99 protein-coding genes, 1 tRNA gene and 7 pseudogenes (2 of these 107 only partly in view) are annotated in these 114913 nt (G+C 59.8%); 34 read left to right on the top strand and 73 right to left on the bottom strand.

All coding sequences use genetic code 11. The features are described from left to right. On the top strand, positions 1–589 hold the 3' portion of the coding sequence (locus AACY52_RS02295; protein ID WP_339560211.1) for a PLP-dependent aminotransferase family protein. The gene continues 737 nt to the left of window position 1, outside the view; the window shows 589 of its 1326 coding nt (coding positions 738–1326); its start codon lies beyond the left edge, outside the window; the stop codon is at positions 587–589. Between the two features lie 28 nt (positions 590–617). Here the strand turns inward: AACY52_RS02295 and AACY52_RS02300 are convergent, their stop codons facing one another. Then, on the bottom strand, positions 618–1049 hold the full coding sequence (locus tag AACY52_RS02300) for a nuclear transport factor 2 family protein (RefSeq protein WP_339415967.1): 432 nt from the start codon (positions 1047–1049) through the stop codon (positions 618–620). A gap of 218 nt (positions 1050–1267) precedes the next feature. On the opposite strand from AACY52_RS02300, the gene AACY52_RS02305 reads away from it, so the two are divergent. Both AACY52_RS02305 and AACY52_RS02310 read left to right on the top strand, forming a co-directional pair. Continuing rightward, positions 1268–2365, top strand: coding sequence for an SMP-30/gluconolactonase/LRE family protein (locus tag AACY52_RS02305; RefSeq protein WP_339415969.1), 1098 nt, complete (start codon positions 1268–1270; stop codon positions 2363–2365). A 95-nt stretch (positions 2366–2460) separates the two neighbouring features. Next, complete coding sequence (locus tag AACY52_RS02310) at positions 2461–2679, top strand: DUF6434 domain-containing protein (RefSeq protein ID WP_339415970.1); 219 nt, start codon at positions 2461–2463, stop codon at positions 2677–2679. Positions 2680–2937: 258 nt separating this feature from the next. On the opposite strand, the gene AACY52_RS02315 is transcribed toward AACY52_RS02310, so the two are convergent. Together AACY52_RS02315 and AACY52_RS02320 are read right to left on the bottom strand one after the other, a co-directional pair. Further along, positions 2938–4647, bottom strand: a complete 1710-nt coding sequence (locus AACY52_RS02315) for an amidase (RefSeq protein ID WP_339415972.1) — start codon at positions 4645–4647, stop codon at positions 2938–2940. Between the two features lie 54 nt (positions 4648–4701). Beyond that, the gene (locus tag AACY52_RS02320) at positions 4702–5490 is read right to left on the bottom strand and encodes a helix-turn-helix domain-containing protein (protein ID WP_339415974.1); all 789 of its coding nucleotides are present in this window, start codon (positions 5488–5490) and stop codon (positions 4702–4704) included. An 83-nt stretch (positions 5491–5573) separates the two neighbouring features. Here AACY52_RS02320 and AACY52_RS02325 point away from each other — a divergent pair, with 83 nt between their 5' ends. Beyond that, positions 5574–5879, top strand: coding sequence for a DUF2834 domain-containing protein (locus AACY52_RS02325; protein ID WP_339415976.1), 306 nt, complete (start codon positions 5574–5576; stop codon positions 5877–5879). A gap of 168 nt (positions 5880–6047) precedes the next feature. Here AACY52_RS02325 and AACY52_RS02330 read toward each other — a convergent pair whose 3' ends face one another. Next, entirely contained in the window at positions 6048–7178 is a 1131-nt protein-coding gene (locus AACY52_RS02330) for a sensor histidine kinase (RefSeq protein WP_339560212.1), read from the bottom strand. 120 nt (positions 7179–7298) lie between these two features. Further along, positions 7299–8510 (bottom strand): MFS transporter, encoded by a 1212-nt coding sequence (locus AACY52_RS02335; protein WP_339427572.1) that lies wholly within the window; start codon positions 8508–8510, stop codon positions 7299–7301. A 97-nt stretch (positions 8511–8607) separates the two neighbouring features. On the opposite strand from AACY52_RS02335, the gene AACY52_RS02340 reads away from it, so the two are divergent. After that, the gene (locus AACY52_RS02340; protein WP_339415979.1) at positions 8608–9429 is read left to right on the top strand and encodes a helix-turn-helix transcriptional regulator; all 822 of its coding nucleotides are present in this window, start codon (positions 8608–8610) and stop codon (positions 9427–9429) included. Between the two features lie 9 nt (positions 9430–9438). Here the strand turns inward: AACY52_RS02340 and AACY52_RS02345 are convergent, their stop codons facing one another. The 3 genes and pseudogenes from AACY52_RS02345 to proP all read right to left on the bottom strand — a co-directional run bounded on the left by AACY52_RS02345 (position 9439) and on the right by proP (position 13978). Next, positions 9439–12045 (bottom strand): EAL domain-containing protein, encoded by a 2607-nt coding sequence (locus AACY52_RS02345; protein ID WP_339560213.1) that lies wholly within the window; start codon positions 12043–12045, stop codon positions 9439–9441. Between the two features lie 33 nt (positions 12046–12078). Beyond that, positions 12079–12327, bottom strand: a pseudogene (locus AACY52_RS02350) (MFS transporter); the annotation flags it as partial. A gap of 148 nt (positions 12328–12475) precedes the next feature. Continuing rightward, positions 12476–13978, bottom strand: a complete 1503-nt coding sequence (proP, locus tag AACY52_RS02355; RefSeq protein WP_339415981.1) for a glycine betaine/L-proline transporter ProP — start codon at positions 13976–13978, stop codon at positions 12476–12478. Positions 13979–14131: 153 nt separating this feature from the next. On the opposite strand from proP, the gene AACY52_RS02360 reads away from it, so the two are divergent. Together AACY52_RS02360 and AACY52_RS02365 are read left to right on the top strand one after the other, a co-directional pair. Then, entirely contained in the window at positions 14132–14662 is a 531-nt protein-coding gene (locus AACY52_RS02360) for a GNAT family N-acetyltransferase (RefSeq protein WP_339415982.1), read from the top strand. Between the two features lie 143 nt (positions 14663–14805). Next, positions 14806–16209, top strand: coding sequence for an MFS transporter (locus AACY52_RS02365; protein WP_339560214.1), 1404 nt, complete (start codon positions 14806–14808; stop codon positions 16207–16209). Here AACY52_RS02365 and AACY52_RS02370 read toward each other — a convergent pair. Further along, entirely contained in the window at positions 16196–17173 is a 978-nt protein-coding gene (locus tag AACY52_RS02370; RefSeq protein ID WP_339560215.1) for a DMT family transporter, read from the bottom strand. The two genes, AACY52_RS02365 and AACY52_RS02370, sit on opposite strands and share 14 nt — an antisense overlap. A gap of 94 nt (positions 17174–17267) precedes the next feature. Here AACY52_RS02370 and AACY52_RS02375 point away from each other — a divergent pair, with 94 nt between their 5' ends. Then, positions 17268–18176 carry a LysR substrate-binding domain-containing protein gene (locus AACY52_RS02375; RefSeq protein WP_339560216.1) on the top strand — a complete coding sequence of 303 codons (909 nt, stop codon included), beginning with the start codon at positions 17268–17270 and terminating at the stop codon, positions 18174–18176. A 31-nt stretch (positions 18177–18207) separates the two neighbouring features. On the opposite strand, the gene AACY52_RS02380 is transcribed toward AACY52_RS02375, so the two are convergent. After that, positions 18208–19500: a sorbosone dehydrogenase family protein gene (locus AACY52_RS02380; protein ID WP_339415990.1), complete on the bottom strand. Its 1293-nt coding sequence runs from the start codon at positions 19498–19500 to the stop codon at positions 18208–18210. After that, positions 19497–19922 carry a DUF2231 domain-containing protein gene (locus AACY52_RS02385; RefSeq protein WP_339415991.1) on the bottom strand — a complete coding sequence of 142 codons (426 nt, stop codon included), beginning with the start codon at positions 19920–19922 and terminating at the stop codon, positions 19497–19499. Before AACY52_RS02385 ends, AACY52_RS02380 begins: the two co-directional genes overlap by 4 nt. 126 nt (positions 19923–20048) lie before the next feature. Here AACY52_RS02385 and AACY52_RS02390 point away from each other — a divergent pair. The 3 genes and pseudogenes from AACY52_RS02390 to AACY52_RS02400 form a co-directional block, all read left to right on the top strand. Beyond that, positions 20049–20324, top strand: a pseudogene (locus tag AACY52_RS02390) (UV damage endonuclease UvsE); the annotation flags it as partial. 18 nt (positions 20325–20342) lie between these two features. Further along, on the top strand, positions 20343–20822 hold the full coding sequence (locus AACY52_RS02395; protein WP_339427567.1) for an ATP-binding protein: 480 nt from the start codon (positions 20343–20345) through the stop codon (positions 20820–20822). Beyond that, positions 20819–21595, top strand: coding sequence for a nucleotidyltransferase domain-containing protein (locus tag AACY52_RS02400; protein WP_339415994.1), 777 nt, complete (start codon positions 20819–20821; stop codon positions 21593–21595). The genes AACY52_RS02395 and AACY52_RS02400 overlap by 4 nt, the downstream gene beginning before the upstream one ends. 213 nt (positions 21596–21808) lie before the next feature. On the opposite strand, the gene AACY52_RS32135 is transcribed toward AACY52_RS02400, so the two are convergent. The 3 genes and pseudogenes from AACY52_RS32135 to AACY52_RS02410 all read right to left on the bottom strand — a co-directional run bounded on the left by AACY52_RS32135 (position 21809) and on the right by AACY52_RS02410 (position 27871). Next, on the bottom strand, positions 21809–22576 hold the full coding sequence (locus tag AACY52_RS32135; protein WP_370468006.1) for a methyl-accepting chemotaxis protein: 768 nt from the start codon (positions 22574–22576) through the stop codon (positions 21809–21811). Positions 22577–22663: 87 nt separating this feature from the next. Then, a pseudogene (locus AACY52_RS32140) lies at positions 22664–23782 on the bottom strand (cache domain-containing protein); the annotation flags it as partial. A gap of 114 nt (positions 23783–23896) precedes the next feature. Continuing rightward, positions 23897–27871: a bifunctional nitrate reductase/sulfite reductase flavoprotein subunit alpha gene (locus AACY52_RS02410; RefSeq protein WP_339560218.1), complete on the bottom strand. Its 3975-nt coding sequence runs from the start codon at positions 27869–27871 to the stop codon at positions 23897–23899. Positions 27872–28462: 591 nt separating this feature from the next. Between AACY52_RS02410 and nirB the strand changes: the two genes are divergently transcribed. Further along, entirely contained in the window at positions 28463–31003 is a 2541-nt protein-coding gene (gene nirB / locus AACY52_RS02415) for a nitrite reductase large subunit NirB (protein ID WP_339427564.1), read from the top strand. Continuing rightward, complete coding sequence (gene nirD, locus AACY52_RS02420; RefSeq protein WP_339436571.1) at positions 31003–31344, top strand: nitrite reductase small subunit NirD; 342 nt, start codon at positions 31003–31005, stop codon at positions 31342–31344. The genes nirB and nirD overlap by 1 nt, the downstream gene beginning before the upstream one ends. Positions 31345–31471: 127 nt before the next feature. On the opposite strand, the gene AACY52_RS02425 is transcribed toward nirD, so the two are convergent. Next, positions 31472–32029, bottom strand: coding sequence for an aspartate/glutamate racemase family protein (locus tag AACY52_RS02425; RefSeq protein WP_339560219.1), 558 nt, complete (start codon positions 32027–32029; stop codon positions 31472–31474). A gap of 27 nt (positions 32030–32056) precedes the next feature. Beyond that, positions 32057–32617 (bottom strand): cysteine hydrolase family protein, encoded by a 561-nt coding sequence (locus AACY52_RS02430; protein WP_339560220.1) that lies wholly within the window; start codon positions 32615–32617, stop codon positions 32057–32059. Between the two features lie 283 nt (positions 32618–32900). Between AACY52_RS02430 and AACY52_RS32145 the strand changes: the two genes are divergently transcribed. Beyond that, the gene (locus AACY52_RS32145; protein ID WP_370468010.1) at positions 32901–33236 is read left to right on the top strand and encodes a hypothetical protein; all 336 of its coding nucleotides are present in this window, start codon (positions 32901–32903) and stop codon (positions 33234–33236) included. Here the strand turns inward: AACY52_RS32145 and AACY52_RS02440 are convergent. Further along, entirely contained in the window at positions 33218–34147 is a 930-nt protein-coding gene (locus AACY52_RS02440; RefSeq protein ID WP_339427561.1) for a LysR family transcriptional regulator, read from the bottom strand. The two genes, AACY52_RS32145 and AACY52_RS02440, sit on opposite strands and share 19 nt — an antisense overlap. 121 nt (positions 34148–34268) lie before the next feature. Between AACY52_RS02440 and AACY52_RS02445 the strand changes: the two genes are divergently transcribed. The 4 genes from AACY52_RS02445 to AACY52_RS02460 all read left to right on the top strand — a co-directional run bounded on the left by AACY52_RS02445 (position 34269) and on the right by AACY52_RS02460 (position 38171). Continuing rightward, positions 34269–35009: an SDR family oxidoreductase gene (locus tag AACY52_RS02445; protein WP_339416009.1), complete on the top strand. Its 741-nt coding sequence runs from the start codon at positions 34269–34271 to the stop codon at positions 35007–35009. Positions 35010–35153: 144 nt separating this feature from the next. Continuing rightward, entirely contained in the window at positions 35154–35498 is a 345-nt protein-coding gene (locus AACY52_RS02450; RefSeq protein WP_339436570.1) for an antibiotic biosynthesis monooxygenase, read from the top strand. A gap of 186 nt (positions 35499–35684) precedes the next feature. Further along, positions 35685–36086 carry a DoxX family protein gene (locus tag AACY52_RS02455; RefSeq protein WP_339416013.1) on the top strand — a complete coding sequence of 134 codons (402 nt, stop codon included), beginning with the start codon at positions 35685–35687 and terminating at the stop codon, positions 36084–36086. A gap of 456 nt (positions 36087–36542) precedes the next feature. Next, positions 36543–38171, top strand: coding sequence for a methyl-accepting chemotaxis protein (locus AACY52_RS02460; protein ID WP_339456089.1), 1629 nt, complete (start codon positions 36543–36545; stop codon positions 38169–38171). 5 nt (positions 38172–38176) lie between these two features. Here the strand turns inward: AACY52_RS02460 and AACY52_RS02465 are convergent, their stop codons facing one another. From AACY52_RS02465 to AACY52_RS02475, 3 genes are all read right to left on the bottom strand, one after another. Beyond that, a complete protein-coding gene (locus AACY52_RS02465) occupies positions 38177–38833 on the bottom strand; it encodes a Suppressor of fused protein (SUFU) (RefSeq protein WP_339416014.1) in 657 nt (218 codons plus the stop codon). A 126-nt stretch (positions 38834–38959) separates the two neighbouring features. Further along, a complete protein-coding gene (locus AACY52_RS02470) occupies positions 38960–39457 on the bottom strand; it encodes a hypothetical protein (protein WP_339439108.1) in 498 nt (165 codons plus the stop codon). A gap of 39 nt (positions 39458–39496) precedes the next feature. Beyond that, complete coding sequence (locus AACY52_RS02475; protein WP_370468007.1) at positions 39497–40987, bottom strand: PAS domain-containing methyl-accepting chemotaxis protein; 1491 nt, start codon at positions 40985–40987, stop codon at positions 39497–39499. Positions 40988–41224: 237 nt separating this feature from the next. Between AACY52_RS02475 and AACY52_RS02480 the strand changes: the two genes are divergently transcribed. Continuing rightward, entirely contained in the window at positions 41225–43423 is a 2199-nt protein-coding gene (locus tag AACY52_RS02480; RefSeq protein WP_339416017.1) for an OsmC domain/YcaO domain-containing protein, read from the top strand. A 117-nt stretch (positions 43424–43540) separates the two neighbouring features. Here AACY52_RS02480 and AACY52_RS02485 read toward each other — a convergent pair. The 3 genes and pseudogenes from AACY52_RS02485 to AACY52_RS02495 all read right to left on the bottom strand — a co-directional run. Next, positions 43541–43769 (bottom strand): annotated as a pseudogene (locus AACY52_RS02485) (hypothetical protein); the annotation flags it as partial. Positions 43770–43885: 116 nt separating this feature from the next. After that, a complete protein-coding gene (gene dapA, locus AACY52_RS02490; protein WP_339416018.1) occupies positions 43886–44749 on the bottom strand; it encodes a 4-hydroxy-tetrahydrodipicolinate synthase in 864 nt (287 codons plus the stop codon). 292 nt (positions 44750–45041) lie between these two features. Next, positions 45042–46433: a hypothetical protein gene (locus AACY52_RS02495; RefSeq protein ID WP_339439111.1), complete on the bottom strand. Its 1392-nt coding sequence runs from the start codon at positions 46431–46433 to the stop codon at positions 45042–45044. A gap of 206 nt (positions 46434–46639) precedes the next feature. Here AACY52_RS02495 and AACY52_RS02500 point away from each other — a divergent pair, with 206 nt between their 5' ends. After that, positions 46640–47536, top strand: coding sequence for an SGNH/GDSL hydrolase family protein (locus tag AACY52_RS02500; protein WP_339436565.1), 897 nt, complete (start codon positions 46640–46642; stop codon positions 47534–47536). A gap of 111 nt (positions 47537–47647) precedes the next feature. On the opposite strand, the gene AACY52_RS02505 is transcribed toward AACY52_RS02500, so the two are convergent. The 6 genes from AACY52_RS02505 to AACY52_RS02530 form a co-directional block, all read right to left on the bottom strand. Continuing rightward, positions 47648–48268, bottom strand: coding sequence for a LysE family translocator (locus tag AACY52_RS02505; RefSeq protein ID WP_339416022.1), 621 nt, complete (start codon positions 48266–48268; stop codon positions 47648–47650). A 199-nt stretch (positions 48269–48467) separates the two neighbouring features. Then, positions 48468–48959, bottom strand: coding sequence for a GNAT family N-acetyltransferase (locus AACY52_RS02510; protein ID WP_339439115.1), 492 nt, complete (start codon positions 48957–48959; stop codon positions 48468–48470). A gap of 109 nt (positions 48960–49068) precedes the next feature. Next, entirely contained in the window at positions 49069–49611 is a 543-nt protein-coding gene (locus AACY52_RS02515) for an AAA family ATPase (RefSeq protein ID WP_339416025.1), read from the bottom strand. Between the two features lie 84 nt (positions 49612–49695). Continuing rightward, a complete protein-coding gene (locus AACY52_RS02520) occupies positions 49696–50034 on the bottom strand; it encodes a hypothetical protein (RefSeq protein ID WP_339456074.1) in 339 nt (112 codons plus the stop codon). Positions 50035–50128: 94 nt separating this feature from the next. Next, the gene (locus AACY52_RS02525) at positions 50129–50560 is read right to left on the bottom strand and encodes a VOC family protein (RefSeq protein WP_339560221.1); all 432 of its coding nucleotides are present in this window, start codon (positions 50558–50560) and stop codon (positions 50129–50131) included. Positions 50561–50588: 28 nt separating this feature from the next. Then, positions 50589–50951, bottom strand: a complete 363-nt coding sequence (locus AACY52_RS02530; protein ID WP_339416027.1) for a VOC family protein — start codon at positions 50949–50951, stop codon at positions 50589–50591. 163 nt (positions 50952–51114) lie between these two features. Between AACY52_RS02530 and AACY52_RS02535 the strand changes: the two genes are divergently transcribed. Both AACY52_RS02535 and AACY52_RS02540 read left to right on the top strand, forming a co-directional pair. Beyond that, the gene (locus tag AACY52_RS02535) at positions 51115–51882 is read left to right on the top strand and encodes an NAD(P)-binding domain-containing protein (RefSeq protein WP_339560222.1); all 768 of its coding nucleotides are present in this window, start codon (positions 51115–51117) and stop codon (positions 51880–51882) included. Between the two features lie 72 nt (positions 51883–51954). After that, on the top strand, positions 51955–53115 hold the full coding sequence (locus tag AACY52_RS02540; RefSeq protein WP_339427555.1) for a saccharopine dehydrogenase NADP-binding domain-containing protein: 1161 nt from the start codon (positions 51955–51957) through the stop codon (positions 53113–53115). Here the strand turns inward: AACY52_RS02540 and AACY52_RS02545 are convergent. The 7 genes from AACY52_RS02545 to AACY52_RS02575 all read right to left on the bottom strand — a co-directional run bounded on the left by AACY52_RS02545 (position 53027) and on the right by AACY52_RS02575 (position 61245). Then, complete coding sequence (locus AACY52_RS02545) at positions 53027–53431, bottom strand: DoxX-like family protein (protein WP_339427554.1); 405 nt, start codon at positions 53429–53431, stop codon at positions 53027–53029. The two genes, AACY52_RS02540 and AACY52_RS02545, sit on opposite strands and share 89 nt — an antisense overlap. After that, positions 53428–53880, bottom strand: a complete 453-nt coding sequence (locus AACY52_RS02550) for a thiol-disulfide oxidoreductase DCC family protein (protein ID WP_339427553.1) — start codon at positions 53878–53880, stop codon at positions 53428–53430. Before AACY52_RS02550 ends, AACY52_RS02545 begins: the two co-directional genes overlap by 4 nt. A gap of 222 nt (positions 53881–54102) precedes the next feature. Beyond that, a complete protein-coding gene (locus AACY52_RS02555) occupies positions 54103–55440 on the bottom strand; it encodes an MFS transporter (RefSeq protein ID WP_339416035.1) in 1338 nt (445 codons plus the stop codon). A gap of 142 nt (positions 55441–55582) precedes the next feature. Further along, positions 55583–56551, bottom strand: a complete 969-nt coding sequence (locus tag AACY52_RS02560; protein ID WP_339416037.1) for a DMT family transporter — start codon at positions 56549–56551, stop codon at positions 55583–55585. A 191-nt stretch (positions 56552–56742) separates the two neighbouring features. Further along, the gene (locus AACY52_RS02565; protein ID WP_339439124.1) at positions 56743–58239 is read right to left on the bottom strand and encodes a methyl-accepting chemotaxis protein; all 1497 of its coding nucleotides are present in this window, start codon (positions 58237–58239) and stop codon (positions 56743–56745) included. Positions 58240–58405: 166 nt separating this feature from the next. Further along, positions 58406–60568 carry a TonB-dependent siderophore receptor gene (locus AACY52_RS02570; protein WP_339530237.1) on the bottom strand — a complete coding sequence of 721 codons (2163 nt, stop codon included), beginning with the start codon at positions 60566–60568 and terminating at the stop codon, positions 58406–58408. A gap of 185 nt (positions 60569–60753) precedes the next feature. After that, positions 60754–61245 carry an Lrp/AsnC family transcriptional regulator gene (locus AACY52_RS02575; protein WP_049713114.1) on the bottom strand — a complete coding sequence of 164 codons (492 nt, stop codon included), beginning with the start codon at positions 61243–61245 and terminating at the stop codon, positions 60754–60756. A gap of 120 nt (positions 61246–61365) precedes the next feature. On the opposite strand from AACY52_RS02575, the gene AACY52_RS02580 reads away from it, so the two are divergent. Both AACY52_RS02580 and AACY52_RS02585 read left to right on the top strand, forming a co-directional pair. After that, the gene (locus tag AACY52_RS02580; RefSeq protein WP_339416042.1) at positions 61366–62400 is read left to right on the top strand and encodes a histone deacetylase family protein; all 1035 of its coding nucleotides are present in this window, start codon (positions 61366–61368) and stop codon (positions 62398–62400) included. A 56-nt stretch (positions 62401–62456) separates the two neighbouring features. Then, the gene (locus tag AACY52_RS02585; RefSeq protein ID WP_339416045.1) at positions 62457–63884 is read left to right on the top strand and encodes an amino acid permease; all 1428 of its coding nucleotides are present in this window, start codon (positions 62457–62459) and stop codon (positions 63882–63884) included. 201 nt (positions 63885–64085) lie between these two features. On the opposite strand, the gene AACY52_RS02590 is transcribed toward AACY52_RS02585, so the two are convergent. The 19 genes and pseudogenes from AACY52_RS02590 to AACY52_RS02675 form a co-directional block, all read right to left on the bottom strand. Beyond that, positions 64086–64847 (bottom strand): PIG-L deacetylase family protein, encoded by a 762-nt coding sequence (locus AACY52_RS02590; RefSeq protein ID WP_339416047.1) that lies wholly within the window; start codon positions 64845–64847, stop codon positions 64086–64088. Between the two features lie 177 nt (positions 64848–65024). Continuing rightward, positions 65025–65684 carry a glycosyltransferase gene (locus tag AACY52_RS02595; protein ID WP_339416048.1) on the bottom strand — a complete coding sequence of 220 codons (660 nt, stop codon included), beginning with the start codon at positions 65682–65684 and terminating at the stop codon, positions 65025–65027. After that, positions 65681–66280 (bottom strand): SAM-dependent methyltransferase, encoded by a 600-nt coding sequence (locus tag AACY52_RS02600; RefSeq protein WP_339416049.1) that lies wholly within the window; start codon positions 66278–66280, stop codon positions 65681–65683. Before AACY52_RS02600 ends, AACY52_RS02595 begins: the two co-directional genes overlap by 4 nt. Next, the gene (locus tag AACY52_RS02605) at positions 66277–67035 is read right to left on the bottom strand and encodes a PIG-L family deacetylase (protein ID WP_339560223.1); all 759 of its coding nucleotides are present in this window, start codon (positions 67033–67035) and stop codon (positions 66277–66279) included. Before AACY52_RS02605 ends, AACY52_RS02600 begins: the two co-directional genes overlap by 4 nt. After that, entirely contained in the window at positions 67032–68030 is a 999-nt protein-coding gene (locus tag AACY52_RS02610; RefSeq protein ID WP_339416051.1) for an acyl-CoA dehydrogenase family protein, read from the bottom strand. Before AACY52_RS02610 ends, AACY52_RS02605 begins: the two co-directional genes overlap by 4 nt. 1 nt (position 68031) lies before the next feature. Next, complete coding sequence (gene glgX, locus AACY52_RS02615; protein ID WP_339560224.1) at positions 68032–70191, bottom strand: glycogen debranching protein GlgX; 2160 nt, start codon at positions 70189–70191, stop codon at positions 68032–68034. Positions 70192–70309: 118 nt separating this feature from the next. Next, positions 70310–70582, bottom strand: coding sequence for a DUF2934 domain-containing protein (locus AACY52_RS02620; protein WP_339416055.1), 273 nt, complete (start codon positions 70580–70582; stop codon positions 70310–70312). Between the two features lie 24 nt (positions 70583–70606). Continuing rightward, a complete protein-coding gene (locus AACY52_RS02625) occupies positions 70607–73357 on the bottom strand; it encodes a malto-oligosyltrehalose synthase (protein ID WP_339560225.1) in 2751 nt (916 codons plus the stop codon). Beyond that, entirely contained in the window at positions 73354–75438 is a 2085-nt protein-coding gene (gene malQ, locus AACY52_RS02630) for a 4-alpha-glucanotransferase (protein ID WP_339560226.1), read from the bottom strand. The genes AACY52_RS02625 and malQ overlap by 4 nt, the downstream gene beginning before the upstream one ends. After that, positions 75435–77186 carry a malto-oligosyltrehalose trehalohydrolase gene (gene treZ, locus AACY52_RS02635; RefSeq protein ID WP_339560227.1) on the bottom strand — a complete coding sequence of 584 codons (1752 nt, stop codon included), beginning with the start codon at positions 77184–77186 and terminating at the stop codon, positions 75435–75437. Before treZ ends, malQ begins: the two co-directional genes overlap by 4 nt. A 20-nt stretch (positions 77187–77206) precedes the next feature. Then, a complete protein-coding gene (glgA, locus tag AACY52_RS02640) occupies positions 77207–78760 on the bottom strand; it encodes a glycogen synthase GlgA (protein ID WP_339416060.1) in 1554 nt (517 codons plus the stop codon). Positions 78761–79271: 511 nt separating this feature from the next. Then, positions 79272–80225 (bottom strand): D-2-hydroxyacid dehydrogenase family protein, encoded by a 954-nt coding sequence (locus AACY52_RS02645; RefSeq protein WP_339427548.1) that lies wholly within the window; start codon positions 80223–80225, stop codon positions 79272–79274. A gap of 26 nt (positions 80226–80251) precedes the next feature. Next, positions 80252–81253, bottom strand: a complete 1002-nt coding sequence (locus AACY52_RS02650; protein WP_339416062.1) for an alpha/beta hydrolase — start codon at positions 81251–81253, stop codon at positions 80252–80254. Between the two features lie 46 nt (positions 81254–81299). Continuing rightward, positions 81300–81743, bottom strand: a complete 444-nt coding sequence (locus AACY52_RS02655; protein WP_339416063.1) for a YqaA family protein — start codon at positions 81741–81743, stop codon at positions 81300–81302. After that, positions 81740–82186: a DUF411 domain-containing protein gene (locus AACY52_RS02660; protein ID WP_339416064.1), complete on the bottom strand. Its 447-nt coding sequence runs from the start codon at positions 82184–82186 to the stop codon at positions 81740–81742. The genes AACY52_RS02655 and AACY52_RS02660 overlap by 4 nt, the downstream gene beginning before the upstream one ends. Positions 82187–82298: 112 nt before the next feature. After that, on the bottom strand, positions 82299–82757 hold the full coding sequence (locus AACY52_RS02665; RefSeq protein ID WP_339416065.1) for an SRPBCC family protein: 459 nt from the start codon (positions 82755–82757) through the stop codon (positions 82299–82301). 82 nt (positions 82758–82839) lie between these two features. Then, positions 82840–83685 (bottom strand): methyl-accepting chemotaxis protein, encoded by an 846-nt coding sequence (locus AACY52_RS32150; RefSeq protein ID WP_370468008.1) that lies wholly within the window; start codon positions 83683–83685, stop codon positions 82840–82842. Positions 83686–83700: 15 nt separating this feature from the next. After that, positions 83701–84834: pseudogene (locus AACY52_RS32155) on the bottom strand (cache and HAMP domain-containing protein); the annotation flags it as partial. Positions 84835–84968: 134 nt separating this feature from the next. Further along, on the bottom strand, positions 84969–85964 hold the full coding sequence (locus AACY52_RS02675; protein ID WP_339416068.1) for an aldo/keto reductase: 996 nt from the start codon (positions 85962–85964) through the stop codon (positions 84969–84971). 118 nt (positions 85965–86082) lie between these two features. Here AACY52_RS02675 and AACY52_RS02680 point away from each other — a divergent pair, with 118 nt between their 5' ends. After that, entirely contained in the window at positions 86083–86994 is a 912-nt protein-coding gene (locus AACY52_RS02680) for a LysR family transcriptional regulator (protein WP_339416070.1), read from the top strand. Between the two features lie 76 nt (positions 86995–87070). Here AACY52_RS02680 and AACY52_RS02685 read toward each other — a convergent pair whose 3' ends face one another. Then, complete coding sequence (locus AACY52_RS02685; RefSeq protein WP_339560228.1) at positions 87071–90109, bottom strand: membrane-targeted effector domain-containing toxin; 3039 nt, start codon at positions 90107–90109, stop codon at positions 87071–87073. Positions 90110–90519: 410 nt separating this feature from the next. Here AACY52_RS02685 and AACY52_RS02690 point away from each other — a divergent pair, with 410 nt between their 5' ends. Next, positions 90520–90708: a hypothetical protein gene (locus AACY52_RS02690; protein ID WP_049713137.1), complete on the top strand. Its 189-nt coding sequence runs from the start codon at positions 90520–90522 to the stop codon at positions 90706–90708. Between the two features lie 15 nt (positions 90709–90723). Here AACY52_RS02690 and AACY52_RS02695 read toward each other — a convergent pair whose 3' ends face one another. Further along, positions 90724–91104, bottom strand: coding sequence for a fe2+ zn2+ uptake regulation protein (locus AACY52_RS02695; protein ID WP_339416075.1), 381 nt, complete (start codon positions 91102–91104; stop codon positions 90724–90726). 238 nt (positions 91105–91342) lie between these two features. On the opposite strand from AACY52_RS02695, the gene AACY52_RS02700 reads away from it, so the two are divergent. Beyond that, positions 91343–93649: an acylase gene (locus AACY52_RS02700; RefSeq protein WP_339560229.1), complete on the top strand. Its 2307-nt coding sequence runs from the start codon at positions 91343–91345 to the stop codon at positions 93647–93649. 191 nt (positions 93650–93840) lie between these two features. Next, positions 93841–93914 (top strand) — tRNA-Cys (locus tag AACY52_RS02705). A 551-nt stretch (positions 93915–94465) separates the two neighbouring features. Here the strand turns inward: AACY52_RS02705 and AACY52_RS02710 are convergent. Beyond that, the gene (locus tag AACY52_RS02710; RefSeq protein ID WP_339416142.1) at positions 94466–96121 is read right to left on the bottom strand and encodes a methyl-accepting chemotaxis protein; all 1656 of its coding nucleotides are present in this window, start codon (positions 96119–96121) and stop codon (positions 94466–94468) included. Between the two features lie 619 nt (positions 96122–96740). On the opposite strand from AACY52_RS02710, the gene AACY52_RS02715 reads away from it, so the two are divergent. Continuing rightward, positions 96741–96953: a hypothetical protein gene (locus AACY52_RS02715; RefSeq protein ID WP_339416143.1), complete on the top strand. Its 213-nt coding sequence runs from the start codon at positions 96741–96743 to the stop codon at positions 96951–96953. 585 nt (positions 96954–97538) lie between these two features. Here the strand turns inward: AACY52_RS02715 and AACY52_RS02720 are convergent. From AACY52_RS02720 to AACY52_RS02735, 4 genes are all read right to left on the bottom strand, one after another. Beyond that, entirely contained in the window at positions 97539–98081 is a 543-nt protein-coding gene (locus AACY52_RS02720; protein WP_339416144.1) for a hypothetical protein, read from the bottom strand. A 190-nt stretch (positions 98082–98271) separates the two neighbouring features. Beyond that, on the bottom strand, positions 98272–98973 hold the full coding sequence (locus tag AACY52_RS02725; RefSeq protein WP_339416145.1) for a serine protease: 702 nt from the start codon (positions 98971–98973) through the stop codon (positions 98272–98274). Between the two features lie 327 nt (positions 98974–99300). Next, positions 99301–100293, bottom strand: coding sequence for an alpha/beta hydrolase (locus AACY52_RS02730; RefSeq protein ID WP_339416146.1), 993 nt, complete (start codon positions 100291–100293; stop codon positions 99301–99303). Between the two features lie 36 nt (positions 100294–100329). Continuing rightward, on the bottom strand, positions 100330–101544 hold the full coding sequence (locus tag AACY52_RS02735) for an MFS transporter (protein ID WP_339416147.1): 1215 nt from the start codon (positions 101542–101544) through the stop codon (positions 100330–100332). A 115-nt stretch (positions 101545–101659) separates the two neighbouring features. Between AACY52_RS02735 and AACY52_RS02740 the strand changes: the two genes are divergently transcribed. Beyond that, on the top strand, positions 101660–102277 hold the full coding sequence (locus AACY52_RS02740) for a TetR/AcrR family transcriptional regulator (RefSeq protein WP_310190979.1): 618 nt from the start codon (positions 101660–101662) through the stop codon (positions 102275–102277). 130 nt (positions 102278–102407) lie between these two features. Here AACY52_RS02740 and AACY52_RS02745 read toward each other — a convergent pair whose 3' ends face one another. From AACY52_RS02745 to AACY52_RS02770, 6 genes and pseudogenes are all read right to left on the bottom strand, one after another. After that, positions 102408–103934 carry an IS66 family transposase gene (locus AACY52_RS02745; RefSeq protein WP_339427546.1) on the bottom strand — a complete coding sequence of 509 codons (1527 nt, stop codon included), beginning with the start codon at positions 103932–103934 and terminating at the stop codon, positions 102408–102410. Between the two features lie 61 nt (positions 103935–103995). Beyond that, positions 103996–104331 carry an IS66 family insertion sequence element accessory protein TnpB gene (tnpB, locus tag AACY52_RS02750; RefSeq protein ID WP_157831304.1) on the bottom strand — a complete coding sequence of 112 codons (336 nt, stop codon included), beginning with the start codon at positions 104329–104331 and terminating at the stop codon, positions 103996–103998. Next, positions 104328–104651, bottom strand: coding sequence for a transposase (locus AACY52_RS02755; protein ID WP_339427545.1), 324 nt, complete (start codon positions 104649–104651; stop codon positions 104328–104330). The genes tnpB and AACY52_RS02755 overlap by 4 nt, the downstream gene beginning before the upstream one ends. A 59-nt stretch (positions 104652–104710) precedes the next feature. Continuing rightward, the gene (locus AACY52_RS02760) at positions 104711–104896 is read right to left on the bottom strand and encodes a hypothetical protein (protein ID WP_339416156.1); all 186 of its coding nucleotides are present in this window, start codon (positions 104894–104896) and stop codon (positions 104711–104713) included. 135 nt (positions 104897–105031) lie between these two features. Further along, on the bottom strand, positions 105032–105298 hold the full coding sequence (locus AACY52_RS02765) for a hypothetical protein (RefSeq protein ID WP_339436395.1): 267 nt from the start codon (positions 105296–105298) through the stop codon (positions 105032–105034). Positions 105299–105417: 119 nt separating this feature from the next. Further along, positions 105418–105793: pseudogene (locus AACY52_RS02770) on the bottom strand (SDR family oxidoreductase); the annotation flags it as partial. A gap of 259 nt (positions 105794–106052) precedes the next feature. Between AACY52_RS02770 and AACY52_RS02775 the strand changes: the two are divergent. The 4 genes and pseudogenes from AACY52_RS02775 to AACY52_RS02790 form a co-directional block, all read left to right on the top strand. Further along, on the top strand, positions 106053–106199 hold the full coding sequence (locus tag AACY52_RS02775) for a hypothetical protein (RefSeq protein WP_339416160.1): 147 nt from the start codon (positions 106053–106055) through the stop codon (positions 106197–106199). A gap of 265 nt (positions 106200–106464) precedes the next feature. After that, complete coding sequence (locus tag AACY52_RS02780; protein ID WP_339416162.1) at positions 106465–107073, top strand: LysE family translocator; 609 nt, start codon at positions 106465–106467, stop codon at positions 107071–107073. Between the two features lie 312 nt (positions 107074–107385). Beyond that, positions 107386–108393 carry a GlxA family transcriptional regulator gene (locus AACY52_RS02785; protein ID WP_370467870.1) on the top strand — a complete coding sequence of 336 codons (1008 nt, stop codon included), beginning with the start codon at positions 107386–107388 and terminating at the stop codon, positions 108391–108393. Between the two features lie 34 nt (positions 108394–108427). Further along, a pseudogene (locus tag AACY52_RS02790) lies at positions 108428–108541 on the top strand (ADP-ribosylglycohydrolase family protein); the annotation flags it as partial. Positions 108542–108583: 42 nt separating this feature from the next. Here the strand turns inward: AACY52_RS02790 and AACY52_RS02795 are convergent. The 5 genes from AACY52_RS02795 to AACY52_RS02815 form a co-directional block, all read right to left on the bottom strand. Beyond that, positions 108584–110512 (bottom strand): avidin/streptavidin family protein, encoded by a 1929-nt coding sequence (locus AACY52_RS02795; protein WP_339560230.1) that lies wholly within the window; start codon positions 110510–110512, stop codon positions 108584–108586. Positions 110513–110663: 151 nt separating this feature from the next. Continuing rightward, complete coding sequence (locus AACY52_RS02800) at positions 110664–112022, bottom strand: MFS transporter (RefSeq protein WP_339416165.1); 1359 nt, start codon at positions 112020–112022, stop codon at positions 110664–110666. Positions 112023–112042: 20 nt separating this feature from the next. Then, positions 112043–112864, bottom strand: coding sequence for an aspartate/glutamate racemase family protein (locus AACY52_RS02805; RefSeq protein WP_339416167.1), 822 nt, complete (start codon positions 112862–112864; stop codon positions 112043–112045). Between the two features lie 30 nt (positions 112865–112894). Continuing rightward, positions 112895–113641, bottom strand: coding sequence for a hypothetical protein (locus tag AACY52_RS02810; protein WP_339416169.1), 747 nt, complete (start codon positions 113639–113641; stop codon positions 112895–112897). Between the two features lie 191 nt (positions 113642–113832). Beyond that, positions 113833–114913, bottom strand: the 3' portion of a protein-coding gene (locus tag AACY52_RS02815; RefSeq protein WP_339416171.1) for a hydantoinase B/oxoprolinase family protein. The gene runs 578 nt beyond the window's last position; the window shows 1081 of its 1659 coding nt (coding positions 579–1659); its start codon lies off the right edge, out of view — the gene reads right to left on this strand; it ends in the stop codon at positions 113833–113835.

Genomic DNA, 114913 nt, shown 5'->3' on the forward strand with positions numbered 1-114913 from the left:
ATTGGTCTCCATTGCCCGGCAGCACAATCTGATGATCATTGAGGACGCGGCCTACGCGTTCCTGGTCGAAACCGCACCGCCACCCGTGGCCACCCTGGCGCCGGAACGCACGGTGTATGTGGGCGGGCTCTCAAAAAGTGTCGCGACCGGTTTGCGCGTGGGGTTTGTCGCGGTGCCAAGTGACTGGGTTAAGGCACTCGAGCGCACCATCATGGCCACCACCTGGAACGTGCCCGGTGTTATGAGCGCCATTGCCGTGGCGTGGATCGAAGATGGCACGGTGGCGCAACTGGAAGCGCAAAAGCGCCAGGACGCCCAGGCGCGGCAAGCCCTGGCGGCGCAGGTGTTAAAAGGGCTGGCCTACACCAGCCACCCCTCATCGTATTTCTTGTGGTTACCCCTGCCGGAGGACGCGCGCGCCGACCAGATCGCCATGGCCTTGCAGTGCGACAATATCTCGGTATCCACCGCCGAGCCGTTTGCCGTCACGGCTTATGTGCCCCACGCGCTGCGCCTGGCGCTGGGTTCGGTGGACATGTCGGCGCTGCGCGAGGCATTGCTGACAGTACGCAAGGTGGTGGAGTGGTGAGCCGGCGCACGCGGCTCACCGCTGGTCATCAGTACTTGTAAGCCTGGCGCCCTATCAGCAGCCACTTGCCTTTCTGCTTCTGCCAGACCTGGAAGTTGTCGATATCGGTCGGCACATCAACGCCACTGTTCACGGCCTGCGCGTGGAAGTGGTTGCGCACCAGGGCGGTGTCGCCTTGCAGGGTGACGGTCTGGTTCTGCATTTCCAGGGTCTTGAAGGCGCTGGTGTGGGTTTCCAGGTCGGCGATGAATTGCGCTTTGTTCTGCACCTTGCCGCTGGAGTGGCCGTAGGTGAGTTTGTCGGACGTCAGCGCGTCAAGTTGCTTGAGGTCCAGGTGCAGCATGGCTTGGGTCAGTTGGTCGACCGCTTGGGCCACCTCCTTTTCAGCAGGAGCGGGCGCTGCGGCGACGAAGCCGGTAAACAGGCACAGAAAACCGATCAGTACGTTGACTTTTTGCATGGGTGTTTCCTTATTGTTGTTGGGGTGGCGGACAACACGTTAGCGCTTGTGTCGTCGTACAACATTGCTATATCCACGCTTATTTTGGAAAGTACATTTTCGATTATTTACATATCTTCAGGTTTACCTGTGTTTTGAAATTTCATTGTTCTTGTACGATGTCCCATCACTGGTTAAGAATGGTGTCCCGTCTAACAATAAAATAACGGAGACACACGATGGATCTTCCCCCTTTGCCTGCTCGGACCGACCACAGTCGCCGCGTCTTCCTCAAGCGTTCCTTGGCGGTTTCCGCATCGGTCGCGGTGCTGGGCAACCTGCCTCACCTGGCAGAAGCCGCCGAGCCGTTGAGCCAGCGTTATCCAGACCCACTGATCAAAGTGCTCGATGACAGTTTCCTGGCGTTGCGCCTGTTCAACGCCAGTGTCGAACGGCTGGCTACCGGTTTGCGCTGGGCCGAGGGGCCGGTGTGGGTCGGCGATGGCCGCTACCTGCTGGTCAGCGATATTCCCAACAACCGTATCGTGCGCTGGGACGAAGTGACCGACACCCTGTCGGTGTACCGCGAAAACGCCAATTTCTCCAACGGCATGTGCCGCGATCGCCAGGGCCGCCTGTTGGTGTGCGAAGGTTCGACGACCACCCGCGAGGGCCGGCGAATCACCCGTACCGAACACAACGGCAGCATCACCGTGCTGGCGGACAGCTTTGACGGCAAGCCTTTCAATTCGCCCAATGACATCGTGTGCAAGCGGGATGGGTCGGTGTGGTTCAGTGACCCGCCGTTCCAGACCGGCAACAACTACGAAGGGCACAAGATCACGCCCACCCAACCCCATGGCGTCTATCGCATCGACGGGGAAAGCGGCACGGTCACGCGGGTGATTGACGACCTGAACGGGCCCAATGGCCTGTGTTTTTCACCTGATGAAAAAGTCTTGTACGTGGTGGAAGGTCGGGCCAAACCCAACCGGTTGATCTGGGCCATCGACGTCAGGGACGACGGCACGCTCGGCGCCCGTCGCAAGCACATCGAAGGTTTTGATTACGCAGCGCTGGACGGCATCAAGTGCGACGAGAGCGGCAACCTGTGGTGCGGTTGGGGCGGCAATGGTGACCCCAAGGCTGACCTGGAAAAACTCGATGGCGTGCGCGTGTTCAATCCACAAGGCAAGGCCATCGGGCATATCTCGTTACCCGAACGCTGCCCCAACCTGTGTTTTGGCGGCCGCGAAGGCAACCGCCTGTTCATGGCCGGCAGCCATTCGATCTATGCGCTGTTCGTGAATACGCGAGACGCGGGTTTCGGCGGGTAACTCAAAAAAACCACGCTGAACGCCGGTTGACCGGCGTTCAGCGTGGCCTTTTGACGCTATGCTGTAGGCTCCTGAGGCATCAGAGCGTCAAGCAAATGGACTTCAATTGGCACAGCGATCCCATCACTCGCAGCACCCCCGTGACCTCACGCTATAAAAACACTCAAAACGTACGCCGCTTCATGCTCGAGCACTGCGGTCCGGGGTTCAAGTTCGACCGTCCCTTCATGGCCTGGATTCGCAACGGCCAGCCCAAGACCCTGGGCGACGTGGTGGATGAGTGGCAACGCCGAACCGAGGGTTCACGCCCCTGACACCTGATGAAAAATACCAGGCCGCCCCGCAACGCCTTGGCTATCAGCTGGACGAATTCAAAATCGGCGGCAACTACACGCCGTTGGTTCGCGACGGCAACCACCTGTACATCAGTGGTCAGATCCCCCGCGTCGGCGATGTGATCGTGCTGCCGGGCAAGGTTGGAGCAAGCCTGACCGCGGCGCCAGACTTGTCGCCGCTTATCCTCTGGTCCAAGGGGCATTGCGCGTCAGGCCTTACGGTCGGATCGTCGTCATTTACACTCGCGTCAACGGCGGTGTGCTCGGCGGAATCTGGCGTTTGCTGCCCGTCGCTTCATACGCGTAAGCAAACCGCAGCAGCGCCGAATCATCATAGGCGCGCCCGGCGAATGTCAGCCCTATCGGCATGCCGATATCCGCCATTACGCCCATCGGCACGGTAACGGTCGGCACGCCCAAGTGGCGGATGGCGAGGTTGCCGTTGGCCACCCAGACGCCGTTGCTCCAGGCGATATCGGCCGAGGCTTCGTTCACGTCGGCATCCGCCGGGCCCACGTCGGCCACGGTGGGGAACAGCACCGCGTCGAGGCCGAGCTTGTCCATCCAGGCTTCCAGGTCGATTCTCCGGGTTTGCTCCAATCCGCGCAGGCCATCGGGGACGGTGCTGATCTGGTCCCACGGGGTGATGCCGCGCTCGGCCATGCGCACGTATTCGTCCATGCCGGCGGCCAAGTCGTCCTCACGGTTGGGCAGGGTGCCCGGGTCGTGGGGGAAGATCTTTGGCCCGTCCACATCCGCCAGGCGGTTGAGCGCCGGGTCGTTGTTGGCGCGCAGGAAGTCGTCAAACGCCCAGGCTGACAGTTCCCACAGTTCATCGTGGAGGAATTCCTTGGACACCAGCCCCCGGGTGAACACGGTAGGTGCGCCAGGGCGGTCGCCTTCGCAGTTGGACACCAGCGGGAAATCCACATCAATCACTTCCGCGCCGGCCGCTGTCAGCACCTGGCGTGCGTCTTGCCACAGGTCGATCACGCTGGCGCGGGTGTTGATTTTCTGCCCGGTCGGGCCACCGATTCCGGGTTTTTCGCTGGTGCCTGCGTCGGGGTCGGCGTTGATGTACATGCGCGGCACGCCAAAGCGTTTGCCCGCCAGGGACTCGGCAGGCGCCGCCAATTCAGCGTAGGAAGCAGGGCGCACCGAGGTGACGCTCGGGATCGGCACCCACGGCTGCAGGCGCCACAGGTCGCCACGGGTGTCCGGGTCTTCGGCGACCACCACGTCGAGCACTTCCAGCAGGTCGGCCATGGTGCGGGCGTAGGGCACCACCACGTCCATGGTCGGCGTGAGCGGCCAGTTGCCGCGCACCGAAATCACCCCGCGGGATGGGGTGTAGGCGCACAGGCCATTGTTGGACGCCGGGCCGCGCCCGCTCGACCAGGTTTCTTCTGCCAGGCCAAAGGCCGCAAAACTCGCCGCCGTCGCGGTGCCAGCGCCGTTGGACGAGCCGGAGGCGAACGGCGCGGTCAGGTAATCGGCGTTATACGGGCTTTCTGCGCGGCCATACACGCCACGTTGCATCCCGCCATTGGCCATCGGCGGCATATTGGTCTTGCCCAGGCAGATGGCACCGCCGGCGCGCAGGCGCTCGATGGTGAACGCATCACGCTGCGCGACCAGCTTGGCAAATGCCGGGCTGCCGGATGCCGCAGTCAGGCCCTTGACCAGGTAGCTGTCTTTGGCCGTGTAAGGAATGCCGTCCAAGGGCCCCAAGGTTTCGCCTTTGGCCCGGCGTGCATCGCACGCTTCGGCTTCTTTCAGCGCTTGGGGGTTGCGCACCACCACGGCGTTCAAGGCGGTGGCGGTCTGCGGACCGTCATAGGCATCGATTCGCGCCAGGTACGCCTGGACCAGTTCAACGGCCGTGGTCTGGCCGGACTCAAGCGCCGCGCGCAATTGGGCAATGGAGACTTCGGTAACTTGCATCACGTGTTTTTCGCCGCCTTCAAGTGGGGGTATGGCGGCAGTCTACGTACAGATATTTCACAAGACCAGCGCCGCATAATCCGCATAGGCGCCGCGCATCACCTGCCACGTGGCGTCGTCAGCGGGAATCAGGTGTTCGATACGCAGGGAGGTGAGGGTGATGTCCTGGGGCATGCCGAAGGTAGTGAAGGTGGACAAAAAGCTCAGCTCGCCCTGGGTTGAGCGCAGGCGGGTCAGCACCAGCGGTGGCAGGTGCGCGGGCAGTTCAGCGTTCGTCGGGGTTGGCAGGCTCGCCAGCAGCGCGGCCAGGTCCGGGTTGCCCAGCGCCTCGCGAGTGGCACGCTGCCAGGCCAGGGTGCGGATCTCATCGGCATTGAGCAGATGATCGCCGAGGCCGCCGGCTTGGAGGAGCGTGGTCAGCAGGTTCAAACCTTCAGCCGCCTCGGACGGGATACCCACCAATGCAAACAGCACGCCGGTACTGGCATTCGCCGCGAGCACTTGCCACTGGCTGTCCAACAGGATCGCAGGCGCTGGGTTGTTGGCGTGCAATACATGGCTGACCGCTTCGCGAATCGCGGCCATGGCGGGCGAGGCGAGCGGTGTGGCGGTGTAGCGCGGAGCGAATCCGGCCGCGAGGAAGACTCGGTTGCACTGGTCCAACGGTGCCTCCAGCGCCGTCAGCAGGTTATGCAAGGTGGCTGGGCTCGGCTTGGCTCGGCCTGTTTCGAGGCAACTGAGGTGGCGCTGGGAAATACCGGTGATGAGCGCCAGGTCGAGTTGGCTCAGCTTGGCCTGTCGGCGCAATTGGCGCAGTTGTTCGCCCGCAGTAGAAGGGGTGTCCATGGCGTGGTCATGACCTCCGAGGTCATTGCGAAGGGCTGAACCTTATCACTAACTTAAGCCTTCATCATTCCAAGGAAGCGACCATGAGACGACCCTATATTGCCCTGGCGGGCTTGCTGGGATTTTCGCTGTACACCCTGGCGACGATGCTGACGGCGGAGCAGTCGCTGCTGGCATTTGGGCTGCAACTGATGTCGCGGCCGGACACGGCGCAGGTGGTGATAGACCTGTACTTGATGGCGGTGCTGGCGTGCGCATGGATGTACCGGGATGCGCGCCGGCGAGGGCGGTCGGTAGCTTCGGTGGTGCCGTACTGGGTGCTGACGGCGGTGCTTGTGTCGGTGGGGCCGTTGCTCTATCTCGTGATGAATGGGTACCGAGATGAATGAGCTCTCTTAAGGCAAACCTTTACCTCCACACGAAGCGGGTTGAATGTGGGAGCTGTCGAGCTTTAGCGAGGCTGCGATGCAGGCGCCGCGGTTCATCAGGTACACCGAGGTGATCCCTTCGCAGCCTCGCTAAAGCTCGACAGCTCCCACATTTGATCTACGGTTACATCAAGGCGCAAGCAACGGCACCGTTACCCGAAACTCCGTACCCCACTGCGATGTTGACGTGACCTCGATCGAACCCTCATGGGCCGCCACGATCTCAGACGCGATGAAAAGCCCCAGTCCAAGGCCTACCGCAGGGCCATGTTCAATCACCGAGCGCTGCGAAAAACGTCCCATGGGATTGAAAATGAACGGCAGCACATCCTCCGGAATCGGCTCGCCTTGATTGTGAACGGTGAACAGCAGGCGGCCATCTGAAACCGCGAGTCGTATCGTGATCGGCAGGCAAGCATCGCCGTGCTGCACGGCGTTACTGATGATATTGGAGAACACCTGCTGCATGCGCGCGCCGTCGAACGCACCAAGTGCGGGCGCTGTTGTTTCATATTCGAGTTGCGCGTGTGGGTGAAACGAGCGCATTTCTTCGACGATGCGTTCGCAAAAGGGGGCCAGGTCAATGTCCATGCGTTTCACGGGGATGCCGGGGCCCATCTGGCAACGGGTCAAATCCAGCAGGTCGCTGACAATTTGGCTCGCCCGTTGAACACTGGTGTAAATCTGCCCGGCGACTTTGTTGCCGCGCTCCCCGACCTCTTCCGCACGCCGGAGCATGTCGGCGCCTAGCAGAATGGCGCCCAAGGGCGTGCGCAAGTCATGGCCGAGGATACCCAGGAACACATTGCGTGAGGCTTCCACCGCCCGCGAGTAACTGGCAATGGACTCCGTGAGGGCTTGATCGATGGCTTCATGAAAGCGGTTCATGTCATCGATATCCCGTGGCGTACCGTGTTTGGCCTGCCGGAGCCACTGGCTGAGCACGCTGGTGCGCAGCGCGCGGTATTCAGACACCATCTGATCAAACGAAAAACCCGCCATCAAGCGCGTCATGGCATGGGGTTCGGCCGGGCTTTCGTGTTCATCCTGCGGTGCGAGGCCCTGGGCCTTGTCGATTTGCTCCTGCGCGGTCTGTGCGCTGCGCAGATCCTGCGCAATGGCCCGCAGCATCTGTTCGGCATGATCACGCAGGTCTATACGGTTGAGATCGGCCCCGGGGGTCTGAATGGTCCGGGCAAAGTCCTCCCAGGCCTGAAGGATCGGCTCGAGGTTCTCAATAATGAAATCTGCCAGGCGCATACGGGTGTTCCTTGGTGGGGCGGCAAGCGTGAACGCACAGGAAGCCGCCAAACAAGGATTTAAACATGGATTGGTCTGCTCAGCATGCGCAGGCGTTCGTGCCTGCGCATGCCGTAGACGTCAAACGCCTTTGGTTGACGGCAACACTATCGTCAGGATGCCGACCAACGGGAGGAACGAGCAGATTTTGTAGACGTATTCGATACCGTGGCTATCGGCCAGCAACCCCAGCAACGCTGCACCAATCCCGCTGAAGCCGAACATCAGGCCGAAGAATATCCCGGCGATCATGCCCACATTGCCCGGCACCAGTTCCTGGGCAAACACCACGATGGCCGAGAACGCCGAGGCGAGCACAAAACCGATCACCACGCTCAGTACCGCCGTCCAGTACAGGTCAACGTAGGGCAGCGCCAGGGTGAATGGCGCGGCGCCGAGGATGGAGAACCAGATGACCTTCTTGCGGCCGATCTTGTCGCCAATCGGGCCGCCCGCGAAGGTGCCGACGGCAACCGCACCGAGGAACAGGAACAAGTACATCTGCGAGCTGGCGACGGACAGCTGGAATTTTTCAATCAGGTAAAAGGTGAAGTAGCTGGTCAGGCTGGTCATGTAGAAGTACTTGGAAAACACCAGCGCAGCCAGCACCACCAAGGCAAAGGTCACACGGCCTTTGGACAAGCCATGGGTGGCTTGGCCGCCTTGCTTGAGCTTGAACAGGTTGAGGTGGTTACGGTACCAGCGGCTCAAACCGTAGAGCACCAGGATCGCGAACACCGCGAACAGCCCAAACCAGGCGATATGGCCCTGGCCGTAGGGAATGATGATTGCCGCCGCGAGCAATGGACCCAGGGCGCTGCCGGTGTTGCCGCCGACCTGGAACGTCGACTGCGCCAGGCCGTAGCGCCCGCCAGAGGCCAGGCGTGCGACGCGCGAGGTTTCCGGGTGGAAGGTCGACGAGCCGACACCGACCAAGCCGGCGGCGATCAGGATGGCCGGGAAGCTGCCGACAAACGCCAGCATCAGGATGCCCATCAGGGTGCACACCATGCCCGCTGGCAGGAGCCACGGTTTAGGGTGCCGGTCGGTGTGGTAGCCGATCCACGGCTGCAGCAACGAGGCGGTCAGCTGGAAGGTCAGGGTGATCAGGCCCACCTGGGTAAACGACAGGCCGTAGTTGGCCTTGAGCATCGGGTAGATCGACGGCAGCACGGCCTGGATCAGGTCATTGATTAAATGCGCCAGGGCGCAGGCGCCAAGGACGCGCATGACCAACGGGCTGGCCTGGGGCGCAGTGGTTGCAGCGGCGGGTGACGCAGTGAGGGTCGACATGCAGGCATTCCATTCAAGGCGGCGAACACAGGTGGCAACTTCTTAAGGTCGCCATCCAATACAAAATGATTCGGGAGCTATGCTAGATTCGCCGCAAATGCCTGTCTCGCGAAATTCGGGAGGCAACTATCGCAAAAAGGGCGAAATGATCAAGTCACTGGATGTTTTTCTACAGGAGATCGACGAGGGCGATTGGGCTGTCATCAGTTCGGCCACCGATTATCCGGAGAACTGGGTGATCCCCGACCACAGCCATGAGAAGCATCAACTGCTATACGCCACCGAAGGCGTGATGGTGGTGCACTCGGCGCAGAACCAGTGGACGGTGCCGCCCAATCGCGGCTTCTGGATGCCCAGTGGGCACGTCCACTCCTTGCGTTGTGTAGGCCCGTTGAAGATGCGCAGCGTCTTTGTCCGTCCCGACAGCTTTCCCAACTTGCCCACCGATACCAAGGCCGTGAGTATTTCGCCCCTGCTGAGTGAGCTGATCAAGGCGTCGGTGAGCTTGAAACCACCGTATGCCGAGGACTCCCGGGATGCGCGCATCATGCACCTGATTCTGGACGAGCTGGCGTTGTTACCGGCGTTGCCGCTGTTGCTGCCGCTGCCTGCCGACCCGCGCGTACACCGGATCTGCCTGGCGTTGCAGGATGAACCGGGCGACGCCTCGACGGTCGCGGACTGGAGCGAGCGCTTGAACCTTGACCAGAAAACCATCCAGCGATTGTTCCGCAAGGAAACCGGCATGACGTTCGGCCAGTGGCGCCAACAAGCAAGGCTGCTGCTGGCGCTGGAGCGCATTGCGGTGGGCGAAAAGGTGATCGATATCGCCTTGGAGCTGGGGTATGAAAGCCCGAGCGCGTTCACCAGCATGTTCAAGAAGCAGTTCGGCAAGACGCCCAGCCATTTTTTCAGGTAGCGCCCGGCGTTATCCCCGCACGATGCCGGCTTGCACGCCTAACAGGCGAGTGAAGGTTTCGATATCCAGCGGGTGACTGAGGAAATAGCCTTGGCCCTCTTCACAGGCCACGGCCTTGAGCAATGCCAGGTGTTCAGCCGTTTCCACGCCTTCGGCCGTTACGGTCAGCGCCAGGGCCCGGCCCAGGCCGACGATGGCCTGGATAATCGCCTTGTCATCATCACTTTCTTCCAGCCGGGTCAGGAAGCTGCGGTCTATCTTCAAACCGTCGAACGGGAACGTGCGCAGGTAGCTCAGGGATGAGTAGCCGGTGCCGAAGTCATCCATGGCGATGCGTATGCCCAATTGCTTGAGCGTGCGCATGACCTCCAGCGCCCCGGTGGCATCTTCGAGCATGACGCTTTCGGTGATTTCCAGTTCCACGCGCGCGGGTTCGATACCTGAGGTCTTCAGGGCCTGCCGTACGCGCTTTACCAGGTTGCCACGCCTGAATTCCATGGGTGACAGGTTCACCGACACAAAAAGATGCTCGGGCCACTGGGCGGCGCATTTACAAGCGGTTTCAAGTACCCAGTCGCTCAGGGCCAGGATCAGCCCGGACTCTTCGGCGATCGGAATAAAGGTGTCCGGCGTGATCAGGCCGCGCAACGGGTGTTGCCAGCGCACCAGGGCTTCCGCGCCGACCATCTGGCCGTCGGCGATGCGATAGCGCGGTTGGAAGTGCAGGCGCAGCTCGGCATGTTTGATTGCAAAGCGCAGGTCGCTTTCCAGGCGTCGGCGTTCAATGATCCGCGCGTTCATATCGCCGGAGTAGAACCGCCAGGTATTACGGCCCGCAGCCTTTGCCTCGTACAGTGCAATATCGGCGTAACGCAGCAGCTCCGTGGCTTCGCGGGCATCGTTGGGGGCGAGGGCGATGCCAATACTGGCGCTGACGAACACCTCTTGCTCGTCGATTCTGATCGTGCGCTCGATCGATTCGATCAAGCGCTTGCACAGCGTTTCGACTTCGTCTTGAGCCCCTGCATCGGTCAGGATCAGTACAAATTCATCACCGCCGACACGGGCGACCAGATCACCATGGCGCACGCAGGCGGCCAGACGGGCGGACACTTCGTTGAGCACCCGGTCGCCGGCAGCGTGCCCGAGCAGGTCGTTGACCGGTTTGAACCGATCAAGGTCCAGGCTGAGCATTACCAACGGCTGCGTTGAGGTGGACAACTCAGCTGCCGACAGCGCCGTACTCGACAGCGCCTTGAACTTGCCCTCCAGGAACGCTTGCAGCCGCGTGCGATTGGGCAGCCCGGTGAGGGCGTCATGCTGGGACAAGAACTCGATGCGTCGACGGGACTCGACTTCTTCCGTCACGTCGGTGGCCGTCCCGCGAAAGCCGCCACACGGCATCTGCCGCGCTGACAGCCGTGTACTGCGTTCCAGCCCCAGTGCATCGACGTAGCGGCACTGCACACTGATATCCGGGCGGCGTCCGGGGGTGCTGAGCCATTGCGAGAGCAGACCGGTCTCGGTCTCGAGCAAGTCGTTCATCGTCGCACCGATCCACGCATGCCGCGCCAACCCGGTGACGCCTTCGAAGCGCTCCGACAGGTAGGTAAAGCGCCAACTGGCGTCGATTTCCCACACCCAATCGGAACTCGCCTCTACCACATCGCGAAAGCGTGCTTCGCTGGTCGCCAGGGCATTCTGGCTGTTCTGCAGCGACGAATGGCTAGCGTCCAGGGCGAGCGCGGCCGCCGTGGTGCGGCGTGAAATGACCCAGCTCATCACGCATACCAATAACGCTGCCAGGCCAAGCAGGGGCAGGCCTACGCCCATCAAGCGCAAACCGGGTCGGGCCGGCTCCCAATGCAGGCTGCCGGCAGCACCGTTGTCGCCGAGGGGGAGCAGCAACGTCTGGCCGATTTCATCAGGGGTGGCGATGTGCAGCTTGGCCACGCCGAATTCATTGCCGATCACGGCCAGCTTGGCACTGTTGAGGATGTCGACGAAGATCAGGACCGAAGCGGGCCGGCCATCCGGCTTCACCGTGGGGTCTGTGCCGGGGGTGATGGCGGCTGCGGCCACCAGCGCGGGGCTGCCCTTGACGTTGATGAAGGCTGTGACGGGTGTTTCGTTGTCAGCGCCTGCACGTGCCTGCTCCACAATCCCGGCAAAGGGCTGGTCGAGCGATTGCGTGAGTTCGACATCTTGCAGCTTGCCATCGACGACCGCATAGACCGTGCGGTTGGCATCGTTGACCACAAACAGGCCTTGAAAACCGAAATCATCGAACAGCGTGGCGCCGATATTGCCCCGGACATACGCCCAATCAGTGTCCACTTTAACGTGCAGGTGCTTGTAGGCATCGCTCCAGAACGCGTAGTCCTTGACCGTCACCCGCAGGGATTTTTCTAGGGATTGCAGGGCTTTACGGGTATAGAAGGCACTTTCCGCCTGTTCGGTGCGGTCCATCTCATAGGCGAGGTAAACCAGCGAATAAGCCGCCGCCGCAAAGACGACGGCCAGCAACGCCATGAACTTGAACAATGAGGTACGTGCCAGCGAAAGGCTGGTGCGATCGGAAAGCGAGCGGACAATAGGGGCGAGAGTATTCGGCATTGTTTCCCGCAGGGCGTCGCTGCAAGTCAGGAGTTATCCCTTGTTATCGGCGAGCCCGGCGAAATATTTAGACCGCCATAGGTGATTACCGCTGGCGCGTGCTGCCAGCCAAGCCAGTAAGGCCGCGGCGCCCAGCAGTGCCGCGCTCAACTCGAATGTCGCCTGATACCCGCTCAGGTCAAACACCAGTCCGCCCACGATAGCGCCCGAGGCGATCGCCAGTTGGATGATCGCCACCATCAAGCCGCCCCCGGCTTCGGCATCGTCGGGCAGGGTTCTCGACCGTGCAAACAGGCTCAGAGTTTCCGGCAGGGTGGGGGCTCAGACAGCATCGCGCGAATCCAACCCTGGGTGACACTCCGATGGAGGGATTGGCATCTATCTATTTTTTGAGGGCGGGGTGGCCGGAGCCACCCCGCACGTTCAGGCTTTAATTGATACGCGGATGCTGCTGCACCAGGTTCTGGCGCTTGGCTTCCAAAGCAGCAATTTCTGCATCGATGTCTTCGATTTTTTGCTCGATATTGTCGTGATGTTCCTGCAGCAACTCCTTGGCTTCTTCCATGTCCGAAGCGGCCGGCGCTGCGCCGCGCAGTGGCTTGTTGGCGGTTTCCTTCATGGTCAGGCCGGTGATCAGGCCGACCACGGCAAACACCATCAGGTAGTAGGCGGGCATGAACAGGTCGTTGGTGCTTTCTACCAGCCAGGCCACGGCGGTTGGCGTGAGGCCGGCGATCAGTACCGAAACGTTGAACGCGCCGGCCAAGGCGCTGTAGCGCAGGTGGGTGGGGAACATCGCGGGCAGGGTCGAGGCCATCACGCCGATGAAGAAGTTGAGGATCACGGCCAGGATCAGCAAGCCGGCGAAGATCAGCCCGATCTTGCCGCTGGTGATCAGCATAAACGCCGGGATGGACAGGAACAGCAAACCGATGCTGCCAGCGATGATGAAGGGCTTGCGGCCGACCTTGTCGCTGATAAAGCCAATGAACGGCTGCACGAACAGCATGCCGACCATGATCGCGATGATGATCAGCACGCCGCTGTTTTCTTTGTAGTGCAGGTTATGCGACAGGTAGCTCGGCATGTAGGTGAGCAGCATGTAGTACGTCACGTTGGTCGCCGCGACGATACCGATGCAGGTCAGCAGGCTGCCCCAGTGCTTGGTTGCGACTTCCTTGAACGAGACTTTGGGGCCGTGGGTCAGGCCTTCGCGGTCGCCTTGCTCGAGTGTGTCCATGTGCTGTTGGAATGCTGGGGTTTCTTCCAGCGCATGGCGCAGATACAGGCCGATGATGCCCAGGGGCAAGGCGAGGAAGAACGGCAGGCGCCAACCCCATGCTTCGAAGTCCGCTTCGCCCAAGACGCTGGAAATCAGTACGACCACGCCTGCGCCCAGGACGAAACCGGCGATGGAACCAAAGTCCAGCCAACTCCCCAGGAAGCCGCGCTTGCGGTCCGGGGCGTACTCGGCGACGAAGATCGACGCGCCGGTGTATTCACCGCCCACCGAGAAACCCTGGGCCATTTTGCACAGCAACAGCAGAATCGGCGCCCAGATGCCAATCGAGGCATAACCGGGGATGAGGCCAATGGCAAAGGTGCTCAGGGACATGATCACGATGGTCGCGGCGAGTACTTTTTGCCGCCCGTACTTATCGCCCAGCGCACCAAAGAACAGGCCACCCAGGGGGCGGATCAGGAACGGCACGGAGAAGGTGCCGAGTGCAGCGATCATTTGTACGCTGGGCGAGGCGTCGGGGAAGAACACCTTGCCGAGCACATAGGCGACAAATCCGTAGACGCCAAAGTCGAACCATTCCATGGCGTTACCCAGTGCGGCGGCGGTGATTGCCTTGCGCACCTTGGTGTCGTCGACAATGGTGATGTCTTTCAATCCGATCGGTTTGACGCTTTTCTTACGTAATTTCATGCGGGGCACTCTAAAGCAGAACAGGGGAGGTGCCATCGCAGCGATGGCGCCGCTCTGTCAGTTCAGATACAAGCGGACACGAAATAATTCAGCGTTATTTGCTTTTTTTTGCAGGTGCATTGAACTTCTTCGGTTCACAACGGAGCGATCTCTATGCCAACGACTTTCTCCCGCCTGATCTACCGTCAACCACAGCCTGCAGACGTGCAGCGATTGTTCGCGATCTTCGGCGACCCGCAGACCAACCTGTTTAATCCTGCCGGCCCCATGGCCACCCTCGACGAGGCGCAACGCCTGCTGGATCGCTGGCTAGGGCAGTGGGCCGCTGAGGGTTATGGCTGGTGGGCGATTGCGCGAAATGAGGCGCCGGAACACATCATCGGCTTCGGTGGGATAGCGCCACTCAACTACTTGACCGAGCAGCGCGTCAACCTGGGTTATAGGTTTGCAGTGCAAGCCTGGGGGCAGGGCTACGCGACCGAACTTGGCCGCGATGCGCTGGCGCTGGCATTTGACACCCTGGGCGTGCCCGAAGTGTTTGGCCTGGTACGACCGGACCACGCAGCGTCGATCCGCGTGCTGGAAAAGATCGGCATGCAGCCTTTCGGCGCGCTTGACGATGTGCCGGGCAAGTCGCCGAGCCTGGTGTTTCGTATTTGTCATCCTACAACTGGTTTTGCCTGACCTATCACATAGCCGCGCAATACCGCGATAAACGGCAATATTTCAGATTGACACCGTGTGGGCGTCCCGATATAAAAGCCGGAGTTGTACGATGACATATGACGTTACATATGTCCTGCCTAACAAAAATAAAAAGTGATGCCATGAACTTGAACGAGCCCATCCACGCCCACCGCGTTGGCCAAGCGGTAGGCAACTATCGCTGGACCATCTGCGCGATGCTGTTCTTCGCGACCACCGTCAATTACCTCGACCGCCAGGTGCTCAGCCTGCTGGCGCCGCAGCTGTCGACGCAATTTGGCTGGAGCAACACCGACTACGCCAACATTGCTGCAGTTTTCCAGTTTGTCTACGCGATCTCCATGCTGTTCGCCGGGCGCTTTGTCGACAAGATCGGCACCAAGGCAGCCTACGTATTGGCGATTGGTATCTGGTCCACGGGCGCCATCATGCACGCGCTCTCGGTGCCGATGGGCGAGGGCATCGCGGCGATCAGCGGCGCGATTGGATTGGCGGTGATTCCTGTGTCGATTGCAGGGTTCATGCTGTCCCGTGCAGTGTTGGCGATTGGCGAGGCGGGCAACTTCCCAATTGCGATCAAGGCGACTGCCGAATACTTCCCCAAGAAAGAACGCTCGCTCGCCACCGGCCTCTTCAACTCCGGGGCCAACGTCGGTGCCATCCTGGCGCCTATCTGCGTGCCGTTGATTGCCAGTTTATGGGGCTGGGAAGCGGCATTTATTGTGATCGGTGGGTTGGGGTTCGTGTGGGTGGCGGTGTGGGTCGCACTCTATAAGAAGCCGGACGAGCAAAAGCGTCTGTCTCCCGAAGAGCTGGCCTACATCCGCAGCGACCAGACCGTGCAGCCCTTCACGCCTGAACCCGCTGGCGCAGTGGCGAAAAAAGTCTCGTGGTTCAAGTTGCTCACTTACCGCCAGACCTGGGCCTTTGCTTTCGGCAAGTTCATGACTGACGGCGTGTGGTGGTTCTTCCTGTTCTGGCTGCCCACCTACTTGTCGGCGCAATACGGCATGAAGGGCCCCGACATCGTGCTGCCGCTGGCGGTGCTGTACAGCATGACCATGGTGGGCAGTATTGGCGGCGGCTGGTTCCCCAGCTACTTCATGGCGCGCGGCGATGCGCCGTATGACGGCCGCATGAAAGCGATGCTGGTGATTGCGCTGTTCCCGCTGGTGGTGCTGCTGGCGCAGCCGTTGGGTCACATCAGCTTCTGGATCCCGGTATTACTGATCGGCGTGGGCGCGTCGGCGCACCAGGCGTGGTCGTGCAACATCTTCACCACCGTGTCCGACATGTTCCCGCAGAAGACCGTAGCCTCGGTGGTCGGCATTGGCGGCATGGCCGGCGGCCTGGGCGGCGTGGTGATGACCAAGATCGGCGGCTGGGTGTTCGACTACTACAAGTCCATCAACGACATCCACACCGGCTACATGATCATGTTCGCCATTTGCGCACTGGCCTACCTGGTGGCCTGGAGCGTGATGAAGGCGCTGGTGCCGCGTCACAAGGAAATCACTGACCTGTAATTGGCATGGACGAGGCGGTGTCGGGCCTGGCTATCAGGATGATGCGCACCGCCATCACCACGCCGATCAGCACCGCCGCCAGGCCTGCTGCTTCCATGAACGTCGGGCCCCGGCCTGCGAAGCCCAGGCCGAGCAGGGTGGCGAACAGTGATTCAAGGGCAATCAACTGGGCGCTCAGGACCATGGGTAAGCGACGCGTTGCGGCGTTCCAGGCCCACGCGCCGACCACGGTGGACATCACGGCGATGACCACGCCCCAGGCATACAACGGCGCGGCCTGTTCAAACCCAGCGCCGAGGACTGGCAGCCTCAGCAACCCCAGTGCCTGCATGATCGGCCACAGGCACAGCGCGGCGATGCCGGCGCCCGCCAGCATCAGCGCGGTCCATAGCCCGGTCGCCTGAGCCGGCAATTGCACTAGGTGCTGTTGGTTGAGCACGCTGAACAGTAGCCATAACGCCACGGCACCCAGTGAACAAAACAACCCCGCCAGCCACGAATCTGCACTCAACGACGGTTGATGAAGGCTGCCGACGTTCGCCAATGCCAGCCCTGTCATCAGGCACGACAAGGGCGTGATCAGTCGGTGCCATTCGACCGTCTTGTGCCGCGCATTGCCCAGCAACGCGAGCAGCACCGGCACCGTCCCGATCACCGCCGGCGTGAGCACCGGTCCGGCAAAGTGCACGCCGGCGGCGATACACACGCCATAACCCAGGCACCCCAACGCGCCCAACCCTGCGGCGAGTAACCGCTGGCCAGGCGTGATCAGGTGCAAATGGGCGCGACTCAGGAGTATCCAACCGCCGCCCAGCCCGCCGACGAACAGGAATCGCACGAGCATCAGGTCGTAGAGGCTGTAGTCGCCGGTCACGTAGGGGGTGATGAAGTTCAGCGCCCAGCCGAGGGTTGCCATCACCGCTAGGAACAGTCCGAGCAGTAGTGAAGCGGGTGCAGAATTCATCCGGGTCATCCATCAGGTAATGGATACGCATGGTGCCCAGCCGCGCGGCCGTGCTACAAACGAGTTCTCGGCCCTGGATACATAACCCAAGATTATGAACGCGCTCGGCAAAACCTTACCGCCCCTTGCCAGCTTGCTGCCCTTCGAAGCGGCGGCACGCCTGGAGAGTTTCTCCAAGGCGGCCGATGAGCTGCACATCACTCAGGCCGCGATCAGCCGGCAGATTCGTGGGCTCGAGGATAACCTCGGGATCAAACTGTTTCAGCGGCGCAATCGTGCCGTGTTCCTCACGCCAGAGGGGTGCGAGCTGGGGCGGGTGATCAGCGAGGCGTTGCGCAGCATTGGTGACAGCGCCGCCCGCCTGCGCGCGGTGCACCGCAGTAACCGTGTGGTGCTGCTCTGCCAGTTGTGTGAAGCGTTTTATTGGCTGATGCCGCGCTTATCGACGTTTCACCAGCAATACCCGCAGATTGAAATCCAGGTGGTGACCACCACTCGACCCTTGACTGAATTCAACGACCCCTTTGACGTTGCGCTGCAAAGCACACGGCGCGCCAGCGGGGCTCATCCGCTGATATTCACAGCCTCGGACGAAGTCTTTCCGGTGTGCAGTCCGCACTATCTAGCCGTAGAGCAAGCGCTGTCACTGAATGCATTGCAGCGTCATACGTTCTTGCACCACAGCGCGCCGCCGCCGCATCTGATGGAGTGGAATGAGTGGCTGCAGGTGTTTGGCCAGAGGTTGGCCGTGGACGCGCGCAGTGCCACGTTCGACAGCTACCCACTGATGTTGCAGGCCGCTGTCGAGGGGTACGGGATTGCCATGGGCTGGCGTCGCACCGCGAGCCGCTTGATTGAAAGTGGCGCGCTGGTGAGGCCGTGCGCCGAGAGCGTGCACTTGCCCGAGGCTATTTCGGTTTATCGGCATCAAGCAGCAGGGAAGCGGGATGAGGTGGCGGCGCTGCTCGCCTGGCTTGAGGCGCAATTGCAGGAGGAAGGATGACAGGGGCGTTGTCCGCCCCTGTCGTGCAGGGTTATGGGTTACGTGTCACTCGCCACACGGTATTGGCCAAATCATCCGCGATGATCAGCGCGCCTTTCGGGTCCACCGTCACACCCACCGGCCGGCCGCGGGTTTTGCCGTCGTCACCGCGAAAACCGGTGGCAAAGTCGATGGGTTCACCAGAGGGCTTGCCGTTGCTGAAGGGCACGAAGATCACCTTGTAGCCCACCGGGTTGTCACGGTTCCAACTGCCGTGCTCGCCAACAAATACGCCGTCGGCAAACTTCTCACCCATTTGCGCGATGGAAAAGTCCACGCCCAGTGCCGCCACATGGGAGCCGAGGCTGTAATCCGGCTTGATCGCGGCGGCCACTTTGGCCGGGTTCTGTGGCTGTGCGCGTGGGTCGACGTTCTGGCCCCAATAGCTGTAGGGCCAGCCGTAGAACGCGCCTTCACGCACCGAGGTGAGGTAGTCCGGCACCAGGTCCGGGCCGAGTTCGTCGCGTTCGTTGACCACCGTCCACAGTTGCCCGGTGTCCGGCTGAATAGTCAGCGCCGTCGGGTTGCGCAGGCCTGTTGCGTAAGGTTTGTGCGCGCCGGTGGCAGCATCGATCTGCCAGACCATCGCGCGGTCGATCTCCACTTCCATGCCGCGTTCGGTCACGTTGCTGTTGGAGCCGATACCCACGTAGAGCTGGCGACCGTCAGCGCTCACGGCCAGGGATTTGGTCCAGTGGTGGTTGATCTGCGCCGGCAGGTCGGTGACTTTGGTGGGCGCGCCGCTGGCCTTGGTCTGGCCGTCGGTGTAGTCGAAGCGCACCAGCGCATCCTGGTTGGCCACATACAGCTTGCCGTCGGCGAAGGCCAGGCCGTACGGCGCGTTCAGGTTATCGGCGAACACGGTCTTGAGTTCGTAGGTGCCGTCACCGTCGGCGTCGCGCAGCAGGGTCAGGCGGTTGCCGCCCTTGACCTTGGTGTTGCCTTCGGCCTTGATCAGGCTGGCGATCACATCCTTGGGCTTGAGCTTGGCCGCGCTGCCGCCACGGCCTTCGGCGACCAGGATGTCGCCGTTGGGCAGCACCAGGGTCTGGCGTGGGATGGCCAGGTCAGTGGCGATAGCGGAGATGCTGTAGCCGTCCGGTACCTTGGGTTTCTGCTCGCCCCAAGGCACGGGCTCGGCAATCTTCATGCTGGGTAACAGGCTGCTTTGCTGTTCCGGCAACTTGGGGTCTGGGCCGCGGGCCTGGGTCTTGTCGCCTTCGCCACCGCATGCGGTCAGCAACAGCGCAGCGCTTAATAGGGTCAGCGTGCTGGACGTTTTCATTGGGCAGCTCCCGAGCGCAGGTTAGTCAGGCCGATCCACGTTGCGACGAATGCCAGCAGCGTGACAATCGCCGACAGCACCAAGCCCGTGGGCATCATGGCGTACGCATCCTTGGCATGCTGAAAGGCATTGACCAGGCCCACTACCCAGGCGGCTAACAACAGCAGGAAATACGCGGCTGGTCGCCCGGATTTACGCTCGGCGCGCAATAAATTGATCAGCGCGAACAACAGCGCAAATCCACTGAACACCAGCGCGCCGGCAATCAGCCAGGACGCGAAGTTGGCCCACTGAATCTGGTAGGTCTGGCCGTAGGCAATGTCGCTGAGCAGTGCACCCAGAAACAGCGGCACGCTGCCGGCGAGCAGTATCGAATGCAGCGGGCCAGGTCTTGTCGCGTAGTAGGCGGGGAGGGTAGTCATGGGGGTAGCGGCTCCTTATTGTTCAGCGCTCCTGGCGTCAGGGCGCGGTGACTTCGCATAGCAGAGGAGCTTTTCGTTTATCAGAAAGTTCACTAGGGATTGGTGTCGAGATGTTTTTCGCACCATTCGGCACAGAGCGTGCGGCCTACCCTGCATTACTCCCAGCCCCAAGAAGTCTTGCAGGCGCCCGGTTTCGACGCCGAGCACACGCTGGAAGTGGACGCACTGTTGAAGGTGGCTTACAAGCGCGACCTGTATGCCCACAGCGCACACAAGTGGAACCGCTGGACCAACGACTACGCGCTGCAGTTTTTCGATCGCTTCGACATCATGCTGGAGTCCAAGGACAAGAATGTGGCAGCTTGGGCGTTTTATGAGCCTTTCAAGCGACGTTCAGTTTAAAAAAGGGAACCTTTACTCATGCCAACCCTGCATCTGCTATGCGGCAAGATAGCGTCGGGCAAATCAACGCTCGCCAGCACCCTCAGCGCTGAACACGCGGCGATGCGGTTAAGCGAGGACCCGTGGCTTGCACAGTTGTATCCCGGCGAAATTTTGTCGGTGGCGGATTACCTGCGCTGCGCCCAACGCATCCGCGGGGTGTTGGGGCCGCTGGTGGTAGGTTTGCTGGAGTCGGGCGTCAACGTGGTGCTGGATTTTCCGGCTAACACGTTGGCTAACCGCCAGTGGCTGCTGGGACTGGCGCAGGCCGCCGGGGTGCCACACTGCTTGCACTACCTGGAACTGGACGACGACACCTGCCGCGCTCGACTGCATGCGCGTAATGCGCACGGTGAGCACGATTTTGCGGCGACGGATGCCGAGTTTGACCTGATCACACGCCACTTCTGTGTGCCGAGTGAGGAGGAGGGGTTGGTGATTGAGGTGCATCGCTCGTGAGTGCAGCGCATTTTAAAGGGGTCGACGCCGAAGGTTTCATCCTCACCGTCCTCGAAACGTCCGTGCAGAGCGAGTTTCAGCCATTGCTTGAGGAGGCCTGCACCGCTCTGTCGCAGGAAGCGCTGGGAGTGCAGGGTATCTACCTCTACGGCAGTGTGGCGCGCGGAGATGCCATCCCGGGTGTTTCCGATCTTGATCTCACGCTGGTGCTGCGCGAGTCGCCGACTTCACGGGTACTGGAACGGCTGGAAGTGATCCGGCGCGACCTGGAGCGGCGGCATTCGCAAGTCACCAAGGTGGATTTCGATATTGGCAGCCGTGGGGACGTCATGGCGGCGGAAAACCGCAACAGCTGGGGCTTCTGGCTCAAGCACCATTGCCGATGCGTGTGGGGTGAGGACCTTGCGCTGCACATTGAGCGGTTTCGGCCTTCGGTGGACATTGCCTTGGCCATGAACGGTGACTTTGAACCGGTATTGACCGCCTACCTCACACGCATCGCAGACGCCGACTCCGAGCGGGAGCGACTTCGCTGGCAGCGCGAAGCGTCACGCAAGCTGATCAGGGCGACCCATGTATTGCGTTCGCAGGATGCGGCGACGTGGCCGCAGACACTCGAAGAGCACGTTGCGCTGTTCGTCCAGTGGCATCCGACAATGATGGTTAACGTGGCGTTCTTCCTGTTTGAAGCCCGAAACCCGAGTGCCGACGGCGAAAAATTCTCAGCCCGACTTCAGGCCTTTCTGAGCTGGATGGTTTTACAGCGAGCGTAGTTCTGCTGGTGTTCGCCGGTATAGGCGAAATCCAAAGCAGATCTCCTGTGAGAGCTGTCGAGCTTTAGCGAGGCTGCGAAAGCGGTGTGTCAGGCGATCAATAGGTTGGCAATACCGCCGCCTTCGCAGCCTCGCCGGGGCTCGACAGCTCCCACATTTGATCGGCGCCGCTGCTGAAATTGCGTTCGCAGGTACAACCGAAGCACACGGGTCCTAAGACTTGAACCGTCCCACCAACCCATTCAACTCATCCGAAAGGTTGGACAACCGCCCCGAATCGTCCTGCGCCGAGTTGGCCAGGCTTTCCACCAGTCGTGCCTCGTCGTAGATCTGCTGGATATGCCGATTGATCTCTTCGGCCACGCTGTGTTGTTCCTCGGCGGCGGCGGAGATCTGCAGGTTCTGGTCGCGGATTTCGTTCACTGACAGTTGAATGCCTTCGAAGCTGTCCCGCGCGCTTTCGATGGACGACACGCTGTCCCGCGACAGGTCCAGGCAACTGCCCATCTTCTGCGTGACCTCCTGGGTCTTGTTTTCCAGGGTGCCAAGCAGTTGCTCGATTTCGCCGGTGGAGTCTGACGTGCGCTTGGCCAGTGCGCGCACTTCATCGGCCACCACGGCAAAGCCACGGCCTTGATCACCGGCGCGGGCGGCTTCGATGGCAGCGTTGAGCGCCAAGAGGTTGGTCTGTTCGGCAATCGCGCGAATGGTGCCGAGGATCTGGTTGATGCTGCGACTGCCGGCCTCCAGTTCAACCATGGCCTGGGACGATTCGGTGAGACGGCGGCCCAAGCGGTTGACGTTATCGGTAGTGACCTCGATCTGCTGCTTGCCCTCGGCCACGCGACGGTGCCCGTTTTCGGCGGACTCCGCTGCGCCGCTGCATGAGCGCGCGACTTCGTTGGCGGTGGCAACCATTTCGTTGAACGCGGTGGACACCAATTCAACCGCCTCACGTTGCCGGCCCGCCGCCTCGTTCATGTTGTGCGCGACCTCGCTGTTGACCTTGGAGGCGTTCTGCAGATTGGCCGACGCCGCGCCGATATGCTGGATCAGTTGGCGAATCGCTGCGAGAAACTTGTTGAACCAACCGGCCAGTTCGGCGGTTTCATCCTTGCCCTGCACCTGCAGTTCGTGGCGCAAGTCACCTTCACCCTCGGCGATGGACTGCAAGCCCGTGCTGACCTGGCCAATGGGCTTGACGATGACCTTGGAGAACGCGGCTGCAATCAATCCGAAGATCAGTACCAGCACGCCGACGATGATCGCGGTGAGGTAGGTCATGCGGGTGGCTTCAGCCATGACTTCACGCTGCTCGATCAGCCCGATGTAGCGCCAGCCAAGACTGGGGGAGGTCCACACGTTGGCCATGTAGCGCACGCCGTCGATTTCCACTTCGGTGGAGCCTTGCGGTGTGTCGGCGAGTTGCGCATAGGCGGCGCCCAGGTCTTTGAGCGGTTTGAAACTGTGGGCGGCGTCGCGCGGGTCCACCAGCACCACGCCGTCTTCGATCAGCATCACGTAGCCGCTTTCACCCAGCTTGATGCTCTTGACCAGCTCGGTGAGGTTTTTCAATGAGACGCTGACCACAAACACGCCCTTGGCTTTGCCGTTATCCAACAGCGCCCGTGCGGTGCCGACCAACGCCACGTCGTCTTTGTCGTAATAGTAGGCGGGCGTACGGACGGTCTTGCCGGGGCTGGCCATGGCCGCTTTGTACCAGGGGCGCGTGCGAGGGTCGTACTTGGACAGTTGCGGGTCATCCGGCCATTTGGCATAGGTGCCATCTTCCAGGCCGATGGACAGAATCGCCGCCGCTGGGTGCGTGGCGCCAAAGCGTGCGAATCGGTCGATGACGGCTTGTGCCTCGGCCGGCATGGGCTGGCTGGCCGCGTCGGCGGGCTGGTAGTTTTTCAGCGTGTTAACTGATGTGTATACAGGATCGGCGGCCATTTGATCGACGTTCTGCAGGGTGCCGTCGAAGAACTGGCGGATATTGCCATCGATCTGACGGATTTCCCGGGTGCTGCCGTCGATAAACTGATCCACCGCCTGGGTCCGCGTGTTCATGACCGAGATCACAGCCACCAGGCTTACCGGTATAAACGCGACAGAGACGAATGCCAGCACCAACTTATTTTTTATTTTCATCGAGACGACCATCAGCGTAGAGGGTTGCCAAATCATCGTTCTCCATCACGCAAGCACGGCGATTTGCTATCACTGATGTTTCGGCCCTTCTGCGATAAAACTTTAGGGTTTTTTGTACACAATACAAACTGCTTATTGTTCTGTATCCAATCAATACACATCACGCAGATAACGCTTCTGTTCACTCAACTGCCGCCAGTAATCCACGGCGGCTTCCACGCCAAGCCCGCCGTGGGTTTGCGCGACCTGACGCAGCGCCTGGTCGACGTCTTTGGCCATATGGCTGGCGTCGCCGCAGATGTACAGCTTGGCGCCGTCCTGCAGCCATCGCCAGAGCTCGGCGCCCTGTTCGCGGATGCGGTCCTGCACGTAGACCTTCTGCGGCTGGTCGCGGGAGAACGCCAGGCTCAAGTGAGTGAGCATGCCGTCGCGTTGCATGCCCTGCAGTTCGTCCTGATAGTAGAAATCGCTGGCCGCGTGCTGTTCGCCAAAAAACAGCCAATTGCGGCCCTGATGCCCCAAGGCGCGGCGTTCCTGTAAAAACGCGCGGAACGGCGCGACGCCGGTGCCAGGCCCGATCATGATCATCGGCACGTCGCCATCGCTGGGTGTACGGAAGTGTTTGGACGGCTGCACGAACAACGGCACCTCAGCGTCGCCCGCGCGGTCGGCGAGGAAGGTCGAGGACACGCCTTTGCGCTTGCCATAGCGCACGGCGGCCACTGTGAGGTGCACTTCCTGCGGGTAGGCCTTGGCACTCGAGGCAATCGAATACAAGCGTGGCTGCAGGCGCTTGAGGGTGCCCAGCAGTTCGTCCGCGGCGCAATCGATAGGGTATGCCTGCAGCACGTCCGCCAGTTGCCGGCCCCACAGCCAGTCATTCAGTTCGGCCTTGTGCTCGGGGTTGAGCAAGTGTTTGAGGCCTGGGTTGGCGCTGCGCTCGGCGATGAAGGCCAAGGTGTCGCTGCTCGGCCGGGCGATTTCGAAGTGCTGGGTGAGCGCCTGTTGCAGCGGCACATCACCGAAGGTGTCGATGTTCACGCACGTGCTCGCACTCAGGCGGATGAGGTCGAGCAGTTCGCTGACCAGTTCAGGGCAATTGCGCGGCCGTACTCCGAGGGCATCACCGGCTTCATAGGTGAGCCCGGAGTCAGCCAGGTCCAGGGCAAACTGGCGGGTTTCCTTGTGGGCGCTGTGGGGGTTCAGGTGCCGGTTGAGCAGCAGCCGTGACCCGTACAGCTTGGTTTTACCGGCTGGCGTGGCCGGCGCTATGGGCTTTGCCGGGTTTAGGGTGTGTTGGAACCGCACCAGCCAGGCATCGGCGCGTTCCTCGAATTCGGTGTCGCAGTCGACACGCTCCAGCAGGCGGGTGGCGCCCAATTCCAGCAAGCGCTGGTCGAGTTGCTTGCCGTGGTTGCAGAACTGGTCGTAATTGGGATCGCCCAGGGCCAGCACCGCAAAGCGCAGGGATTCCAGGCGTATCTCGGCGGTGCTTAAGCTGTGCCAGAAACTTTCGCCGTTGTCCGGTGGGTCGCCGTCGCCAAAGGTGCTGCTGATCAGCGCGAGGGTGTGAGTGCTCGCCAGTTTGCTCGCGGGGAAGTCCGCCATCGCGCTCAGTTCCACCGTGATCCCAGCGTCGCGCAGGCGTTTGGCAAAACGCTCGGCCAAGGCTTCGGCGTTGCCGGTTTGCGACGCCCACAGCAGGGTGACTGCCGGGGAGGGCGCTGCGATGGCGTCTGTACGGCTGAACAAACCGCCAAGCAGGCCGTCCAGCCACAGCCTGGATTCCCTTGCCAATGGCGCATTCGCCGGCATCGTCGGTACACCGCCAGTCTGGCCCGCGGCGCTGGATTGCAGGCCACTGAGGAAGCCGGCGAGGTAAGTGCGCTCACTGTCGCTCAGTGGCGGCGGCGATAGATGACGGATGCCGACGATGTCAGCGAAGGCGTTAAGGCGCGACAAGGTGCTGTCGTCTGGTCTGGGAGTGTGGAGGTCCAGAAACAGGTGGTCGATCAGTTCGACCCGGGCCAGGGCGACGGCGCAGAACTTGAACGCCGGCTGAAGGGAAATCGGGTCCACGGCGTCATGGGTCACGGCGTTGATCGCGAGGTTTTCGCCAAACACATCGTTCCAATGAAACGGCGCAAAACAGTTGCCCGCCCGCACACGGTCGGTGACTACCGCAGGCAGTACGGCGCGGCCACGCTGTGAGCGTATTTCAACCCGGTCCTTGTCCTTGATACCCAGGCGGGCGGCGTCTTCGGGGTGTAGTTCCACGAAGGGGCCAGGGTTGAGTTTGTTCAGCGTGGCGACCTTGCCGGTCTTGGTCAGCGTGTGCCATTGGTGCTGCACGCGGCCGGTGTTCAGCACGAAGGGAAACGCCTCATCCGGCATTTCCGCCGGCGGCATATGGGGGCGTGCGAGGAACTGGGCTTTGCCGTTTTCAGTGGCGAAAATGAGCGTGCCGTCCTTCACGTAGCGGATCGGGTTACGGTCTGCCGCATCGTCTGATGCGCAGGGCCATTGCAGCGGCTTGTCACGCAGTCGCGGGTAGCTCGCGCCACGAATGTCATAGCCGGTCTTGGGGTTCCAGGCGCGTTTGATCTCTTCAAAGACGTCGGCGGCGCACGCGTAGGTGAAGGCCTCGGCGAAGCCCATCTCACAGGCGACCCTGGCGATGATCTGCCAGTCGGGCAGGGCCTCGCCGGGGGCCTCGACGGCCTTTTGCATCAGGGTCAGGTTGCGCTCGGAGTTGATCATCACCCCTTCGGCCTCGGCCCACAGCGCGCCAGGCAAAAGGATGTCGGCGTAGCGGTTGGTCTCGGTGTCGAGGAAAGCGTCCTGGGTGATCACCAGCTCGGCGGTTTGCAGGCCTTTGATGACCGTTTGCCGGTTGGGCACGCTGGCCACCGGGTTGGTGCAGATAATCCAGCAGGCTTTGATCTGCCCAGCCGCCATCTGCTCGAACATCGCCACGGTGCCGCCGCCAGCCTGGCGCGGCAGGCTGTCGTGGGGGATCTGCCACAGGTCCTCGATAAAGGCGCGGTCGGCCTCGACCAGCACCGAGCGCTGCCCTGGCAGGCCGGGGCCCATGTAGCCCATTTCGCGCCCGCCCATGGCGTTGGGTTGCCCGGTCAGGGAAAACGGTCCGCTGCCGGGGCGGCAGATGGCACCGGTGGCCAGGTGCAGGTTACACAGGGCGTTGGTGTTCCAGGTGCCGTGGGTGCTCTGGTTGAGGCCCATGGTCCAGCAACTCATCCACTCGGCAGCCTGGCCGATCCAGCCGGCGGCTTGTCGGATATCGGCTTCGGCAAGGCCGGTTATGGCGGCGACCCGGTCTGGCGAGTAGTCCTCCAGAAACGCGGGCATGGCTTCCCAGCCCTCGGTGAAGGCCGCGATAAAGGCAGGGTCGGTGTGGCCGTTCTTGACCAGCAGGTGCAACAGGCCATTGAGCAAGGCGAGGTCGGTGCCGGGCTCTATCGGCAGGAACAGGTGGGCCTTGTCCGCCGTGGCAGTGCGTCGGGGGTCGACCACGATCAGCTTCGCGCCGGCCTTGACCCGGTCCATCATGCGCAGGAACAGGATCGGGTGACAGTCGGCCATGTTCGCGCCGATCACGAAGAACAAGTCGGCGCGGTCGAAGTCCTCGTAGGAACCCGGCGGCCCGTCGGAGCCAAGCGACAGTTTGTAGCCACTGCCGGCGCTGGCCATGCACAGGCGCGAGTTGGATTCGATGTTGGGGGTGCGCACGAAACCCTTGGCCAATTTGTTGATCAGGTATTGGGATTCCAGCGACATCTGGCCCGACACGTAGAAAGCCAGCGCATCCGGCCCGTGGGTATCGAGGGTGTGGCGCAAGCGGGCGGCGGTTTCGCTGATGGCCTTGTCCATGGCAATGCGCACCGGGTCGTGATCGCGCGCCTGGCGCACGTAGGCACTTTCCATGCGGCCGGACTCGGCGATGGCGTGCCCGCAGGTGGTGCCCTTGGTGCACAGCCGGCCGAAGTTGGTTGGGTGGGCCTTGTCGCCGATCACCTTGACCACTGTGTTGTGCTCGACCTGCATGACGATGCCGCAGCCCACGCCACAATAAGGGCACACGCTGCGCACGTTTTGGTTTGCCATCCGTAACCCCGTAAACAAAAAAGGCGCCTTGTAACCCTCCGTTGAAAACGGGGATTACACGGCGCCTTTGTCGTGAGAGAGCAATCAGCGTTGACTGCTTGGTTGAAGTATTCCTAGCAAGTCACGCGCCAGGTTTTTCATCTGGCTGTAGTGAGCGGGCTTGCCCCGCGCTGAGTGGCGCAGCCGCCCCAAACCAGGCGACCTGGTTCTAGCTGGATACCGGCGGCGTCTCTATTGGGGCGGCTTTGCCACCCAGCGCGGGGCAAGCCCGCTCACTACAAAAGCCGTTGGGGTGCACTTTTATGACGCGGGACGCACCAGTTGGAGGCGCTGAAAGCGCGCGAAAAAAACCGCTGATTACGTTGTGATGCCGTGAATCCGGCCCTTGTCTTCGATTGGCACAGACCCTGCAAGCTCCCTCTCAACCCACCTCGGTCAACGACGATCGACACCATTGGGCAATAGCGGTGAGTCCGGCGCAGTCGCCCGATCAGAACCCGCATAAGAACAGGCAAAGACGCCTGGAACCGCAAGGTTTCAGGCGTTTTTTTTTGCTTTTTAAACCGTGATGAGCTTTGTCGGGTGATTTATATGAACAGTCTCAAAACCCTGATCGTCGTCGGCAATGGCATGGTCGGTCACCACTGTGTGGCGCAACTGATCGAACGCGGCGCGCTGGATCACTACCGCTTGCACGTGTTCAGCGAGGAGCCGATGCGCGCCTATGACCGGGTGCACCTGTCCGAATATTTCACCGGCCGTGATGCCGAGTCGCTGGCATTGTCCGACGCTTCGTTGTACCAGACCCCAGGCGTGACCTTGCACCTGGGCGTGCCGGTGCTGGAGATCGACCGCGCCCGCTGCGAGGTGATCACCGCCGACGGCTGCGTGGCCTATGACAAGCTGGTGTTGGCCACCGGTTCCTATCCATTTGTGCCGCCCATCGAAGGCGCTGAAGGCGATTCGCGGCTGGTGTATCGCACGCTTGAGGATCTGGATGCGATTCGCAAGGCGGCCGCCAATGCGCGACGCGGCGTGGTGGTGGGGGGCGGCCTGCTCGGTCTGGAAGCCGCTAACGCGCTGAAAAGCCTGGGGCTTGAAGCGCATGTAGTGGAGTTCGCGCCGCGCTTGATGCCGGTGCAACTCGACGATTTTGGCGGCCTCGCGCTCAAGGCGCAGATCGAGCGGCTGGGCGTCGGTGTGCATTTGTCCCGTGCAACCCAGTCGATCAGCGCGGGCGCGGAGTATCGCTACCGCATGAACTTCGCCAATGACGAATTCCTGGAAACCGACGTGATCGTGTTCTCCGCTGGCATCCGTGCCCAAGACGCGCTGGCTCGCCAGGCTGGCCTGGAAATCGGCCCGCGCGGCGGCGTGGTGATCAACGATGAGTGCCTGAGCATCGACCCGAATATCTACGCGATTGGTGAGTGCGCGTCCTGGAACGGCAGCCTGTTCGGCCTCGTCGCGCCGGGCTACCAGATGGCCCGAGGCGTTGCCGCGCTGCTCTGCGAGCAAACCGGCGAGCCGTTTGTGGGCGCCGACATGTCGACCAAACTCAAGTTGCTCGGTGTGGACGTGGGCTCCATCGGCGATGCCCATGCCCACACGCCCGGCGCGCGCAGCTACCAGTTTATCGACGAAGCCAGCGCCAGTTACCGGCGCCTGGTGGTGGATGCTTCGGGCAAGCATGTGATTGGTGCTGTACTGGTGGGCGACAACAGCTACTACGACACCTTGCTGCAATACATGCAGAACAGCATCACATTGCCGTCCGAGCCGGCCAGCCTGATCCTGCCATCGTCCAGCGGCGCTCCCACCCTGGGCCCCGGCGCGTTGCCGGAGTCGGCTACCGTGTGCTCCTGCCACAACGTGACCAAAGGTTCGATCTGCTCAGCCATTGACGGCGGCTGCAGCGACCTCGGCCTGCTTAAAGCCCAGACCAAGGCCTGCACCGGTTGCGGCGGCTGCGCCGGGTTGCTCAAGCAGGTGTTCGAGCATGAGCTGATCGCCCGTGGCGTCAGCGTTGACAAAAGCCTGTGCGAACACTTCGCCTACACCCGGCAGGAACTGTACGCCTTGGTGCGTGTGGACGGCATCATCACGTTTGACGAACTGCTGGCCAAACATGGCCGTGGCCACACCGGTTGCGATGTGTGCAAGCCGGCAGTCGGCTCGATCCTGGCATCGTGCTGGAACCAGCCGATCATGGACGCATCCTTGGTGCCGTTGCAGGACACCAACGATACGTTCATGGCCAACATGCAGAAGAACGGCACCTACTCGGTGGTACCACGCATTCCGGGGGGTGAGATCACTGCAGAAAAACTCATTGTGATCGGCGAAGTGGCGAAGAAATACGACCTCTACACCAAGATCACCGGCGGCCAGCGCATCGACCTGTTTGGCGCGCAACTGCATGAACTGCCGGACATCTGGGGCGAACTGATCGCGGCGGGGTTCGAGACCGGGCATGCCTATGGCAAATCCACGCGCACGGTGAAGTCTTGCGTGGGCAGCACCTGGTGCCGCTACGGCGTGCAGGACAGCGTGAAAATGGCGCTGCTGATCGAGGATCGCTACAAAGGCCTGCGCTCGCCGCACAAGCTCAAGTTCGCGGTGTCTGGCTGCACCCGAGAATGCGCTGAAGCCCAGAGCAAGGACGTCGGCGTGATCGCCACCGAGAAGGGCTGGAACCTCTACATCGCTGGCAACGGTGGTATGCGCCCACGCCATGCGGAGCTGTTCGCCACCGACCTGGATGATGCCACGCTGATCCGCTACATCGACCGCTTCCTGATGTTCTACATCCGCACCGCCGACAAGTTGCAGCGTACTTCGGTATGGCGCGAAAGCCTGGAGGGCGGCCTGGATTTCCTCAAGGACGTGATCCTTGAGGACAGCCTGGGGCTGGGCGCCGAGCTCGAAGCGCAGATGCAACGGGTGGTCGACCGCTACGAATGCGAGTGGGCCAACGCGCTCGCGGACCCGGAGAAACTCAAGCGCTTCCGCACCTTCGTCAACGACAAACGCCCGGACCCGGACATCCACTTCGTCCAGGAGCGCGGCCAGCGCCGGCCGATCATGGCCTCTGAACTCAACTTGATTCCGGTCATCGAGGAGATTGCGTGATGAGCCAGCCCATCTGGAAAACCGTGTGCAACAGGCAAGACCTGGTGACCAACTCCGGCGTGGTGGTGTGGTTGGACGGCGCGCAAGTGGCGTTGTTCTACCTGCCGGGTGCGCAAGACCAGACGCTGTATGCCATTGATAACCACGACCCGGAATCGGGGGCGAATGTGATCGGTAGGGGGTTGATTGGCAGTATCAAAGGCGAGTTGGTGGTGGCTGCGCCGATCTACAAGCAGCATTACCGCCTGGCTGACGGGCAATGCCTGGAGGCGCCAGACCAGCGCCTGCGCGTCTGGCCGGTGCGTTTGAACGGTGGGGTAGTGGAGGTGGGGGTAGGTTGAGCGACTGTGGGAGCTGTCGAGCCCCAGCGACGCGGCCATGGGATGTCCATGTGTTCGGATCAGAGGGCGAGGTCATCGATGAACAAGGGCATTTTCGTCTACGTGTCGCAGGTGACCCTTCAGTCCATCAGGCCGGAATAAGCCCTGCGTCCTGATAGCTCTGAACGAGTTCGTCATACAGGCCGATATCGATGCGCGTACGAGCAATCAACTGCGCGCCCGCGATGGCGGTGTAGATGGCGCGCGCGCGCCGCTCGTGGTCAGTGGCATTGCCGTTGCCGATGTCCGTGAGAACTGCTGCGAGCCACGCCACGTTGATATCTGCAAACGCGAGTACCTCTTTCTTCAGCTCTTCGGGCAGGTCCTGGTACTCTCCCGCCTTGAACTGATGCCACGCACCCGGAACCAGCTGTACGTCAACCACTGCGTTTGATTGCTGAGCGGCCTTGTGAAATAGCCGTGTGGTGGGTTCTAGCGTTGTCTTGATGGCACAAAGCACAACGATCTTGCCGCCGTGACGAACCGCCGTAGCGGCCAAGGCTTCATCCGCTCTCAAAATCGGTACCTGAATATCGGGTGCGATTCTTTCAATGGATGGACCCAAGGTCGAGCAGGTGAGCACCACAACATCGGCATGCCGGGCGAGGGCACACAGCGCGGTGACATTCGCGCCTTTGCTCGCCAAATGATAAGCCAGCGACGCGCCAACTATTCATAGCCCGCCCAGGACTACGGAGGCGTCCACAACCTTGGCATAGTCCATCGCCAGGTTACTCAGCGACAGCGCATGTACATCCTCCGCAGGCCACAGCCGCCCGGATAAATCAGTCTGATCAAACGTATAACAAGCATCCGCCACCACGCTCACATCAAAACCCAGGTTGCCGGCGGAGCGCGCCGTGGCTTCAACGGAGTTGTTGGTGATCACACCGACGATCACCAACTCCCGGATCGAGCGTGCATGCAACCAGCGCTCCAGGCCGGTGGCGGTGAAGGCATCCGGAACGTTCTTGTCCACCACAGGCTCATGCGCCAGCGGTTGGAGCGCGGGCTGGAACTCACAACCCGGCTGGCCTGGCCAGAATACCGAGCCGGGTGAGCGGGAAATGTGCCGGATGTGGACGACAGGACGGTTGGATTGGCGCCATGCGCTCAACAAACGCTGTATCTGCACTTCGGCGTCGAGGTTGTTGCGACGTCCCAGCTTCGGCTGGTTCATGCCTTGCTGCATATCGATGATCAGCAGTGCCGCGTTGGTTGCTGGCGGTTCCATGACACTTCCCTTTGCTCGTGAGGCTCGAAACATAACAGCCAATGTGGGCATCCAGACAGCGATTTCCTACCTGGGCAGCTTTAACTGAGCCTCGGCGTACGGCACCACTGCGTCGGTACGCCCGCTCGATCCGTCTCATTATTGAACTGCCCCGCCCTTTAAATCGCCTTGGAAGAGGATCGCATCGGCAAACCCAAAGCGTGTCCTTAGCAAATGCGGCTAGGCGTGCTCACGACGCTATGGTCGACTCTATTGACGGCCGTACTTCCAGGAGCTTTTTCCCGTGTCTGACATGCCGACCCATTTCGCTTACACAAAACGTTTCAACGCCGTACTCGCCTACATAGATGCCAATCTCGAAGGCGACCTGTCGGTGAGGGCGTTAAGCCAGGTGGCGAACTTTTCGACGTTTCACTTCCATCGACAATTCAGTGCGTTCGTAGGCGTGCCGGTTTCACGTTATGTGCAACTTACCGTCGAGATCCTGCACGGCCATCGCCGGGTCGCCACCCACCTGTTGCTCGCGCGGCGCCTACAGCACCCAGAGCGAACACATGCCGGCATCGCACAAAGCTCATCGCGACTGGACACCCCAGCGCCTCAAGTCGATTGCAAGTAGTTGGCTGGAAGTGTGCCAAACATGTCGCTGTAGATCTCACCCAGCCAGTCAATGAAAACGCGTACCCGTGGCGACAGGTGCCGATGATGCGGGTACATGGCAGAAACTGTCAGGCCGGGGCTCTTCCAGTCGCTCAAGACTTCCACCAGGCGCCCCGCTTCCAGATACTCTTCAATGTGGTAACGAGGCACCTGAATCAGACCGCAGCCACGCAATGAACATACGACGTAGCTTTCAGCATCGTTCACTGCCATCCAGCCATTGAGTGTGAACTGGCGTATCTGGCCACCGAGGACCAATTCCAAAGGAAGATTCGAGGAGCCATTGCTCGAAAAGAACTTTACTGTTTGATGCACGGCCAAATCTTCAGGTTTTTTAGGGCTGCCGAAACGCGTCAGGTATTCAGGACTCGCGCAAATGATCTGGGGCATCACCGCAAGAGGCCTGGCTACCAGCGTCGAGTCTTGGGGGGTGCCTGCGCGCACGACGCAATCTACCCCCTCCCGAACGAGATCCACCAAGCGATCACCACCACTGGCTGTCAATTCGATTCCTGGATAGCGCGCCCGAAACTCATCAATCCTTGGCAGCACAATCTTGGTCGCATGAGTACCGTGCATATCCACGCGCAGCAATCCTTGCGGATTAGACGCTACGTGGCGCAATGATGACTCGGCATCGTCCAGTTCACTCAGCACGAAAACACATCGCTCGTAGAACGCCTGCCCGTCGACTGTCGGTCGTACATGCCGAGTGGTGCGCTCCAGTAGTCGAATCCCCAGTCGACTTTCCAGCTCTTTGATGGCGTGAGTCGCGGTGGCACGTGGAATGTCGAGCGCTGCCGCTGCGCGGCTGAAGCTGCTCAACTCAACGATACGCGCGAACAGCTGGAGTGAATCGAAGCGATCCATCTATTGTTGTTCCTGGTGGAATTTTGTTGGCCATTTAGCTGTATTTATCCAGTTCTGGCAAACAAGCAACATAGGACTCAAGGGCATCGTCGCCCACTGACTTGCAAATCAGGAGTCCTGTATGACTGACAATAGTTTGAAAACGGCCCTTGTTACCGGAGGCTCCCGTGGCATCGGCCAATGCATCGCCATGCGCCTCGCCGCCGACGGCTTTGCTGTGGTGGTCAACTTCGCTCACAACACCGCAAAGGCAGAAGAAACAGTTGCAGCGATCCAGTCTGTCGGCGGCAGGGCCATCGCAGTCAAGGGTGACGTCGGCAATCCGGAGGACGTGGCTGCCTTGTTCAAGGCCGCCAAAGAGGCTTTCGGCAGGATTGATGTCGTGGTCAACAGCGCAGGCATTATGCCGATGGCGACCATCAGAGAAAGCAGTCTGGCTGACTTCGACACAGTCATTGCCACCAACCTGCGCGGTGCGTTTCTGGTACTGGGTCAAGCGGCTGCGCATGTCGATGACGGCGGTCGCATTATCGCGCTGTCCACCAGCGTGATCGCCAAATCGTTCCCCTCCTACGGTCCCTACATCGCGTCAAAGGCAGGCGTTGAAGGACTTGTACACGTGCTTGCCAACGAGCTGCGAGGTCGTCGCATCACAGTCAACGCCGTTGCACCCGGACCCGTCGGTACTGATTTGTTCTTTGAGGGCAAGAGCCCGGAACAAATAGCGCAGATCGCCAACCTTGCGCCGCTGGAACGCTTGGGAACCCCAGAGGACATCGCCAGTGCGGTGGCCTTCCTGGCAGGACCGGACGGCGGCTGGATCAATTCGCAAGTACTTCGCAGCAATGGCGGTTTCGCCTAAGTCAACCAAGGAGTCATGTCATGAGCCAAGTTATTCTGATCACCGGAGCATCCAGTGGGTTCGGCGCGATGCGCGCCATATTGTCTACGCCAGCATGCGCACGACTGACGGTGGTGGCGCCCCGCAGGTATCCGGAGAAGCGAAATGTTGACTGAAACGGGCGAGTCATCGAGCAATACCGCTGTGACTGAAGCGATCAGCATTATTGAAGTCCACGTGCAGACCGAGGCGTCATCGTCGTGCGAGTCGCGTTTGTCATCCTTGGCGACAACCATCCTGGGCTCGCCTGGATGCATCACTTATCAAGCGCTTCAAAGTCATACGAAAAAGGACCTTTGGATTATGACCGGCCTGTGGGAGTCGCCTCAGGCCATGGAGCGCCACTTTTGCCACCCTGCGCTCAGTGAACTGATCAACTTGCTGGGCCCCAGGTCGGTTAAAAAGGTCACTGCAAACGCATTACCCAACTCAGGGACGTTAAGTGCCTAACCCTAGAACGCCTCGCAACCACCGGGATTTATATCTAGTCGGGGCGGGGCTTACGTAATGGTTTTAAGAAGTATGGATATGAAAAAATCAATACACGATGTTCAGCTGTCAACTGGGAGTGTAAGCCGCCAGGAGCGTCTGTTGTTCCCAGCGCTAGCGCCCCTGTATGCGCGGGGAGAGGCGGTCATGTATGCCGTCTTGCGCGCGGCCTTCGGCGCTATTTTGTTTACTCACGGCCTGCCGAAAGCGTTAGGAACATCGCATGGCTCCATGGCAAATCCCATGGAAGGCTCCATCAACCTTATGCAGAACGTCCTGGGGCTGCCGTTCGCCAGTGAGCTTGCGTTTCTTGTCATGCTACTGGAGACCCTGGGTGCTTTTATGCTCGCCGTTGGCTTGTGGGTACGACCAGTTGCTCTGATCGTCGCTCTGGAAATGGTAGGGATCAGTTGCGCTCTCGGCCCAACGTGGCCGTGGGTCGACCGGGGAATTGAATACCCGGTACTGATGACGTTTCTCGCCCTGTACATCGCTGTGCGTGGCAGCGGCAGCCTGGCACTGGATCGCAAATTGAAATACACGTTCTGACTGTGCTTTTTAGGCTCCGCTACGTCACCGCGTCAGCTTTTTCCAAACCTTCGGCCGTCCAACGCTCATGCTGAAAAAGTAAGGCCGGTGCCAAAGCTCACATTGGTGTCATTGATGAGTCAGGGCTGGTGCACTGCGTGGTGGGGGAAATGGCTGCTAGGAGGCACTCGCAGCAGCAAAAAAATGAAACAGTCGGCAGATTTGACCGATTTTGAACGGCTGTCGTTTTTTGAAAGCGCCGATGGCTCAGTCGCCGAAAAATAGGCGGCTACTTCAGACCATACTTAGCTTAGTTAGCCTTCGACTTGAGGCTCTGAACTAACAATCATAACATTTAGATACATGTTTTTTTTCTTTGAACGCTCGCGTTTATGGACTGTTTTCATGTGGGCGACGAGCGGCGCTTCAGGTCTGTTCAGAAGCGTCGAGAGAGATAAAACGAAGAGAGGTTTTCCTATGTTTCTGCGCAAGCTCAATCTCGCTCCACGCTCGGCCCTGTGCTTCGGGTTATTTTGCCTAGTGATTATTGCGTTGGGGCTCATCGCCCTTAAGCAGATGGCAAGTTTGAACGCTTCTGAAAAGTTCGTAGAAACCAACGTAGTGCCTAGCATCTCTTTGCTGGGAACGATTGACCGGGATTTTATAAGTATTAGAGGCAGCAACGCGCGGTTGCGTAATCCTGTCGAGCCAGAAAATCGTAAAACAGAAGCACTTGAGGACGTAAGGAAAGCCCAAGCAAGCGTCCAAGAAACACTTTCGACGCTTGAGCCGTACATAGTCACCGCTAGGGGAAAACAGGTTTTCGGTGAATTGTCTCAACGCTATGCCGCTTACCAAAAAGTACAAGATCAATACCTGTCATTTATTTCTTCTGGCAGTCTTGATGACGCTGTGAAATTGTCTAACGAAGCAATGAAGCAATCGGCAGACACTGTGGAGCGGGATATAAAGAAACTTATTGAACTGAACACCAACAAAGCTAAAAAAGCAGGCGAGGAAGCTACGCTCATCTACGACCAGGCCAAAATTATTGTTGGGTGCTTTATCTTGGTCGGCACATTGGCTGCCATTACTCTCGCTCTGATGTATACCCGCAGCGTGACTAGCCCGGTCAGCCAGTCACTGGCCATCGCTGAGCGTATTGCCAAAAACGATCTCAGCGAGGTCATTGAGGTGCAAGGAAGCGACGAAGTTGCCAGGCTCATGCAGGCTTTGAAGGCCATGCAACAGGGGCTGCGAAATACGCTTTCTTTGATATCTGATTCGTCCAGCCAGTTAGCGTCTACTTCTGAAGAAATGCATGCCGTCACTGAGGATGCTAATAAAGGCATGCTGCGCCAAAATAACGAGGTCGAGATGGCCGCTACTGCCGTCACCGAGATGAGCGCAGCCGTAGAGGAAGTGGCTAGAAATGCCTCAGCAGCCTCCGAAGCAGCCAATCGATCCAACTCCGCCGCATTGGCAGGTCGTGCACGCGTAGATGAAACCGTTCAGGCCATCAGCTTAATGGTCGCAAATGTTGAAGACGCTTCCCAAGAAGTACAAGGGCTCGCCGTGATGGCGACCGACATCAGCAAGGTTCTGGATGTGATACGGGCTATCGCCGAGCAGACCAATCTTCTTGCATTGAATGCTGCTATCGAAGCTGCTCGTGCCGGTGAGGCAGGTCGAGGCTTCGCGGTAGTGGCGGATGAAGTAAGGGCTTTGGCTCATCGTACGCAGCAGTCGACCAGTGAGATTGAACAGATGATCAGCTCGATTCAGAAAGGCACTGGAGCGGCTGTTTCGGCAATGACCCACACCAACGCCCAAGCTCAGAGAACGCTTGACACAGCTCAAGGCGCCGGTACTGCTTTGGTGGAAATCACCGACTCTATCGATAATATCACCGAGCGCAATGTTTTGATCGCAACTGCATCGGAAGAGCAGGCTCAGGTTGCCAGGGAGGTGGATCGCAGCCTGATCAGCATCCGAGATCTATCAAGTCAAGCTTCAGAGGGTTCAAGTCAGACCGCTATTGCAACGTCTGAACTGACCAAACTCGCGGTCGAATTGAATAGGCTCGTGAAGCAGTTTCATATGTAGGGGGGCTAGTGCGCCGCGCGCCCACCGGCACGCACATACTCCAACTCCGCAGCCGTGATCAGCACCACCGGCACCCGTTGTACCGGGGACAGCGGCATGTCGTCGAGGCGGGTAGGGAAGTCTGGAGCTGGGCCGCCGAGCAGTACGCCGGCGGCGTCGTCAGTGGTGACAAACAAGTGGGGCAGTTGATCGCTCATCAAGTGCGATTGGCTGAAACCGGGCAGTTCCAGGGAGAGTACGCCGTGGCTCTCCAGTTGCTGGGTGATGCCGCCAGCGTTGGCGACGTGTTCGAGCAGTTCGAATGCCCAACTGTGGCGCAGTGGGTCGACGTCGCCGAGTGTGCCTTCGGCGTTTTCAGGGATGTCGGCGGTTTCCAGGAACAGCTCCATTTCGAAGCCATTGCCCAGGCCTTCGGCGTCGTCGAAGGGGTCGGACAAACCGTCGGTTGCCAGCACGATGCTGTGGTCTCGGCGCACCACGCGATAGGCCTGACGGGTGGAGGGCCAGTAGGGGCCGCCGGTGAGGCTTGGGCTGATCAGGTAGGCGAGGACGTCTTTTTCGACGGTGCCCACGGACTGCCAGTGCTGGTCCAGGCATTCCGCGCTGGCGAGGCGTGCGTTGAGGTTGGCGGTTTGCGGGCGGCCGGAGAACCCTTTTTCCACCGAGCTGAGCGTGGTCAGGCATCAACTCACGCACGCCCATGCGGGGTGGCAGGCGGCCGGTGAGGGGGAACGTTGACGCCGGCAAAGGTGACCGGTAAACGGGCACCTTTGCCGGCTACAGAGCGGTCAATTGTCGGCCTTGACCCATTTGCAGTTTGTCAGCGTATTTCCACCATTCACGCGCAAGTAATAGGCATCCGGTGCACCATTACGCTGGTGAACTGTACCTACGGCGCCGTCGTGATAGTTGGTGTACAACTTCCCGTCAACAATCTCCCAGCCTAACGGGTAGGCCGAGGAGCGGTAAACCCACCAGCGAGGGGCCGCTCGGCAGGACAGAGAGTTGCCGTCCTGAGTCTCAAGGACTAAGAAGTTGCCATCGTTGGAGACTTTCTTGAACTTGGCTTTCGGACCGTTGGACGCGGTTGCGCTGATGTAGTCGTAGAAGCTCCACGTCGGATTGGTACCAACAAAGTAAGCATGGCCTTTCCTGACTTTACCGTCGTCGTCGACATATTCCAGCTCTAGGTTGAGCCACTCGTCATCCGGAGGGGATTGGCTGCCGCGGCGAGAGGTCAGGGGGGGACCATCGGGTACGAAGGGTTGATCGTCTGCGGCGGGCACCCGTCGTCGTTTCGATGACGGGTGCTGGATGACTGCTGATCAGCGATTGAACCGCTCAACCAACGCATATTGGGTGGATGCGGTACTCGTGAGCTCCTTGCTCAGGTCAGTGGATTGATGGGCTTGTATCGAGGTCTGGTCAGCCAGTTCGGCGATGGTGGTGATGTTGCGGCTGATCTCCTCGGCGACCGCGCTCTGTTCTTCGGTGGCGGCGGCGATCTGGGTGGTCATGTCGGTGATATGGGACACCGCTTCGCTGATGCCTACCAGAGCCTGGTCAGCTTCGAGCACCCAAGCGACGCCTTCCTGCGCTTGGCGTTGACCGTTTGCCATGCTGTTCACGGCGTTGTTGGAGGACACCTGCAACTGGGTAATCAGCCCGTGGATCTGGGTGGTGGATTGGGAGGTGCGTTGCGCCAGTTGGCGCACTTCGTCGGCGACTACGGCAAAGCCGCGGCCCATTTCACCCGCGCGGGCCGCTTCGATAGCCGCGTTGAGCGCCAGCAGGTTGGTCTGGTCGGCGATGCCTTTGATCACATCCACCACGCTGCCGATTTCGTCGCTGTCCCGGGCCAATTGCGCCACGGTGACGCCAGTCTCGGCGACGACAGTGGACAGGCGCTCGATGGCTTCACGGGTATCCCGCGCCACCTCACGACCGCGTCCGGTCAGCACGTTGGCTTGCTGGGTGGCATCCGCAGTGCGCTGTACGTGGCTGGCGACTTCTTGAGTGGTCGCGGCCATCTGGTTGACGGCGGCGGAGACTTGTTCGGTTTCGACACGCTGGCGGTCCAGGCCCTTGGAACTGGCAGTGGCCAACTGATCGGATTGCCCGGCCAGGGCACTTAGTTGTTCAGCGCTGTCCTGCAGGCGGGTGAGGCAGGTTTTCAGGCGCGCGCTCTGGCTGAGGAACGCTGTTTCCAAGCGTGCCTGTGGCCCCCGGGCGTCGCTGTACATCTGCGCGATCAACGCATCCGAAGTCGAGGGTTCGACACCTTGCAACAGGCGCAAGGTGCTGCCTTGGCGCCAGCGTGAGCAAAGCATACCGACCGGCACGGCGACGGCGACGGCCACCGCAATGGCCAGCGGTGCGCTGAGGAATAATCCAGCGAGGCTGCCAGCCAGTCCGGTTGCCACGTAAGGCACGCAGCTGACGGCGGCCGGCAGCCAGGCATCCTGGCGTGGCACGCCCGGTTTGCCCCGGCTGATACGCTGATACAGGGCCTGGGCCCGGCGGATTTCGTCGTCGCTGGGCTTGACCCGCACTGACTCGAAGCCGACAACCTTATTGTTTTCAAAAATCGCCGTGACATAAGCGTTGACCCAATAGTGGTCACCATTTTTCGAGCGATTCTTGACGATGCCCATCCACGGCTGGCCTTGTTTGAGCGCACTCCACATGTGCGCAAAAACCGCGGGGGGCACATCAGGGTGACGTACGATGTTCTGCGGAGCGCCGATCAGGTCGGCGCGTTCAAAGCCGCTGATCTCGACAAAGGCGTCGTTACAGTAAGTGATGACGCCGCGCACATCCGTGGCGGAGATGAGTTTTTGTTGCGGCGCGAGGGAAATCTCGCGTTGTGTTACAGGCTGGTTATTGCGCATTCAGACTACTCCCTGGTTGCCTTCAGGCCATCGGCGCCAACTGCAAAAAGGTTAATACACGTTGGCTAATTCGCCAGCCACTGGTCAAAAGCCTGAAACTTGCGGATGAAACCCCTCATAATGGCGGCCATTTTTGTTTAGCCGTTATTCTGGTGTGCCCCCATGGAAATCAAGGTCAACTTTCTCGACAACCTCCGGCTTGAAGCCAAGTTCGATGACTTCACGGTGATTGCCGACCAGCCCATTCGCTACAAAGGCGATGGCTCGGCACCGGGGCCGTTCGATTACTTCCTGGCGTCGTCGGCGTTATGCGCGGCGTACTTCGTCAAGTTGTACTGCGAAACACGCAATATCCCCACGGACAATATTCGCCTGTCGCAGAACAACATCGTCGACCCGGAAAACCGCTACAACCAGATCTTCAAGATCCAGGTCGAGTTGCCGGCGGATATCTCCGACAAGGACCGCCAGGGCATCCTGCGCTCCATCGACCGTTGCACGGTTAAAAAAGTGGTGCAGGCCGGGCCTGAGTTCGTCATCGAAGAAGTCGAGAACCTGGACGCTGATGCCCAGGCGTTGTTAATGCCAGGCTCTAAGGCCGAGGGCGGCACCTACATCGCCGGCAAAGACCTGCCACTGGAGCAGACCATCGCCAACATGTCCGGCATTCTCGCCGGCTTGGGCATGAAGATCGAAATCGCTTCGTGGCGCAATATCGTGCCCAACGTCTGGTCGCTGCACATTCGCGATGCGCATTCGCCGATGTGCTTCACCAACGGCAAGGGGGCGACCAAAGAGGGCGCCTTGGCGTCGGCGTTGGGCGAGTTTATCGAGCGGCTCAACTGCAACTTCTTCTACAACGACCAGTTCTGGGGTGAAGAGCTGGCGAATGCAGCGTTCGTGCATTACCCGGATGAGCGTTGGTTCCAGCCAGGTCCCAAGGACGCGCTGCCAAGCGAAATCCTCGACGCTTACTGCCTCAAGGTTTACAACCGCGATGGCGAACTGCGTGGCTCGCACCTGTTCGATACCAACTCCGGCAACGAAGCGCGCGGGATTGTTTCGCTGCCATTCGTGCGCCAGTCCGACGGTGAGGTGGTGTACTTCCCGTCCAACCTGATCGAAAACCTTTACCTCAGCAACGGTATGAGTGCCGGCAACACCTTGGCCGAAGCCCAGGTGCAATGCTTGTCGGAGATTTTCGAGCGCGCGGTGAAGCGTGAAATCATCGAAGGTGAGTTCGCCTTGCCGGACGTACCGGCCGAGGTGCTGGCCAAGTACCCTGGCATCCTCGCCGGTATCCAGGGACTCGAAGCCCAAGGTTTCCCGGTATTGGTGAAAGATGCGTCCCTGGGCGGTGAATTCCCGGTGATGTGCGTGACCCTGATGAACCCACGCACCGGCGGCGTCTTCGCCTCCTTCGGCGCGCACCCGAGCCTGGAAGTGGCACTGGAACGCAGCCTCACCGAACTGCTGCAAGGCCGCAGTTTCGAGGGTCTGAATGATCTGCCGCAGCCGACCTTCGAAGGCCAGGCGGTGACCGAGCCGAACAACTTCGTCGAGCACTTCATCGACTCCAGCGGCGTAGTGTCGTGGCGCTTCTTCAGTGCCCAGTCGGACTACGAGTTCGTTGAGTGGGATTTCTCCGGCGAGGGCGAAGACTCGAATGCCCAGGAAGCCGCGACGCTGTTCGGCATCCTTGAAGGCATGGGTAAAGAAACCTACATGGCGGTGTACGAACACCTCGGCGCCACCGCGTGCCGCATCCTGGTGCCGGACTACTCGGAAATCTACCCGGTGGATGACCTGATCTGGGACAACACCAATAAGGCGCTGTTTTTCCGCGCGGATATCCTCAACCTGCACAGCCTCAATGAGGAAGAGCTGCACGCGTTGGTCGAGCGTCTGATCGAAAGCGAGCTGGACGACTACACCGATATCACCACCCTTATCGGCATCGAGTTCGACGACAACACCGCCTGGGGTCAGTTGACCATTCTGGAGTTGAAACTGCTGATCTTCCTCGCCTTGCAGCAACACGAGGAAGCCAAAGAGTGCGTGGAGATGTTCCTGCAGTACAACGACAACACCGCTGAGCGTGGCCTGTTCTATCAAGCGATGAATGCGGTGCTGGAGATGGAACTGGACGACGACCTGGAACGGGCGGATTACGAAGCCAACTTCCGCCGCATGTTTGGCAACGAGCGGATGGACGCGGTGATTGGTTCGGTGAAGGGCGATGTGCGGTTCTATGGCCTGACGCCGACCAGTATGAAGCTGGAAGGGTTGGAGCGGCATCAGCGCCTAATCGAGAGTTACAAGAAGCTGCATTCGGCGCGGGCCAACATCACCTCAGCCTGACGCAAACGCCTGTGGGAGCCAGCTCCCACATGTGATCGGTTTCTGCTGTTAGATTTTTGCCAGGGCCTGCGCCAAACCCACGCATCTGTTTTCGTGCCAGCTCACGCTGCGGATGGGACGCCAGGCCCGGGTAAGGTCGGTGAGGCTCAGCAGGGGGTTGGGTCTCGACACAGACCCTGCGCGTGTCGTCCTGCAAGCTGGCCTCAAACGCCGAAAAATCACCCAGGTCGACAAAGCTGAAGCGGTGCCCGGCGCTGCGTTGGCGCACCTTGTCGAACCCGCTGACCCGAACCAGCGGCGTGTTGCCGATAAGCTCGAGGACAGCGGGGCGCGGTAGCGCGAGCATGTCGTCACCGGGATACGGAGGGGTTGGACAGCAAGAGGCACAGCCTGCGTTCGACGATAGGCCGGGATCGGTCCGGTCGCAACCGGACGCTCCGCTGGCTGCCTGTTTTTGGCGCATCAGCCGGCCAGGTTCTGCAGCTGCTGCAAGCGTGCTATCACGTCAGCCCCGGCCGCTTGCATCGGCGCCCGCAACTCGCTGCCGATCAAGCCCTGCAAGGCCAGCGCCGCTTTAACCGGTGCCGGGTTGGGCTCCATGAACATCGTGTTGATCAGTGGCAGCAACCCAAAGAACGTCGCCCGCGCCTCGGCCAGTTGGTTGTCCCGCACCTGCTGGCACAAAGCCACAAACTCTTCAGTCCGTCTATGTGCCGAGGCCGCAATCGCCCCGGTCGCGCCGAGGCACAGCGCGTTGAACATCTGCACATCTTCCCCACACAACACATCCACCTCACCGCTGGCCAGCAGCGCCAGGGTATTGCCCAGGTTGCCGCCGCAGTCCTTGATCGCGACGATCCGCGGGTGGGTGACGATAGTCAGCAAGGTGGCCTGCTCGAAGGTTGCGCCGGTGCGATAGGGAATGTCATAGAGAATGATCGGCACGCTGGACGCATCGGCCACTGAGTGGAAGAAGGCCACCAGGCCGGCCTGGGACGGGCGGATGTAACTCGGCGCCGGCACCAGCAAACCGGCGATCGGCCGTTGCAGGATTTCACGCTGGAATTGCAGTAACTCGATCTGGTTATTGCCTGCCAAGCCCATGACTACGCGGTGCGCCGGCACCAACTGCAACACCGCATCCAGCACTGCGAGTTGTTCCTGGCGGCTCAGCGATGCGGCTTCCCCGGTGGTGGTGCATACCATGATCCCGGCCACGTGCTTTTCCAGCAGGTGGCTGACCAGCCGGCGCAGGCCGATAAAGTCGATGGCACCGTCATGGAACGGCGTGACCACGGGGACCCAGATACCTTGAAACGATGACATGCACTTTCTCCTGATGATTGACCGCTTGAGTCACCGTCAGAAGGGCAGAGGGAATTGTGCAAGGGAGGAAGACCGTCGCGCTCAATGCCCTGTCAGCTCATCTGACGGGACAGCGCGCCCCGGTCACATGAGCGACTGTTTCTTCGATTTGAGGGCGTGCGCAACGCAACCTTGCGCCTTGGCAATGGAGCCAGTGGCGGAAAGGTTAACGAAGGACAGTGCTGACATTGGCTGACACACCCTGAATAAGGCCTCCATCTTTATGGAATATTGCAGAGTGTGTCAACGGCGTTTATTCGAATTTATCGATACGCGTGTCGGAATAGTAGAACGCGTTCTTGTCCGTGCTCGACTCGTAGAAGTAGGCGTAGTCGGTCAGGTAGTACAGGTGGTTCACCCGGTTGTATTCATCGTTATCGAAGCTGCACTTAAGGGCCTTGGCCGCCCCGAGCAGGCCAGGGTTGAGCTCGCTGGCCTGCAGTTCGCGTTCAACTACGCAGCGGGTAATCTGGACTTTGGTGCGGCTGCCAATGAGGCTATTGAGGCTGGAGCGCGTTGTTTGATAAATCACGGTGTCGCCCACCGGCAGGGATTTCCAGTTGCCGGTGAAGCTCAACTGCGTCAGCGTTTCGCTTTCTGCCATGCCCGAGGAACTGTAGGTGTGTTTCGCCACCAGCGGGATGAGGTTGCGCCAGCTCACCGTGTGGCTTTCATAGCCTTGCCCGCGGGTGGCGATGGCCAGTTGTCCGCTTGCCGCATCCTGGCTGATGAAGTCCGTACTCTGGCTGTTGGTGGTCTTGCCCTTAAAGGTCGACGTGCCGGTCATGTGCACGTATTTGAAGGCACGGGCGGGCTTGTCCAGGTTCAACGGCGTGATTGCGGCCAGCACTTGAGGTTGTACCGAGGTCAGTGCGATGGTCACCGGCGCCTTCAGGCGTGGTTTGAACGCCGGCAGCGCGGCAATCTTCTGCGGGTTGACGCACACCTTATTGAACAACTGCACATAGTCGGCATTGCTGCCGGCGATTTTCTGTGGCGTTGGGAAACTGTCGACGCGGCCATCACTGACGCGGTTGTCGGCGTCCATGTCGTAGCCGGCCAGCGCCTTATAGGTACCGTCCGTGCACGACACCGCGAAGTGCTCGCGTTTCTGCGCATAGGGGGCGTTGTAGGGCATATCGTTGAGCACCGCTGGCTCGTCGAAAGCAGCCCAGAAGCGTGTTTCGCCATTCACGGTCTTGATGCTGTTGGCGTCGATCAATACCTGGTTGCCACGCTCGTTGCTCTGCATCAGGCGCCAGTCCGGCTTAGGCGTTTCGGCACAGGCGCGCACGAATGTCTGGTTGGCGGCCAAGGTCGCGCGCAATTGCGGCGATAATTTGCGCGCCGCGCTGTAGCGGCCTGCACTGGCGGGGTAGACCCGTTGCGAGCCGTCCAGGTACAGCAAATGCAGTTGCGGCGATGAACAGGCCGCCTCGAATTGCATGGTGCGTCGCAGACCACTCAGGCCGTCCGGCATCAGCAGCTCGAAGCTGAGCAGGTCACCTTCGCGCACGATGCTGTTTTCAACCAGGGGCTGGGCGAGAGTGTCGGCGAGCATGCGGTCGACTTGGGTTTTCTGGTTGGCACAGCCGGCCAGGGTGGCGATGCCACCGATCAGCAAAAGAGGAGTGATAAAGCGCACGAGAGCCTCGTTGAGTCCATTCGGGTTTAAGGGTAACGGCGGGAAGCGCTGCATCTGTAGCCGGATGTTACAGCGCGAAAGCCTAACGAGCCAAACGGCATCTGTACAGCGCTTGCATGGCCGCAGCCGGATAGGTGCGGGTCGCAATCGTTTTACTGCATTTGCAGCGGGCCGCTAGTCTATCCAAACATTCTGGGAGAACTTCGATGATACGACGCGCGTGCCTGGCTGCTCTGCTGACCCTATCTGCCTCGATCGCCTTGGGCGCCACGAGCTACGATCATCTGTATGCCTTTGGCGACAGCTATTCCGACAATGGCGCGGGCGAAGCGCTCACCACTCGACTCGCAACGCAAAAGGTCAAGGATGCCCAAGCGCTGCCAGGCCCGCTGTATTGGAAGGGACGCTGGAGCAATGGCCCGACCGCCGTCGAAGGCTTGGCCGACGCACTGAACATACCCCTGACCGACTACGCGGTAGGGGGGGCCAAAAGTGGCCACGGCAACTACTACACGTGGATGATGCCGTCCCAGGATACGGGGGTCCTGGGCCAGGTCGCCGAGCACTTGCAGGCCGCCAAGTCGCACAAAGCCGACCCCAAGGCGCTGTATTTCATCTTCATCTCGGCCAACGATTTTTTCGAATGGGCCGATTTCTCCCATCCTGAAACCATTGAAGCGCTGAGTGAATCCAGCCTGGCCAACATTCGCAGTGCCACCGAGCAATTGGTAGCGGCGGGCGCCAGGCACGTGATGGTAGTTGGGACTACCGACCTCAGCCATGTACCCGCCGTGGTGCAGGGCAACCAGGTCGACAATGCGAAGAAATACCAGCAGTTGCTGGCGCAAAAACTCCCGGCGGCGCTGGCGCAGATCGGCGCGGCAAAGGTCAGCTATTTCGACCACTTGGCCTTCAGCGACAAACTGCGCGCCAATCCCGCCGCCAACGGCTTCAAGGACATGGACACGCCGTGCCAAGCCACCTACCCAGAAGTGAAACCGCTGTGCACCAACCCCGACGCCCACTATTACTGGGACGAATGGCACCCCACCCGCACAGTCCATGTGCTGGCGGCCAAGGCGATGCTTGAGGTGCTGCCTTAACCTGCGGCCACCGCCGCTTCAATCGCGGCGATGAAGGGCGGTGCCGTTGTACCAGAGACAAAGGGTATTTTTGCGGTTCATGGTCGGACTCCACGGAAAATTTAAGGTGATTTAAGCCCTGCGCGCCATCAACAACACCGTCGCCGCCGCTGACAGCAACCCCGCGCAGCCCCGATTAAACATCCGCTTGCCCCGAGGCTCGGCAAACCAGCGCCGCATATGCAGGCCCATATAGGCGTAGGCACTGATGGCTATCCATTCCAGCACCAGGAACATCACCCCCAGGAGGGCGAATTGCGGAGTGATCGGCTCGCCGCGCACGACGAATTGCGGCAGGAACGCGGTGAAGATCAAGATGGCTTTCGGATTGCCCGCCGCCACTAAAAACTCCTGACGCGCCAACGCCCACAATCCCACACTAGCCGTAGTCGACTCAGCCTCTGCCTCGGGATTCGCCCGCCACAACTGATACGCCAGATAAAACAGATACGCCGCCCCCAGAATCTTGATCCCATAAAACAACAACTCCGACGTTTGCAGCACCACCGCCAAACCCGCCGAGGCGAGGGCGATCATCCCAGCAAAGGCCAGCAGCCGACCGATACCCGCCAGGCACGAAGTGCGGTAGCCGTAGCGCGTGGCGTTGCTCACAGACAGCAAGTTGTTCGGGCCGGGCGCCATGTTCAAGGCGAAGCAGGCGGGGAGGAAAAAGGCGAGGGTGGCGAGGTCCATGGCGGCTCCGGGATCGCGTGGGCGGGGAGGTGTGAGGATAAGGGGGGAGGAAGCGGTTGGACAATGCGCGCGTTGAGTCTGCGATGACGCCAACGCGCGCGGATCAACTTAGCTATGGCTTGCCGGTGTCTCTTCGGTAGTTGACACCTCGGCACGCAGACGTTGACCGATGCCATCCATCAGGTCAGGTGGGTCTGGCTCAGATCTCGGCCGCCGAGTTGCCTTGGCCAGGGTGACGAACATAGTAGTTGTCGAATTCGGTACTTTCGACAAACTGGAAGCCATGACGCGTATAAAAACGATTTGACTCGCTTTCTCTGAGAGCCCCTACCCGCAATGCCATTCCTGCGGCATCCGCTTCCACACAGATTTGACTGAGGACAACGGAACCTATGCCCGCGCCTTGTGCGCTCGGCTTGATGTACAGATGATCAAGCAATAATCCGTCGATAAGCGGCTTGATGACGACGAAACCTACTCGCTCGCCGGAAACTTCAATGCAGCGAGTGGACTCGGAAGAAAAACCTTCGCGAAAACGTTCGCGGGCCCGCACAGGATCGAAGCGACCAATGCGCTCAAGGCTTTCACGCATGGCTTCAATCCGAATAGCGACAAGTGTTTCGAAATCACCGGGTTCAGTTCCAACAAGAGTAACTAAAGGGATATCCGTAGTTGCAGGCTGAAATTGCATACCGAGTGCTCCAGTTTCTATTCAATAGAATCAGCTCTCATAGAAAGCTTGCTTGAAAAGTCCCAACGGTGGATGGGGCAATGTGGGTTAACGGATTCAGAGCGTCAAGCTATCGCGATATGCGCGACACCGCCTGCACGACATCCTCCGCCATCTGTTCTGCACTGCTCATCCCGTCAACCCGTAACACCGAGACCGCCTGCCGGGATAACCACGCCTCGTGCCACGCTCGGTTGCGTCCTGAAAAGTTCGGATCATCATACTGCGAAGCCCATTCCCGAAAAGCCTCATGTATCTGATACATGTCACCACCTGGCGCTATCCGACCGCCAAAGTGCTCCTTCTCACGTGCGGCCAGCCGTTCAAGGCGAACGGGTGTAGGTGTGACAACGAAGACAATCAGCTCCGCATCAGCGATGAGCGCATCTCCCCAGCCCATGCATGAACCGCTCAACACCCAATCGTCTTTACCGAGTGCTTGCTGCATCAATGACACGCGATCAGCGGGAGGCCGCTTGGTCGTGAAGGGAGGGTCTGTGGGCAGCCAGTAATAATCATCGACATCGACCTGCCTTACATCAAGCCGCGTGGCGAGGTTCTGACCCAAAGTCGTCACGCCCGCACACGAAGCACCTGTGATGTAAATCCGCATTTTTTCCTCCATGAATACACGCTGTTTTCGAGCTCAGGGAGCTACCCGATAAGCAGGCCGACTATGCCGTCCTGCTCTGGTATTTCAGGGCAAAGGTGCTGGGCTGACGGTGTACCATCCCGACGGCATCTGGGCACACACCTGCGGTCTCAGCGGCGTTTCAACGGTGGTATCGCCCTGCGCCGAGAGTTGGCGCAGGGCAATCACGCAACCGGCCTTGAACGTGCTGATTTTCAACATTTGAAGTTCCATTTCATAGTCCTTGCCAGGCTCGGGGATGAGCGTGACGGGTGCGGGAAAGCAGGACATTTGCGAGCCGCCCATGGCGAACCCGGCAATGAAGGGTTTACCTGCCGGGATGACATGCTCGTCAAACACCTTGGGCGATTGGTTGATGGCTTTGTTCGCCTTGCTGGCGGGCATGCCGATGATGGTTGGTGGCCGCCACCCTACTATGAAGGGTGCTTATTCGCCCACCTGGCATGTGCGGCTGAGCGGACGCTCGCCTGTGCCTGCTTCAAGCTGAACCCGCCGGCCGTTCACCCAAACGTTCGACCAACCTTACAAGATAGCCATCGGGATCCTGGACGATGAATTCGCGCTGGCCGACTTCTACGTTGTTCGCCCGATACCAGGTGTCTTTGCATGCTCGAAAGAGTGGAAATCCAGCCTGACCCAGTTTCTGGATGATGGCGGCCACAGCCACAACGTCAATCTGCAGGTTGATGCCTCTTCCAAACGGCTTACTCAACGGGGCAGTCAGCCATTGGCCTGCATCCGGGGCGGCCTGCTCAAGCATGACTTGCGCACCGTTCAGGTCGAGGTAAGCGAACCCGTCTTCTGGGCGTTGATAAACCACTTCAAATCCCAGGCAGGACACCCAAAAGGCCAGGCTGCTTTCCAGGTCAGTGACCATTAACTCTGGAACCAGTTTGCTACGTTCGAACATCAGGTGACTTCCATTTCATTAGGCTTATTCAGCGGTGAGGTTGAACACTCCAGACAGCCAGTTCATAACCATCAGGATCGGTGAAATGGAACCGGCTTCCACCGGGGAACGAAAATGTCGCGCGGGTAATTACAGCGCCCAGGGCCTTGAGCCGCTGCTGCGCGGCATCGAGGTCGTCGGTGTACAAAATGATTAAAGGACCACCCGGTCGAACCGGTTCGCCGGTGGTGAAGCCACCGGTAAGGCGGCCATCGCTGAATTCAGTGTAGGTAGGGCCGTAGTCGACGAATGTCCAGCCAAACGCGCTGGCGTAGAACGCTTTGCTGCGGGCAATGTCGCCCACATTGAACTCGATGTTGTCGATTTGCCGATCTTGACCGCGAACACTCATGCTTGCCTCCATGGCTGCTGTTTAAGCCAGCGAGTGTAACGTACTCGCACACCTTCATGAGTGTCGCTTGAGCTTTTACACTGGGCGAAACCGGGTTCGCCAAATCTGCCTATGATGCTTCGAACCTGCGCCATTATCGGCTTGAAATAAGGGAGAAAGCACAGTGCTGAAGCTTGGAATCCTGGGTGTGGGTGAGCTGACGGAGAAGGTTGTGATCGGGCTGCGCCGTGGCGGGTTTAACGGGCGAGTGCTGCTTTCTCCGCGCAATCACGAACGTGCACAGCAACTCAGCCGTCAGTGCGCGTGTGAGGTGATGGCCGACAATCAACAGGTCGTTGATGAGGCGGACCTCTTATTCCTTGGTGTGCGCCCGGAGGTGGTCGAGCAGCTGTCCAATGAAATACAGCTCAAACCCCAGCAAACGCTGGTGTCGTTGGTGGCCGGTTTGAAGCGCAGCGAGTTACAACGCTGCTTCCCACAGACGTATTCCGTGCGCGCAATGCTCTCCTATGCGGCCCAGATCAATCAGTCCACGGTGGTGGTCACGCCAGGCGGTGAGCCTCATGAAACGCTGCTGGGTACGCTGGGTTCGTTGATAGTGCTCGACGACGAAGCTGCGTTCGAACTGGCCACCGTTGCGGCTTGCATGAATGGTTGGTTCTACTTCTTCCTGAGCGATCTGCAGCAATGGTTTACCGATAAGGGCTTGTTGAAAGAGCAGGCTGCGCAGCTTGTGATGGGCAACATGCAAGACTGCCTGGCCAGCGCCCGGCACACGCCGCAGGCCAGCCTGCAAGCGTTGGGTGGCGCCATTGCTACGCCAGGGACTTTTACTGCGGCTGGGTTGGAGGTACTCAGGAATAACGGCGCGACGCCGGCATGGAGAGAGGCGTTTGAAGCAGTGCTCAACCGTCTGCATAAAGGTTCGTAGTGGGGCGCTCAAGAAATCGAGTATCTTTAGCCGCCTCAGCCGCGCACGATTAATTGTTCAGGGAAGAATGGAATGGCACTCAGGGTGATGGTGATCGGTGGCTACGGTAACTTCGGCAGCATTGTATGCCGGCATTTGGCCGTAGCGCCGGGCATTGAACTGGTGCTCTCGGGGCGTGATCCCCATAAGTTGCAACGCAAACTTGATGAGTTGAACGCACAGTCGGGCAATGTGTGCGAAGGCTGGTGCGGCGATGCCATGGGGGCCGGTTTCGCTGGCGTCCTGCAGTCTCAGAACATCGGGTTGGTGGTCCATACCGGTGGCCCGTTTCAGGGGCAGTCCTATGCCGTCGCCCTGAGTTGCATCGAGGCGGGCGTGAACTACTGTGACCTGTCTGACTGCCGCACGTTCGTCAATGGCGTGGACGTGCTGGATGCACAGGCCAAGCAGGCGGGCGTCGCCATTCTCACGGGTTGCAGTTCAGTGCCGACGCTCTCGTCGGCGATCATCGATCAGTACCGGTATCGCTTCACGCGCATCGACTCGATCGAGCATGGCATTTCCTCTTCGGCCAAGATGCCGGGCTTGTCGACAGTCGAAGGTGTGCTCGCCTATGCGGGCAAGCCGATCAAGCAGCTCAGGAACGGCCAGGTGCATGAAGTGTTGGGCTGGCAAGACCTGACGCTGCGCAGGCTGCCACAGCTAGGCACACGGGTGCTGGCTAATGTGGACGTGCCCGACATGGATATTTTCGCCAGCCGCTATGGTGCCCATACCTTGAGCTTCAAGGCGGGCGCGGGACTCAAACTGGGAGGCGTCGCCAACTACTTGCTGGCCCAGGCACGGCGGCTGGGGATTGTGCGTGACCCTGCCACCTGGGCCGCACGGCTGCATCGGCTGGGTACCTGGTTCGAACGTTTGGGTGATGGCAAAAGTGCAATGTACATCGATGTGCGGGGCCTGGGTGCCGAGGGTCAACCGTTGGCACTGGCGGTGCAACTGACAGCCTTGAACGACAAAGGCCCGGAAATTCCCAGCTGCGCCGCCGTTGCGCTGGCTATCAAACTCGCCCAGGGCTATGTACCCGAACCCGGCGCGCGGCCGTGCGTCGGTGAGATAAGCGTCGACGAATACATGGCGGCCATCAACGATCCGGCGAACCTGAGCCTGGCTGTGCGTTTTTCAGACGGATATTCCAAGCCACTGCACACAGCGCCAGCCCGGCCACGTTAAGTGACATAGGGTTAAACGCCTCCCTTAGCAGCGCCGGGCTGACCACCGCCACATCCACCAGCAACCCAATCAGTGTCGTCGCCGCCACCGCGATCGGCCAGGGATTGCGTGGTGAAAGCACGATCCATAACGCCAGCGCAATCTCGCCAACCCCCGCCAGCGTTGCGAATAACTGCACCTGCTCGATCCCGTGCGCCTGAAACATCGTCCGCTCGCCGTCGCTCAGCCACAACAGCTTCGGCACCAGCCCCTGATAGGCGAACATAAACGCCAGGCCGCCTCGGGCGATCCAGTTGATGCGCACCAGGGCGTTCATAACGGTCTCTTCAAAAAACGCTGCTCATGATCGGGATCCGGTAACAGGCAGGTGTTGTACTTGCCGAAGAGCCGATAGCGATTGCGTGCGATGCGATCGTAAGCCCAATCCCGAAGCCCCCGCGGGATGCCGCGCAACAGCAGAATTGGACGCCACACGGCAGGCAGTTGCGCGATGATTTCGAACACCGCGTCCGAACGCACCCAATAGTGGTGGTCGCGAATTACCGCCAGGGTGTCGAACTGATCCAGTGGCAATCCCGCCCAGGCCAGCAACGCCTGCCCCTCGGGGGATTGCACTGCCGCCAATCGAATACGGCGCGGGTGGTCATGACGAATCAGGAACCTGGCCCAACCGTTGCACAGCTTGCACACACCGTCGAACAACACGACCGTTTCGCCAGGGTTCAGCAAAGGTGCTGGAGAAGGGCGAGTTTGGGATGCGGGCATGAGCGAGGGTCCAATCGGGCGGGCTTAGGCTGGATCATACCCGTGTTCAGCGCGAATCGTGTTGGTTGGATTTCGGTTGTAGCGGCTAGCGAAATTTTAGCTGCGACGCCGATCAAGGGTGGGAGCCGTCGAGCCCCGGCGGAGCTGCGAAGGCGGCGGTAGTGCCAACCTCTTCGTCGCCTGACACACCGCTTTCGCAGCTCCGCGCCGTTGTTCTTGAACCTAACGCGAAAGCAAAGGCGCCGCGTCCTTCTCCTCCGACCCCACGTCATGCAACGAAATCCTCGATGTCTCCGGCAGCGCCAACCCGCCCGCCAGTGCCAGCAACGCCACGGCAATCAGATAAAACGCCGGTGACAGATTGCTCCCCGTAGTGCTGATCAGCCATGTCGCCATCAGCGGCGCGGTTCCGCCGAAGATCGTATAAGCCACGTTGTAAGTGATCGCCGAGGCGGTGTACCGCGTGCGCGTCGGAAAAGTCTCCGACAGCAACGCCGCCGTGACCACGCCACACAAAACTGCGCCCACCGCCAGCAACATCACCCCGACAATAGACGCCGCAAACGAACCCGAACTGGCCATCAGGAACGACGGAAACACCACCACGATCAGCAAGGCACACGCCGTCATCACCGTGACCCGGCGCCCGACTCGATCTGAATACAACCCCGCCAGCGGGCAGATCGCCGCCGCGAAGATCAACGCAATCAGCGACACCAGCAACGCCGCCGCCCGAGTCAGCCCACCCGCCACTTGCAGGTACGTCGCGAAGTAGGTGGTGAACATATAAAACGACAGCGCCGTCAGCGACACAAACGCGCCCAGGCAGCAGATCGCCGCACCATGGTTGCGCAAGGTTTCCTTGAGCGGGGAGTGGGCGACTGCGTGCTCTTGCTTAACGGCCTGGAAGGCTGGCGTCTCATCCAGCTTCCAGCGCAAGTAAAGCCCTACCAGGCCCAGCGGTGCGGCTATCAGGAACGGCAGGCGCCAGCCCCAACTGCCCATCGCCTCGACGGATAATGACGTCTCAAGGGCGTAAGCCACCACAGCTGCGGCGGCGAAGGCGGAAAACGTCGAGACCGGTACGAAGCTGCCGTACCAGGCGCGTTTGTCACTGGGCGCGTGCTCCATCAGGTAGGCACAGGCTCCGGCGTATTCGCCCCCGGCTGAGAAACCTTGGGCGCAACGGATCAGCGACAAAAGAATCGGCGCCGCGACGCCGATGGCCGCGTACGTAGGGAGCAGGCCGATCAAGGTGGTGGCGCCTGCCATCAGCAGGATTGTCATGGCCAGCGTGCGTTTGCGGCCAATCCGATCACCGAGCATGCCGAAGAAAATTCCGCCCAAGGGCCGGAAAGCGAAGGCAACGGCGAATACGGCGAAGGTTTTCAGCAGCGCGGCGCTGGCGTTGCCGCTGGGGAAAAATTGTTGGGCGATGGTGGTGGCGAGGAAGCCGTAGACGGCAAAGTCAAACCACTCGACGAAGTTACCAATGCCGGCGGCGATGATGACCTTTCGCAGGGTTTGGGGGCTGACCTGTTCGGTGGATGGGCTCGTCATGGGGGAGGGCCTCGGAATGATCGGGGATGATCGATTATCGGGGGAGGCGGTTGGGCCGCGGGGCCCAAAAGAGTCGTCCGCGTAGTCAGTAGCGACTCTATGGGCTTATGGAGGCAGGAATTGGGCCAGGTGAGGCGACGGGCTATCGATGGGCGGGGCTGGATGAGTGTGGCTCGCGCGCAGGCCGAGGTGATCGGCGATAAGTCAGCAGCACAATCCCCGTCACCACGATGACACCGCCGGCCAACTGCCCGGCGCTGAGCATTTGATCGAGCACGATCCAGCCCATCAGCAGCGTCGCCAGCGGCTCGATGTTCATCACTGGCGCATTGCGCGGCATATCCAGTCGGGGGACGGAAATGAACAGCACGATAAAACCGGTGCCATAGAGCACGACCAGCGTCGCGAGTGCCAGCCAACCGGTACCCGTTGCCGGCAAGTTCAGGCCGCCTGGAAGGGCACCGCTCAGGCCGGCCAGGTTGACGCTGCTGAACACGATAAAGATCGTCAGCAGGCTGCGCACGGAACCACGTACCTGGGACAACTTGTGATCGGTGATCCACAGCGCGCAGGCGAATACAAACGCGGCGCAGAAGGCGAGGGTTATGCCGAGTAGCCAGTGCGGGCCGATGTCTGTATTGCTTGAGAGGCGGCCTGGTACGTCGAGGACAAACACCAGCCCCACCAGAATCAAGCCCATCAGCAAGGCGGTGCGAGCAGTGGGTCTTGGGCCGCCAAATGCCCAGGTGAGCAGCGCCAGCAAAATAGGGAAAACATTGCCCACCAACAGCGCCACCGCTACGGGTACGCGGGCTACGGCGGAATACAGGCACAGGCTTTGCGCCGCAATAAGTAGGCCCAGCAGTACTTGCCAACGCCATGCACCGGGCGGCAGGCGCAGGCTTTGACGCTGCCACAGCACTAACGCGGCCAGTACCAACAAAGTGCCGCCCGAGCGCAGCACAATGGCCAGCAACACCCCGGCGCCGTCATCAAAAGCTACGCGAGCGGCGATGTGGTTGCCTGCGAAGGCGCAACCCATGCAGAGCAGAATCAACACGGCGATGGGGCGGGAGAATAGGGCGGGTGTGGCTTGGGCAGGGGCAGTCATGGGGAACTCGAGCAATGGACGCCATCGTCGTGGATGGCTATTTATTTTTAGGTTGTCGTACAACTGGGTGGTGGGAGTTGTAGCCTGTTTGGCGCGAAGGGGCAAGGAGGCCGTTTAAATAGTGAGTTCAGGCTTTGGCTTTGCCGTCGAATCGCTGTCACCAAGTGGGCGCACATCTGCGCTCGCACGGCTCATTGATGAAACCGCCTCCCCAACGCATCCAACCTCACCGCAATCGGCGGTAACCGTTCACTGCTCCTCGCCAACATCTCCACATCATCCGCTGTGCTCTGCGCAATGGTTTGCACCGACTGCAACCGCCCGACGATCTCCAGGTTCGCCGAGGTTTGTTCGCGGGTGGTGGTCACGATCTGCCCATTCAGGTCGTCGATGTGTGCGATGTCATTGCCTACCGCGCGCAGCATATCGACCGCCACCTGGCTGTCTTCCACGCAACGTTCGACGCCTTGGCGGCTGTCGTGCATGGCTTCTACGGCTTGGCGACTGCCGTGTTGAAGGCCTTCGATGATGGTTTTGATTTCCTGGGTGGACACCGCCGTGCGCTGCGCCAGGCTGCGGACTTCGTCGGCGACCACGGCGAAGCCACGACCTTGCTCGCCGGCGCGGGCGGCTTCGATGGCGGCGTTGAGGGCGAGGAGGTTGGTTTGGTTGGCGATGCTACTGATGACTTCCAGTACGGTGCCGATGTGTTCGGCTTGTGTGGCCAGGCCTTGCACGGTCTCGTGCGTGCCGTTGATGCGTGAGGCCAATTGGGTGATTTCCTGCTGGGCGCGACTCACGCTTTCCTGGCCGCGCAGGACTTGTTGGCTGGCCTTGCCCGCGTGATCCACGGCGTGTTCGACGTGTACGGCGATGTGGCCCATGGCGACTTCCATGCGCTGCATCGAGCCGGTCATCTGGATGATTTCTGCCAACTGATGCCGCGCGCCTTTTTCCAGAGTGCCGCTGGCGTCTGCCAGTTCCTGGCCGAGTTGGCCGAGGCCGTGGGAGTCGCGGGCGACGCCGTCGATCAGGTGGGTGATCTGTTGCAGGAAGTGGTCGAAACGCTTGGCCAGGGAGACGTGCACTGTGCCTTTGTCAGCATTGTCGGCTTCAACGGTGAGCTGGGAGGTGACCGCGAGCATTTTCTCAAGCATTTCCTGGCTCTCGACTGCTTCGGCCTGGCTGTGCACGGCCAGGTAGAGCAGGGCAACGGTTTCCATCACCACGTAGAAGGCGTGAACGAACACCATGGTCCAGCTACCGTGGTGTTCCATCACGAACACCGGGAAACCTTGATGGTGCAGCGCATGGAACACCACGTGGTGCACGGCAATTGTTGCTGCTGCGATCAGGATCGGCAGCCAGTCGCGATAAAACGTCAGCACGGCCAGCAGCGCGAAGATCCCGAAGTGCGCTTCGATCATCCCCTGCGCCTGGTTGATGTGCAGTGCAGCCATCACCATCAGGCCCGCGCCTAATGCGCAGCGCATCACGCGGGTTCCGCCAAGGGCTCGATAAAGCGCAGTGAGCACCACGCCGGTGCCGCCGCCCACGATCACGGCCTGCATCAATGTGTCGTGCCAGAACGCCAGGCCCAGGGAGAACAAAAACATCAGCCAGATCAACGCCAGCATGATGCGGTCGGCTTTACGGTAGTGCTCGAAAAAACGCGCGCGGGTGTGCATTCACACTGACTCCATATGGGTTGGTTGGAACAAAACGGGGGCAGGGTGGAGCAAGTGGGGTGTTTTTGTTTTTTATTGGATTGAGTTTTGCCAAACGCATCTCGGCATCATCGAGAGGAACTTTAGAGACGGCTACCCAGTCGGGTAGCCGAAGATGCGTCGATGATTAGAAGCTGTACTTGGCCGTCAGCGTCATGTTACGCGGGTTGCCGTAGGCGTCACCGCCGTAGCTCACCGAGTTGGCAATGGTTGTGTAGTAGCGTCGGTCGAAGATGTTGTTGGCGTTGAGTTGCAGGTCAAGGTGATCGTTGACCTTGTAGCCGGCCATCAGGTCGGTGACGGCGTAAGCGCCTTGTTCGAGGCGGTAGTAGCTGCCATCAGCCAGCTTAAGGTCGTTGTACATGCGGCTCTGCCAAGAGATGTTGCCACCCACGCGGAGTTTTTCCAGTGGGCCCTGGAAGTTGTAGCGGGTGGTCAGCTTGAACAGATGCTCCGGCGTATCAGTGTCGAACTGCTTGTTGACCTTCTGCGGGTTCGCTTCGTCCTTGATGGTGTGTGTACGCGCGTAGGTGTAGCCACCGCCGACCTGCCAATTCTCGGTCAACGCGCCCTGCAGTTCGACGTCGATACCCTGGCTGCGAATCTCGCCGGAGGCTTCAGAGCAGGAGGCTTGTGGGCAGTTTGCCACGGTCACGCCCACTGCACGGTTTTCCTGGTCGACGCGAAACAGCGCCAGGCTCGCATTCAGCGCGCCACCCAGGTATTCGCCCTTGATCCCCACCTCATAGTTCTTGCCGACGATCGGCTTGAGTGGGTTGCCTGAAGTATCTTTGTCGCTCTGTGGCGTGAAGATGTCGCTGTAGCTGACGTAGACCGAGTGGTGATCGTCCAGGTCGTAGATCAGGCCTGCATAACGGGTGAGGTTGCGGGTCACCTTGTAGTCGCCGGTGTCGCTGCCATGGGCATCGTAGTCATACCAATCCAAACGTCCGCCGAGGATCAGCTTCAATGGGTCGGCCAGGCTCAGGCGTGTGGTGACGTAGAGACCGTCCTGGGTGGTGACGGTGCGGTCATTGGTCGTGTGCACAAAGTCCGGCTTGCCAGCCGTGAGTGGCCAGTTGGTGTTGTACGGACTGTAATTGTGGGTGGTCATGTCGTAGATGCGGCGGCTGGCGCCTACCACCAGTTCATGGGTGCGCCCAAATGCCTGAAACGGGCCGCTGGCAAAGGCGTCAACGCCGGCCTGGTTTTCGTCGTAGGCGGCCTGGTAGACCGTGCGGGCCAGCGTGTTGTTGACCCAGCGTGACTGGTAGGAGCCAGAAAACAACGCGTTCTGCTCGGCGTAGTTGGCGTTGACCTGAAGCTTCCAGTCGTTGGCCAGGCGCTGACGCAGCTCGGCGAACACTGTGTTGATCTCCTGGTCCTTGTTCTCCCAGTCGGTGCCGGGGTTGTACGAGCGCGGCAGGTCCAGGTGATGGCCATCCTGGCTGACCATCGAAGAGCCCCAGAAGTAATTGGTCTTGTCCTTCTGGTTTGAGAAACCGAGGGTAAGGGTGGTGTCTTCGCTCAAGTCGGCTTCGGTGACGGCATAGAACAGGCCGTGAGTGTCCTCGGCTTTATCGATGAAACTGTTGGCGTCGCGGTATGAGGTCACCACCCGCCCGCGCCAAGTGCCACTGTCATTGAGCGGGCTGGAAGCGTCGAGCTCGCCGCGGTAGTCATCCCAACTGCCGGCGGCGCCGGTCAGGGTGACTTTCTGCTCGTCCAGTGGGCGCTTGCGGACCAGGTTGATCGCGGCCGAAGGGTTGCCCGCGCCAGTTACCAAGCCGGTGGCACCGCGCACAACCTCGACACGATCAAACATCGCCAGGTTCGGCTGAGCGCCCACCGTTGAGCCGTTATAGCCGCTGGGGATGCCGTCATACATGAGGTTGTCGATGTCAAACCCGCGCGAGGTGTAGGACTGCCGCCCAGGCCCGCTGGAGTAGTTCAGGAACAACCCGGGAGTGGCATTGACCACGTCGTTGATGCTGGTCATCGCCTGGTCGTCCATACGTTGACGCGTGATAACGGTGACAGCCTGCGGGGTCTCACGCATGGTCAATGGCAGCTTGGTCGCCGTTTTCATCGCGCCGGTGGTGTAGGACTGCGTGCCTTCGGTGGTTTCGCCAAGCTGCTGCTCCCCGGAGATTTGCGTGGCGCCCAGCTCAAGCGTGGCTGCCGGCGCTTCGGCGTCTGCGGCAAAGGCCGCTTGGGTGCTCGCAAGACAGACAGCCAACGCCATCAAACTGGGTGAAAAACCTTTGCCGCCGTGTTGTTGCACAGACATGGAACTGACTCTCCCCGAACGCCGTCCCTGGCGAATAATAAAGATGTTGATAATTATTCGCATAAGTTTGGCAGATTGAGTCTGGGGGAAAAAGCCTTCACAGAGAATTAGTTAACGAATTTTTCACATGTAGTGTGTGGGGCGTTTAGCCGTCAATCTCCAAACGCACGGCAGGTAGGGGCCGCTCAGTCGCGCTTGGGAATGGCCACCCGGCTTGTCGCTTTCACCTCTCGCAACGCCAGGCTCGACTGGATCGACGCAATCCCCAACTGGCGCCTCAGCACGCTCTCGACAAACTCGCTGTAGCTGTCCAGATCTTCCGCCAGCACTTGCAACAGGTAATCCGCATCACCTGTGATCTTGTGGCACGACAACACCTGCGGCAGCTCTTTCACCACGGCCTCGAAGGCGTCAGGCGCATGGTCGGTGTGGATGGCAAAACGCACATGCACAAAGGCCATGATGTCCAGCCCGAGCATCTTGCGATCGAGGTTGGCCTGGTAGTCCTTGATCACGCCTTCTTCTTCCAGGCGTTTGCGTCGCCGCCAGCAGGGCGTGAGGCTCAGGGATAAACGCTCGCTGAGTTGAGCGTTGGAAATACTGGCGTCTTCCTGCAGCAGGGCGAGGATGGCGAGATCAGTGTCATCAAGAGCGACCTGTTTGGTTTTATTTTTCATAAGTGTGAGCCCGTGAGGTAAATATTCCCGATAAAGCTAACAGTGCCGTAAGTAAAAGCAAAGAAAGCCCGGCGTAGCCAGAACAAAATAGACCCTGTCTTTTACTGGCGGATGACCCTCATGCTGACTGTTTTTAGCGAAGCCCACCGTTTGCACCATGGCACCGAACTGAAGGACGGCGTGCTCAAACCCTCGTTCGAACAACCGAGCCGCGCCGACACCGTGCGTGACCGCGTCAGGCAGGTTGGGCTGGGCGATATCATCGTACCGCGGCGCTTTGACCGGGCCTGTTATGTCAACGCCCACAGCGAACGCTACGTGACCTTCCTCGAAACTGCCTGGGCCGAATGGACCGCCATCGGCCGCAGCCATGACGCGCTGCCCCTGGTGTGGCCGGTCCGGGATTTGGCCAACCAACAGGTGCCGGATTTCATCGACGGCAAGTTGGGTTTCTTCGCTATGGACGCCGGCTCGCCTATTACGCGCACCACGTGGGATGCGGTAAAAACCAGCGCCGATATCGCCTTGACCGGCCTGGCACTGTTGGATGAAGGCCATTACAGCGCCTTCGCCCTGTGCCGCCCTCCGGGCCATCACGCGGCGCGTGAATACATGGGCGGCTATTGCTACCTCAACAACGCCGCGATTGCCGCGCAGCAAGCCATCACGAAAGGCGCCAAGCGCGTGGCGGTGCTGGATGTGGATTTTCACCACGGCAACGGCACGCAGAATATTTTCTACGACCGTCCGGACGTGATGTTCATTTCCCTGCATGGCGACCCGGCGGTGTCCTATCCGTATTTCTCCGGTGCCGGCAGTGAGCGCGGCGCAGGTGCGGGGGAGGGCTTCAACCTCAATTATCCGTTGCCCAAAAACACCACCTGGGACCACTACCAAACCGCCCTTGTCGACGCCTGCCAACAACTGCGCCGTTTTGCACCCGACGTGCTAGTGATCTCCCTCGGTGTCGACACCTTCAAGGATGACCCCATCAGCCACTTCCTCCTCGACAGCCAGGACTTCCTCGGCATGGGCGAAATCATCGCCAGCGTTGGCGTGCCCACGCTGTTCGTGATGGAAGGCGGCTACATGGTCGATGAAATCGGCATCAATGCCGTCAACGTGCTGCACGGTTTCGAAAGCAAAACCCAATAACAACAACCGTCGACTTTTTTCTGCCAAAACTCAAAAACATAAAAAGAGGTTTTGTGATGAAAACAACCACGCCTGGGCTTTGTGAAAAGCCTGCGTTGCAACGTACCCTGAGCAACCGCCATATCCAGTTGATGGCCATGGGCGGTGCGATCGGCACCGGCCTGTTCATGGGCTCCGGCAAAATCATTGCGCTGTCCGGCACCTCGATCATCCTGATCTATATGATCATTGGGCTGTTCGTGTATTTCGTGATGCGCGCCATGGGCGAGCTGCTGCTGTCCAACCTCAACTTCAAGAGCTTCGCCGACTTTGCCGGGGCGTACTTGGGGCCGCGCGCGGCGTTCTTTCTCGGCTGGTCGTACTGGTTGAGCTGGAGCGTAGCGGTGGTGGGGGATGCGGTCGTGGTCGGCGGCTTTTTTCAGTACTGGTTTCCGGATGTGCCGGCGTGGATCCCAGCGGTGGGCATGTTGCTCACGCTGTTCGCGCTCAACGTGCTGACGGTCAAGCTGTTTGGCGAAGTGGAGTTCTGGTTCGCGATCATCAAAATCATCGCCGTGGTGACCTTGATTGGCGTGAGTGTGGTACTGATCGCCAGCTCGTTTGTCTCGCCGACCGGCGTCACAGCTTCGCTGACCCATTTGCTGGACAAACAGGCAGCGTTTCCCAATGGCCTGTTTGGCTTTTTTGCCGGCTTCCAGATGGCGATTTTTTCTTTCGCCGGCACCGAACTGATCGGCACGGCCGCCGCCGAAACCCGCTCGCCAGAGCGCACGTTGCCCAAGGCAATCAACTCGATCCCGCTGCGCATCATCCTGTTCTACGTGCTGGCCCTGGCATGCATCATCGCCGTGACTTCGTGGCAGCAAGTCTCGCCGAGCAAAAGCCCGTTTGTTGAGTTGTTCCTGGTCGCAGGCTTTCCGGCCGCTGCGGGCATTGTGAATTTCGTGGTACTCACTTCGGCAGCTTCATCTGCCAACAGTGGCGTTTTTTCCGCCAGCCGTATGTTGTTCGGGTTGGCCGACCTGGGTGATGCACCGGGCATTTTTGGGCGGTTGTCGAACAGCAGCGTGCCGTTTATCAGCCTGGCGTTTACCACCGTGCTGATGCTATTAGGGCTGGTATTGCTGTTTGTGGTGCCGGAGGTGATGACCGCTTTCACCATCGTGTCGACGGTGTCAGCGATCCTGGTGATTTTCACCTGGTCGACCATCCTCGCGTCCTACATCGCCTACCGTAAAAAACGCCCGGACCTGCACGCGAAATCCATCTACAAGATGCCTGGTGGTGTGCCGATGGCCTGGTTTTCCTTGGCGTTTCTCGCGTTTGTACTGGGCCTGTTGGCGTTGCGGCCGGATACACGCCTGGCGCTGTACGTGATGCCAGCCTGGTTTATCTGGCTGGGGATCGCTTACCAGTTTTCGCGATTCAAGGGTGCTAGTTGGATGAAGGGGACACACTCGGTCGCAGGTGATCCGCATCAATGATGGCCTTGGCAAACGCCTCGGGCGCCTCCTGCGGCAGGTTGTGACCCACGCCGTCATTGATCAGGCGGAACGCATACTTGCCGGTACAGCGCTTGGCGCAGTCGCCGGGCGCGGAGCGCCGTTGGCGTCACGGTCGAACATGGCGTAGCAGCCTGCAATCCCACCCTCACACCCATCAAGCACACTAGGACAGGTGAGGTTTTACGACAGCACGATCTCGTAAGGCTCGCGCATACGCTCCAGCAGCACCTGGGCCATCATGGGGGCCAGGCCGATTTCCGGATCGCCGGCCAGTTGGCTGGCGTAGGCGTGGGCGGCATGGAGTTTGCGCGCCACGCTCCAGCTGTCCAGACGCACTTTGCGCGCCCGTTGCCAGGGGATGATCGCCCCTTCTCGGGCGGGCCAGTGCCAGGCCCAGATCGGCAATTCATGCAACTGCGCGCCTACCAGGCTGCACGCCTTGGCGCTGGCACGGCCGACTGCGTCATGGTCGGCATTGCCGTCATTGCGCCAGGTGCTGAACACCACGTCGCCCGGTTGCAGGTAACGCGCGATGAACTGGCTCAGCTGTGCTTCCCGGGCGGCGAGGGCGGTATCGCAGAACCCGCCACGTATCCACTTCAGGCTGTGCAACGGCATACCCAGGCGGCGTAGGGCTTCGACACTTTCCTGCGGGCGCACCACGCTCAAGCGGCTCGCCGGCCATATGTTGGACCCCGGGTGGCTGGCACTGCCGTCGGTGAGGGAGATCAGTTGCAGCGGGTGTTCCAGGGTGCTGAGCAACTGCAGCAAGCCGCCACAGGCCAGCACTTCGTCGCCGGGATGCGGGGCGATGATGACCACGCGCGCGCCAGCGGGTACCAGTGAGGACGCGGTGATCGGGAGGATTTGCGCCAGCTGCGGGGCACTGTTCCAGATTTGCGCCGTGCCGCGACGGCCGTCGCTTAAAGAGGCAAGCTTCATGGGGGGTACATCCTTGTCGATTGATGCTGTGGGTCGTGCCCGTTGACGGGACGACTCTCTTCTATCCACCACAGGCTCCGCCGCAGTGGCTGCATGGCACTCCAACCGTGGAATACCAGCAAGGCGTCCTCAGCATAGACAAGGATTGGTCGCTTTTACATTCAGTAACGCCGTTTTTTAAGTGGCGTGCATCAAACTCTTCAAATAATCGCCAAACCCGCCTTGTGCGCGGGCGTCCAGGCGCGCACTGGTGATCACTTGCGGCGTATGGCTCCAGGCGATGGAGGCGCCGCACCGCTCAAGGTTGCGCACCAATTGGACATCTTCATGGCACGCCAGCGGTTCGAAACCGCCGGCGCGCACATAAGCGCCAGCGCTTACGCCCAGGTTGGCACCGTGGATGTGCCGATGACCGTCACGGGCCTCATAACCTTGCAGATAACGAATGTGTGCAGCGGGATCGTAATCTTCGCTCCAGGCGTCCACCGTGACAGTGCCGCACACCGCATCCACCCCCAGTGCCAGCTGCGCCACCAGCCAGTCCGGGGCAACCCGGCTGTCGGCGTCCGTGCAGGAGATCCAGCGCGCGCCCTGATTGAGCAGGTGGCGCGCGCCAATCCCGCGCACATGCCCCACATTGCGCGCCTGGGCTTCGAGGTAATGCACCGGGTAGGCCTGGGCAATGGCGGCACTGCCATCGCTGCAACTGTCGAGCACGACCAGGATAGTGACTGTTTCGCCCATCAATCCGGGGTGGCCAGCCGCGATCAGCGCCGCTTCAAGGCAGTCGCCCAGCAACGCCTCTTCGTTGTGTACCGGGATCAGAATACCGATCATCGCAAGCCCTCAAGGGTGGCGACCGAGGTGCCATCGCGGCTCCATAGATCAAGAAGAAAGTCGTGTTCGTGATGGCTTGCGATCCGCGGCATATCCAGGCGCTGCTGGAGCAGCGCGTGCACCTGCTCGGCAGTCTGCGGGCTACCTTCGATAGGCGGGCGCCAATGGCAAGCCAGCACTTGGCCGTCATCGGTAAGCGAAGCGCGGGCGCGATCAATCAACTCGCTCAGGTCGTTTGCGTCGAGGTAGTAGCACAGCTCGCTCAATACGATCAGATCGAAATGACCGGTGGGCCAATGGCCCGGCAAACGGCTTTGCTGCACCTGCGCATGCGGGAAACCCAACAGCCGGCTACTCGCCAACGCCACGGCGGCGGCGGCGGTGTCGCAACACAGCAGGCGGTCGCAACGTGGCGCCAGCTCGAAGCTCAGCTCGCCATTCGCGCAACCGGGCTCGAACACCGAGGCATAGCGCGGCCGCGTGAGTATCGCCAGGGTCAGTGCGCGTTTGCGTCGCTCGTACCAGCGCTCGCGAAAGGCCCAGGGATCGTCGTTCTCGGCGAACAATTGGTCGAAGTAAGGCGTGGCCACACTCATACGAACACCACTTCAAAGGGCTGCAACAAGCGCTCCACCACATAGGGCGCGAGCACTGGCGCGAGGCCGACCAGCGGGTCACCTTCCAGCTGGCTGGCGAAGGCATGGATGGCATGGCGCTTGCGGGCGACGGCTTCGCAGCTCAGCGCAATCTTGCGCGCGCGGTGCCAGGGCACCAGGCTGTTTTCGGGGGTTGCCCAGTGCCAGGTCCACACCGGTACCTCATACAGGGTTGCGCCCACGGCCTCGGATGCCTTGGCGCTGGCACGGCCAACGGCCTCATGGTCGCAATGGCCGTCTTCACGCCACGTGGTGAACACTACATCGTTGGGTTTGAGATAACGCTGGATAAACGCAGCGAGTTCATCCTCGCGCGCCGCGACCTTGCTGTCGCTAAAGCCCGCGCGCAGCCATTTCAAGCTGTGGGCAGGCAGGCCGAGACGATGCAGGGCCTGTGCTGACTCCTGGGGGCGCACCACGCTCAAGCGCTCGACCGGCCAGCGTTGCGAACCGGGATGACTGGCGCTGCCATCGGTGACTGAAATCAACTGTATTGGCAGGCCCAGCGCCGCCAACCCCTGCATCAGCCCGCCGCAACCCAGCACTTCGTCATCCGGATGCGGGGCAATGATCACTGCACGATGGCCTTCAGGCACCAACTGCTCGACGCTGATCTGTGGCAACTTGGCCATTTTCGGCGACGCCTGCCAGTGATGCAGCGGCGTACCCTGGCCCACAATCGGATTGGCTTTCATAGCTGCCACCTTCCTGTGGGGGCGCCCGCGGCCAGTTCGCCAAGACCGGCCAAGTCGCGCTCGGCATGGCTTTGGCGCACATACACCGGCAGGTCCGCCATCAACTGGGCGAAGTGCGGGTCCTTGCAATACGGACCCGCACCGACGGCGCGGCCAACGTGGCGAATCACTTGCTCAACGGTGTCTTCGATGCAGGCACGCGTCTGCTGGGCCAACGCCCTGGCGTCAGCCTGCGGTTCTCGGTCGAGGTGTTTGGCACTGGCGCGCAGCACGCAGGCGGCACTGTTCAATGCACTGTCGACGGCGCCGAGATGGGCGAGGGCATGCGGTTCGGGTCGCTTGCTGCAGTGTTCGAGCAAGACTTGCGCCAGGCGTTGCGCCGCGCCGTACCAGCAGGCTGCGATGCCGATGCCGCCTTGCCAGAAACCGGGGCGGGTGAGGTAATCACCGGGGCTGCCCACGGCAAGCCCCCACGCCCCATCAAACACGACTTCCACACTGCCGGTGGCCGCCATGCCCACGGCATTCCAGCCCTGGTCAGTCACGGTGATGCCGGGTTGGTCCATGTCCACCGCCACCAACTGCTGGCGATCTTCTTCGTCCCAGGCCGTCAACAACCCATGACTGACCACCGCCGCGCCAGAGCACCAGGCTTTACGCCCTTGCACCAGCAGGCGATGGCCCTCTTTGCGCACATGCAGCTTGGCCGTGGGGGGTTCGGCTGCCCACATACCCCACGTACTGCCCAAGGGCGGCAAGGGGCTGTTGAGCTCGGCGATGATTGCCAGGGCATCGGTATGGCCTTCAAACAGCTTGCACAGGCGCAGGTCATGACCTGCCACCTGCGCCAAGCGGCTGAACCGTTCCAACGTCTGGCCGCTGCCCGGCAACGGCAGTTGGTCCAGGCCTTCCTCCTGAAGCGCCTTCAGGGCCGCGCCCAGGGCTTGCGTGTCCGCATAGCCCCGGTAGCCTTGAAGGAGTCCATGCAACGCCATCTCACACCTCGTCTTCGTGCTGCAGCTCAAACAGTAGCAACGAGCGGCCGGTCACCGCGTATTCATGTTCAAAGTCGAAACGTTCCTGACCACGCACCGCGGGCTCGTTGGTGTCGAGCATGCAGGACCAGAACTCACCCTCTGGCACAGGCGGCAGGCGGAAATTGACCATGTCGTGGTGGGCGTTGACCACCAGCAGCAAGGTCGCATCGGCGCCGGCACGGCGAATCCCGGTTTCCTGGGCGCGGCCATCCATCAACATCCCCAGGCAACGGCCGTGGCTGTCTTGCCACTGTTCGGTGGTCATCTCGGTGCCATCTGGCGATAGCCAGGTCACGTCCTTCACGCCGATATCTTCGTTGTAATCGCCCACCAGGAAGCGTCCACGACGCAGGATCGGGTAGGTCAGGCGCAGCTTGATCAGGCGCTTCACAAATTTGAGCAGCGCCTTGCCGTCGTCGTCCAAATCCCAGTTGACCCAGCCGATCTCGCTGTCTTGGCAGTAGGCATTATTGTTGCCGTGTTGGGTGCGGGCAAATTCGTCACCGGCCACGAGCATCGGCGTGCCTTGGGACAACAGCAGCGTTGCGAAGAAGTTACGCATCTGGCGCAGGCGCAGTGCGTTGATCTCCGGATCTTCGGTCGGGCCTTCTACGCCGTGGTTCCACGAAAGGTTATTGTTGCTACCGTCCTGATTGTTCTCGTCGTTGGCTTCGTTGTGTTTGTCGTTGTAGGACACCAGGTCGTGCAAGGTGAAACCATCGTGCGCGGTGATGAAGTTCACCGAGCTGTAAGGGCGGCGGCCACGATGATTGAACATCTCACCCGAGGCGGTCATGCGCGCAGCGAAATCCGCCAACTGGCCGTCATCACCTTTCCAGAACGCGCGCACGGTGTCGCGGAAGCGGTCATTCCATTCCACCCAGCCCGGCGGGAAATTGCCCACTTGGTAGCCACCAGGGCCGCAGTCCCAAGGCTCGGCGATCATTTTCAGCTGGCGCAGCACCGGGTCCTGGCGGCAGGCCACGAGAAAGCTATGGCGCTCGTCGAAACCGTCGCGATAGCGCCCGAGGATGGTCGCCAGGTCGAAGCGGAAACCGTCGACGTGCATTTCCGTCGCCCAATAACGTAGCGAGTCAGTGACCATCTGCAGCACGCAAGGGTGGCTCAGGTCCAAGGTGTTACCGGTGCCGGAATCGTTGATGTAGAAACGTTTGTCATCCGGCATCAGGCGGTAGTAAGAGGCGTTGTCGATACCACGCATGGACAGGGTCGGGCCGCGTTCGTTGCCTTCGGCGGTGTGGTTGTAGACCACATCGAGGATCACCTCGAGCTTCTGTTCATGCAGGTGCGCGACCATCTCCTTGAACTCGGCGATCTTGCCGCTGGCCAGGTAGCGCGGGTCCGGGGCGAAAAACGCGATGCTGTTGTAGCCCCAGTAATTGGTCATGCCTTTTTCCAGCAGATGCTGGTCGTTGACGAATGCGTGTACCGGCAGCAATTCGACGGAGGAAATACCCAGCTGGCGGATGTGCTTGAGTACATCATCTTCCATGAGACCGGCGCAGGTGCCGCGCACGGATTCGCCCACGGAAGGGTGGCGCATGCTGATGCCGCGCAAATGGGTTTCATAAATGATCGTACGGTCCCACGGCACACGCACCGGCTGGTCGTTGCCCCAGGTGTGCGCCGGGTCGATGACCTTGCATTTGGGCACGAAGGGCGCGCTGTCGCGTTCGTCGAAGCTAAGGTCGTCGTCGGGGTGGCCGATGGTATAGCCGAACAGCGCCTCCGACCATTTGAGTTCGCCCACCAACTGTTTGGCATAGGGGTCGATCAGTAATTTGTTGTGGTTGAAGCGGTGGCCGTTGGCCGGGTCGTATGCACCGTAGACACGGTAGCCGTAAATCAGCCCAGGGTGGGCGTCGGGCAGGTAACCGTGGAAGATTTCGTCGGTGTATTCCGGCAGTTCAATACGCTCCAGCTCAACCTCACCGGTGTCATCGAACAGGCACAGCTCAACCTTGGTGGCATTTGCTGAGAACAGTGCAAAGTTGACGCCCAGACCATCCCAGGTCGCGCCAAGCGGGAAGGGCAAACCTTCACGAATCCGCGACGGTTCGCTGTCCGGCGTCGGTGAGGTTTTATCGGGTTTGCTCATTGTGTTGCTCCTGCAGGGTCTTTTTTCAGGCCGAACGCGGCCGTGCTGACGAGATTTCAGCTGACAATTTGGAATAAGAAATCACCGCTTGCCGACGGCGTCGGCAAGCGGTGTGAGGTCAAGACTTGGGCTTCTTCGGCGCCGGCGGCTTTTTAGCGGCCGCTGGTGCTGGCTTGCTGGCCGCAGGTGCCGAAGGCTTGGCCTTTGGCGACGGTTTAGGCGCGCTTGCCTTGGGTTTAGCCGCCGCCTTTGGCTTGCTTGGCGTCAAGGCCTCGGCTTCCGCCAGCTTGCGCGCCATTTCCCAGTGCCGCGCATCTTCACCGTGGGGTTTGCCTTCGGACTCCCAGATCTGATGCGCCAGCTCGCGTATGCGTTTGTCTTCAGTACTCATCACAATGCTCCTCGCAGAAAATTTTCAGCTTTCTTGATCATCAGGATTGATAAAGACATTGACCGGGAAATCCCCCAGGGCAGTGCTAACCAACAGCTCCTTGTCTGGTGTGACTGCGCCTGTCTGAAAAAGTCCCTTCCAGTTTTGGGTTGTCGCGGCGAACGGTAATTTCACCCGCGTATCGCCCCAAACCTGCGCATTGATCTGGGGATGCACACCGTTTTCAAGCAAGCGATGCGGCCAGCGTGGCACCACCACCAGAAGGCGTTTTCCCTGGTGTTCACGACAGAACGCGACCACCCGTTCAGCGTGCTTGCCCACCACGTCCAGCGGTGTGTAGGTGGCGCTGCTGAACAGCTCGGGATGGGCCTTGCGCACGGCCAGCACCTGAGCAATCAGCGCCTGTTTGATACGCCCGTCGCGCCAGTTGAACAGCAGTTCGCCAATGTCCGGTGGTGTATCCAACGCGTGTTGCCGTGCATTGAAATCCACTGGGCGGCGGTTGTCCGGGTCTACCAGGCTGAAGTCCCAGAACTCATCGCCCTGGTACAGGTCCGGCACACCCGGCACAGTGATGCGAAGCAAGGATTGCGCCAGGGCATTCAAGGCGCCGGCCGGGGCAATCGCCTGGGCGGCGTTACCGATAGCGGTGCGCAATGGGTGGCCTTCATCGCTGAGCAACAGCCGCGACAGGAATGCCTCGACGCCTTGTTCATAGGCCTCGTTGGGCGCGCTCCAACTGCTCTGCAACTTGGCTTCGCGCAGGGCTTTTTGTTGCCACTGCCACAGGCGCTGCTGGTAACCCTCGAAGTCGCGGGCAAGGTCCAGCGGCCAACTGCCCAGCAATGCCTGATAGAGGATCAATTCATCGCCGGCTGACGGCGTGTTTGCATCGGTACGCAACGGGGCGGCGAGGCTGCGCCAGTGCTCAACTTGCTCGACGTACCACGGCGCGCATTCGCTGAGCACCGCCAGGCGCGCGCGCGTGTCTTCGCCGCGCTTGTGGTCGTGGGTGGCGGTGGCCAGCAGGTTGTCGGGGAAGCGCTGCAAGCGTTGCCCGTTTACCGCATGGAAGTCGGCCAACGGCGCGCTGAACTGCTCGGTGCTGAAGCCCACGTCATTGCGCGATAGCAATACCGCCGAACGATAGAACGCAGTGTCTTCCACCGCCTTGGCGGCCGCGGGCGAGGTCAGTTGCTGGAAGCGCACGCAGGCATGTTTGAGGATCTTGCGTTCACGGCCTACCGGGCGATTGCGCCACGGCTGGCCACCCAGCCATTTCTCCAAGTGCTCGAGTACCGGCCAGTCGCCTTCGCCCAAGGTCGTGCGAGCGCCCTCCATGGCTTGCTGGAACACCTTGTCGTCGGCGGCGCTGCGCCCACGGGCACTGATGTAGGTGCGGTACACCGGGAAGTGCACGATCAGTTCCTGCAAGGCGCGGCGGATCGCGCCCAGGGTCAGGTCGCGGGTCATCACGTCGTCGCGCGCCACTTGCAGCAGCGCGCGGGCCACGCTTTCAAAGTCGCCGCCGAGTGAACCATTGAGGATTTGCTGGCGTGCCAGTCGGGCTTCCTCGATGAAGGCCGACGGCCGTTCGCTGTGGCGAGTCCACAAGTCGGCCAGCGGCTCAAAGCCGTCCGGGTGATGTTGCAGCAGAGAGAGCTGGTTCATGAATTCGTAGCCGGTGGTGCCGTCCACTTGCCAGTCTTCGCGCAGGGTTTCGCCTTCTCCGAGGATTTTTTCCACAAAGATCGGCAGATGCCGCTCTGGCGACAGCGAATCGACGCGGCGGCGCAGCTTGCGGCAGTAACCACGCGGGTCGGCCAGGCCGTCGATATGGTCGATGCGCAGGCCATCTACCAGGCCTTCGCTGATCAGGTCAAAGATTTTACCGTGGGTGGCTTCGAACACCGCCGTGCGTTCTACGCGCAGGCCGCCGAGTTCGTTGACATCGAAGAAGCGCCGCCAGTTGATATCGTCCGCTGCGGTGCGCCAACTGGCCAGGCGGTAGCCCTGTTGTTCGAGCAACTGATGCAGGCGGTTGAAGCCCTCGGGTTGGCGCCCGTCGAACTCGGCCAGTCGTTGTTCAATGGCTGGCAACACCTCGGTGGCACGCTCGGCCAAGGCCTGCTTCAGCCACTGAGCCTCATGGTAGGCGTCATCCTGATAGGCCAGGGCGGTGAAGCGCTCCGCCAGGGGCTTGAGCAGTTCACCGGTGCCCAGGATCGATGCGTATTCCTTTGGGCAGATCGGGAAGCGGTGTTCGTAATGCTCGACGTAGAACGCGCCGTGGGCGGCGTCGAACCGCAAGGTCAGCGCGCCGGTCTGCAGGGCTTCGCCATAATCGCTGCCTAGGAATGGCATCAGCAGTTGGCCCTTGAGCAACGGGTCGGGCGAATGCCACTGAATATCGAAGAACTCGCTGTAGGGGCTCAGGCGACCCCACTCCAGCAGGTCCAACCACCAAGGGTTATCCGCGCCGCCCACCGCCATGTGGTTGGAGACGATATCGAGGATAAGCCCCATATTGTGCTCACGCAGCGCCGCGACCAGGCGGCGCAAGGCCGCTTCGCCGCCCAGTTCCGGGTTGACGCTGGTGGGGTCGACGACGTCGTAGCCATGCATGGACCCGGCGCGGGCGCTTAGCAGTGGCGAGGCATACAGATGACTGATGCCCAATTGGGCGAAGTACGGCACCAAGGGCACCGCATCATCGAGGGTAAAACCTTTATGGAATTGCAGGCGCTGGGTGGCGCGCAGGGGCAGTGCTTTCATCGGTCACGCTCATAGGCTTGGTTGCGCGCGACGGCCAATAGTTCGAGGCGGCGGGCGGCTCCGGCATTGTCGAGCAGGCTGGAGGCTTCACCCGGCAGGCGGCGGCGCCAGTTGGGGTGGGTGTCGGTGGTGCCGGGCAGGTTGGGCTGTTCTTCGACGCCCAGGGCGTCCTCCAACGGCAGCAGGACCAGCGGCGCGCGGGTGTGGCCGAGGTAGCGCACGCTGGCGTCGATCATATGGTCGGTTTCATTGCGAATTTCGTCGACGAAATTCTGCGGGTCCTGGCTCAAGGCCTGGCGCAGAGCCTGGCGTTCGCGCAGGCGGTGCTCGCTCCATTGCTCCACAGTCGGCGCATCGATCAGGCCGAGTTGGATGTTCCAGTCGATATCACGGCTGTGCCACCAGCCGTTGAGCGTAGGCAAATCGTGGGTGCTGGTGGTGGCCAGCGCGTTGTCGGGCCAGTCGAGGATCGGCCTGAACTGGCCTTCGTGGTTTTGCTCGAACAGCAACACGCGCATGCCCAGGATCGAGCGGGCGATGAGTTTTTCGCGCAGGCCATCCGGCACCGTGCCGAGGTCTTCACCGAGCACAATCGCCTGGTGGCGCTGGGATTCCAACGCCAGCAAGCGCAGCAGGTCGTCCACCGGGTAATACAGGTAGGCGCCGTCCGTGGGCGAGGCGTCCATGGGGATTACCCACAGGCGTTGCAGGCCCATCACATGGTCAATACGCAAGCCGCCAGCATGGGCGAAGTTGGCACGCAGCATTTCGATGAAGGCGCGAAAACCATGGCGCTTGAGGCCTTCAGGCGAGAACGCGGATATGCCCCAGCCCTGGCCGGCACGGTTGAGGATGTCGGGCGGCGCGCCGACGGTCAGGTTGGCGAGCAACTCATCCTGGCGGCTCCAGGCCTGACTGCCGCCGCCGTCGGCGCCCACGGCCAGGTCGGCGATCAAACCGACGCCCATGCCGCTGCCTCGGGCGGCCTGCTGCGCGCGCTCAAGGCAACGGGCGATCAGCCATTGGCTGAAAGCGAAGTAGCCGATTTCATCGCGGTTTTCTTCGGCGAACTGCGCCAGAGCCGGGCTCTGGGGCGTGCGCCAATCCTGCGGCCAGTGGCGCCAGTCGAGCTCTTCACCCTTCGCGGCACGAGCAGCTTGCACGGCTTCGAAGCGGCAGTGGTTTTCCAGCGCCTCGCCACCGGCCTGGCGGAAGCTCAGGAAATCGGCGTGTTGTGGGTGGTGGCCGTGGCGGAAGTCTTCATACAGCGCACGCAATAGTCGCTGCTTGGTCTTGGCGGCCGAGGGCCAGTCGATCAGGGTGTGCTGCTCCAGATCGTGCAATTGATCCGTCAGGCCGATGGCCTCGATGGCGTTGCGCACTTCGCGTTCACCCAGGATGCAGCCAGGCGAAGCGTACAAACCGTTGAGGAACAAGCGACTCGATGGCGAGTAGGGGCTGTAGCGCCCGGTGTCGGCGCTGAACATCGCGTGCATCGGGCTGATCGCCAGGGCGTCGGCGCCGCGTTCGGCGGCCGATCGGGCCAGTTGCTCCAGCGCCAGGGTGTCGCCAAAGCCGCCATCACCCAGGCGCCGCAAGGAATACAATTGCGCGCTCACGCCCCAGGCGCGGGCGGGTTGTGTGTCGACGGCTTCGGCCACGCTGTAGCAATGGGTGGGTGCGACGGCCAGGGTGAACGTTTGGCCGGCGATCTGCACGTGGTGGTAGCCGAGTGCAATGATGCCCGGCAGCACTGCGTCGGCATCAAGCCGCAGTTCCAGGGTTTCGCCGTCTTCAAGGCTGACCCGGCACAGGGTGTCTGGTTCAAAGTAGCGCGCCAGGTCCAGCCCTTCGCCGCTGTCGATGGTCAGCAACGGTGGCAGGTGTTTGTTCTGTTGCACCTGTTCCAGTTCGTACAGGCTGGCGTCGATCTCGGCATCGCTATCGGCCGGGTGGCCCAGGCCTTTGAGAACGGCGCGCAGGGCGTCGGCTTTCACACGTTGCGGGCGACCGTTTGCGTCGATCCAATCGACGGCCAGGCCCGCTCGGCTGGCGAGGATTTCCAGGTTCGCTTCGCTCAAGGGTGCTCTCCAGCAGGGGATAAGGTGACGCGTGCGCTATACGGCGGCAGGTGAGCGCTCGCCTCGGCATGCGTTTCAAAAAGGACGGGGGCTGTCGCCGGATGATCCAGGGCCGTGGCGCTCAGGTTGAGGTCAATCTGCAGCACGCTGCCGTTACCCAGGCGCCAACGGGCAGTGACCGCGCCCTCGGCCAACACCTCGGCGCCCAGTGTCACGCTGCCCGGCAAGTGCGGCACGATGTGGCGGTGGCGCAGGCCCAGCAGTTGGCGGTAGAGCTGGGCGTGGGGGTTGCCGGTAAACAACGGTGCCGATTGTTGAAAGGTGGACGCGTTGTTGGGGTCGGGAATGCGTTCACGTCGTTCCGGATCCTTGAACGCCGCGAAGTCAGCGAACTCATTGCGCCGACCTTCACGTACCGCTTCGGCCAACTCGCCGTGGTGGTCGGTGAAGAACAGGAATGGCGCGCTGGCATTCACCTCGTCACCCATGAACATCAGCGGAATCATCGGCGACAGCAACAGCAGGGCGGTCGCGGCCTCCAACGCCTGGGGCGAGCAGAGTTGGTGCAGGCGTTCGCCCAGAGCGCGGTTGCCGATCTGGTCGTGGTTCTGCAAGAACGCCACAAATGCGCTCGGTGGCAGATGCCCGCTGGGTTCACCGCGCGCATGGCCATGCCGAGTGGTGTGGCCCTGATAGATAAAACCTTCGCTCAGGCAACGGGCCAATTTGGCCGTAGGTTCGTGGGCAAAGTCGCTGTAATAAGCGTCCGTCTCGCCCGTCAGCAGGACGTGCATGACGTTGTGGAAGTCATCGTTCCATTGCGCGTCGAAATCGTGCTCGTACTCCAGGAGGCCGGCCTGGTTCAGCTCGTTCTCCAGGGTCAGCCAGACGTGCCGACCCGTGTCCACTTCCTCGCGAACCCGGTGCGCCAACTCCTTGAGAAACTCCGGATTGTCGATGGCATGCACCGCGTCCAGGCGCAGCCCATCGAAGCGGTATTCGAGCAGCCACATCAAGGCGTTATCCAGGAAGAAGTCGCGCACTTCACGTCGATCGAAGTCGATACCCGCGCCCCATGGGGTGTGCACGTCTTCCTGGAAGAAACCCTTGGCGTACTGCCCCAGGTAGTTGCCGTCTGGCCCGAAGTGGTTGTAGACCACGTCAAGGATTACCGCCAGGCCATGCCCGTGGGCGCTGTCGATCAGGTGCTTGAGCTGTTCGGGGGTGCCGTAGGAAGATTGGGGCGCGTAGGGCAGGACCCCGTCGTAGCCCCAATTGCGTTCGCCGGGAAATTGCGCCAAAGGCATCAATTCAATCGCCGTGACACCCAGCTCAGCCAGGCGTGGCAGGTGTTTCTCGACTTCTGCGTAACCGCCCAGCGCACCGACATGCAGTTCGTAGATCACTGCTTCGTGCCACGGGCGGCCTTGCCAATCGCTGTGCCGCCACTGATAGGCGAGCGGGTCGACTACCAGGCTCCAACCATGTACGTCCTCGGCTTGAGCCCTGGACGCCGGGTCGGGTACATCCATTTCTCCATCGATGTTGTAGCGGTAGCGCGTGCCCGCAGGGCACTTGATTTCTGTTTCGAACCAGCCATCTGCCTGAGGCAGCATGGCGACGGACTTGCCATCTTCCAATTCAACGCTGACATAAAACGCGTCTGGCGCCCACAAGGCAAAACGCGTGTGTTGCGCGTCCAGCATGATTGCGCCGTGGGGCCAGGTTTCCAGAGTCCGTAACGGCATCTATAGAGACCTTCCTTCGATTATTTAGCGGATTTCCCCAGTGCCTTAGCCACCAGTTGTTCGTAGAGCTCGGCGTAGGGTTCCACCGCCTGGCTCCAGTTGAATGGCTGCGTCATTGCCCGGCTGCGCATGGCGTTGAGCAGGCCTGGGAAGGCAAACACCTTGAACGCGCGGTTCAAGGCTTCTTTGTAGCTGTCGACGGTGGATTCATTGAACAGGAACCCGGTCACGCCATTTTCGATGGTGTCGGCCAAGCCACCGGTGTTACGGGCGACGGGCAGCGAACCGAAGCGCTGGGCATACATTTGGCTGAGACCGCAGGGCTCGTAGCGCGACGGCATCAACAGGAAATCGCTGCCGGCGAACATGCGTCGGGCATCCGTCTCGTTGAAACCGATGCGCACGCCGATTTGGCCAGGGAAGCGCAGCGCCAGTTCACGCATGGCATTCTCTTCTTCCGGCTCGCCGCGACCGATGATCGCGATCTGCCCACCTTGCTCGACGATAAAGCTGGCAACGGCCTCGGTGAGGTCGAGGCCTTTCTGGAACACCAGGCGCGACACGACGGCGAACAGCGGGCCGGTCGATTCATTCAAACCGAACAGGTTGCGCACTTGAGCGGCGTTGATTGCCTTGCCTTCCCAGTCGCCGATATTGAAGTTGTGCGTCAGGTGCGGATCAGTGGAGGTTTCCCAACTGTCTTCGATCCCGTTGGGAATGCCGCTGAGCAGACCTTGCTGGGTCTTGCTGGCCAAAAAGCCATCAAGGCCGCAGCCGAATTCCGGGGTGGTGATTTCCCGGGCGTAGGTCGCGCTCACAGTGGTGATATGGCTGGAATACGCCATGCCGGCCTTGAGGAACGACATCTTGCCGTAGAACTCCATGCCTTCCTGTTGCAAGGCGTGGGGGGGAATACCCAACTCTGGCGTGGAGGCCAAGCTGATCACGCCCTGGTAGGCCAGGTTGTGGATGGTGAACAGCGTCGGGGTGCGTGACCCACGCCAGTGCATATAGGCCGGCGCCAGGCCAGCGGGCCAGTCGTGGGCGTGCACCAGGTCCGGGCACCAGTGAATCTGCGCCAGGTTGGCGGCCATGTCAGCGGCGGCCAGGCCCAGGCGGGCGAAGCGAATATGGTTGTCCGGCCAGTCACGGCCGTTGTTGGCGCCGTAGGGCGTGCCTTCCCGTTCGTAAAGCTCGGGGCAGATCAATACATAGACGACCAGACCGTCCTTGAGGTCCATGCGCCCGATCTTGCACGGCGGCAACGCGGCGTGCCCACCCAGCTCACCAATGATGTGGATCGGGTTATCGCTTTCCATCACCTGCGGGTAACCGGGGATCAGCACCCGGACATCGTGCAGATGGGCCATGGCGCGGGGCAGCGCCGCAGACACATCACCCAGGCCGCCGGTTTTGACAAGGTCGGCAAATTCGGACGTGACGAACAGCACCTTTTTACGATTTGGATTGTGGCTTGGGACGGGCCGCGCCGTGTTGAGGTCGACTAAAGAGGTCGACCCGCCAACTGGCTGACTAACACGCTCTCCCTGAATACTTGCAGCGGCACTGTTCATAGTTATCTCCAAGTGTTGGTCGGCTAATGGCACGCTGCCACTAGCTTCGATGACCGCATCCTGCGGCCAAGCGCATAAGTGCATGACAAAACTGGCAAAGCGTATGCCAGTTGCACGGTTAGCTTAAAAAGATTGGATAGACGGCATCTGGTATGAACCGCTTTTGCGCGCCTTACCCTCAACCTGACCTACGGCTGAGTTGGAAAGTTTCGATTATTTTCGCGGGGTTTTTGTTTTGAAACGGACCCATCGGTCATCAGTCTAGGACAGATCCTAGCGTCTGTAGGGTTTATACGAGAATTTTGTAGGACAAAATACTTGTAACGATATGCTTTGCGCGAAGGGAGGGGGTTGTAGTGAGCGGGCTTGTCCTGCGCTGGAGTGCGCAGCGCTCCTAATCTAGTTTGCGCGGTGCTGCAGTGAAACCCCAGTGTGACGGTTTTGGGGCCGCTTCGCGCCCCAGCGCGGGGCAAGACCGCTCACTGCAAGAGGGTTGCCCTTGAATGGTGCGTTAGCCCAGCACGCGAATGGGCAGACCGTTTGTCCAAGCGTGGATATCTTCGATCATCTGAGAATAGAACTGCCGGTAATTCTGCTGGCTTACATACCCCACGTGTGGCGTGGCCAGCACATTTGCCAAACGGCGGAACGGGTGCTCCACCGGCAACGGTTCCTCGGCGTATACATCCAGCGCCGCCCCCGCCAGGCGCCCGGTTTCCAGTGCATGCACCAGCGCTTGCTCATCCACAATCGGCCCACGTGCGGTATTGACCAAGTGGGCAGTGGGCTTCATCCAACCCAGCGCCTCGGCATCCACTAAACCACGACTGCGGTCGCTGAGTACCAGGTGCACCGTGAGGACGTCGGCCTGCTCAAACAGCTCTCTCTTGCTGACCCACGTAACGCCGGACTGTGCAGCACGCTCAGGCGTAAGGTTTTCGCTCCAGGCAATCACGCGCATGCCGAACACCTGGGCGAACTGCGCGACCTTCTGGCCAATGCTACCGAGCCCGAGAATGCCCAGGGTCTTGCCATACAGGTCGCCGCCGAGGCCAACCTGCCAGTGGCCAGCACGCAACGAATTGGCTTCGGCCACCACGTTACGGGTGGAGGCCATGATCAACGCCCAGGTCAGTTCCGGCGCCGCGTGTTTATAGCTGTCGGTGCCGCATACCGTGATGCCCAGGGCCTTGGCAGCACGAATGTCGATCGCCGCGTTGCGCATGCCGCCGGTCACCAGCAATTTGAGCGCAGGCAGGCCTTGCAGCAGGGCTTTGTCGAAGGTCGAGCGTTCGCGCATTACGCAAATCACCTCAAAGCCCTTCAAACGCTCGATCATGGTGGCAGTATCTGCCGGGTAATCGTGCAGAAAGTGCACATTGCCCACGGCCTGCAGGACCGACCAATCCACCACGCCACTGGCCACATTCTGCCAATCATCAATGACTGCGATCTGTACCGACATTCACGAGCACCTCGAAAAAGGTAGGATTAAAGCGCGTTCAGACCCTGCAACAGGGCGTTGTGAAACTGGGCCGGTTCCTCCATCTGCGGTGCATGCCCCAAGCCTGGGAATTCCACCAGGGTTGCATGGGGGATCAACTTGGCGACTTGCTTGCCCAGCACCGCATAGTTGCCGAGCTTGGCCTTGACCGCTGGCGGTGCGACGTCTTTGCCAAGGGCGGTGTTGTCGGACGTGCCCATCAGCAGCAGCGTGGGCATTTGCAGGTTCTTGAACTCGTAGTACACCGGCTGGGTAAAGATCATGTCGTAAATCAACGCCGAATTCCACGCGACCAGCGTATGCCCCGGGCCGTTGCTCAGGCCGGCGTACATGTCCACCCAGCGCTCGTACTCCGGCTTCCAGCGCCCGACGTAATAGGTGGTGAGTTGGTAGTTGCGAATGCCTTCGGCGCTGACTTTCAGCTCGCGCTCATACCATTGGTCGACGGTGAGGGAAGGCACGCCCAAGGCCTTCCAATCTTCCAGGCCAATCGGATTGACTAGCCCAAGTTGTTCGGTCTGCGCGGGGTACATCAGTGCATAGCGCGTGGCAAGCATGCCGCCGGTGGAGTGACCGATGAGGGTGGCTTTTTGAATCCCGAGCTTTTCCAGCAACTGGTGGGTGTTGGTTGCCAGCTGCTGGAAGCTGTATTGATAGTGATCGGGCTTGCTGGCGCTACAGAAGCCGATCTGGTCCGGCGCGATCACCCGGTAACCGGCGTCGCTCAGGGCTTTGATCGAGCCTTCCCATGTGGCGCCGCAGAAATTCTTGCCGTGCATCAGCACCACGCTGCGGCCGTTGGCCTGCCCTTTGGCGGGCACGTCCATATAGCCCATTTGCAAGGCCTTGCCCTGGGATTCAAATTCGAAATGCTGAAGCGGGTAGGGGTATTCGAAGCCTTGCAGCTCGGGGCCGTAGGTAGCGGCGAACGCCGGGGCGGTACTGGCCGCGAGCAGGCCGGCGATGCAAAAAGTACGGGGCAGAGGCATTGGCGGGGCTCCGAAAAAAGGGTGCTCGGATGCTGTTGCGAGGGGATTAAGTGGGGATTAACACCCACTGTAAGGTGATTGCCGCGAGCACGCCATAACGCACGCTTTTGGCCAGGGTCACCAGCAGCAGGAATCGCCACAGAGGCTCACGCATCACCCCGGCGACCAACGTCAGCGGGTCGCCAATGATCGGCACCCAACTGAGCAACAGGGTCCAATGCCCCCATCGCGCGTAATGTTGACGGGCTTTGTCCAACTGCCTGTCGCTGACCGGAAACCAGCGCCGTTCCTTAAAGTGCTCAACCCAGCGTCCGAGCCACCAGTTAACCACCGACCCCAGCACGTTGCCCAACGTGGCAGCCCCCAGCAACAGCCCTAGGCTGTAATGCCCGCTGAGCAGCAGGCCGACCATCACGGCTTCCGATTGCAGTGGCAGTAAGGTCGCGGCGCCAAACGCCGCGAAGAATAATCCCAGGTAGCCCGCGATCATTGCGCCGGGTATTCAGCCACCACGACATCTTTACCCTCACGGGTCAGCCCGATGACTTGATAGGCCTCGCTGCGGCCTCCCACTTCCATGCCCGGTGAGCCCATGGGCATACCCGGTGCAGCAATGCCCAGCAGGTCGTTGCGTTTGCGCAGGGCCAGCACTTGATCGGCGTGCACATGGCCTTCAACGAATTTGCCGTCGATCACGGCGGTATGGCACGAGCCCAGGCGCGGTGCCACGCCCAGGCGTTGTTTGACGGCGCTCATATCGGCTTCCACGTGGTCGTTGACCTTGAAACCGTTACTTTCCAGATGGGTGATCCACTTTTTGCAGCAGCCGCAGTTGGCGTCACGGTGCACGTCGATGGGAATCAGGTCGGCGGCCTGGGCGAGGGTGGTGGTGAACAGGGCAGACAGCAGGGCCAAGCGTAATGTGCTTTTCATAGAGGAGACTCGCGTGCAGGCGTTAGGCTTTGGGATGGCGGCGATCATGACGACGTCATTGCAAGCAGGCCAGCTTCCACAGCTCTGCAGGCAGGGCGGGAATGTTTCAAAATTATACGACGGGGGGATTTTCCATCCGAAGCTTGAGCTGGCCGAGGGCAATCGCCGAGAGTTCGATCATGCGTTCACGCAACGTGGTCAGCTGCAATTCGGTTTCATACGTCAATACACGCTTGAACAGCGTGCCGCCTTGATGGGGCAGCAGGAAATAGTGGATGGAGCCATCAACCGCCAGGGAGGTGAACACCGTCTTGAATTCGCCGGGGCGCCGGGCGATCTGTACGCGGTAACTCATCGGCACACGCACACCCAGCAAGTCGATGAACTCGGTGAAACGTGCGCCGGCGGGCAGTGAGCCGGTGGTGCCAGTGTCGGCGCTGAGGGAGGTGGGGTGCCATTCGTGCCAGCGATCCGGTTGGGTCACATAGTCGTAAACGGCTTCGATGGGAGCCTGGATAAAGCGTTCCTGACTGATCCGCTCCAAGCGGAACGACTGCTCGGCTGCGCGCATGGCACACCTCCTGTGTGGCGTCTTCGAGCTGTCAGAATAGTCCCACTCCCGCGCTTTGGCACGGGAGTGTTTCAGCCATTTATCACCGCACTTTGAAGCGACTCATCAACGCAATCACCCGGCCATTCGCATCCAGCAGGCTCTGGGTATTGGTTTCAGTGGCGTGGCCGCTCTCTACCAGCTCTTCGACCATTTGTCGGATCTGCACCATGCTGCGGTTGATCTCCTCGGTCACTGCGCTTTGCTGCTCGGCGGCCGTGGCGATCTGGGTGCTGAGGTTGTTGATATGGCTGACGGAACCTGCCATTTCGTCCAGGCCGGTGTTCACCCGCGCCGTGGCATCCGCCGCCGACTGACAGCTGGCCTGGGTGTTTTCCATGGCGGCTACCGAGGAACTGACGCCCGCGGTCAGGCGGGTGAGCATTTCGTTGATCTGCGAGGTGCTGGCCTGAGTGCGTGCGGCGAGGGCGCGGACTTCATCGGCGACCACCGCAAAACCACGGCCTTGTTCCCCGGCCCGCGCCGCTTCAATCGCGGCGTTGAGGGCGAGCAGGTTGGTCTGGCCGGCAATTGCACCGATCACGCCGAGGGTTTCGGTGATGCGTGCGGCGTCCTGGCGCATGTTTTCCACGCTGTGGGTGGCGCTGGAGACTTCGCCGATCAAGGCGCTGACGCTGTTGGAGGCCTCACCCACAACCACACGGGAACGGTCAGCGTGCTCATTGGCGCGCTGGGTGAACGCAGCGGTTTCGGCGGCGTTTTGCGCGACGGTGTCGGCGGTGGAGCTCATTTCGGTGATGGCGGTTACCGTCTGGTCGGTTTCCGAGGCGTGCCGCACCAGAATCTGGTTGGTGTGCGCCGAGGTCCGCTGCAGTTGCTCAAGGCTCGACGACATGGCGCCGGTGGCTTGGGTGACTTCGCCGATCATGTTCTGCAAGTAGACAATAAAGTGGTTCACCGAGTGACCAATGGCACCCAGTTCGTCTTCGGCGCGGATGGTGATGCGCCGCGTCAGGTCGGCATCGCCGGCGGACAGTGCGTCGATATTGGTTTTCAGCGACTTCATGCGCTGCACCAGTTGGCGGATCGCATACACCGCGAGCAGCACCAGCAGCAATACCATGGGGATTTGCAGCAGGGCCAGGGTGCCGAGTACGTCATCGCGCTGAGCGGTAATCAGCGAGGTGGGCAGGGCGGTGGCAAGGAACCACGGCGTGCCGGCGATCGGGCGCATATAAAAGGTGCTGGCCACGCCCTGGTTGTCGAACTCGCTGCGTTGTAGCGCCTGGTCGCGCTGGGCCAGGGCCTTGCTGACCTGGGCGGCGAACGCCGAGGAGCCGCTGAGTTCGCTGATGTTTTTCAACACCACGGGACTGCTGATGCGCGTGCTGTTGCTGATGATCTTGCCGTCGCCTTCGACGATCAGCATTTGCCCGCCGATGTCTTTTTCTTTGCTGGCCACCAGGTCGTTGAAGAAACCCAGGGTCACGTCGATGGTGGCGACGCCATACGGCACGCCGTCGCGCTGGATCGCCATGGCGCAGTTGGTACGCGGCTCCTGGCTGGCGTCATCCTTGTAGGCGGCGGCCCAGGCGCATTGGCCGCGCGGCGAGGCCAGGCCACCTTTGTACCAGCTCTGGTCGTAGTAGTTAGGTGCGGGGTCGCTGTTCCAGAACGTATTCACCGCCAGCTTGCCCGAGGCATCGCGGTGCCAGAACGTGCTGTGCTTGTTGCGTCCAGGCGTGCGTTGATTGGGTAACGGCCAGATCCCGCCGCCGAAGACTTTCAGCTCGCCGTATTGGTCGACCAGGCCTGGGAGGACTTTGTCGATGGCATCGCTGTCGAGCAAAGGGATGGTCTGAGTGATGGTGCGTTGCTGGGACTGAACCTTGTTCAGCTCGCCCTGGATTTGCTCGGCGACCTCAGCGATGCGGTTGAGCACCACCTGTTCTTCGGTGTGACGCAGCGTAGGCGCGACCAACTGGCCGATTCCCACCACGGTCAATACAAATAAGACCAGGACGAACAGCACCAGGAACAGGGTATAGCGGGCTTGGATGGAGCGCAGTGTGGGCATGAGGTCGTCCTTACGAAGCGTTTATTGTCGACGCGGCTTTATTAGAGCTTCGTAGGGCTATCGGCTTGGACATGAGGAGCTTTAGGTGCCCTCGTGCAAGAAAAAAAGAGCGCCTTTTGAGGGCGCTCCTTTGATCAGATATTCAGCATGGCCATTACCGCCTCGGGGTAGCGCAAGCCGGCGGGTGCCTCGGAGGGGAAGATCGCCTCCAGTGCCGCCAATTCTGCCTGGCTGAGGTTGATCGAAACGGCCGCCGCATTTTCTTCCAGGTACTTGCGCTGCTTGGTGCCGGGAATCGGAATGAGGTAATCGCCCTGCGCCAGCACCCAGGCCAGCGCAAGTTGCCCGGCGCTGACACCTTTATCGGCTGCCAGCGCCTGCACTTGCTGCACCAGTTGCAGGTTCTTGACGAAGTTTTCGCCTTGGAAGCGCGGGTTGAAGCGACGATAATCATCGACGCCAACGTCATCCGGACTCTTCAGTGCGCCCGTGAGGAAGCCACGGCCGAGCGGGCTATAAGGCACAAATGCGATACCCAGGCGCTGGCAGGTGGCGAGGCAACCGTTGTATTCCTGGTCGCGGCTCCACAACGAGTACTCGCTTTGCAGGGCACTGATCGGATGCACGTTGTGAGCGCGTTCCAGGGTGGCGGCGCAGGCTTCGCTCAGGCCCAAGTAACGCACCTTGCCTTGTTGCACGAGCTCGGCCATCGCGCCGATGGTTTCTTCGATGGCGACCTCCGGGTCGATACGGTGCTGGTAGTACAGGTCCAGGGTTTCTACACCCAGGCGCTGCAGTGTGCCGTTGATGGCTTCGCGGATGTACTCGGGGCGGCCATTGACGCCGCGCAACGCGGGGTTGGCCGGGTCGCGAAGGATGCCGAACTTGCTGGCCAGGAACACCTGCTCGCGCTTGCCAGCGATGGCTTTGCCGATCAGTTGTTCATTGGTGTGCGGGCCGTACATGTCAGCTGTGTCCAGGAAATTGATGCCCAGCTCCAACGCGCGATGCAGGGTGGCGGTGGCTTCCCGAGTGTCGTTGCCAGGCGTGTAGAAATCGCTCATGCCCATACAGCCGAGGCCGATGGCGGAGACGAGTGGGCCGTTTGTACCTAGAGGACGGGTGTGCATGGGGTCAGCTCCTTGATGGGGAAGGACTCCATTGTCACGCTCGACAAAAACTGGATAAACCGGCTAAAAGTGCTATCACTGTTCGTATTATCTAAATAATCCAATGGGGAGCCTGCACTTGGACCGTTTTAACGCGATGCGCGTGTTCACACGGATCGTCGAACTGCGCGGCTTTGCCAAGGCGGCCGACAGCCTGCAATTGCCACGCGCTTCGGTGACCATCCTGATCAAGCAATTGGAAGCACACCTGGGCGTGCAACTGTTGCAACGCACCACGCGTCAAGTCAGCCCTACATTGGATGGCGCCGCGTATTACCAGCGCTGCGTACAACTGCTGACAGACCTGGAAGAAACCGAAGCGGTGTTTTCCACCCAGCGCCACAACCCGCGCGGCACCCTGAGCGTGGATATGCCGTCGGGCATTGGCCGCTTGATCGTGATCCCCGCATTGCCGTCATTCACTGCGCGCTACCCGCAGATCGAACTGGAGATCCGCCTTAACGACCGCCCGGTGGACCTGATCCGCGAGGGCGTGGATTGCGTGCTGCGCGGCGGCATGGCCCTGGACGAATCGCTGGTGGCGCGGCCTTTGGCGATGATGGATCAACTCACCCTGGCGAGTCCGGAGTACCTGGCGCGCAGAGGGGTTCCCACTTCATTCGAAGACCTGGTCGATCACCAGATGGTCGAGTACGTCTCCAGCGCCAGCGGCAAACGGTTCGGCCTGGAGTTTGAGGTGGGCGGCGAATTACAGACGGTCAACCTGCCCAAAGGGTTGGCGGTGAACAGTTCCGACGGCTACTTTGCCGCATGCGAAGCCGGGTTCGGCCTGATACAGGCGCCGAATTATCACGCAATGCGCCAATTGGCCGAAGGCACGCTGGTTGAGGTGCTACCAAGGTTGGCGGTGCCGAAGATGGCCCTGACGGCTCTGTATCCGCCGCATCGCCAGCTGTCCCAGCGCGTGCGCGTCTTCGTGGATTGGTTGGTTGAACTATGCGCCCAACCTGGCACCGGGTTGCAACGCTAGGCGTGCGCCTTGCGATAAGCGCCGGGTGGGGTATTAAATCCTCGCCGCCCCGGCGTGAGTCCGCGCAGTGTGAGCACTAAACAACTTTCCTGAAGATTTGAAAATCACCCGCCATGTCACCCTTTTGCAGTGATTGATTGGGATTAGGGATGCGGTAGGTACTTTTCGAGGCGATGGTCTGCGAGCCTTCATAAATGCCGATGCCGATGCCATTGGTGAGTTCCGCGATGCCCGGCACACCCTCACACGTCATCATGTGTGAACGGCCGACCAACACCACAGATTTTCCGCCGTTGGCATGTTGCTCGATAGTTCGTGTAGCAAAATAGTTGAATTCTTCCAGGCGCTGTTTGGATAACGCCGTATCAGGCCGGATGTTGTGGTAGGTACCCGACACGTCCTTACGTTTCGTCAGCCAGTAGTGTTCGAGCGGGATGACCTTGATGCCATTGAGCTCGGCTTTTTTCAACAAGTCGGCCAAGGTCGGAAACTTGCCCGGTGTCCGCGCATCAAGGGCGACAGTGCCCAGGCCGGCGTCGCGCCAGCCACCGTTGCTTTTGGGCAGCAGTCCTTCGCAAAAAAAAGATCTGACCCCCTTTGCCTGAAATGTGTCCATCGCATCGTAGAGCGTTTGAAAGCTCGACATGCCTTGATGGGACTCACCAAATACCAGCGTATTATTTTGGTCCAGCGCTTTCTCGATAAGGTCATTCGGGGCAGTCGAACCGTTAAGGACCGGCAGCGGTGGGCGCGTTGCTGGGACGGTGGCCGTGATATAGAACGTACTCATGTCATTAAGAAATTTTTGCCGGGTAGCCCCCAGTCGCGATGGGGTGAAATGGGCATGCACCTCTTTGGCTTGGGTATTTTTCAGGTATTCACCCGGCGTTAAATGGTCGGTTTTCTGCGGCAGGGTGGGCGCAATCGTTGGCGGGAAAGGAGGGTACGAATTCAGAGCTACCGGGTTATAGCGATGGTTGCCTACGACGGACGAGGTTCGGCTGGCCGGCATCAACATATTGGACTGCGCCCAGCTTGCAGGGGTGAAGTAGTCGAGTGGCGGGCCATAGGGTTTCTGAGTCACGGGGTCGTAGTGATACCAACGATCTTCGTGGAAAACGGCGATGGTTTCGACACGTGCGTCGCCGACCAGCAGTTCACCGCTGGCGGCGATGCCATGTTTCTTACTGGCGGCCAACAAGTCAGCTCCATCGGCGGCTCGGAACAGGGAACGATAGCTCTCCACGGCGAAGTTGGCTCCTTTGCCAATGACGTTTGCGGTACCTCTGATCACATCCGTTACGCCACTCACTGGATTAAGTTCACTTATCGCCGTGACCCCCAGTATCCTGGCCACCTTGAGGGCTTTTTGCACCCCAGAAACCGCGGCGGAGCTCGCCTTCACGACCTTCGCACCGGCACCGAGTCCGGCGGTAACGAAGCCGAAGATATCGATGGCCAGGTCCGTGAGGCCTGCGCCGTAGTTGCCGTCCTGGAAGTTATTGATAGCCGAGCGCAGGGGGATGAGGTCGAGCAGGAATTGTTTCAATCCTTCCTGTTGTCCGCGTTCTTTATCAAAGGAGGTCAGTCCCCTGGACTGCGCGTCAAGGCCAAGTGCTTCGACGTAGGCGTCGGCGATGTGGCGAGTGCGCTCACTGGAAAAACTCTGGGGCGATCGATAGCTGTCACCCACCCGTGCCTCACGCAGATGCGCGGTGTTGTTGTCCTTAGGTGTAAAGCGCTCAACTTTGTGGATCATGTTGTAGAAACGCCGACTACTTGGGATCTTCCCCTCCAGCAAGGGTCGTTCCCGGATCAGGCCATGCTCCGGGTCAAGCTCGTAGACAAAGTCTTTTTTATTGTGTTGGATTTTTACCAGCAGGCTGTTTTTTCGACGTTCAAGGGTGTCTGAAAGCAGCCCCGGCGCGTAGGTGTTTTCCTTGAAGAACTCGAGCTTCCCATTAGCAAAACGTGTGCGGTCTTGAAGTGGCAGTCGAGCCACTAATTGCTTGACCAGCGTGGCGTGAAGGTCTTTTTGCCTGTTCAATGCAGGCTCGAATTCAACTGCGATGTCGGCAGCTGCGGTTTTGCTCCACGTGTTGAATGCGTCAATCGGAATACGCCTGTCGCGGGTCTCCCAGAGATCGGAGGGACCCAGGGTATTCCCTTCCATGACGATGTCGAGCATCGAGCGCGAACCTGGGTTGAACTCTCGATCCTTGATCGACAAGCCCCTGATTTCAAACACACGCTCATCAATATCCGGAAATGCTTGCTTGAGTACGGCCAGGGCCATCGCTTTGCGGCTCGGTAGCTTGATGTCCAGCTGCTCCGAGGCCGCTTTCATTTGGTCCAGTTGCTCATTGAATGCAGTTCGCGCCAGATCAAGTTCGTCCTTGCCGTAATGCTCGTCGTTTCTGATGCGCAGATAACCGTTGCATACACCCCAGTCGATCAACGCTGCTCGCTGCGCCGCTTTGGAGGCGGGCGGCGCCAGGTTCTCCGCGTTTTCCAAGAGCTGAGCGTACGTCATCTCTTTTGCCGAGCCCGGCACGTGGGCTTCTTGCCTGGCGACCAGAATGCTCATCGTCGCCCAGGCGTGGCTGCCATAGACCACATGGTCAGGGATGTCCTTTAGCAAAAACTGCGGTGCCACCCGAGCCAGCAATAGCCGGGCCGCCAAGTCACCGGCTTCGCTACGCCGCTCACTCTCCAGGTGGCGGCTCAAACCGTCGATCACTGCTGAGGCCGGTTTACCCCAATGATCGTTTTGGGCAAGGTTGTAGCCAGCAACGGTGCTCCTGCCCGGAGCCGTCATTGACTCGGGATCCAGGCCTATCTGGATAGCCGCCAGTACATAATCCTCTCGACGGGTGGCATTTGGAAAACCCGCCAATGCTGACTCTATTGCCTTGCCCAGCGCTCGTGCGCGCGGGGTATCGAGCAGCAGTTCCAACGCCTTGGCAGGATCGCGCAGTTCCAGTGGGGACAGGCGCTGCCCTTGGAGCAGGTAGCCCAACGCACCGTGACGCCGCGTGATCAGCGGTAATCCTTCCAATTGCGCGGTGTTACGGTCGACGAGGTTTTCGATTATTCGCTGTTGTTCCGCGCTCAATGGCACGGGCCAGCCCAGGGCTCCACTGATAGGGCCCGGTCTAGGCGCAGGGGAGGATGGCACAGCCTTTATCGGTTGCGTTGCAGTGACAGTGTCTGGCTGCATTGGCGATGTATAGGGGGGAGGCGAAATTGAGTGGAGCCTGGCGGCACTGCTGTTGGCGGTCATAGCGAATACCTGTGAATTCAGAGGTTCTGCGCGTGCTTTCAGACTTTCTGTCGAAAAGGCACAATTCTGATTGGCAGTGCTCGCCGTCGCCGTTCCCGTTCACAGTGTGATCGGGTGTTAATGGGATACCGCTGGTCAATGGCTAAATCCAGCCGGACATGCCAAAGTTTTTCATCACCTGTAACATGAGCGCCTGTCGGCCCGTTCACAGCGGCTATATTTTTCAGGTTCAGGAACCCGTCATGACACAAAAGCAACGTTTGAAATATTCGATTCTGATTGCCCTGGCCGTACTGGCGACGATGTTTGGCCTGTCCTACCTGCAGAACACTGGGGTTATCAGTGAGAAAACATTCCAGACCATCGCCATTGCCGTCGCAGTGGTCGTCGTGGTGATCAACGGTGTCATGCGCCGCAAGGTCAAGCTCTAAGCGCTAGATCGCGCCTCAGGTGCGACCTTCGATCACCTTGGCAGCCTCTTCGTGGAGGCTGTAGCTTTTATCTGCATTGAGGGTGATCACGCCTTCGCTGCACAGACGCTTGAGCACCTCGCGCACGCTGAGAAATGACAGCGGAATGCCTAGTTCCAGCAAATGGCTGTGCACGCCGCGCACGCCGAGGCTGCGTCGGTTGTCGGCGGCGGTGAGCAGGGCGTCAATGACCTTCAGCCGGATCAGGCTGGTGCGCAAGCCAAAACACTTGAGCAGGTGGCGAATACGCTGGTTGCCTTGCTGTTCCGGCGTTTTGCCGAACACGTGTGTACCGCTGCCGAAATGGGTGTCGGCAGCCGGTGAATGTCCATCCGTGGGCACTTGCGGGTTGTACATGCTAAAACTCCCTATCAGAGCCTGATCAGGAAAAAAATGAGCGCTCTTGGTTAATAAGACGAACGAGCGAGCGAAATCATGAAGTGCCGGATGTAGAAAATTTGTCGGTATCGGTTTTGTTACGTTCGCGCTGTCTTCAATAAACCTCGCCCCTTGCTAAATTATTCCCGGTGGTTTGCGTTCTTACGGTGGGGTTATTGCCCCGCGTGAGGCGGTTAAATCTGACTGTGGAGTCTGCGTGATTATTTCCAATGGGGTGTCCAGGGTATGTATGGCCGGGGTGTTGCTGGGATTGAGCCTGGCTGCTTTGGCGCGGGAGCAGGTGACGCAAGCGTCGGCGGATATCCGGCGTACCAGCTACGGCGTGCCGCACATCCGCGCCAATGACGAGCGTGGCCTGGGCTTCGGCATTGGCTACGCCTACGCCCAGGACAACCTGTGCTTGCTGGCAAATGAAGTGGTCACGGTGAATGGCCAGCGCGCCAACTTCTTTGGCCCGGAGCAGACGACCCTGGAAGAGCGCACCAACCTGGCCAGCGATGTGTTCTTTACCTGGCTGAATACGCCGGACGCCGTCGCCGCGTTCTGGAAAGCGCAGAGTCCACAGATCCAGCAGCGTATTGAAGGTTATGTGGCCGGCTACAACCGCTACCTGAAAGAGCAGAGCGCGCCGGCTCAGTGCCAGGCGGCGTGGGTACGGCCACTGGTGGCTGAAGACTTGGTCAAACTGACCCGTAGGCTGCTGGTGGAAGGTGGTGTAGGCCAATTCGCCGAAGCGCTGGTCGGTGCGACACCTCCACACGCGACGGCCAGTGCGCCGACCAGCGCCAAGGCGTTTGAACTGGCCGCCGCCAACCAACAGCGCTTCGCCTTCGATCGCGGCAGTAACGCGGTGGCGGTGGGGCGGGATCGCTCATTCAATGGGCGCGGTATGCTGCTGGCCAATCCGCACTTCCCGTGGGTGGGTGGCATGCGGTTTTATGAGATGCACCTGACCATCCCCGGCCAGTTGGATGTGATGGGGGCCGCGCTGCCGGGCTTGCCGGTGATCAATATCGGCTTCAATCAGCATGTGGCGTGGACCCATACGGTGGATACGTCCAAGCACTTCACCCTGTACCGCCTGACCCTGGACCCCAAGGATTCCACGCGCTACATGCTCGATGGCAAATCTGTTGCCCTGGATAAAACCACGGTGAAGGTGCGGGTCAAACAAGCCGATGGCAGCCTCAAGAACCAGTCGCACACGGTCTATAGCTCGCAGTTCGGCCCGGTGGTGCAGTGGCCGGGCAAGCTCGATTGGGATAGGCATCACGCCTACAGCCTGCGCGACGCCAACCTGGGCAACGACCGCGTGCTGCAACAGTGGTATGCGATGAACCGCGCCAGCAGCCTCAATGAACTGAAAACCTCAGTGCGCACCCTGCAAGGCATCCCGTGGGTCAACACGGTGGCGGCCGATGACCAGGGCCAGAGCCTGTACATGAACCAGTCAGTGGTACCCAACGTCAGCGCGGCCAAACTGTCGCAATGCAGCGACCCTCGCGCTGGCGTGCAACTGATCATGCTCGACGGCGCCCGCAGCGCCTGCGCCTGGGACATCGACCCACGCGCGGCCCAGGCCGGCATCTTCCCGGCCGACCAACTGCCGCAACTGGAACGCAGCGACTACGTGCTGCATTCCAACGACTCGGCGTGGCTGGTCAACCCCAAGGCGCCACTCACCGGGTTCTCCCCGGTGATCAGCCAGGACCACATCGGCCTCGGCCCCCGCGGGCGCTTCGCGCTACAACGCCTGCAGTCCCTGAATAAACCGATCAGCGTCACCGACCTGCAAAACATGGTGATGGACAACGAGGTGTACCTGGCGGGCCAAGTCATGCCCGACCTGCTCGCGTTCTGCGCCAAACACCTCGGCGCCGACACCACCGCGCTGCAACCGCTGTGCACCAGCCTGAAAAACTGGGACCAGCGCGCCAACCTCGACAGCGGCGTGGGCCTTGTGCACTTCATCAACCTGGTGCAACAGCTGCAGCAAATCCCCGACGCCTGGCGCGTCGCCTTCGACCCGGCCCAGCCTCTCATCACCCCACGTGGCCTGGCCATCGACCGCGCACCCGTCGCCAAAGCCCTGCGAGAAGCGATGCTGACGTCTACCGCCGATGTCGCCAAACTCGGCCTGAGCGCCAACAGCACATGGGGCGATATCCAAGTCTCGGGCCAAACCCCGGTCCATGGCGGCCCGCAAGAATTGGGGGTCTACAATGCCATGCAAACCGTACCCCGCGCCGATGGCAAACGCGAAGTCGTCAGCGGCACCAGCTACCTGCAAATCGTCACCTTTGACGATCAGGGGCCGCATGCCAGGGGCGTACTTGCGTTCTCCGAGTCCAGCAACCCAGCCTCCAAACACAGCAAGGACCAGACCCTAGCGTTCTCCCAGAAAAAACTCAGCCCGCTGCCCTTCACCGAAGCCCAAATCAAGGCTGACCCGCAGTACCAACAGCTGCACATCAAGGAGCAGGGCAGGCACGCAACCCCTTGATGGCAATACGAAATATTTTTGAAATCAAGGGGTTGCACGCACTGGCAAATACGTACATAATGGCGCCCATCGAACGCAATGAGGCATTAAAAACCTCAATGTATTCAATGAGTTAGAGTAGAGGCAGGGTTTTTCAGCCCACTCAATTTTTTATGCGGTGAGTGTTAGTCGTTGAGACACTGATCGTTTGAGGCCGAGTAGCAAAATGGTTATGCAGCGGATTGCAAATCCGCCTACGCCGGTTCGATTCCGACCTCGGCCTCCACTCTTAGAAGCCCTGTAGATTAACGTCTACGGGGTTTTTTATTGTCTGCGGTTTGGTCATCACTTCCGCAATTTTTCGGATCGCTTCCGCATCCCTACCTTTTTTCGGGAAATTTAAGACGCCGTTATCGTTATGCCTCTCCCGATTGGACGTGGGATTGTGATCGATACTACGGAGCCTGAGCGGCTACTAATGGCCGATTCTGTTGAAAAAGTCGGCTTCGAATTCCACGGCAGAAAAGTAAGCGCCTGAGATTGAAATCTGAAATATGGGCAGAAGGTTCAGGGCTCGAATTTGACGTAGCAGCGTGCACCAGGGGTGTTTTCAACCATCAATATTCGAGCGTTTTGGGAAACCGACTTTTTCAACAGAATCGGCCAAAAGCAGACGCTCAAAAATGGCAGGTATTGCAAAAATGGGGTCAGACCCTAGGGTTGCTAGGGAAATGGCCCCCGATGTTGTGGCAGGACTCTGACCATTACCTGCGTCCTGCGTCTAACTGGGGGGCATTTCTCGCAGCAACGCGGCTCGCGATGAAACGGCAACAGACCCTAGAGCTGAAAGCGCGAGATGTTCTCTCGCAATGTGACGCTGGTGCGTGCCAGTCCTTCGCTTTCCTGCTGAGCGCTGCGGAAGGCTGCAGCGGATTGCTCGGCGCTTTCGCTGACGGTCACGATGCCCCGGCTGATCTGCTCGGCAACGGTACTCTGCTGTTCGGCGGCAGCGGCGATTTGGTGGTTCATGCCGTTGATCCGCTCGATCATGGTTACGATCGTGCTTACCGCGTCACCGGCCTCGGAAACGCCGGACACCGACTGCGCACTGGAGCTCTTGCAGCGTTGCATATGCTGCGAGGTCTCGTCGGCAATTTTCTGCAGACTGGCGATCAGCCCTTCAATCTCTGAGGTGGCCTTCTGGGTACGCTGTGCCAGGCTGCGCACCTCGTCGGCTACCACCGCGAAGCCGCGTCCGGCCTCGCCAGCACGAGCAGCTTCGATGGCCGCATTGAGGGCCAACAGGTTGGTCTGGTCGGCCACCGACTTGATCACTTCAAGCACGCCGCCGATATTGCCGGTTTCATTCTTCAGCCGGCCCATGGCCATGTTGGACTGTTCGATTGTCTCGGCCAGCTCGCCGATCATGTTGACAGCATCTTTGGCCTTCTGCTGGCTGTAGAGGGCCGCGCTATCGGCCTCGCTGGCGGCACTGGCAGCGGATTCGGCGTTGCGCGCGACATCCTGCACGGTGGCGGCCATTTGGTGAACGGCGGTGACGATCTGCTCGACCTCGCACTGTGCCATGGCCACGCTTTCGGCGTTTCTCAGGCTCGATTGGCTAAGCTCCTGGCTGGATTCGGCTACGGTCTGTGAGGACAGGTTTATCCCCTTGGCCATGTCCCGCAGGTTCTCCTGCATACTCAGCAGGGCGGCCATGATGCTGGCTTGTGGTGGCTCAATCGTGCGCTCGCTAGCGCGCAAATCGCCCTTGGCAACCCGTTGGGCGAGCTGGTTGAGTTCACTCGGTTCGGCACCCAGCGCGCGCAGCAGGTTGCGGCTGATGACGTAGCCCAGTACCGCTGCTAGTAAGACGGCCAGCGCAGTAATGGCGAGCAGAAGGTCGCGTTGTGACAGATAGTGTGCGTCATTTTCGCTGACCTGCAGGTCTGCCTTCTGGTTGGTGTAGCGCAGGTATTCGCCAATTGCCTGGGTCAGCTCGGCCAGTAAGGGTGTGCACTGCTCGCTGACCATGCGCAGGGCCTCATCGTTTTCACCCTTGAACAGGTGTTCGGCAATGGTGTGCGCTACCGGTTTGTAGCGGCTCTCGACTTGCTCGAAGGTTGAAAACAGTTCACGTTCTTTGGGCGACACATCATCATGGTTATCAATTGCCTGGCGTAGCGCGGCGAGGCTGCTGGCCACCATTTGTTCGTTGGCGGCAATAGCACCCCGCTGCTGTCCTCTCGCGGTGATATTGCTGTTCAAGGCGATGTTACGCAGGGCAATCGCGCGCTGGGCGGCGGCGTCGTTCAGTGTGTTGGCCAGGCGGGTGCGTGCATCAACGCCATTAATGTAGAGGAAAAAGTCCTTATTGCTGTTAGCCAGGGCGTACAGCGAGATAGCGGCGATCAGCAACATAAACGCTAGCAGGCTGGCATAGCCGGCATAGAGACTGGTCCGTGTAGAGAGTCGCGGAGTCTGCGATGGCATGATGAACCTGCGTAATGGGAGGGGCAATTGGGGTCACCTGCAAGGGTATGTATTCGCCCTTGGTCCGCATCCTGCGCAGGTATTCTTTTGTTCGACAGCAACGAGTAGCGGCGTCATTTCCAGGCTGGTTTAGTCTTGTACAAGTTTTTATGTTTGTACAAGTCTTGTACAACCATATCGGCGTGATGTCGTCATGACATCATGCAATCCAGATGAACGGTCGGTAAACTTCGGTTGCTGGCAGGCGCGAGAAATAGAGGCCTGGCTATCGGGCTGACTACTGTTTGGCGGCGATACAGCCCAAGGCCATCTTTGGGCCGATAGAATCCTGAGAGCGCTGTAAAAATGCGTAGCGCTATTTCTGTACAGGTATTTTGTATGGGAGAGCGCTAGGGCGTGCTAATTGTGGGCAGGCTTTTCGCTAGGGGCTGTTGCCGTTTCATCGCGAGCCTCGTTGCTGCGAGAAATGGGTCCCGGTTATGGGGGGCGAGTTCATTATCGGATCTCCATGCGCGATGGCGGGGCAGGTTTGCCCAACGTGCGGCGAGGGGGTTATGCAAATGGCGAGCGATGGCGTTGACCGCCCCACTTGCGGGACATTCATGCCGGCTGGAAGAGCATGAGAGGGACTAGCGGATTGATCAGTGTCTCGACCCGAGCGATCTACGCCATTACCTCGCCGATGCTGGCGTGGATGGTGGAGGAAAAATACATCGAGCCGCACGTGGCTGAGCAGAACAATCTGTCTGTGCAAGATCTTCTGCGCACCAGCAATGATTTGAATCAGTTGGCGATAGGGCTTAAACAGGAAGTGCGTTGGTTTCGCTTGTAACGGAGAGTCAGAAATTGTTGTTCGGTTTGAGTCGCAGCTAATTCCCTAGATTGAATCGCCGATCACCGGCAGGCCCGTAGCGGGATTGTAGTTACTTGCTCCGATATCTGCTGTTACAGCCGGGCACGGTTGGTATGGAAAGCTGATCTTTCCAGAGGCTATTGAGATCAGTTCAGACTAGTGTCTGCACGGACGCAGGTCGGCGGGCATCGCGGACCTCGGCGAGGTTGAGGCTGGGCAGCCGGTCGTGGGGCACTCAAGTCAATCCGTTTCACGGGGAGTCCGGGTCATTTCCGGGCGGTGGGCGGATTGATTTGAACTGCTGATTCCTCCAGGTGCCGAAATAGCACCATCCAGAGGACATAGCAATGACTGAAGAAAAGAAGAAAGAACCTGAACAACAAACTCCAGCGCACTCCACCGAGGAAGAGCGCGAGCGCCTGAAGGACTTCAACAAAAACGGCATTCCGCCCGGCACTTGCTGAGTATTACGCGATCCGTGCCGTAAGGCGTGAGAGGACGGCGGATGTAAATCCGCCTCCTACTCGATCTGTGATTTGGGATCGTGCGCGCAACCGTGATCCTTTACGGAACAAGGCTATCGTCGAAGTCTTCACGCTCGATGGTTGTGTAGGCCTGCTCGCGAATGCCGCCTTCGGAATAGGTGCATAGTCGACTTGTCGCTTTTTTACCCGGCAGACGCACGACGATGCCCTCGCTGAATTCGGTGTCGTTAGGTTCTCCTGGGGTAGAGTTTGTGCGCACCGTGCGGTCGAAAACGGCGTAGGTTACGCCATGATTGGTGAAGCGCAGATGTGCCTCGGCGCCACCTGAGTAGCCCGTAGAGCTGAGCCAGAAATGACCGTTTGGTGGACTCAGCTTCTGGGGGTAGCTCAATTCAATTTTGCCGGGCGTACCAAATCGATATTGCACGTGGCCTGTTGTCGCTGAGAAGCCTGGCGATGCGCACACCGAAATCATCTTTGGGCCGGAGTTGCATCCGAATAATAGTGTTTCTTGCGTCGAACATAGAAAGCGCTGTTCCGACGTCGCAGCGAGCGAGTCGAGCGCTATGGCACTCATGGTCAGGAAGCAAAGGCCCTTTAGCATCGTGACTTTAATTCCCATGAGGGTTCCCGTTTTATTCGATGAAAATTCATCCGTATTTGTTTGTGTTGTCGCAAATGCAGGATTTTGGGTGCAGATATCGGAAGTGTGTCGCAGTCTACAGGCCCGTGTAACCGTAGTGCCCCCACACCTACACATCCGCCAAAAATCATCCAGTCATGGCGATTCACTCATTGTTTCGCGAATAAAGTCAGCGATCTTCGGGTGGGACAAGCGTGCAATCAAGACGCTTTGACTGACGACGCCGAGTTGCAAATCCTCTTTTGGGATGTTTGGTGAATACAGGGCCACCGGAGTCGCCGCTGTCCGGTATCAAGCCATCAGCCCCCACACAGAAAGTGTTTTGCAGGTTCACGTTTGGCGCGAGTGATGTGCACAGTGCGTCCGTCATTCTGGGCAAGTGTGCGCGCTGCAGATGGTCCGGCTGTGCGTCGGGGGCTGGGTTGCGCGCCGTGTTTCCCCAGCCGAGGGCGGTGGGGCGCTTGATGCGATCTTCAAGCCCTTCTTCGCGTGTTACCAGCGTGATGGCCTGGATGTCGGTGATGTCGCGATCGAGTTTGAGTAGCGCGACATCAAGGGTCAGCGAGCGCAGGAATTCAGGGTGAAGGGCGATTTGTTGTACGCCGACGGTATGCCCCTGCAGTGTATTGCTCAACTGGGTGCGCCCGAGGATCACCTCGACGTCAGCCGGTTGCGTGTTCACCAGGCAATGGGCCGCGGTCAGTACCCATCGAGGTGCTACCAAGGCCGCGCCATAACCGTGACGCTCCAGCGACGTCGTGCCTGCCGCTTTGAATTGGAGCGAAGCCATAAACGGAGTAAGCGTCCGGTAGATACACCTTGACCACACCATTTTCCCCTCAGTGACCTCCGTAAGCCTAGGGTTGCTCATCGCCGCCTCGTACGTAAGGTGATTGTGGCAAGCGGAGCATGCAGGCGCGAGACTGGAAGCCGGAAGGGTCAAGACAGCGGCGAAGTGGTGGTTTGGTTCACGACACCCGTGCGGGGGCGTGAGCGTCAACCTCGATTCATGGAATCATTTCAACCGCCGTCGTCGCAGCTAGATCCCCAGATAATCTCTGAGATCGGCCATCGCTTACAGTGTCATAAACGACAGCCACGTCAGAGTCTGCGCGCAGAAATCAGGTTGCCGCGGTGTCCGGAAGCGTGCCGACACGATCCATCCCTTTTACACTACCGGAAACTGCGACATCTTCTCTCAGGGCCGAGCCAGGAAGGAAGAGATCAATGGGTTGAGCGCTGATGCACACTCCTCTGGAACCCAGTGGCCGCAACCTGGCAAAACGTGCGATTCAACGTTGGTGGCGTAGCGGCGGATGTTTTCGGGCTGCTGGGCCCCGAATCCGCCATTACCACCACCGCCAACCGCGAGGACAGGCAGTGTTAATTTGGTCGCTACCAACTTCTCGTTCTGCGCGATCGATTGTGGCAGCGCGCGATAGTATTCAAACGCGTGGTGGAAGGTCTGGGGCTTAGAGTATGACCGCACGTAACGGTCTACCAGTTCATCAGTGAACACCGCTTGGTTACTGGCATGGTGACGAATGAAATGCGTCAGGAACAACCGCTCGTTTCCTTTGACCATTGCGTCAGCCAACTGACCTGAGGCTGCGAAGAAACTGTGGTGCCATCCCGGTGCTTCTCCGGTCGCGACAAAGGCTGGCAGCGAATAGAGCGTGTCGTCAGGAATTGTCGCTTCGATGAAAGCGGCCTTCACAATATCTTCTGGATGGCGGGCCACCATTGGATAGCTATTCCAGATACCAATGTCGTGGGCGACGAGATAGAAGGGCTTGTTCGCACTAATCCGCTTGGCTAGCTTGTGGAGATACTCAGAGATATCCACGCCAGTGAAGGTAGTCTGCGGCGGCGCTGACAGGCCAAGACCTGGTAGATCGACTGCTACGACCGTATAGCGTTCCGCGAGTTGCGGCATGAGGTTATTCCACTCATACCATGTCTGGCCGAAGCCGTGGACAAGCAGCACTAGGGGGCCTTTGCCGCCACTTACGAAATGCAGCTTCACACCGTCAACAGTTTCGTAGGCGCTGGTAAAACCTTCGGGTATCGGAAACTCCGCCTGTGTGGCGCTGACAGCTGGAGGCAGCGCAGGATTGATCTGTGTTGCGTGGGCCTGAGTTGCACCCATAGCGAGCGCAGCAACGGCTAGTGCAATTGCATGGAGCTTCATGTTTTTCACCTGGTGGGACGATAAATGATTGGGCAATCAGCGATTTTGTTGAGCGCGACTACCGGGAGGAAAGGCGTAGCGCCGTGCTGCTAGTGCTATTACAAAAGCGAGGAATGCGAGGATGGCCACAGTGGGCGGCAGCGTGGACGTACCACCTTGAGTGAGGAGCGCTCCGCCAACAGCTCCGCCAGCCGCGATCGCCAGGTTCCACGCAGTGGTTACCATTGCCTGGGCCAAGTCCACGCCATCGCCGGCGGCATCAGCTGATGCAGTCTGCATCATGGCGCCCGCTCCACCAAAACCCAGTCCCCAGACAACGGCGCCCAGATAGACCGCGATACTGTGTTCTCCAGCGATACTCAAGAACGCAGCGGTTAAAGCGAATGAGCCGATCGCTGCAAGCACCATCAGACGGAGCATCCGGTCAACCCAACGCCCGACTACCCATATGCCAACAAGCGAACTGATTCCGAACGCCAGCAGGACTAGATCGACCCGCGACTGCGACGCTGTTGAGAACGGCGCGATGTAGGTGTAGAGAATGTTGTGGGCAGTCATCCAGGCCAGGATGACAAGCAGGATCGGTATGACGCCCTTCGTTCTGATGACGCCAGTGAGCGAGGGACGGTTGTTGCCTGTTCGGCCAGGAGCATCGGGGACTTTCACGATGATCCAACCGATCAACATGACAGCAAGTGCCGATAGAATCAGAAACGATCCGCGCCACCCCACCAGGCTTCCCAGGAACGTCCCCAACGGCACACCCAGCGACAGCGCCAGGGGCACACCCACCATCGCGACCGCCATTGCCGCCCCTGTCTGTTCGGGACGTACGATGCTACGTGCGTAGCCTGCAAGTATTCCCCACGCTAAACCTGCCGCACATCCTGCTATGAACCGTGCGATCAGCACGACACCGATTGACTCAGCCATCGCGGTCAACGTGTTGCCGATAACAAAGCAGATGATCGTTGCAAGCAGGACAGGCCTGCGGCGCAAGCCTTGCGTGAGACTCGTGAGTGGGATTGCAGCCAACAGCGATCCAAGTGCGTAAACAGCGACAAGCTGCCCCGCAATAGCCTCAGTGATCTGAAGTCCAGAGGCGATGCTGGGCAACAAACCGGCGGGTAATGTCTCGGTGACGATGCATAGAAAGCCAGCGGCCGCTAGGCCAGCCAGTGCCGCGATGGGTAGTCCGGAGATCGTGGTAGGAGCCTCATCGGACAGACTCTGTGATGGGGAGGGCTGCATGATTTTCCTTGCGATTGGCGTACGGGCTGCCGTGTAGAGCGCCACCTGACGACGTGGATATTTACGTTAGTAGTCACTATAGTATTCACAAACCCCAAAGTAAACGGTTTCTGTAATGGTCATTAACGTAAATAAGAGATCCCGCGGGCGACCGCGTCAATTTGTCCTTGAGGACGCCATCCAGGTCGGGCTGCATCTGTTCCACGAGCATGGCTATGAGAATGTCAGCGTCGCATCGCTGACCGAAGCGATTGGGATCACGCCGCCGAGCTTCTATACGGCCTTCGGCAGCAAGGGTGCGTTTTTCAACGATGCTTTGAGGCATTACTCCGCGACTGTTGTGCCACTCGACACCTTTTTGATCCCAGACAAATCACCGCAGACTGTACTTAGGGACATGCTTAGGGCTGCGGCACATGCATACGCCGCTCATCCGAACCGCCGAGGTTGTTTTATTCTGGAGCATGCGAAGGCCGGAGCCACTGAGTCGGGAATAGCTGCTAAGCAAATCGCAGACGAGAATCGTGCAAAAGTGATGGCGTTTCTCGAAGCATCTGGCATCTCCGCTGCTAGCCACGTCGTAGACTATGTCTCCGTGACCATGCTTGGCCTGTCGGCTGCGGCGAAGGAGGGTTGGGAGGAAGAGAGGCTGAATGCAGTTGTGGAGACCGCCGCGGTAGGCCTCGGCAAAATAATAGGCAGCGCCAAGGATATACCTGAAGAATCTTCCTGAGACTTCCACGCACGAGGCTTTAACTCCTGAAGTCATGACGCCGGCCTCGCTGGCGTCGTCCGGCTATTGCCTGGTTTCTCTCTACACCCGCACGCCTTCCTGGCCAACCCAATGTATGAGTCTTGCGCGATTAATCCGATTGCCACGTATGCGGCAGCAACTGATCGATTTCACTCGCCCGCTGCGTCGGCAACCGCGTCAGCACATCCTTGAGATATGCATACGGATCATGCCCATTCATACGTGCAGACTGAATCAGACTCATGATCGCCGCCGCGCGTTTCCCACTGCGAAGCGACCCTGCAAACAACCAGTTGGAACGCCCCAGTGCCCACGGCCGGATCTGATTCTCGACCGAATTATTGTCTATGGGCACAGCCCCATCCTCCAGATAGCGCGTCAGCGCTATCCAGCGTTTAAGACTGTAATCAAAGGCTTTCGCCGTCGCTGATCCGTTGGGCACAAGATCGCGCTGGGTCAACATCCATTCGTGCAGTGCTTTGGCCAATGGTGCTGCTTTTTCTTGTCGTATTCGCCAGCGATCCTCGTCACTCATGTCTCGCGCTTGGCGCTCAACTTCGTACAAGCCACCAATCGAGTGCAGTGCTTGTTCTGCCAACTGGCTTTTATTCGCTGCGTGCAGATCGAAAAACTTACGGCGAGCGTGGGCCATGCAGCCAATTTCGGTCATGCCCTTCTCGAATCCGGCTTTGTAGCCAGCAAAGTCATCGCACACCAGCTTGCCGTTCCATGAGCCGAGGAAGTTTCGCGCATGCTCACCGGCGCGGCTCGGACTGAAGTCATAGACCACAGCCTTTAGCGCTGAAAACGGTGTGGTGCAGTAAGCCCATACATAAGCTCGGTGCGTTTTCTTCTGTCCGGGCGCAAGCATTTGCACCGGCGTCTCATCGGCGTGGACAACTTGCTGCGCCAGAACGGCTTCTCGCAAGGCATCAACCAGCGGCTGAAGCTGTACACCGGTTTGCCCAACCCATTGAGCCAGTGTGGAGCGCGGTATCGCCAAACCGGCGCGGCCGAACATTTTCTCCTGCCGATACAGCGGCAAATGATCAGCGAACTTCGCCACCATCACATGAGCCAGCAGACCTGCGGTCGGGATGCCCTTGTCGATCACTTGGGCCGGTACCGGTGCCTGGATCAGCGTTTCACACCGGCGGCAGGCCCATTTCCCACGTACGTGTTGCTCGACGGTGAACACGCCCGGCGTGTAATCGAGCTTCTCGCTGACGTCTTCGCCGATGCGCTGGAGCTGGCAACCGCAAGTGCACTGGGTGTTTTCTGGTTCGTGATGAATGACGGTACGTGGAAACTGCTGCGGCAGCGGTGCGCGCTTTGGTTTTTGGCGCACCTCTTTTGGAGCCGGAGCCGGCTGGAGTGCCGTCAGCTCAGCGTCGATAGCCTCAAGATCAGTGTTAAGCAGATCGTCGAGCAAGCTGCCTTGCTCAGGGCTGATCTGCTCGCTGCGCTTGGCAAACCTGTGCCGCTTGAGGATCGCGATCTCGTGAGTCAGCTGTTCGATGATGGTTTGATCGCGATGGATCTTTCTGCCCATGGTGTCGACCTTCGACATCAACTGCGCAGCGAGCGCGCGCAGTTGGTCGGGGGTCATTTGGTCAAGGTTGGGCAAGGAAGTCATGCCGTGGATTTTACCAAAGCAGACCGCCTACGGCAGCAGGCTCAGACGCCAATTACACTTTTTAAAGGATCGTGATTGCACCGCCAGCCCCAACGCGCTGCCACGGCAGACCAAGCACCAAGGCTTGAAGTTGTTCAGTATCCAGTTCCAGCTCGCTACCTTGTCGAGTGCCTGGCCAGTGAAATTTGCCTTGATTCAACCGCCGAGCTGCTAACCAAACCCCAATCCCGTCGTGTACCAGCACTTTCATCCGGTTGGCCCGTCGATTGGCAAACAAATAAGCGCAGTGCGGCTTCGCCGCACCAAATACCGTAATGACTCTGGCCAAAGCAGTCTCGGTACCGGCGCGCATATCCATGGGCTCAGTAGCGAGCCAAATGGCGTCGATGCGGATCATTGAGCAAGCTCACGGATAAAACGGGCACACCCCACAGGGTCTGTAGATGGCCACTTCACGGTGAGGTTCTGCTGGCCGAAAGGCACCTCGATGGTGACGAACATTTGCTGATCGGGCAGTGGTAGGGATGGTAGTTTGATCGGAACGAAAGCGGGCAACGCCAGCGCCTGGCAATCACGATAAACAGGTAACCACTTTCGAACCAAGTTGGCGTTGATGCCGTGGCGCTGGGCTACGCTGGCTAGCGACACGCCGGGTTGCAGGCATTCCTGGACGATCTGGGCTTTAAGGGGTTTGGGGTAAGAGGTTCTTTGGCGCATGGCGATCCTGATGATTAGGGCAATGGTGTCCACGTATTTTTAAGTGGAGAACATCGCCCTTATTGCAGGGGATTGGTAGGTGACTTCGCCGGGCGCTTACTAAACGGATAGCGCCCATCCTGCGCATCCGCGCCGCCCACGATGGCGAAAGCGGCCATTGGAACGATCAGCAGGGCGACGACACAGGCTTTTTGCAGGAAGCGGGTTATCGGTTGTAATACGGAGTAACAGCTGCTGTCGAACATGGCGACCTCTTTAAAGGCTATTGAGAAGAGGTCAAGTAGCCCATGGGCGATGGCACCTGCAAAATGAGAAGAGCGCTAAAAAGTTGAGCGATGTTTCTGTGGTTGGATAGCGAAACGTGGACAGTCCCCCTATGGTCACAACTGCATCGGGCTATCGTCAGTCCTGACGATCCTCTTGTCTTTGGCCTCATTCGAATAGGCGCCAATTTTTTCCTGTTGCGCCGCCAGCAGTGCGCATATTTTCATCAGCGTCACGGCCTCATCTGGCGTCCTGCCGCTGGCCGCCATAGCGGTCAACTCAACCACTGACCAGCCAATAACTGCCGCCGCATCTTCCAGGTCGTAAAACAATTCCTGCTCGGCAGTCCTGGGACCATCGAGCCCTTGTATCAAGTCGTCCACTCAGCCCTCCAGCTGCTTCAGTTCAAAACCCATGGCGTTCATCCCGATTTATGCCAAGTTCGTGTGCTCGACGAGGCAATGTGTCTTCCACACCAAGCATGTGTAAAGAGGTCACTTGCCCCAGTCACATCCAGAAACGTCCAAGTAATAAACGACGCCTCTGCACCGGCCAACCACAGCACGGCCCGCGCCACCTCTTCGGGCTCTCCTCCACGGCCCATCGGGATGCTGTCCTTCACGCGATCGACGCGGCCAGGTTCTCCGCCGCAGGCGTGCATTTCTGTGTAGATGTGCCCCGGGCGTACGCAGTTGATGTGTATGCCTTCGCGCGCGACTTCCTTGGACAGCCAGCCCGATGGTGAACGTCTCCAGGGCGCCTTTTGACGCTGCGTAGTCCACATACTCATTCGGGCTGCCGAGGCGGGCGGCGCCCGAGGATACGTTGATCACACTGCCGCCTTTGACGATGCGACGAAACGACATGCGTTTGACGGCTTACTGCGCGCAACAGCGCATTCCAGCTTGCGTGCAAGAGGGCGGCGAAGAGAATGAGTAACACAATAGGAAAAGGCGTGCGCCATGTTAAGCAACACAGTGGCCAGACGGAAGTCGGTTGTTACTCATGACGTGACGCCACGTTGTACCGTCACGCATACAAACCCTACCATCAGGTTACACGATAGCCGTGACGCACTTCCTCTTGCACTGTCCTATCAAACGAGAAGTTAATCTCGTCAAGTAAGAGAGTGATCTCATGAAGTTGAAGTGTCTAACCAAGGCGGCTGTTGTCGTCGCGCTGTTGTCGAGCTTGTCGGGCTGCTGGATATTCATGCCGCCGGGTGGTGGCGGCGGTGGTCACGGTGGCGGACATGGTCAGGGCGGTGGCCCAGGCCCGCGTTAAATCATTAGCGCCGCAGGCAAGTCATGAACAATGGCTTGCCTGTTTTTTTGCCTGCGATAAACCCCAGGCAAAGAAAAGCCCGCGTGGGGCGCGCGGGCTAAAAGGATGTTCATTAGGAGCTGGGTCCACCATAGGGGGTCATCTGTGAAAGGTTTGTGAAAACGTTGGCAAAAAAGTGTATGCCTCAATCGTGCCGTTGCTGTACGGGGCAGGGTGCGCCATAACTCTTTAATGTCGCAGGCACACCCCCGTTGGATGCCGCATCATGTACATGTCTACCAGTCTGTTGTCAGCGTTCGTGCTGTTCGCCTTCGTGTCTTCGATCACGCCAGGGCCCAATAACACCATGTTGCTCGCCTCGGGCGTGAATTTCGGGTTCCGTCGGTCGATGCCCCATGCGTTGGGGATCAGCATCGGGTTCATGGTGCTGGTGATCGCGGTGGGCCTTGGCTTGGGCGAAGTGTTCAAGGTGTTTCCATCGGCTTATACGCTGTTGCGCTACGTGGGCGCGGCGTACCTGCTGTACCTGGCGTGGAAAATCGCGACGGCGGGCGGCCTATCCGACAGCAACGATGAGCAGGGCAAGCCCATGACTTTCCTCGGCGCGGCGGCGTTCCAGTGGGTGAACCCCAAGGCCTGGATCATGGCGCTCGGGGCCATCACCACCTATACGCCGGCTGAAGGCTATGTCACCAATGTGCTGGTGATTGCGCTGGTGTTCGCTGTGGTCAACTTGCCCAGCGTGTGCGTGTGGGTCGGCTGTGGCAGCGGCTTGCGCAGTGTATTGCGTGAGCCGCGCTGGCTAAGACTGTTCAACGGGTCGATGGCCGGCTTGCTGGTGTTGTCGCTGTACCCGATGCTGTTTGCCGGCTGAGTGTCAGACCGGCGAGATGGTCGCCAGCAAGCCAATGCCGATGGTCAACACCAAAAAGCCGAACAGGAAAAGTGCCATCTTGGCCATAAGGCCTCCGAAGAGTGGGTTGGGAATGGGGCCATTGTCCGCCTCACCCGCACTTCAATACAGGCGCAGATAGCAAAGAAAAAACCGTATCAGATGGCTCGCCCCCTGTTCTGCCACGGGCTTTGAGCGTTTGCGGTTTTCTCAAGATCAGTGCCTGAGACAGCCATCGCGTTTCCCCTTAAGATGACACCCACTGCATCAACAATAAGAGTGGGCCAACCCTCGATGGAAAGACGTCAATTCAGCGGAGGCATGAAAGGCAAGAACCTGCGCTACCTCAATGAAACCCGGCAGCCAGCGTCGGTGACCCGTGTCGGCTTCTTGCTGCTTGAGCACTTTTCCCTGCCGGCATTCACCCAGACCCTCGACACCCTCGTCACCGCCAACCTGCTGCGTCCGGAATTATTCGCTTCGCGCACCTTCGGCTGGGACGCTGGCGAAGTCAACAGCGACCTGGGCCTGGTGATCCGCCCCGACGCACGTCTCGACATGGCGGCCCTGCAAGACCTGGCGTTGCTGGTGATCTGCGGCGGTTTTCGCACTGAACTCAAGGCGAGCGAAGACTTCATCCACCTGCTGCGCAGCGCTGCCGAACACGGCGTCGGCCTCGCCGGCCTGTGGAACGGCGCCTGGTTCCTCGGTCGCGCCGGCCTGCTGCAAGGCTATCGTTGCGCCATTCACCCCGAACATCGCCCGGCCCTGGCGGAAGTGTCCAAGGCTGCCCACGTCACCAGCGAACCCTACGTGATCGACCGCGACCGCCTCACCGCGTCAAGCCCTTCCGGCGCCTTCCATATGGCGCTGGACTGGATCAAGGGCCTGCACGACAAAGCCCTGGTCGAAGGTATCGAAGACATCCTGGCCTTCGAAGAATCCCGCTACCGGCGTATCAAACCCACCGAAAACGTCAGCGTCAGCGCGCCCTTGCGTGAAGTCGTAAAACTCATGGACGCCAACCTCGAAGAGCCCCTGGAACTCGACCAGTTGGCCGTCTACGCCGGCCGCTCCCGCCGCCAGCTTGAGCGGTTGTTCAAGGAACAACTGGGCACCACGCCGCAGCGTTACTACATGGAACTGCGTGTCACCGAAGCGCGCCGGTTGCTGCAACACACCGAGTTGTCTCAAGTGGAGGTGCTGGTGGCGTGCGGGTTTGTCTCACCGAGCCATTTCAGCAAGTGCTATAGCTCGTATTTCGGATATCGCCCCTCCAAGGAGAAGCGGTTGGTCAAGTAGAGTTACGCCTGACTCCTTTTTTCAAGGAAGAGCTATGTCTCTTACACGTTTGGACCGTTACCGCGGCAGCTTGCTGGGCCTGGCGTGCGGTGATGCAGTGGGCACTACCGTTGAATTCATTCCGCGCGGCACATTCACGCCGCTCACTCGCCACAACAGCCGGTGCGCCTGCTTTCCTGACATCATGCGCCTAAGCGGTCCGCAAAAGACGTAAAGATGAAATTTGTGTCGCCAGGTAAGCATGCGCAGGGGCAACGGCTGAGCTGGTCAGTACCAACAAGCTCAACGTGTCAGCCATCAAATCCAAGGTTCCGCAGAGCGTACAGACCGTATTGTCCCGAGTAAGGGTGGCGGTAAGGCTCACGGATTGGAGCGAGAGTTTGCACTTCAGCGTATTGATATCAGTAAACCCGGCGACCTCGGCGCTGGTCTCCTGACATTTGAAAGAGCCCCGGACGATACCAAAGCGTTGCTTGCTGTCGCTGTACACACTCAACACTAAGGAGGTCCCATCGGCTGTGACCCAATGGCCTGCCAGGGTATTTTTGACGGGAAAGGGTTCGATGCGCGTACTCGGCCTGGTCTGCACTTGCTGTTCAGCCCGCGTATACACCAACTTGTCGATATAGCTGCCCTGGCGTGCCAGCTCCGGAAAGTCGCTGGTCGCGACTAACACGTGGTTCAATGTGAGCACGTTGCCTTTCTCCGTCACACTCAGTTGGCCACTTAAGCCCGAGGCCCAGTTCCAACTGGGATCCTTTGTTTCGTCACCAAGGTCATGCCATTCAATGGCCAATGCCAGTGGCTGGTTTGTAGTGCGGGTTGCACCCGTGCCCGATACGCATCCAGTGATCGAGTACTCACCCGTTGAACCGGTCGATGATCGATAGGTGCCTGTGACCTGCCGCCCCGAAACTTGCAGGGTCATTACCGAGCCATAGTCGTTCCGCCAGGTTCCGGCAACTGTGAATGTTTCGCTAGCCGGGCCCGGCAGGGTGAGTTTTCCATTCAGCAGCGCTCTTGCATCAGGCGCAAAAGGCTTCGACGAAGACCGCGTGATGATCTGCGGACCATCAGGACGATTGAATAGCCAGATCCCCACTGGGGCCAGCGAGTAAACCTCGCGGCTGCATTTCACCACTTGATACTCATAGACGGTGTAGCAGTAATCCATGACCACCGATCCCACCACTACCAGGTCAGTCAGGCCCAATGGAGCGAACTGAGGGAGTATGTGGCCTTGTTGTGGACCCGCTTCGATCAGGCATTCATAGAGTTCGCTGCCCAGGGTCATTTGGCCGTCTGCAAATTCCAACAGGATGTCAGGCTGGTTGCTGTGGGAGATACGGGCCAGTGTTTCGCGCATGAGCGCAGAGTCACCTTTGAACTGCGATGAGCCAGAGTCGAGGGCAAACTTGATATTGGAGCGCAGGTGTTCTGAACCGACTGAATATGACTTCAACTCGGTTGACCAGATGTATTCCACTCCGGGCAATGCGCTATAGACGGACCAAGGCAAGAACAGATGCGGACCCTGGGCTTTAGATGAGTCGACAGCGCCCATTCGACAGTCGCCGCTTCTCCTCTGGGCATCCCAATCAAACGCAACGAAGGGGTGGGCAGGGTCGAGTTGACCTTCGCGCATCAACGTCTGGAGCACAAATGAGCTGCGACCCTCCACATAGGCGCTGCTGCACGGAAGGCCTAAGCCACCATCCCAGTTCAACTGCTTGAATTGGTTACCTTCGTAAGCCGCTGCCAGAAACAGTTGGCTGTTAAAGTGCGCGTCGTTAGGTAGGGTGAGCACGTCCGACGCTGACTCCACCTGCATCGTGCCCCATGGCCCAAAACTGTAAGGTCGACGCAGGCAATCGGTAAAAGCAAAGGTGCTGGAAGCCTGGATGTCAAAACGGCCACCTGCAAAATGCTTGCATTGGTCGGTGGAACAAAGCGTTGAGGTGACCCAGCTCATATTTGTGCCTGAGTCGAGGGAGAACTTGAGCGATTGAGCAGGGGTACCCAGTTTGATTGTGCAATACCAGGGCGATGCCCCATTGTTCTGAAAGGGCCCCCGTTGTATGGGGAACACCAGGGTGTTCTGTAGTGGTTCACTGTTCATGAAGACTCCATCCTTGAGGGGAATGCAGGGCTACTGGAAAAGTGCGGGAGCCCTGCAGTTTGCGACTTCATATTCATCCTGGCTTTCCTGTCGGTGACTGCCAGTGGTAGCCGATGAGAGCGGTCGGATTTGACGATCGGGCACGCCAGCTTCAACGCAACGCTTCGCCCTCGGTTTCGGGAATGAACACGACGAGTATTACCGTCACCATCAGGAATGCATTAATGATGGTGGTCGTCAGGTTGAACGATGACCCGTAGGCAATCAGCGCTCCGATCAGCGAAGGTGCCAGTACGTTTGCCACCCGTTGCGCGAAAATGGCCCATCCGTAACCCACTGTTCGAAGTGGCGTGGGGTACAATTCGCCGATCCAGGCGCCCCACACGCCCCAAGCCCCCAGGCTGAAAAATGCCAGGGCAAAGTTGCTCAGGTAGAGCATCTCCAGCGTATGGGCATTAGCGAAGCCGTAACCGGCCAGTACTGATGCGCCGATAAAGCCGACGATGATTTTTTTACGTCCCAACCGTCTCGTCAGGTACGACGCGGCCATATACCCCGGAATCATGCACAGTGCAGACAGTGCAATAAAACCGTAGCTCTGAGGCAGGCTCAACCCGCGCTGCTGGAGTAACGTGGGCAGCCAGGTCTGTAAGCCCCAATACCCCCAGGAAAACGTGAAGTTGACGGTAATCTGCAGGAGGCTGACTTTGAGCAGTGGGCGGCGGAACAACTCCCGTTGGTGGCCTGACACGCTACGGTCTACTTGCAACGTCTGGTCTTCGGGAATTTGCACCCTGCCACGGCTCAGCGTATTGATCGTTGCCCTAGCGTCAGCCTGCCGATTCATAGAGGCCAGCCAATAGGGTGACTCCGGGACCCAGCGTGCCACCGCAATCGCCCACAGACCGCCAAGTGAACTCAATACGATAACTGCGCGCCATCCATAGGGGAGCAGCCACACGGTGGCGCCTAATGCCAGCAGCATTCCAATAGGCCAGCCGGAAGCGAGATACACTGTCAACGCACCGCGATAGCGAACCGGTAACAGCTCCTGGAAGTGGGCAAATGTCACCACCATCATGCCTACTGCAGCGACCCCGGATAGCAATCGCAGGGCATAAAGCGTTGAGTAGTCAGGCGCAAACGCGCTCCCCAGAGAGATCAACCCGTAAGTGCCCAGGCTCCAGATAATTGCACGCTTACGGCCGATACGTTCGGCGACTTTTCCCCAAGGCAGCGCCCCCACCAGCATCCCAATGAACATCGCGCTGATCAGGTGGCCCACGGCAAGTGCGTCCAGGGAAAACTGCGCCGCAATCAGTGGTGCGGTATAGACGATGATCATCATCTCCCAGGCTTCAATCGCGAATACAAAAAACAATACCAGGCAGCATTGCAGGTGGGTGCGGGTCAGGGGGAAGCCCCTGAAAACATCCCCGACTTCGCGAGTGCTCGCACTGGCATCGGGTATCGGTTGGGCAGGGTGGAGCGTCGAGGGTATATCACTCATGGTGGCTATCCTTTTCGAAGTCAGGCTTTTACACGGTTGCCGATTGGCGCAGCGCCCTGGAATAAACCGAAGCGTTGGATTTCGGCCTCAGGAGGCGGCTCACAGCTGCCTACACGGCTTGGTCGCCAACCAAATCTGCGTTTCATGCCGGCCATGGATTCGGCCACTTTGAAGGCCGCTACCACGGGGTCTATCACCGGTACGCCGACCTCACGCTGCACTTCCTCGAAAAATCCAAATTCGATGGTGCAGCCCAGGATGATGGCCTCGGCACCGTCGTCTTCCACTGCACGATGAGCCTGTTCGATGATCTTGCGCCGGGTCACAACGTGATCCAGCTGGAACTCATCCACGCCCATCCCCAGCGGCCTTAACGAAGCCAACCGGTCACCCGCGCCATAACCCTGGACACGGGTACGCATCTGCTCGATCCACTTGGTGCGCCCAACAATGATCGAAAACCGATTAGCCAGGTGTTCTACCACTTGCAAACTCGCCTGGCAGGGCGCCACCACCAGCGTTTCTCCGGAGATTTCCCGTGCATCTTCCAGTGCTGGGTCGTAAAAACACCCGAGTACCAAGGCGTCCACGCCCTCCTGTGCACAATCGCGCGCAATGCGCACCGTGCGCTCATAGGTGAGAGCCTCATAAGCACGGTACTCCAAGTGTGTCGGGCTATAGGGCATGTCAAACGACACCACTTCAACCTGGGTGGAAGGCTGCTTGATGCTGTGCAACAGATGGGCGATGGGCTCGTCAAACGTCGGGCACCCAATGGGGTTGAGCCAACGCACGGTGACCGGCATATCTTGCGGCGCGATGTTGAAGTCAGAACTGTCCATACGGTATTCCTTGATAGAGGCTCAGAGGCCTTAGAAGAATTTCACCAGGACCATGGTCAAGCTATTGGAATAGGGCAGGTTGTCGCTGTGGTAGTAATCGAAGTTCAGGTTCGCCGAAACGTAGAACTTTTGTTTAGCGAAGCCGGTGTAGGTCATCGCGGGGCCGATCTTGCCTTCACGGGATTCCTTGAAGTCCGACGCCGAGCGGTTGTTGATGTGGTAGGAGTGATGCAGACCGAGCCATAAATCATCGGTCACCAAATAGCCGGCGGCGATGTCCGCCATCCAGAAGCTGATACCGCCACGCAGGTTTACGGGATCGCCATCGCCAATGTCGGTGCTATGGCGGTTGCGCGATGCGTAGTGGATACCGATCGGCGTAAACGTCGCAGCGAAGCGCCCTACGCGTAGGTAGTTGGCAACGCTGAAGCTGGCGCCATATCGGTTGGCAAAAGCGCCGTACCCCGTCCCCTCATCGTTACCGTTGGGGAACTCCAGCGAGAGCGTCGGGTTGACCCAGAACGTGGTGAAATCATCAGCGCCGTACGCGCTGGTGGGCTCGACCACGTTGTAGTAATAGGCCAGGCCCAGGTTTGGAGAGGCAACTCCCCATGCACCATTGTTGCGTGAGGCATTGCTGCCGGTATAGCCGGCGTCGGCACCGACCCAGAACTGCAGCTGATCGCGCTGTGTTCCGGTAACGCCGGTCTCGGAGAAGTACGCCAGTACCGTGTTGCTGCCTGCGCGCACGTCGCCGTTTGTGGTACGAGTGAACACGGGGAACGATTCCAGGGCCCACTTCCCAGGTTCGCCAGGTTGGGCGAAACCGATGAATTGTTCGCCTTGTGCCGGGGCTGTGAATCCCAAAACCAAGGCAAGCGTAGGCCCTACCCATAAACGAGATGAGTGCTGAGTCTTCATGATGGCGCTCTCTTTTTGTTGTTGTTTTGGACGGCTGAGCGTCAGTGTCAGATCGTCAGCCCGTACACGGATTGCGCGGTTTCGGCATCGACATAACCGTTCTTCACGTCTGCGCGCACTGCGTGAGGGTCACGTTGGCGGGCGGGGCCATAACCGCCGCCGGCACCGGTACGCACCCTGACCAGATCACCGGCATCCAAGGCGACACCGCTGGCCATGCTGTAGCGTTGGCATTCGCCATCGCTTCTGACGACTTCTACATAGTTGGGCGTACCGTCTCCGCCTTGCTCCAGGCCCCAGGGCGGAATGACCGAGCGGGTGTAGCCGCAGGTCATGAAGCTGCCATCGGCGCGAATCCGATAATCGATACAAATGCCGCGACCGCCCCGGTACTGGCCATGCCCACCGGGCTCGTCATTCAGGGCGAGCTGTTCGACATACAGCCCATAGCGGGCTTCGCACACCTCAACGGGGCAGTTGTAGGTTTCTCCATGCAGCCCGGAATACACGGCGTTGTTGCCATCGCGACCAGGCTCGGCGCCCCAGCCGCCGATCTCCGGTTCCACGAGGGTGAACATGCGCCCGGTGTCGGGGTGAACGCCGCCAATGATCGTGGCGCACACCGAAGCGAAATTGCCGGCGGGCAAACGGTCCGCAAACTGTTGAGCCAGGCAGCACAGGATCAGGTCGTGAACCCGAATCAGGTTCTCGAAATAGAAGCCTTCGGCAGCGGGCAGTTGGGCATCGAACAATGACCCCGGACGGGTCAGTACCCTGAGGGGGCGAAAGGTGCCGCCATTGGTGATTCCTTGCGGTGCAGTGAGCGCCTTGAACGCCATTTGCGCCGCTACGACTGCTCCGTCACGGCTAAGGTTTGTGGGCCCCAGGCATTGGTCGGGATTGTCGCGCAGATCGATTACCAGCTCGGTTTCGCGGATGTCTATCCGCACCTTGAACACGCTGCCGTCGTCTTGCAGCTCTTCGAGGTTGAACTGCCCTGCGGGTAATGCTGCCAGTGCCTTGAGCGACACTTTTTCGCCCAGGTCCATGAAGTCTTTCATCGCCAATAAAAACAGGGCGCAGCCGTACTTGTCGTTCAGTTCGTGCAAGCGCGTCGCACCGTTACGT

The sequence above is a fragment of the Pseudomonas sp. EA_65y_Pfl1_P113 genome (assembly GCF_963970525.1).
GTDB classification, from domain to species: Bacteria; Pseudomonadota; Gammaproteobacteria; order Pseudomonadales; family Pseudomonadaceae; genus Aquipseudomonas; species Aquipseudomonas tritici.

What these genes read in the sequence shown, in the direction of transcription:
- AACY52_RS02760 (WP_339416156.1), bottom strand. Translation starts at nt 104,896, where the DNA reads ATGTTCGACAGCAGCTGTTACTCCGTATTACAACCGATAACCCGCTTC.
- AACY52_RS02660 (WP_339416064.1), bottom strand. Translation starts at nt 82,186, where the DNA reads ATGAAAAGCACATTACGCTTGGCCCTGCTGTCTGCCCTGTTCACCACC.
- AACY52_RS02720 (WP_339416144.1), bottom strand. Translation starts at nt 98,081, where the DNA reads ATGGGAATTAAAGTCACGATGCTAAAGGGCCTTTGCTTCCTGACCATG.
- AACY52_RS02710 (WP_339416142.1), bottom strand. Translation starts at nt 96,121, where the DNA reads ATGCCATCGCAGACTCCGCGACTCTCTACACGGACCAGTCTCTATGCC.
- AACY52_RS02785 (WP_370467870.1), top strand. Translation starts at nt 107,386, where the DNA reads ATGGAAAGACGTCAATTCAGCGGAGGCATGAAAGGCAAGAACCTGCGC.
- AACY52_RS02395 (WP_339427567.1), top strand. Translation starts at nt 20,343, where the DNA reads ATGCCAACCCTGCATCTGCTATGCGGCAAGATAGCGTCGGGCAAATCA.
- AACY52_RS02455 (WP_339416013.1), top strand. Translation starts at nt 35,685, where the DNA reads ATGTATGCCGTCTTGCGCGCGGCCTTCGGCGCTATTTTGTTTACTCAC.
- AACY52_RS02515 (WP_339416025.1), bottom strand. Translation starts at nt 49,611, where the DNA reads ATGCGGATTTACATCACAGGTGCTTCGTGTGCGGGCGTGACGACTTTG.
- AACY52_RS02740 (WP_310190979.1), top strand. Translation starts at nt 101,660, where the DNA reads ATGGTCATTAACGTAAATAAGAGATCCCGCGGGCGACCGCGTCAATTT.
- AACY52_RS02300 (WP_339415967.1), bottom strand. Translation starts at nt 1,049, where the DNA reads ATGCAAAAAGTCAACGTACTGATCGGTTTTCTGTGCCTGTTTACCGGC.
- AACY52_RS02550 (WP_339427553.1), bottom strand. Translation starts at nt 53,880, where the DNA reads ATGCCCGCATCCCAAACTCGCCCTTCTCCAGCACCTTTGCTGAACCCT.
- AACY52_RS02585 (WP_339416045.1), top strand. Translation starts at nt 62,457, where the DNA reads ATGAAAACAACCACGCCTGGGCTTTGTGAAAAGCCTGCGTTGCAACGT.
- AACY52_RS02645 (WP_339427548.1), bottom strand. Translation starts at nt 80,225, where the DNA reads ATGTCGGTACAGATCGCAGTCATTGATGATTGGCAGAATGTGGCCAGT.
- AACY52_RS02510 (WP_339439115.1), bottom strand. Translation starts at nt 48,959, where the DNA reads ATGCAATTTCAGCCTGCAACTACGGATATCCCTTTAGTTACTCTTGTT.
- AACY52_RS02385 (WP_339415991.1), bottom strand. Translation starts at nt 19,922, where the DNA reads ATGACTACCCTCCCCGCCTACTACGCGACAAGACCTGGCCCGCTGCAT.
- glgX (WP_339560224.1), bottom strand. Translation starts at nt 70,191, where the DNA reads ATGAGCAAACCCGATAAAACCTCACCGACGCCGGACAGCGAACCGTCG.
- nirB (WP_339427564.1), top strand. Translation starts at nt 28,463, where the DNA reads ATGAACAGTCTCAAAACCCTGATCGTCGTCGGCAATGGCATGGTCGGT.
- AACY52_RS02335 (WP_339427572.1), bottom strand. Translation starts at nt 8,510, where the DNA reads ATGTCGACCCTCACTGCGTCACCCGCCGCTGCAACCACTGCGCCCCAG.
- AACY52_RS02620 (WP_339416055.1), bottom strand. Translation starts at nt 70,582, where the DNA reads ATGAGTACTGAAGACAAACGCATACGCGAGCTGGCGCATCAGATCTGG.
- AACY52_RS32135 (WP_370468006.1), bottom strand. Translation starts at nt 22,576, where the DNA reads ATGAACGAGGCGGCGGGCCGGCAACGTGAGGCGGTTGAATTGGTGTCC.
- AACY52_RS02480 (WP_339416017.1), top strand. Translation starts at nt 41,225, where the DNA reads ATGGAAATCAAGGTCAACTTTCTCGACAACCTCCGGCTTGAAGCCAAG.
- AACY52_RS02375 (WP_339560216.1), top strand. Translation starts at nt 17,268, where the DNA reads ATGAACGCGCTCGGCAAAACCTTACCGCCCCTTGCCAGCTTGCTGCCC.
- AACY52_RS02330 (WP_339560212.1), bottom strand. Translation starts at nt 7,178, where the DNA reads ATGCGCCTGGCAGATTTCATTATTGAGAACCTCGAGCCGATCCTTCAG.
- AACY52_RS02725 (WP_339416145.1), bottom strand. Translation starts at nt 98,973, where the DNA reads ATGAGCAACCCTAGGCTTACGGAGGTCACTGAGGGGAAAATGGTGTGG.
- AACY52_RS02530 (WP_339416027.1), bottom strand. Translation starts at nt 50,951, where the DNA reads ATGAGTGTTCGCGGTCAAGATCGGCAAATCGACAACATCGAGTTCAAT.
- AACY52_RS02310 (WP_339415970.1), top strand. Translation starts at nt 2,461, where the DNA reads ATGGACTTCAATTGGCACAGCGATCCCATCACTCGCAGCACCCCCGTG.
- AACY52_RS02365 (WP_339560214.1), top strand. Translation starts at nt 14,806, where the DNA reads ATGAACTTGAACGAGCCCATCCACGCCCACCGCGTTGGCCAAGCGGTA.
- AACY52_RS02570 (WP_339530237.1), bottom strand. Translation starts at nt 60,568, where the DNA reads ATGTCTGTGCAACAACACGGCGGCAAAGGTTTTTCACCCAGTTTGATG.
- nirD (WP_339436571.1), top strand. Translation starts at nt 31,003, where the DNA reads ATGAGCCAGCCCATCTGGAAAACCGTGTGCAACAGGCAAGACCTGGTG.
- AACY52_RS02325 (WP_339415976.1), top strand. Translation starts at nt 5,574, where the DNA reads ATGAGACGACCCTATATTGCCCTGGCGGGCTTGCTGGGATTTTCGCTG.
- AACY52_RS02655 (WP_339416063.1), bottom strand. Translation starts at nt 81,743, where the DNA reads ATGATCGCGGGCTACCTGGGATTATTCTTCGCGGCGTTTGGCGCCGCG.
- AACY52_RS02600 (WP_339416049.1), bottom strand. Translation starts at nt 66,280, where the DNA reads ATGAGTGTGGCCACGCCTTACTTCGACCAATTGTTCGCCGAGAACGAC.
- AACY52_RS02540 (WP_339427555.1), top strand. Translation starts at nt 51,955, where the DNA reads ATGGCACTCAGGGTGATGGTGATCGGTGGCTACGGTAACTTCGGCAGC.
- AACY52_RS02580 (WP_339416042.1), top strand. Translation starts at nt 61,366, where the DNA reads ATGCTGACTGTTTTTAGCGAAGCCCACCGTTTGCACCATGGCACCGAA.
- AACY52_RS02690 (WP_049713137.1), top strand. Translation starts at nt 90,520, where the DNA reads ATGACACAAAAGCAACGTTTGAAATATTCGATTCTGATTGCCCTGGCC.
- AACY52_RS02805 (WP_339416167.1), bottom strand. Translation starts at nt 112,864, where the DNA reads ATGGACAGTTCTGACTTCAACATCGCGCCGCAAGATATGCCGGTCACC.
- AACY52_RS02505 (WP_339416022.1), bottom strand. Translation starts at nt 48,268, where the DNA reads ATGGACCTCGCCACCCTCGCCTTTTTCCTCCCCGCCTGCTTCGCCTTG.
- AACY52_RS02520 (WP_339456074.1), bottom strand. Translation starts at nt 50,034, where the DNA reads ATGCCCGCCAGCAAGGCGAACAAAGCCATCAACCAATCGCCCAAGGTG.
- AACY52_RS02445 (WP_339416009.1), top strand. Translation starts at nt 34,269, where the DNA reads ATGACTGACAATAGTTTGAAAACGGCCCTTGTTACCGGAGGCTCCCGT.
- AACY52_RS02675 (WP_339416068.1), bottom strand. Translation starts at nt 85,964, where the DNA reads ATGCACACCCGTCCTCTAGGTACAAACGGCCCACTCGTCTCCGCCATC.
- AACY52_RS02500 (WP_339436565.1), top strand. Translation starts at nt 46,640, where the DNA reads ATGATACGACGCGCGTGCCTGGCTGCTCTGCTGACCCTATCTGCCTCG.
- AACY52_RS02340 (WP_339415979.1), top strand. Translation starts at nt 8,608, where the DNA reads ATGCCTGTCTCGCGAAATTCGGGAGGCAACTATCGCAAAAAGGGCGAA.
- AACY52_RS02410 (WP_339560218.1), bottom strand. Translation starts at nt 27,871, where the DNA reads ATGGCAAACCAAAACGTGCGCAGCGTGTGCCCTTATTGTGGCGTGGGC.
- AACY52_RS02450 (WP_339436570.1), top strand. Translation starts at nt 35,154, where the DNA reads ATGTTGACTGAAACGGGCGAGTCATCGAGCAATACCGCTGTGACTGAA.
- AACY52_RS02345 (WP_339560213.1), bottom strand. Translation starts at nt 12,045, where the DNA reads ATGCCGAATACTCTCGCCCCTATTGTCCGCTCGCTTTCCGATCGCACC.
- AACY52_RS02590 (WP_339416047.1), bottom strand. Translation starts at nt 64,847, where the DNA reads ATGAAGCTTGCCTCTTTAAGCGACGGCCGTCGCGGCACGGCGCAAATC.
- AACY52_RS02430 (WP_339560220.1), bottom strand. Translation starts at nt 32,617, where the DNA reads ATGGAACCGCCAGCAACCAACGCGGCACTGCTGATCATCGATATGCAG.
- AACY52_RS02665 (WP_339416065.1), bottom strand. Translation starts at nt 82,757, where the DNA reads ATGCGCGCAGCCGAGCAGTCGTTCCGCTTGGAGCGGATCAGTCAGGAA.
- AACY52_RS02605 (WP_339560223.1), bottom strand. Translation starts at nt 67,035, where the DNA reads ATGAAAGCCAATCCGATTGTGGGCCAGGGTACGCCGCTGCATCACTGG.
- AACY52_RS02755 (WP_339427545.1), bottom strand. Translation starts at nt 104,651, where the DNA reads ATGCGCCAAAGAACCTCTTACCCCAAACCCCTTAAAGCCCAGATCGTC.
- AACY52_RS02730 (WP_339416146.1), bottom strand. Translation starts at nt 100,293, where the DNA reads ATGAAGCTCCATGCAATTGCACTAGCCGTTGCTGCGCTCGCTATGGGT.
- AACY52_RS02780 (WP_339416162.1), top strand. Translation starts at nt 106,465, where the DNA reads ATGTACATGTCTACCAGTCTGTTGTCAGCGTTCGTGCTGTTCGCCTTC.
- AACY52_RS02440 (WP_339427561.1), bottom strand. Translation starts at nt 34,147, where the DNA reads ATGGATCGCTTCGATTCACTCCAGCTGTTCGCGCGTATCGTTGAGTTG.
- AACY52_RS02650 (WP_339416062.1), bottom strand. Translation starts at nt 81,253, where the DNA reads ATGCCTCTGCCCCGTACTTTTTGCATCGCCGGCCTGCTCGCGGCCAGT.
- AACY52_RS02735 (WP_339416147.1), bottom strand. Translation starts at nt 101,544, where the DNA reads ATGCAGCCCTCCCCATCACAGAGTCTGTCCGATGAGGCTCCTACCACG.
- AACY52_RS02695 (WP_339416075.1), bottom strand. Translation starts at nt 91,104, where the DNA reads ATGTACAACCCGCAAGTGCCCACGGATGGACATTCACCGGCTGCCGAC.
- AACY52_RS02525 (WP_339560221.1), bottom strand. Translation starts at nt 50,560, where the DNA reads ATGTTCGAACGTAGCAAACTGGTTCCAGAGTTAATGGTCACTGACCTG.
- AACY52_RS02745 (WP_339427546.1), bottom strand. Translation starts at nt 103,934, where the DNA reads ATGACTTCCTTGCCCAACCTTGACCAAATGACCCCCGACCAACTGCGC.
- AACY52_RS02560 (WP_339416037.1), bottom strand. Translation starts at nt 56,551, where the DNA reads ATGACTGCCCCTGCCCAAGCCACACCCGCCCTATTCTCCCGCCCCATC.
- tnpB (WP_157831304.1), bottom strand. Translation starts at nt 104,331, where the DNA reads ATGATCCGCATCGACGCCATTTGGCTCGCTACTGAGCCCATGGATATG.
- AACY52_RS02565 (WP_339439124.1), bottom strand. Translation starts at nt 58,239, where the DNA reads ATGCACACCCGCGCGCGTTTTTTCGAGCACTACCGTAAAGCCGACCGC.
- AACY52_RS02610 (WP_339416051.1), bottom strand. Translation starts at nt 68,030, where the DNA reads ATGGCGTTGCATGGACTCCTTCAAGGCTACCGGGGCTATGCGGACACG.
- AACY52_RS02360 (WP_339415982.1), top strand. Translation starts at nt 14,132, where the DNA reads ATGCCAACGACTTTCTCCCGCCTGATCTACCGTCAACCACAGCCTGCA.
- AACY52_RS02795 (WP_339560230.1), bottom strand. Translation starts at nt 110,512, where the DNA reads ATGAACAGTGAACCACTACAGAACACCCTGGTGTTCCCCATACAACGG.
- AACY52_RS02575 (WP_049713114.1), bottom strand. Translation starts at nt 61,245, where the DNA reads ATGAAAAATAAAACCAAACAGGTCGCTCTTGATGACACTGATCTCGCC.
- AACY52_RS02320 (WP_339415974.1), bottom strand. Translation starts at nt 5,490, where the DNA reads ATGGACACCCCTTCTACTGCGGGCGAACAACTGCGCCAATTGCGCCGA.
- AACY52_RS02370 (WP_339560215.1), bottom strand. Translation starts at nt 17,173, where the DNA reads ATGAATTCTGCACCCGCTTCACTACTGCTCGGACTGTTCCTAGCGGTG.
- AACY52_RS32150 (WP_370468008.1), bottom strand. Translation starts at nt 83,685, where the DNA reads ATGATCGGCGAAGTCACCCAAGCCACCGGCGCCATGTCGTCGAGCCTT.
- AACY52_RS02800 (WP_339416165.1), bottom strand. Translation starts at nt 112,022, where the DNA reads ATGAGTGATATACCCTCGACGCTCCACCCTGCCCAACCGATACCCGAT.
- glgA (WP_339416060.1), bottom strand. Translation starts at nt 78,760, where the DNA reads ATGAACAGTGCCGCTGCAAGTATTCAGGGAGAGCGTGTTAGTCAGCCA.
- AACY52_RS02460 (WP_339456089.1), top strand. Translation starts at nt 36,543, where the DNA reads ATGTTTCTGCGCAAGCTCAATCTCGCTCCACGCTCGGCCCTGTGCTTC.
- AACY52_RS02380 (WP_339415990.1), bottom strand. Translation starts at nt 19,500, where the DNA reads ATGAAAACGTCCAGCACGCTGACCCTATTAAGCGCTGCGCTGTTGCTG.
- AACY52_RS02545 (WP_339427554.1), bottom strand. Translation starts at nt 53,431, where the DNA reads ATGAACGCCCTGGTGCGCATCAACTGGATCGCCCGAGGCGGCCTGGCG.
- AACY52_RS02715 (WP_339416143.1), top strand. Translation starts at nt 96,741, where the DNA reads ATGAGAGGGACTAGCGGATTGATCAGTGTCTCGACCCGAGCGATCTAC.
- AACY52_RS02775 (WP_339416160.1), top strand. Translation starts at nt 106,053, where the DNA reads ATGAAGTTGAAGTGTCTAACCAAGGCGGCTGTTGTCGTCGCGCTGTTG.
- AACY52_RS02625 (WP_339560225.1), bottom strand. Translation starts at nt 73,357, where the DNA reads ATGAAAGCACTGCCCCTGCGCGCCACCCAGCGCCTGCAATTCCATAAA.
- AACY52_RS02305 (WP_339415969.1), top strand. Translation starts at nt 1,268, where the DNA reads ATGGATCTTCCCCCTTTGCCTGCTCGGACCGACCACAGTCGCCGCGTC.
- AACY52_RS02595 (WP_339416048.1), bottom strand. Translation starts at nt 65,684, where the DNA reads ATGATCGGTATTCTGATCCCGGTACACAACGAAGAGGCGTTGCTGGGC.
- dapA (WP_339416018.1), bottom strand. Translation starts at nt 44,749, where the DNA reads ATGTCATCGTTTCAAGGTATCTGGGTCCCCGTGGTCACGCCGTTCCAT.
- AACY52_RS02555 (WP_339416035.1), bottom strand. Translation starts at nt 55,440, where the DNA reads ATGACGAGCCCATCCACCGAACAGGTCAGCCCCCAAACCCTGCGAAAG.
- proP (WP_339415981.1), bottom strand. Translation starts at nt 13,978, where the DNA reads ATGAAATTACGTAAGAAAAGCGTCAAACCGATCGGATTGAAAGACATC.
- treZ (WP_339560227.1), bottom strand. Translation starts at nt 77,186, where the DNA reads ATGCCGTTACGGACTCTGGAAACCTGGCCCCACGGCGCAATCATGCTG.